The organism is Kosakonia sp. YIM B13588 (assembly GCF_042788165.1).
Taxonomy (GTDB): domain Bacteria; phylum Pseudomonadota; class Gammaproteobacteria; order Enterobacterales; family Enterobacteriaceae; genus Kosakonia; species Kosakonia sacchari.
In genome coordinates, this window is sequence record NZ_JBHZPO010000004.1 from 83,246 (window position 1) to 196,021 (window position 112,776).

Here is a 112,776-nt window from a genome sequence, read left to right on the forward strand (position 1 = left end):
CAACCTTCAACCTTCAACCTTCAACCTTCAACCTTCAACCTTCAACCTTCAACCTTCAACCTTCAACCTTCAACCTTCAACCTTCAACCCCCTTCTATGTATTCAACAGGTAATTGCTTTAAAGTTTATTAATTCTACGATTAATACAAGAAAAACGTCCTGCGCCAGATACTAACTTACTTGAGTTAGCAAGGCCCTACTTCAAAGGCGAGATAAAAGCGCATTATTTTCATATTAATCTTTAAAATCATTGACATATGTCATTATCAAAAATTTATTTACTGGTCTGAGGAGTAAAATTGATCAAGATTCGGTTTTTAATTATTTATTAATCCGCATCTCTTCGGTTGCTTTAATTTCAAGGCGTGATTATCTTTGCCTCGTTTTTAGCGTTATCTGGATACCGAATATGTATTGCGCCTCTTTATTAAAAAAGATTGCCCCATTTTCTCTGGCTCTTATTTTTGGGTTGAAAATGTCTGCAGCTTTTGCGCTTCCTGAAATTGGAATAGGAAGCATGTATGACATTATGTCACCTGAATCTCAGTCTATTAATAAACGTATTTATAATACCGGGACATCAACGGCATTTATCCGGGTAGATATGTTGGAAGTTAATATTCATAAAGGTGGGAAAGTCGTTGAGTCGCCAGTTAAAGAAGTTTCTGGTAATTCTTTGCAAAAAGAAAGACTCATTGTCACACCACTGCGTATGATTATTCCGCCATCTGGTTTTCAGTCGGCTAGATTTATATGGCCGGGTGACCGAAATGTCGAGAAGTATTACCGTGTACGATTTATCCCAGTTCTTCCGCAAAAGGATGATGGTTTCGGGTTAAGCGGTAAAGAAGCTGATGATTACCGGAAGAAGGCATTAACGGCCGGGCTGAATGTAATGGCGGGTTACGGCACGCTGGTTATTGTGCAGCCATCGAAACCTATTTTTAATACTCAGGTTGAATCGTCACTCCCTGAGGTTATTCGGGTAACAAACAAAGGCAACGCCACGATTGTTCTCGAGGATATCCGCAGTTGCACTTCAGTTGGTACAGAGTGCAGCAGCGCTACGCGTCTTTTTCTACTGCCGGGTAAAAGCAAAGCGGTAGAAAAAAGTAAAGGGCGTACTACCTATTTCACCCTTATCGAAGGGGAAAACCGAAAGAAACTACGTTTCTAGTATTACGCAGTAAGTTGTAAATAAGCAGCATGCTTTTTATATATCAAATTAAGGGACTTGCCATGTTATCTCATAAAATCGCGAAAGTTTGTTTAATCACTGGTGCTCTGTCTTTATCCGTATTCGGTAGCACAGTAGCAATGGCTGTTAATCAGCAAAGCTATACTATTGATGTCTACGCTCATATTCCAAGTGATGACTTTCAAATTGAACCTGTAGAAAGTGGATGGATCCATCAAGCTCAGGAAATTGAATATGATCTTACTACCTCTAAATTGAAAAGTTTTGAGAAGCAATTTCAGTATAAAAACATTTCAGGTGGTATTCGTGCGACTTTGACAAATACGGATTCCAACGGCGAGACCATTTTGTCGAACGGCTCAGACACTATTCCGCTTAAAGTGGAATTCAACGGCGTTGAATTAAGTGATACCGCGCAGACTGTAGTTGATGCGACTGCGGCAAACGCGGGTGGACGTACGATGCTGCGTATTAGCCAGAAAGATACTCAGCCTCTTGCTGTGCAGGGTGATTTTACCGGACAGGTTGCCATGATTTTTGAAGAAGAGATTGTTACTCCTTAATTCTTTTCGTTTAATCATTTAAAAGCTTGTCACTAAATATTATGAAAATATCATTAATCTTTCTTGCTGCTGTTCCATTCATTGTTTCGGCAAATGATTTGCAACTGGCTGCGAACATGAAAGGATTGCCAGAAGATTTTAAGCGGTATTTTTATAATTCTGAAGTTGTCGTTCAGGTATATCTGAACGACAACTACATTTTCGATGCCAGCGTTTCTCTTAAAGAGAATGGTGACATCAAGCTTCTCCGCATCATTGATGAACAACAGAACAGCGATCCCGAAACCAATACTCTTTGGTCGGATTTGCTCAGTAAAGGCGTTTCGGTGGGGAAATGTACCGTATCCTGCCCATCAGGGCTGATGCAGGTAGAATACTCGCTGGAGAATTCGGCGCTAAAACTTTATACCACCAACTACGAAACCAGCCAGGTTGCCGGTAATTATCTTGCCATGCCTGAAGATACGCCTGCTGGGCTAATCATGAATAACGATGTCTCGTTTTCTGAGGCGGCAGCAATGCGTAGTTGGGGCATCAACTCCTCACTCACTGCATCACTTGGCGGATGGAGCCAATTGGCTGCATTTCAGTCATCGGGTACCAGTGGTCGCTACCAATACAACAGCTCCAGTCTTTATCAACTCTTTACGCAGAAAGAGCTGCAGGGCAGTTTTATCCGCTTGGGGCTATTTACGCCGGACAGCGATACCGGGAACGTGCAGGCTTCCGGCTTTGGCTACGACACGGTTGTCGGCGGTATGTGGGGAACTTCTGATGCGTTGCTTGTGGCTTCCGATAGCGTTAGCGCATGGCCTGTTTACGTTACAGGGCGCAACCAGTCAATTGCGGAAGTCTGGCGAAATGGACAAATGATCCGTACTCAGCAACTTCAGCCGGGAGTGCAGGCGCTGGATACGCGTCCGCTGCCTATTGGTATCTACGATATCACTATCAAAATCATTGAGAACGGCCAGGTTGTCGACACGCAGGAAGCGCAAATTTTCAAATCGCAGGGGTGGAGCAATCCAAACCAACGCTGGCGCATGAATCTGTGGAGCGGGCAGCGCCGTACCCTGGCAACAGGTGATATGAATACACTAGACGGTAACCCCTTCGCGGCGGGTGGTGGTCTGGAGTTATTGGTTCACCCCCAGGCAACCGTAGCATTTACTGGCGCAGCCACAGCAAAGGATCGCCACGTGCGAACGCGAGCCAATATTACGCTTTCGCAAAATGACCGATTGCTTGCGCAATATACTGTCGGTAACTCGGAGCACCAGGCTAACCAGGATACAGACATTCGTTATTACCGTAATTTGTATGCTGGCGGAACAGTCAGCTTTTTCTGGCGCTCAACCCTCACCGATGTTTATGGTCACCGGGTTCGTTCGCGTCAGAAGGGAGACACATGGGGGGCGTCTTTATCATCAAGATTGCCGTGGTCCTCATCGTTGATCCTGAATACGCAATATATGGATACGGAATGGCGCAAAGGCGTAGCCGCAGATGCCGCGTTATCAACGCAGACTCGCTTTTATGACCGTAGTACGAGTTTTCGGTTGGGCGTCTATGATCGGCCGGGATTCAACGACAAACGCCGCGATCGCGGTGTGTCATTCAGCGTGTCGATTGCGTTGTCCCCTTCCAGTGATCACTCTGTTTCCTTGAGCACAGGTATGGAACAAGCGAAAAGCTATTCAAGCTTGCAGTATCAGTGGGAACCAACGGAGAAAGAGACCATCCGTAGTTTAGGTGGCGGGGTTTCCTGGAATGCGGCAGAAACCATGCTTAACGGCAACGGGGCGATAGATACGCCATGGATAAGTGGTAATTTCTATGCGCAACGTGGCCTGCAGAGCAAAATCAATACGGCCGGCGCTAACCTGAGCCAGGCGCTGGTTATCGGCGGCGGTAAGGTCGCTTCCGTCAACGGTAACAATAGCGGTATGGAGTCTGCTGTGATTGTTGATGTGGACGCCGATGATAATGAGACCCGTATTCTGGCATCCGGCAGCATGAGCGAGACCAGCCTTAAACCTGGCAGGAATATTTTGCCCGCTGAATTGTGGAAAAAAAGCGACATCCAGTTTAGTGCGCGTGGCAGTGACGGTGTGCAGGTATTCCCGGAACGCCAAAGTGTCCAGATGAGCCGTGGTAGCGTGCAGTACGTTAATGTCAAAACGGTGAAGACGTTTACGCTTGTTGGCATGTTGCAAGATGAGCAGGGTAAGGCGGTTAAAAACCGTTACGTCAGAAGTGATGTTGGCGGAAGCATCGTAAATGCGGAAGGTGTACTGACGCTGGACACTGGCGTGGCTAATCGTTTGCTGACTGTCCAGGCGGAAAACGGTTTACCCTCACTACAGTGTGTGCTCCCTTCCGGGCTGGATAAGAATAAAAAAGTGCAGTTTATCAGTGCTGTCCGCTGCCAGATTGCGAGCACAGTAGAGAAGTAATCTGTCTTAATGTCGGTTGAGCTCTGGGGCGTAAGTCACTTTCCGGTCGAGAGATATATAGCGTGTATACAGCGTGGTGAAGGAAATCGTGCCTGCATTGCAGGCACGAATGCGAACAACGACTATTTTTTCTCGCCGTTTTCCAGGTTCTCGACCTGCGGCAGACCGTTGCCGGCAGAGGTAGAAAGCAGGCCGGTTTGCACATAGTTGAACAGCTTCTCACGGGTATCAGTGATATCCAGATTACGCATTGTCAGCTGTCCGATACGGTCATCCGGCGAGAACACCGACTCGCCTTTTTCCATCGTCAAACGCTCTGCTTTGTAGGTCAGATTGTCGGAAACGGTGTTCAGAATCGAGTAATCATTGCCGCGACGCAGTTCCAGCGTCACTTCACCGCTGATAGCGCTCGCCACCCAGCGTTGCAGTGAATCACGTAGCATCAGCGCTTGCGGATCGAACCAGCGGCCCTGGTACAGCAGGCGACCAAGCTGGCGACCATGGGCGTGATATTGCTCAATAGTGTCTTCGTTGTGAATACCGGTCAGCAGACGTTCGTAAGCGATATGCAGCAGCGCCATCCCTGGGGCTTCGTAAATACCGCGGCTTTTCGCTTCGATAATACGGTTCTCAATCTGATCGCTCATTCCCAGACCGTGACGACCACCGATGCGATTGGCCTCCAGCATCAGTTCAACATCATCAGTGAAGGTTTTTCCGTTCAGCGCGACCGGATGACCGCGCTCAAAACGTACGGTAACTTCTTCCGCCTGGATTTTTACATTCTCGTCCCAGAATTTAACACCCATGATTGGGTTAACAATCTTCACGCTGGAATTGAGGAACTCTAAATCTTTTGCTTCGTGCGTTGCGCCCAGCATGTTGGAGTCAGTTGAGTAGGCTTTTTCTGCCGACATTTTGTAGTCGAAACCCGAGGCAACCATGAATTCAGACATTTCCTGACGGCCGCCCAACTCATCAATAAAGTCGGTATCCAGCCACGGCTTATAGATTTGCAACTCGGCGTTAGTCAGCAGGCCATAGCGATAGAAACGCTCAATATCGTTGCCTTTATAGGTGCTGCCGTCGCCCCAGATATTCACACCGTCTTCTTTCATTGCCGCAACCAGCATCGTACCGGTCACCGCGCGACCCAGCGGCGTGGTGTTAAAATATGTCAGACCACCCGTCGTATTATGAAAAGCGCCGCACTGGATAGCGGCAATGCCTTCGGCGACCAGCTGTTTACGGCAGTCGATTAGGCGAGCATTTTCCGCACCGTACTCCTTTGCGCGACGGGGAATTGCGTCATAGTCATCCTCGTCCGGTTGACCCAGGTTCGCTGTGTATGCATAAGGAACCGCGCCTTTTTGGCGCATCCACAGCAGCGCTGCACTGGTGTCCAGTCCGCCGGAGAAAGCGATGCCGATACGTTGACCTGCGGGAAGATGCTTGAGAATCGTCGTCATAAAAAAATCCCTGCTTGATAGACCGATGGTGAGAGACTTAACAGCCACGCCATACTCTTTGTGCCATCCAACCAGAATAATTAGTGAATGGTTATGCAAAATAAGTGAGTTTTCATTTAATCATCTTTTGACGATGACCGAAAGAGAAGAGTGCAATTTTCATTGCGATAGTGGTGAACTGTGCTGTTTACATGCTTAAAAATAATACGCAACAAAATTGCATACGTCAGGGGCACAGGATGCTAACGCGCCATGGTTGACAGAACGGCATGTTTATCAATATACTGCAGGCCGGTTTTACGTCCCGTCTTCGGTACCAAATCCCAGCATTATTTGCAAATTTGCACTCAAGCGAGTAGAATTTGCCACGTTTCAGGCGCGGGGTGGAGCAGCCTGGTAGCTCGTCGGGCTCATAACCCGAAGGTCGTCGGTTCAAATCCGGCCCCCGCAACCACTTTCCCTAAGTGTTCTTTTTCAAATATACTATGAAGACTTAACGCCTTCGCAGCTGGATTTGAAAAAAATACTTATAGAAGGTTCTCCAGGCCGCAGTTGCGGCTATAGGGTTCAGTTATTTAAAGCCCCGATTTATCGGGGTTTTTTGTTATCTGAGTACGAAATAACTGGGCTATATGCCCTTTTTTTATGTCTTGGGGGTGGACTTGTCCACATTAGAGCAAAAATTAACAGAGATGATTACGGCGCCGGTTGAAGCACTGGGCTATGAACTGGTCGGTATCGAGTTTGTGCGCGGGCGCACATCTACACTGCGCATCTATATTGATAGTGAAGATGGCATCAATGTTGATGATTGCGCTGATGTCAGCCACCAGATCAGTGCGGTGCTGGATGTTGAAGATCCGATTACCGTGGCTTACAACCTGGAGGTTTCCTCACCAGGTCTTGAGCGTCCTTTGTTTACGGCTGAGCACTATGCGCGCTTTAAGGGCGACGAAGTCTCGCTGGTTCTGCGTATGGCGGTTCAAAACCGTCGTAAATGGCAGGGCATCATTAAAGATGTCGATGGCGAGATGATCACCGTTACGGTCGAAGGTAAAGATGAAGTGTTCGCATTGAGTAATATTCAAAAAGCGAACCTGGTCCCCCACTTTTAACAGTCTGGATTTGAGGTGAAAGGCCCCCGATGAACAAAGAAATTTTGGCTGTTGTTGAAGCTGTTTCTAACGAAAAGTCGCTTCCGCGTGAAAAAATCTTTGAAGCGCTGGAAAGTGCTCTGGCTACAGCAACCAAGAAAAAATATGAACAAGAGATCGATGTTCGCGTAAGCATTGATCGTAAAAGCGGTGATTTCGACACGTTCCGTCGCTGGTTGATCGTGGAAGAAGTGACTCAGCCGACACGTGAAATCACCCTCGAAGCAGCGCGTTACGAAGATGAGAGCCTGAACCTCGACGACTACGTTGAAGATCAGATTGAATCCGTCACGTTTGACCGCATCACCACCCAGACCGCAAAACAGGTCATCGTACAGAAAGTACGTGAAGCTGAGCGCGCCATGGTGGTCGATCAGTTCCGCGAGCACGAAGGCGAAATCATCACCGGCGTGGTGAAGAAAGTGAACCGCGACAACATCACGCTGGATCTCGGCAACAATGCTGAAGCCGTTATCCTGCGCGAAGATATGCTGCCGCGTGAAAACTTCCGTCCGGGCGACCGCATCCGCGGTGTGCTGTACGCTGTGCGCCCTGAAGCGCGTGGTGCGCAGCTGTTCGTGACCCGTTCCAAACCGGAAATGCTGGTTGAACTGTTCCGCATTGAAGTGCCGGAAATCGGTGAAGAAGTTATCGAGATTAAAGCCGCAGCCCGCGATCCGGGTTCTCGCGCCAAAATCGCCGTGAAGACGAACGACAAGCGTATCGATCCGGTCGGCGCCTGCGTGGGTATGCGCGGTGCGCGTGTGCAAGCGGTTTCGACGGAACTCGGCGGTGAGCGTATTGATATCGTGCTGTGGGACGATAACCCAGCACAGTTCGTTATCAACGCAATGGCACCGGCTGACGTTGCTTCTATCGTGGTGGATGAAGATAAACACACCATGGATATCGCCGTTGAGGCGGGCAACCTGGCGCAGGCTATCGGCCGTAATGGTCAGAACGTGCGCCTCGCGTCTCAGCTGAGCGGCTGGGAACTCAACGTCATGACCGTTGAGGATCTGCAGTCCAAGCATCAGGCTGAGGCTCATGCAGCAATTGATACCTTCACCCGCTACCTGGACATTGACGAAGATTTCGCCACCGTTCTGGTCGAAGAAGGTTTCTCTACGCTGGAAGAACTGGCCTATGTGCCAATCAAAGAGCTGCTGGAAATCGATGGTCTGGATGAAGACACCGTCGAAGCCCTGCGTGATCGTGCGAAAAACGCGCTGACCACTCTGGCACTGGCGCAGGAAGAAAGCCTCGGTAATAAAGAACCGGCTGAAGACCTGCTTAACCTGGAAGGTCTGGATCGCGCACTGGCTTTCAAACTGGCTGCTCGTGGTGTTTGTACGCTGGAAGACCTCGCTGAACAAGGTGTGGATGACCTGAGCGATATCGAAGGGTTAACCGATGAGAAAGCAGGTGAGCTCATCATGGCCGCACGTAATATTTGCTGGTTTGGCGACGAAGCGTAATAAACTGTAGCAGGAAGGAACAGCATGACAGATGTAACCGTAAAAACGCTGGCCGCTGAGATTCAAACCTCTGTGGACCGCCTGGTACAGCAATTTGCTGACGCAGGGATCCGCAAGTCCGCTGAAGACTCAGTGACGGCACAAGAAAAGCAGACGCTGTTAGCGCATTTGAACCGTGAACATGGTTCTACGCCTGACAAGCTGACTCTGCAGCGCAAGACGCGCAGTACATTAAGTATTCAGGGCACCGGTGGGAAAAGTAAATCGGTGCAGATCGAAGTCCGTAAAAAACGCACCTTTGTAAAACGCGATCCACAAGAGGCTGAACGTCTCGCTGCGGAAGAAGAGGCGATGCGTGAAGCGGAAGAGAAGGCCCGTCGTGAAGCAGAGGAAGCCGCTGAGCGCGAAGCCGAGGACAAAGCCAAACGTGATGCCGAAGCTCGTGCGAAACGTGAAGCTGATGAAAAGGCTAAACGCGAAAATGCTGAAAATGCAAAACGCGAAGCTGCGGAAAATAGCAAAGTGAGCAACCAACAATCTGACGAAATGACCAGGACAGCCCAGGCGGAAAAAGCCCGCCGTGAATCCGAAGCGCAAGAACTCAAGCGCAAAGCGGAAGAAGAGGCTCGTCGTAAACTGGAAGAAAATGCGCGTCGCGTAGCGGAAGAAGCTCGTCGTATGGCTGAACAAAATGAAGCGAACTGGACGGCTCCGGCAAGCGAAGAAGAAGAGACTACTGGTGATTACCATGTAACCACTTCCCAGCATGCCCGCCAGGCGGAAGATGATAACGACCGTGAAGTTGAAGGTGGTCGTGGTCGCAGCCGTACAGCGAAAGCTGCTCGTCCGAAGAAAGGCAACAAACACGCTGAAAGCAAAGCTGACCGTGAAGAAGCGCGTGCTGCGGTTCGTGGTGGTAAAGGCGGCCGTCAGCGTAAAGGTTCTGCTCTGCAGCAGGGCTTCCAGAAGCCAGCACAAGCGGTTAACCGTGACGTCGTGATCGGCGAAACCCTGACCGTTGGCGAACTGGCTAACAAGATGGCGGTTAAAGGCTCTCAGGTCATCAAAGCGATGATGAAGCTGGGCGCAATGGCGACCATCAACCAGGTTATTGACCAGGAGACTGCGCAGCTGGTTGCTGAAGAGATGGGCCATAAAGTTATCCTGCGTCGTGAAAACGAGCTGGAAGAAGCGGTAATGAGCGACCGTGACACAGGTGCTGCGGCAGAACCGCGCGCACCGGTTGTGACCATTATGGGTCACGTTGACCACGGTAAAACCTCTCTGCTGGACTACATTCGTTCAACGAAAGTGGCCTCAGGCGAAGCGGGCGGCATTACTCAGCACATTGGTGCTTACCACGTTGAAACTGACAACGGCATGATCACCTTCCTGGATACCCCAGGCCACGCCGCGTTTACCGCAATGCGTGCCCGTGGTGCTCAGGCAACGGATATCGTGGTTCTGGTTGTTGCGGCGGATGACGGCGTGATGCCGCAAACTATCGAAGCTATCCAGCACGCGAAAGCGGCGCAGGTGCCGGTAGTGGTTGCCGTGAACAAGATCGATAAGCCAGAAGCCGATCCGGATCGCGTTAAAAACGAACTCTCTCAGTACGGCATCATTCCGGAAGAGTGGGGCGGCGAAAGCCAGTTCGTTCACGTTTCCGCGAAAGCCGGTACTGGTATTGACGAGCTGCTGGATGCGATCCTGCTGCAAGCCGAAGTTCTGGAACTGAATGCTGTACGTAAAGGTATGGCGAGCGGTGTGGTTATCGAATCCTTCCTCGATAAAGGTCGTGGTCCGGTTGCTTCCGTGCTGGTGCGTGAAGGTACGCTGCATAAAGGCGATATCGTGCTGTGTGGCTTCGAATATGGCCGTGTGCGTGCGATGCGTGATGAACTGGGTCGCGAAGTAACAGAAGCGGGTCCGTCCATTCCGGTGGAAATCCTCGGTCTGTCCGGTGTTCCGGCTGCGGGTGATGAAGCGACTGTTGTGCGTGACGAGAAGAAAGCGCGTGAAGTGGCACTGTACCGTCAGGGCAAATTCCGCGAAGTTAAACTGGCGCGTCAGCAGAAATCCAAACTGGAAAACATGTTTGCCAACATGACCGAAGGCGAAGTTCACGAAGTGAACATCGTTCTGAAGGCCGATGTTCAGGGTTCTGTCGAAGCCATCTCCGATTCTCTGCTGAAACTGTCTACCGACGAAGTGAAAGTGAAGATCGTGGGTTCCGGCGTAGGTGGTATCACCGAAACCGACGCAACGCTGGCTGCTGCATCCAACGCGATTCTGGTTGGCTTCAACGTTCGTGCTGACGCATCTGCGCGTCGTGTGATCGAAGCGGAAGGTCTGGATCTGCGTTACTACTCCGTCATCTATAACCTGATCGACGAAGTGAAAGCGGCAATGAGCGGTATGCTCTCTCCGGAACTGAAACAGCAGATCATCGGTCTGGCGGAAGTTCGCGATGTGTTCAAATCGCCGAAATTCGGCGCGATCGCGGGCTGTATGGTTACCGAAGGTGTAGTTAAACGTCACAACCCGATCCGCGTTCTGCGCGACAACGTGGTTATCTATGAAGGCGAGCTGGAATCCCTGCGTCGCTTCAAAGATGACGTCAACGAAGTCCGTAACGGCATGGAATGTGGTATCGGCGTTAAGAACTACAATGATGTACGTACCGGCGATATGATCGAAGTGTTCGAGATCATTGAGATCCAACGTACTATTGAGTAATTCGCTTCGCTTTTCGGCTGCTAGTCAGCCGAAATTAAAAGTGGATGAACATTGCTGGCCGGGTAAGCGAAGCGCCTCCCGGCAAGAAATAGTAAAAGGGGCTACGGCCCCTTTTTAGTCTGGAGAATTATTATGGCGAAAGAATTTGGTCGCCCGCAGCGCGTGTCTCAGGAACTGCAAAAAGAGATTGCGATTATCCTGCAGCGCGAAATCAAAGATCCGCGTCTGGGTATGATGACCACCGTTTCTGGTGTCGAAGTTTCCCGCGATCTGGCTTATGCCAAAGTGTTTGTCACCTTCCTCAACGATAAAGACGAAGCATCCGTGAAAGCGGGTATCAAAGCGTTGCAGGATGCCTCTGGCTTTATTCGTTCCCTGTTGGGTAAAGCGATGCGTTTGCGTATCGTGCCGGAACTAACGTTCTTCTACGACAACTCGTTGGTCGAAGGGATGCGCATGTCCAACCTGGTGACTAGCGTGGTGAAACACGATGACGAACGTCGTGTGAACCCGGACGACAGCAAGGAGGACTGATGAGTCGTCCTCGTCGTCGCGGTCGCGACGTGCATGGCGTTCTGCTGCTTGATAAACAGCAGGGCGCTTCCAGCAATGACGTGCTGCAAAAAGTAAAGCGTCTTTATAACGCCAATCGCGCCGGGCACACCGGAGCGCTTGATCCGCTGGCCACCGGCATGCTGCCGATTTGCCTGGGAGAAGCGACAAAGTTTTCCCAATATCTGCTGGATTCAGACAAACGTTATCGGGTGATTGCCCGCCTTGGGCAGCGTACCGATACGTCCGATGCGGATGGGCAAATCGTTGAAGAGCGTCCGTTGACTTTCAGTGCCGAACAACTGGCCGCTGCGCTGGACAGTTTTCGCGGTGATACGCAGCAAGTCCCGTCGATGTACTCTGCCCTGAAATATCAGGGAAAGAAGCTCTACGAGTATGCACGCCAGGGCATTGAGGTGCCGCGTGAAGCGCGCCCAATTACGGTTTACGAGCTGTTATTTATGCGCCATGAAGGCAATGAACTTGAGCTGGAAATTCACTGTTCGAAAGGGACTTACATTCGCACCATTATAGATGATTTGGGTGAGAAGCTGGGTTGCGGCGCACATGTTATCTATCTGCGTCGCCTGGCGGTGAGTAAGTACCCGGTAGAACGTATGGTGACGCTCGAACAGTTGCGTGAACGTGTTGAGCAGGCCGAGCAGCAGGGTATCCCGGCAGCACAACTGCTGGATCCGTTACTGATGCCCATGGACAGCCCGGCGTCAGATTTCCCGGCGGTTAACATTCCGTCAGTGGTCGCGGCATACTTCAAAAACGGTCAGCCGGTTCGGGCATCCGCAGCGCCAAACGCGGGGCTGGTGCGTGTCACAGAAGGCGATGACGCGAAATTTATTGGTATGGGCGAAATGGACGACGAGGGCCGTGTTGCGCCGCGTCGTCTGGTGGTTGAGTATCCTGCACAATGACCGGCTTACCTTGCGGGAAACCGTGACTACGAGTAGAATATTGCCGCTTAACGCCGGGCTATGTATTTAACATTACCCGGCGTTAACCCTGAGGCCGCTGAATTAGAGATCGGCGCCTTTTCATTTTTTTATCACTGGAGTTCAAAATGTCTCTAAGCGTTGAAGCTAAAGCAAAAATCGTTTCCGAGTTTGGTCGTGGTTCTAACGACAGCGGTTCTACCGAAGTTCAGGTTGCACTGCTGACTGCTCAGATCAACCACCTGCAGGGTCACTTTGCAGAGCACAAAAAAGATCACCACAGCCGTCGTGGTCTGCTGCGTATGGTTTCTCAGCGTCGTAAACTGCTCGACTATCTGAAACGTAAAGACGTTGCACGCTACACCGCGCTGATCGAGCGTCTGGGTCTGCGTCGCTAAGTCTGGCGAGTTTCAAGAAGGGGCCTACAAGGCCCCTTTTTTCAACCAGGCGGCAGCAATTGGCAGTAAACTGATGTATTGTTGCCAAGTATGATCTTCACTGCAGAGGTTCGCGCGGCTAATGAGAGGCTTTATCCGCAATGGGCGGGTTAGGGTTGTCATTAGTCGCGAGGATGCATGAAGATTCGGTTAAATTGTCGGCACGCCAAAGGTGTGCTGACTTTCATTAAGAAAGGACAGAACTTTGCTGAATCCGATCGTTCGTAAATTCCAGTATGGTCAACATACCGTCACGCTGGAAACCGGCATGATGGCGCGTCAGGCGACTGCTGCCGTTATGGTAAGCATGGATGACACCGCAGTATTCGTGACTGTAGTTGGCCAGAAAAAAGCAAAACCAGGTCAGGATTTCTTCCCGCTGACCGTAAACTATCAAGAACGTACTTACGCTGCAGGTAAAATCCCTGGCGGTTTCTTCCGTCGTGAAGGCCGTCCGAGCGAAGGCGAAACGCTGATCGCGCGTCTGATTGACCGCCCGGTTCGCCCGCTGTTCCCGGAAGGTTTCGTGAACGAAGTGCAGGTTATCGCTACCGTGGTTTCCGTTAACCCGCAGGTTAACCCGGATATCGTGGCCATGATCGGTGCTTCCGCTGCGCTTTCACTGTCTGGTATTCCGTTCAATGGCCCGATTGGCGCCGCGCGTGTTGGTTATATCAATGACCAGTACGTTCTGAACCCGACTCAGGAAGAGCTGAAAGCAAGTAAGCTGGATCTGGTCGTTGCCGGTACTGAAGCCGCCGTTCTGATGGTGGAATCCGAAGCTGAACTGCTGAGCGAAGATCAGATGCTGGGCGCTGTGGTATTCGGCCACGACCAGCAGCAGATTGTTATCCAGAACATCAACGATCTGGTAAAAGAAGCAGGCAAACCGCGTTGGGACTGGCAGCCGGAAGCGGTGAACGAAGCGCTGAACGCGCGCGTTGCTGCACTGGCAGAGTCACGTTTGAGCGATGCGTACCGCATCACTGACAAACAAGAGCGTTATGCTCAGGTTGACGTGATCAAATCCGAAACCATCGCCGCGCTGGTTGCAGAAGATGAAACCCTGGATGCTAACGAACTGGGCGAAATCCTGCACGCTATCGAGAAAAACGTTGTTCGTAGCCGCGTACTGGCAGGCGAACCGCGTATCGATGGCCGCGAAAAAGATATGATCCGTGGTCTGGACGTTCGTACCGGTGTTCTGCCGCGTACCCACGGTTCCGCACTGTTCACCCGTGGCGAAACTCAGGCGCTGGTTACTGCCACGCTGGGTACCGCACGTGACGCGCAGATCATCGACGAGCTGATGGGCGAGCGCACTGACTCTTTCCTGTTCCATTACAACTTCCCTCCGTACTCCGTAGGGGAAACCGGGATGGTTGGTTCGCCGAAACGTCGTGAAATTGGTCACGGTCGTCTGGCTAAACGCGGCGTGCTGGCAGTAATGCCGGATGCTGATAAATTCCCGTACACCGTGCGTGTGGTTTCTGAAATCACCGAATCGAACGGTTCTTCTTCTATGGCTTCCGTTTGTGGCGCATCTCTGGCGCTGATGGACGCAGGCGTTCCGGTGAAAGCCGCCGTTGCGGGTATCGCAATGGGTCTGGTGAAAGAAGGCGACAACTTTGTTGTTCTGTCTGACATCCTGGGCGACGAAGACCACCTGGGCGATATGGACTTCAAAGTTGCGGGCTCCCGCGACGGTATCTCTGCGCTGCAGATGGATATCAAAATTGAAGGTATCACCAAAGAGATCATGCAGGTTGCGCTGAACCAGGCGAAAGGTGCTCGTCTGCATATTCTGGGTGTAATGGAGCAGGCGATTAACGCGCCGCGTGGTGATATCTCTGAATTTGCGCCGCGTATTCATACCATCAAAATTAATCCAGATAAGATCAAAGACGTGATCGGTAAAGGCGGCTCCGTCATTCGTGCGCTGACCGAAGAAACCGGCACCACCATCGAAATCGAAGATGATGGTACCGTGAAAATCGCAGCAACTGATGGCGACAAAGCGAAACATGCTATTCGCCGCATTGAAGAGATCACGGCTGAGATCGAAGTGGGCCGTGTCTATAGCGGTAAAGTGACCCGCATCGTTGACTTTGGCGCGTTTGTTGCCATCGGCGGTGGTAAAGAAGGTCTGGTACATATTTCTCAGATCGCAGACAAACGCGTTGAGAAAGTGACCGATTATCTGCAGATGGGCCAGGAAGTGCCGGTTAAAGTTCTGGAAGTTGACCGTCAGGGCCGTATTCGTCTGAGCATTAAAGAAGCGACTGAGCAGACTCAGCCTGCTGAAGCGTCGGAAGCGCCGCAAGCAGAGCAGGGCGAGTAAGGTTGCCTTTGCCCTCCGCGAAAGCGGAGGGCTTATTAGCAGGCAGGACGCCATGTTTGCAGCCGGGGGACAGGACGTTCATCCAATTGTTGTCTTCGGGAGTGGGAAATGAAGCCTTTTTTGCGCTGGTGTTTCGTTGCGACAGCTTTAACGCTGGCAGGATGCAGCAACTCTGCCTGGCGTAAGAGCGAAGTCCTCGCGGTGCCATTGCAACCGACTTTGCAGCAAGAAGTGATTCTGGCGCGCATGGAACAAATTCTTGCCAGTCGGGCTTTAACCGATGACGAACGCGCACAGCTTTTATATGAGCGCGGAGTGTTGTATGATAGCCTCGGTTTGAGAGCCTTAGCGCGAAATGATTTCTCGCAAGCGCTGGCAATCCGACCCGATATGCCTGAAGTATTCAATTACTTAGGCATTTATTTAACGCAGGCAGGCAATTTTGATGCTGCCTATGAAGCGTTTGATTCTGTACTTGAGCTTGATCCAACTTACAACTACGCGCACTTGAATCGCGGGATCGCACTGCATTACGGCGGTCGCGACAAGTTAGCGCAAGATGATCTGCTGGCGTTTTATCAAGACGATCCTAATGATCCTTTCCGGAGTCTGTGGCTTTACATCGTTGAGCGGAAGCTTAATGAGAAGCAGGCTAAAGAAGCACTGAAACAGCGCTTCGAAAAATCGGACAAGGAACAGTGGGGATGGAACATTGTCGAGTTCTACCTCGGCGACATTAGCGAAGCAACGCTAATGGATCGCCTGAAGGCAGACGCAACGGATAACACCTCGCTCGCTGAGCATCTCAGTGAAACCAACTTCTATTTAGGTAAGTACTACCTAAGTCTGGGGGATAAGGACAGCGCTTCGGCACTGTTCAAACTAGCGGTTGCTAACAACGTCCATAATTTTGTTGAGCACCGTTACGCATTGTTGGAATTAGCGCTCTTGGGCCAGGAGCATGACGACCTGGCAGAATCGGACCAGCAATAGCTGACGAACATATCAGCCCGTAATCTTTTTTTGATTGCCATCACCTTCGCGGGTGAGGGCTTCATTGTTCGTTAATTAACCTACTTTGAGCCGGTTCACACTTTTCAATGAAAATTGCTAATTTTTTTCACGATGAGTTATGTAGACTGGCCGCCAATGACATAGAGGCACTTGTACTACATGGCTGAATTCGAAACCACTTTTGCAGATCTGGGCCTGAAGGCTCCCATCCTTGAAGCCCTTAACGATCTCGGTTACGAAAAACCATCTCCGATCCAGGCTGAGTGCATTCCGCACCTGCTGAACGGTCGTGACGTGCTGGGCATGGCCCAGACTGGTAGCGGTAAAACTGCAGCATTCTCTTTACCGCTGCTTCATAACATCGATGCGGATCTGCGTGCACCGCAGATCCTTGTGCTTGCTCCGACCCGCGAACTGGCGGTTCAGGTAGCTGAAGCAATGACCGATTTCTCTAAACATATGCACGGCGTGAACGTAGTCGCTCTTTACGGCGGTCAACGTTATGACGTGCAGTTGCGCGCTCTGCGCCAGGGGCCACAGATCGTCGTCGGTACGCCGGGTCGTCTGCTGGATCACCTGAAACGCGGCACGCTGGATCTCTCTAAACTGAGCGGTCTGGTGCTGGATGAAGCTGACGAAATGCTGCGCATGGGCTTTATCGAAGACGTAGAAACCATCATGGCGCAGATCCCGGAAGGTCATCAGACCGCTCTGTTCTCTGCAACCATGCCGGAAGCAATTCGTCGCATTACTCGCCGCTTTATGAAAGAGCCGCAGGAAGTGCGCATTCAATCCAGCGTGACGACTCGTCCGGACATCAGCCAGAGCTACTGGACTGCATACGGCATGCGTAAAAACGAAGCACTGGTTCGCTTCCTGGAAGCAGAAGATTTTGATGCGGCGATCATCTTCGTTCGTACCAAAAACGCAACGCTGGAAGTGGCTGAAGCGCTGGAACGCAGTGGCTATAACAGCGCCGCGCTGAACGGCGACATGAACCAGGCACTGCGTGAGCAGACACTGGAGCGTCTGAAAGACGGTCGTCTGGATATCCTGATCGCAACTGATGTTGCGGCACGTGGTCTGGACGTTGAGCGTATCAGCCTGGTGGTTAACTACGACATCCCGATGGATTCCGAATCCTACGTTCACCGTATCGGTCGTACCGGTCGTGCGGGTCGTGCGGGCCGTGCGCTGCTGTTCGTTGAGAACCGCGAGCGTCGTCTGCTGCGCAACATCGAACGTACGATGAAACTGACCATTCCGGAAGTGGAACTGCCGAACGCAGAGCTGCTGGGCAAACGCCGTCTGGAAAAATTCGCCGCGAAAGTTCAGCAGCAGCTGGAAAGCAGCGATCTGGATCAGTACCGCGCGCTGCTGGCAAAAATCCAGCCTTCTGCTGAAGAAGAGATGGATATTGAAACGCTGGCCGCTGCACTGCTGAAAATGGCGCAGGGTGAACGTCCGTTGATCCTGCCGCCGGATGCGCCGATGCGTCCTAAGCGTGAATTCCGCGAGCGCGATGACCGTTTCGAACGCCGGGGCGATCGTAACGATCGTGGTCCGCGTGGCGAACGTTCTGAACGTGGTGGTGAAGATCGTCCGCGCCGTGAACGTCGTGATGTTGGCGAAATGGAACTGTATCGTATCGAAGTGGGCCGCGATGATGGTGTTGAAGTACGCCATATCGTTGGCGCTATCGCGAACGAAGGTGATATCAGCAGCCGTTACATTGGTAACATCAAACTGTTTGGTACTCACTCTACCATTGAGCTGCCGAAAGGCATGCCGGGCGAAGTTCTGCAGCACTTCACTCGCACGCGTATTCTGAACAAACCGATGAATATGCAGCTGCTGGGCGATGCACAGCCGCGTGAGCGCAGCGAACGTCGCGGTGGCGGTGAGCGTCGTGGCGGTTTCGGTGGTGAACGCCGTGAAGGTGGTCGTGGTGAAGGCCGTCGTTTCAGCGGTGAGCGTCAGGAAGGTCGTAGTTTCGGTGGCGAACGTCGCGCACCGCGCCGCGATCGTGACGACAGCGCTCCGCGTCGCCGTAACGACGCATAATCTGCGTTACAGTCTGTAAAGAAATAGATACAGCCCCGATCGAAAAGATTGGGGCTTTTTTTATCCGCAATGTACTCCTGTACTGGTACAATGCAGCAGCCTGAACTACTGGCATTGCTCATCACAGGAGAATCATTCAGATGTCGACACTGACAACCACACAAGCTTCCCCTTCGCTGTTCGGCGGGGTGGTGATTATTGGCGGCACGATCATTGGCGCAGGCATGTTTTCACTGCCGGTGGTGATGTCTGGCGCGTGGTTTTTCTGGTCATTGCTGGCACTCGTTTTTACCTGGTTTTGCATGCTGCACTCCGGGCTGATGATCCTTGAAGCCAACCTGAATTACCGGAGCGGCGCGAGTTTCGATACCATCACCAAAGATCTGCTGGGGAAAGGCTGGAATCTGGTTAACGGTATTTCGATTGCTTTCGTGCTCTATATCCTGACTTACGCCTACATTTCGGCGAGCGGCTCTATTTTGCACCACACGTTTGCCGAAATGTCGCTCAATGTCCCGCCGCGTCTGGCCGGGCTTGCTTTTGCGCTGCTGGTGGCGTTTATCGTCTGGCTCTCGACGCATGCTGTCAGCCGAATGACGGCAATTGTGCTGGGTGCAAAGGTTATTACCTTCTTTCTCACCTTTGGCAGCCTGTTGGGGCATGTCGAGCCAGCAACCTTATTTAACGTTGCTCAGAGTGATGCTTCGTACACGCCTTATCTGTTGATGACGCTGCCATTCTGTCTGGCCTCGTTTGGCTACCACGGCAATGTGCCGAGCCTGATGAAATACTACGGCAAAGATCCGCGCACCATCATTCGTTGCCTGGTCTACGGCACGTTGCTGGCGCTGGGGCTGTATGTTATTTGGTTACTGGTCACGATGGGCAACATCGCGCGTCCCGTATTCATTGAGATCGCGGCAAAAGGCGGGAATATTGATGTGCTGGTGCAGGCGCTGAGCGGCGTGTTGAATAGCCGCAGCCTGGATCTGTTGCTGGTTGTCTTCTCAAACTTTGCCGTCGCCAGTTCCTTCCTCGGCGTGACACTGGGGCTGTTTGACTACCTGGCAGACTTGTTCAAGTTTGATGATTCCCCGCTGGGACGTTTTAAAACCGCACTGCTGACCTTTTTGCCGCCGATTGTCGGTGGCTTATTGTGGCCGAACGGCTTTTTGTATGCGATTGGTTATGCGGGTTTAGCGGCAACGGTATGGGCGGCGATTGTTCCCGCGCTGCTGGCAAATGCGTCGCGTAAGCGCTTTGGCAGCCCGGCATTTCGCGTGTGGGGTGGCAAGCCGATGATCGTGTTGATCCTGCTGTTTGGCATCGGCAATGCCGTGGTGCATCTGCTTTCCAGCTTTAATCTGCTACCTGTCTATCAGTAATCATTTTCTCCTCTCCCTTGTGGGAGAGGAGGATCTCCGCGTTAACCGAGTAGCTCTTCTTTGACCTGCATCGCCAGATCAAACGAATAAAGCCGTGCCTGGTGATCAAAAATCTGTCCGTTGACCATAATTTCGTCGGCATCCGTTTCCCGAAGAATTGACTCCAGCCCGTGGCGCACTTTCGCTTTATCACCCACCAGCGACATGCTCAGCGCCTGCTGCACGCCGTATTGTTCCGACGGAGACCAGAACTGATCCATATTGGGGATCGGTGGCGGCAACTGCGCGCTTTCACCACGGCGCAATTTCACAAACGCCTGCTGCATCGACGTAAACAGGAATTCCGCATCGCGGTTGCTGTCGGCAGCGACAATGTTAATGCACACCATGGCGTACGGTTTTTCCAGCCGCGCTGAAGGCTTAAAGTTGGCGCGATAAAGATGCAACGCCTGGAACAACATATCCGGTGCGAAGTGCGAAGCAAAGGCAAACGGCAAGCCCAGCTGTGCGGCCAGTTGCGCGCTATACAGGCTTGAGCCCAGCAGCCAGACGGGGATTTTTTCACCGTAGCCTGGCACCGGTCGCACATGCGGGTTGGGATCGCGGGCATCAAACCAGTCCACCAGTTCGGCGACATCACGCGGGAAATTGTCGATATCACCGCTCATATGGCGGCGCAGCGCCATCATGGTGCGCTGATCGCTACCTGGCGCGCGGCCAAGCCCAAGATCGATTCGCCCGGGATAGAGCGTATTCAATGTGCCGAACTGCTCGGCAATCACCAGCGGCGAGTGATTTGGCAGCATCACACCACCGGAACCCAAATGCAGAGTTTGCGTATTCGCCGCAAGATAGCCAATCAATACGGAAGTCGCCGCGCTGGCGATACCGGTCATATTGTGGTGTTCTGCCAGCCAGTAGCGATGATAACCGCGCTGTTCGGCCAGTTTCGCCAGACCCAGCGAATGAGTGAACGCCTCGCGGGCGGTGGAATTTTGCGGGATCGGCGCAAGATCAAGCACCGAAAAAGGGATCGTTTTATCAGACATACACACTCACTTTGCTACAGCATTGTCATCAGATTGAAGGTCTTCTTCCAGCCTGGCGCAATGTGCCGCGCCCGGCCAGAAAAGCTGCAACTTTCATACTGCATTAACTTGTGACAATTCTTGTTAACAAAGTGAGCTTTTTACTGTTGAAGAATCAGCCCCGGCAGCTTGCGCCAGTAGCCGTTGCAATCGCTATTAGACGCCAGCGGCAGCGGCGCATTACCCGTTTCATTCGCCTGAAACGCGTCGAGCATGGCAAACGTCTCGTTACCCATCGGCGACAGGCGCACCATATCCACAAGCCCCTTCATTGACGCCAGCTCATTACCCAGATTGTAAACATAGCCGCTCATTGTCTGGATGCCGTTCAGCACAAAGACTTGCTGATTCTCTTGCGAAAGAATGCTGCGCCCGTTCGGGTATTTAATGCAGCAGGTTTCGCACTCATCTTTGGGCCTGTCTTCGGAGCGGGCAGTAAAGCAGCGCGCGGAGTAAGCCAGCGGCAGATGACCGTAGCTCAGCACTTCCACTTCAAATTGTTGGCGAATACCGAGGGAATCACACTGATCGAGCAAGTTTTTCAGCCAGTCGCGTGAAAGCTCAACCGGCATGCACCAGCGCACCATGCCTTGCTTGAGCAGTAAACGCAGCGTCACCGCGTTGTAGCAGTTAAGCGCATGCCCGGCGACAAACGGCAGCTTGCGCTCGGCGCACATATTCACCACGCCCAGATCGCTGGCTTCGAGCAGAAACTCACCGTTATCAACGTAACGTTTTAGTTCGTTTAATTCGGAAGAGGCCTGCACCAGCGCCAGCGTGGAAAGCACAACCTGCTTGCCGCTGCCCGCCAGTTGTTTGGCCATATCCAGCCAGTCGCCCACTTTGGTGGCGCGGCGCTTGCTGCAAACGGCTTCGCCAAGGTAAATCACATCGGCGTGGCTGGTGGCGGCCTGGCGGTAAAAATCTTCCAGCGTCTCTTTTGGCCAGTAGTAAAGCACCGGCCCTAATGAATATTTCATGGTTTTCCTACTGCCATTTGCGGTGATACGCGCCGAGGGTGGTTTGGGTGCCTTCCGACATCGAACCCAGCGTTTCCATCCAGGCTGATTGCGGCACAAAGTCTTGCGGCGAGGCCATACAACGGTCGATTGCCTGACGCCATACTTTTGCCACCTGGCTGACATAGGCCGGGCTGCGCTGACGCCCCTCGATTTTTACCGAGGCAATATTGGCGGCCAGAAGCTCCGGCAGCAGCTCCAGCGTGTTAAGGCTGGTGGGTTCTTCCAGCGCGTGATAGCGCTCGCCATCCACCAGATAGCGGCCTTTGCATAAGGTCGGATATCCGGCGTTTTCGCCATCCTGATAGCGATCAATCAACACTTCGTTAAGCCGGGACTCCAGCCCCTGCGGCGTTTGCTGCCAGCGCACAAAACGTGCCGGAGAACAGGCGCCCACGGTATTGGGCGATTCACCAGTCAGGTAAGAGGAGAGGTAGCAGCGGCCTTCCGCCATAATGCACAGACTGCCAAAAGCGAACACTTCCAGCGGCACCGGCGTGACGCGCGCCAGCTGTTTGACCTGGTGAATCGATAACACGCGCGGCAGCACTACGCGCGCCACGTCAAAGTGACGATGGTAAAAACGAATCGCCTCTTCGTTGGTCGCAGAAGCCTGAACGGAGACGTGGCGCTCAATATGCGGATAGCGCTCAGCCGCATATTCCAGCATCGCTAAATCCGCCAGGATCAGCGCGTCAGCGCCAATCTGCGCCGCCATATCAACGGCGCGCTCCCAGCGTTGATAGCCATCAGGATGCGCAAACGTGTTAATGGCGATATGCAGCTTACGGCGGTGCTGGTGAACAAAGCTGACCGCTTCCTGCAGCTTCTTCTCGGTAAAATTGAGGCCGGCGAAATGGCGGGCGTTGGTGTCATCTTTCAGGCCGATATACACAGCATCGGCACCGTTTTCGATGGCCGCCTTCAGCGCCGGAAGGTTTCCGGCAGGGCAGAGCAACTCCATAGTGTATCCTGCAATCAGGGGCGCTATGGCCCGGATGTACCCCGTGGGGTCGCTAAGTTGTTAATGAACTGGGATTTTAGTTAACCTGTCAGCGACAATTTTTGATTTGAGGCAGTTAAATGCGTATTGATGGCGCCAATAATCCCCGGCTGTTTATTCGTAATTGTTGATTTGTGCCGCTATGCCATTTGTCGATTGTGGCAAAATAACAGTCATTATCATTTCAGGGAGTAAAGCTCGTGTTGGATAAATTGCGCTCACGTCTTGTTCACGTTGGCCCGTCGTTATTGAGCGTGCCGGTTAAACTGACGCCTTTCGCCATCAAACGTCAGGTGCTGGAGCAGGTGCTGCGTTGGCAATTCCAACAGGCGCTGGTGGACGGAGAACTTGAGTTTCTTGAAGGCCGCTGGTTAAGTATCCAGGTTCGGGATATTGGCCTGACGTGGTATACCTCTGTTGCAGATGGGCAGATGATTGTGCGTGAATCTGCCGATGCGGATGTCAGCTTCAGCGCGGACGCCAGCGATTTGCTGATGATTGCTGCGCGTAAGCAGGATCCCGATACGTTGTTTTTCCAGCGCCGTCTGGTGATTGAAGGCGATACGGAACTTGGGCTGTACGTGAAAAACCTGATGGACGCCATTGAGCTGGAGCAGATGCCAAAACCCTTGCGGGTGATGCTGCTGCAGCTGGCGGAATTTGTTGAGGCTGGCCTGCAAGCGCCGCCTGCAACGACACAACCTTCTGTAGGTGAGCCATGCTGATTAGAGTTGAAATTCCCATTGATGCTCCCGGTATCGACGCGCTGCTGCGCCGTAGTTTTGGCGGCGAAGCGGAAGCGACGCTGGTGCACGATCTGCGCGAAGACGGGCTGATCACGCTGGGATTTGTTGCGACCGATGACGAAGGCCAGGTCATTGGCTACGTGGCGTTTAGCCCGGTTTCGGTCGCCGGTGAAGAGCTGCAATGGGTCGGGCTTGCGCCGCTGGCCGTCGATGAGCAGTACCGCAGGCAGGGTATTGCGCGTCAGTTAGTGTATGAAGGGCTGGATTCGCTCAACGAGTTTGGCTATGCGGCGGTGGTCACTTTAGGTGATCCTGCGTTTTATAGCCGTCTCGGGTTTGAGAAGGCGGCGCAGTATGATTTGCGCTGCCGCTGGTCAGAAAGCCAGGACGCGTTTTTAGTTCATCGTCTGGCAGATGACGCGTTCAATGGCGTCAGTGGTCTGGTCGAATACAGCGATCATTTCAATCGTTTTTAACGGTCACAGATAACAGGCTTTCCCGCAGCGCCTCGAACGAGCCATCCCCGGCGACGAGGCGCTCTTTCTGGCGCTTGGTTAACTGCTTAATACGGTACTCCAGCCGCAGCGCCAGCGACCTTTCCCCCACCTCGGCCGAAAAAGCCAACGCCAGTGCGCCTTTTCCCCGCAACGCTTTTGCGCCCTTTCCGGATTGATGCTGGATAAAACGCCGTGCGACATCGGTGGTAATGCCGGTGTAGAGCATGTTGTCAGCGGTGCGAATAAGATAAAGAAACCAGGGCGTCATGACGATGTTCAGTATGTTAATGTGAAAGAAAAATAACATGGGGAAGGGAAAAAATGGAGACTCTTGCAGCCATTAATCGCTGGCTGGCGAAGCAGCATGTTGTTACCTGGTGTGTGGCGAATCGGGGAGAGTTATGGTGTGCTAACGCGTTCTATTTTTACGATCCGCAAGCGGTCGCGTTTTATATCCTTAGCGAGGATCAAACCCGCCATTCACAGATGACGGGTTTGAACGCGCAGGTGGCAGGCACTGTAAACGGCCAGCCAAAAACCGTGGCGCTGATTCGCGGCGTGCAGTTCACCGGTGAGATCCGCCGCCTTGACGGCGAGGAGAGTGCGACATTGCGTGCGAAGTACAATCGTCGCTTTCCGGTCGCCCGCATGTTATCTGCCCCGATGTGGGAGATTCGCCTTCATGAACTAAAGTTCACCGATAACACGCTGGGCTTTGGTAAAAAACTGCACTGGATCCGCGACTCAGGCACCCAATAAACGCAGTGCTTCGCGGTTAAACGCGGGCAAATCATCGGGAGTACGGCTGGTAACCAGCTGATCTTTATCGACCACCACTTCCTGGTCGTAGAACTCACCCCCGGCGTTTTTCACATCCACCACAATCGGTTTCACCGCCGTGAGCTTACGCCCGCGTATCGCATCGGCGCTGATCAGCAACTGCGGGCCGTGACAAATGGCGAAGACCGGTTTCCCGGCGCTGATAAAGTCCCGCGTGAAGGTGACAAAACGATCGTCGCCGCGCAGATAGTCAGGCGAGTGTCCCCCCGGCAGCAGCAGCGCATCAAAGTCTGCCGGGCGCACTTCATCAATGGCTTTATCAATCACCACTTCTGCTTCGCCCTTTTTGCCATGAATGGTCTTGCCGGCCTGTTTCTCAATGGTGATAACTTCATGACCGGCCTTGCGAAATTCATGCGCCGGAGAGGTGAATTCTGAATCTTCAAACTCGTCGGTGATCAAGACAGCAATTTTCTTGCTCATACTTCCTCCGTTGTTTTGGCTTCAGAAAGGGAGTTATGCATACTGATAACTCACCAGAACATTAAGCCTGGTTCAGCAGGCTGACATTGCAACACAGATTCATCTGCAAAGGGGGGAACGATGCAACGTGTATTAATCACCGGTGCCACCGGTCTGGTTGGCGGACATCTGTTGCGGTTGATGAACAGCGACCCGCGCATTGACGCGATCACGGCACCGACTCGCCGCCCGCTACAGGGCATCTCTGGTGTTGCGAACCCGCACGATCCCCAGCTCAGTGATGCGCTGGCACTGGTGACGGAACCGGTCGATACGGTTTTTTGTTGCCTCGGCACAACCCGGCGTGAGGCGGGCAGCAAAGAGGCATTTGTGCTTGCCGATTACACGCTGGTGGTGGACACGGCGATCGCTGGACTGCGCCTTGGCGCGACGCAAATGCTGGTGGTCAGTTCAATGGGGGCAAACGCGCGCTCGCCGTTTTTCTACAATCACGTGAAAGGTGAGATGGAAAACGCGTTGATGGCACAACAGTGGCCGTCGCTGACCATCGTCCGCCCGTCAATGCTACTGGGGGATCGGGAGAAAAAACGGGTCAATGAATCGTTGCTGGCACCGCTTTTTCGTCTGTTGCCGGGCAACTGGAAGTCGATTTCCGCCTACGATGTTGCCCGCGCAATGCTGGCGCTGGCATTTTTGCCTTCAAACCAGCCCACGCGTGTGGTGAAATCCGCGCAGCTACGGGCGATCGCAGCGGATAGCTCATTGGCAAAATAGTTATCACGGCGTACTATTCTCGGGCTTATAAATATATCCCCGGGGAATGTTATGACTGGTCAGTCTTCACCTCAAGCGGCGACACCTGTTCAATGGTGGAAACCCGCTCTGTTCTTTCTTGTTGTTATCGTTGGTCTTTGGTATGTGAAATGGCAGCCTTATTACGGCAAAGCATTCACCGCCGCCGAGACACACAGTATCGGTAAATCCATTCTTTCCCAGGCCGACTCCAGCCCGTTTCAGGCGGCGCTTGATTATGCCATGGTCTATTTTCTCGCAGTCTGGAAAGCTGCCGTACTCGGCGTGCTGCTCGGCTCGCTGATTCAGGTGCTTATCCCGCGCGACTGGTTGCTGCGCACGCTGGGGCAAAAGCACTTTAGCGGCACCTTGTTTGGTACGTTATTTTCTCTGCCCGGCATGATGTGCTCTTGCTGTGCTGCCCCGGTGGCGGCAGGCATGCGGCGTCAGCGCGTTTCCATGGGCGGTGCGCTGGCATTCTGGATGGGCAACCCGCTACTGAACCCGGCGACGCTGGTGTTTATGGGGTTTGTGCTTGGCTGGCATTTCGCGGTAATCCGCCTGGTTGCCGGTCTGGTCACCGTGCTCGGTGTGGCAACACTGGTACAGATGCTGGTGAAGGATAGCCCGCAACAGTCAGAGCCGGTGGAAATCACCTTACCGGAGCCGCAGGGCAGCTTTATGGCGCGCTGGGGCAAGGCGTTATGGCAACTGTTCTGGAGCACCATTCCGGTCTATATCCTCGCGGTGCTGGTTCTCGGTGCGGCGCGCGTCTGGCTGTTCCCGCATGCGGATGGCGCGGTGGATAACACATTGCTGTGGGTGATTGCGATGGCGATTGTCGGTTGCCTGTTTGTTATCCCCACGGCGGCAGAAATTCCCATTGTGCAAACCATGATGCTGGCGGGGATGGGCATGGCGCCTGCCCTGGCGCTGCTGATCACGCTGCCGGCGGTTAGCCTGCCATCGCTCGTTATGCTGCGTAAATCTTTCCCGGCGAAAGCCCTGTGGCTGACCGGCGGCCTGGTGGCGCTGTGCGGGATGATAACCGGAACTATTGCGCTGCTGTAAGCTAACTACTGCGCGAAAAAAAGCCCGGTTTTGACCGGGCTTTTTCATGACTGCGGGTTTATTTAAGCAGGGTAAAGGCGGTTGTCACGTGTTTCACCCCGCTTACGCGGCTGGCGATATCTGCGGCGGCACGGCCTTCACGCTCGGTGACCAGCCCCATCAGGAATACTTCACCGTTTTCCGTCGTCACTTTCACGTTTGACGATTTCACCTGGTCGCTGCTCAGCAACTGCGAGCGCACTTTGGTGGTGATCCAGGTATCGGAAGAGGCCGTGCCCAGACCAATTGGCTGACCCTGGCGGATCTCGTTAAAGACTTCGGTTGTCCCTTCCACACCAACGGCAATCTGTTTTGCCCGCGAAGAGAGATCGGTATTCGGCGCCTGGCCGGTCAGCAGCACTTTCCCCTGGTAGGCGGTGACGTTAACACGCGCTTCTTTCTTAATTTGTTCGTCTTTCGACAGCGCGCTATTCACGCGCAGCTCCAGCGTGCTGTCATCCACCTGGGTGCCAACGGTCCGTGGATCCGTCGCGGCTTTTGTGCCCACGGCTGCGGAACCTACCACCACTGCGCCAACACAACCCTGTAACAGCAGCGCGGAAATAAGGACTGCGAGGGGCGTAAATGCCTTCATGTGTACTCCTTAATCATCCTGGTGAGGAAAAAGCGTGTTATCAATCAGATCGCATAAGCAATTTACCGTCAGCATATGCATTTCCTGGATGCGCGCGCTGCGGTGGGAAGGAATACGAATTTCGACATCCTGCGGCCCCAGCAGACCCGCCAGCTCGCCACCGTCGTAGCCAGTTAACGCAATGATCGACATATCGCGCGTTACCGCCGCTTCGACGGCTTTAACGATATCGCGACTGTTACCACGCGTTGAGATGGCCAACAAAATATCGCCGGTATGGCCGAGCGCCCGAACCTGCTTGGCATAAATTTCATCATGCAGACGGTCATTTGCTATCGCGGTTAAGACCACATTATCGGTATTAAGTGCAATGGCAGGTAAACTAGGTCGTTCTGTTTCAAAACGGTTGATCATGCTGGCAGCAAAATGCTGTGCGTTGGCGGCAGATGTACCGTTGCCACAACAGAGGATTTTGTTGCCATTCAGCAGGGAGTGAACCATCGTCATGGCTGCTCGGGAAATGGCATCAGGTAGCGCTTCCGCCGCCGCAATTTGGGTTTGAATGCTTTCCGTAAAGCAGACTTTAATTCGTTCGAGCACGGTAATCCCTATCATTGAGCAATCATGAGTGGTCGTTAAAGGCGTTGGGTATCCACTCAACATCATTTTCGGTGAAGGCTACCACATCAAACCGGCAATCCACAGTGTCAAAACTCCCATTGTGCCGGGCCAGCCATAAACGCGCGGTATGCAGCAGTTTGGCTTGCTTGGCGCGGGTGACGCTGCTTGCTGCACCGCCAAAACGCGCCGACTTTCGATAGCGCACTTCAATAAACACGGTCGTCTTACCGTGTCGCATTATCAGATCGATTTCGCCGCCGCGCTCGCGCACATTGGCGGCGATAAAGTGCAGTCCTTTGCTTTCCAGCAGGCGACGCGCTTTCGCTTCCCACACGTCGCCGGTCTGCTTACGGCTTAATTCGCCGGGACGATTTGCCCCTGTTGGTATTTGAGCCATGACAACTTCCTGTTGATCACGCAGTCCTGTGTAGCGGTTAAATCGCCGGTATTGCCGTTCAGCTCAAAACCCGGCACCTGACGCATTTGCGAGAAGTTATTCGCCAGCGACCAGGCATCCGCGCCCATTGCGTACAGACGCGCCAGCGAGTAGTCGTTATTCACGCTTTTCAGCGCTTGCTGCATCAGCGCCGGGTTTGCCCCGGCAAGCATCGGAATTTCGTTGAATTGCAGGCCTTCCATTTCAAGGCGGAAATCCGGACCGGCGCCGCCCTGCGCACTGCGTGAGCTGGCGTACAGCATCACGCCGCTCTGGCTGCCGGTCCGCAGGGTGATCATCGGTTTAATCAGCGCGATTTCATCCTGTGTGGCGACGATATACACCGCGTCAACGCTGCCGCTACCGCTAATTTGTGCATCCGTCGGCGGAGCCGGAATATTCAGACCGCCAACCGTCACGCCTGGCTGCTGCGGCAGACTGGAGGCAACCGGGCTACCGGTCAGGGCGATGCCAGAGCGACCGTTCAGCCCCATACGCAATTCAGCGGTGGAGCCAAATTTCTGCGCCAGCACAACGCCGCCGCCCAGTTTTTTCCACTCATCGGCAAACGCAGTACTAACGCGTTCACCCAACGCGCTGCGTGGCACCAGCAACAGCGGCGCATGACGGCCCTGCTCAAAGATATGGCGCGCGGCATCGTGAGCTTCATCCTCTGGCGAGAGGGCGAAGTAGCAAATGTTGGCACGGTTTTCGACATGTTCCGGTTGGTTGAGCGCCAGCACGTTCAGCGACGTGTTGCTGCGCATCAGCTCTTCAACATTGTTTTTCAGCAGCGGACCGACCACGATGCTGGCGCCGTCCTGCTGAACCTGATTGAGGATCTGATCCATCGGCTGCGCGCTGGTATCGTAAACTTTCAGCTCAGCACCGGGGTTCGCTGGCGTGCCTGCCACCGCAGGTGCGGCGACTGGTTGCGTCGCATTGGCGTCGGTCGGCTGAGCGGGCGTTGTGGCTGCCGGATCCTGCTGAGCAGTGGCGGCGGAATTCGTTGTTGCTGCCTCACTTTGCGCTGCGCTATCCGGCGCTTGCGCTTGTTGTGCATCCGGTGCAGCCGCATTTTGCTGCGCCGGGGCGTTAGTCAGATCATTCACGTTAGCGTTTGATGGGCTGACAACGGCTGCGGTGGCGGCCTGCGCAACTTGCTGTGGAACCGCCGGGCCGGAAACCGGGGCGATGCCGTTTTTCGCCGCTTCAAAACCTTGCTGGATAGCGCGGCTAAATACCGATGCCTGACCATTTAGCGGTAACAGCAGCGCGATTTTGTTGGTTGCCGCCGGTTTAAAGTTTTGCATGTTCGACAACTGCGTAGGCAGCATTTTCGCCGCCGGGTTTTGCGGGTAGCGCGTTTGCCAGTCGGTAATGCCTGCTTTCAGCATATTGGGATCGTTGCGGTTGTCGAACCACATGCGTTGCAGGTCGAGCCAGCCTTGCAGCGTCACTTCATCGGCGTTTATCACCAGCGCTCTGGCTTGATCTTGCGTCATTGAGGCCAGCGCTTGCCAGGTGGCGTCGATGTTTTTTTGCTTCTCTTCTGGTTTACTCAACAGCGGTTGCTGGGCAATAAGCGCGCGCAGCAGCGTCAGAGAAGGTTTGCCTTGCGAGGCGGAAATGCCAATTTGCCAGTAACGCGCTTGCTGGTTTTGCTCAAGATCGGCGGGATCGAGTTCGTTGAGTTGCGCCTTCGCACCGGCAAAATCCTTCTGCGCCAGTTTCATTTCGGCAGCGAGCAACGTGCGTTCTTTGCGCTGGTTATCGCTCAGATCCTGCGGCAACTTGGCAAACAGTTCGCCGGCCTGCTGGGTTTTTCCCTCTTTCAGCAGTGCACGAATGGCGAGTAATTGCCAGTTGGTCTTGCTATCATCTGTGCTTTGCTGCATCTGCTGCAGGTAATAGCCAGAATCGGCCTGGGCTTCGCCCTGCATATGCGAGGCGCTCTGGTCTGTCGATTGCGTGCCGCAGCCTGCAAACAGCAGGGCGGCGAGCACCACAGGCAGGCAGCGCGTGGCTTTCGAACGTAGAAATCTTGACGGTAGCATACTGTATCCAGTGATAATTTTTACGCAATGCTCAATATTAAATCGGCAATACGGATGAAACAATGAAACAACACGAATCGGCGGAGAATTCTCAAGGTCAGCTCTTTATTGTACCTACTCCTATCGGGAATTTGGCTGATATTACGCAGCGCGCGCTTAACGTGTTACAAGCCGTTGATTTAATTGCCGCTGAAGACACCCGCCACACTGGTTTATTGCTCCAGCACTTCGCCATTAATGCCCGTTTGTTTGCGCTGCATGACCATAATGAACAGCAAAAAGCCGAAACGCTGGTGGCGAAGCTGAAAGAGGGGCAGAACATTGCGCTGGTTTCCGACGCCGGAACGCCGCTGATTAACGATCCGGGCTACCACCTGGTGCGTACCTGCCGCGAGGCGGGTATCCGCGTGGTGCCGCTGCCGGGTCCGTGCGCGGCCATTGCTGCGTTAAGCGCCGCCGGGCTGCCATCGGATCGTTTCTGTTATGAAGGTTTTCTGCCCGCCAAATCGAAAGGACGTCGCGATACGCTCAAAGCGCTGGAAACCGAAAGCCGTACGCTGATTTTTTATGAATCCACGCACCGCCTGCTGGAAAGCCTGGAAGATATGGTCGCCGTATGGGGTGAATCCCGTTACGTGGTACTGGCGCGCGAGCTGACCAAAACCTGGGAAACCATTCAGGGTGCGCCGGTGGGCGAGCTGCTGGCATGGGTAAAAGAGGATGAGAATCGCCGTAAAGGTGAGATGGTACTGATCGTCGAAGGGCACAAGGCGCAGGAAGATGAGTTGCCCGCCGATGCGTTGCGCACGCTGGCGTTACTGCAAACCGAGCTGCCGCTGAAAAAAGCGGCAGCGCTGGCGGCAGAAATCCACGGCGTGAAGAAAAACGCCCTGTATAAATACGCGCTGGAACAGCAAGAGTAAGCCGCATTATGAGCGGGGCGCAGTAGCTTTGCGCCCCGGCTCTGTCAGAGAATACCCAACGCTGAGGCAATAATGGACAGCACAAATGTCACCGCAATCAGCACCACCGGGTGAGTCTTTTTCGCACGCAGCAGATAATACATCAGCAGCGTATACCCCATTGGCAAAATGTTTGGGAACACCTTGTCAAAAAAGTCTTTCTGTAGCGCGACGCTGTGTGTTTCATCAATGGGAAAGGTGGTGATTACATTGATATGCACATACGAGGCAATCAGACCGCCGATAACGGTAATCCCAAGGATTGTTGCCGATCTTGCGATCATTTGTGAGTTTTCCCGAACTTTATCAATCGCTTTAACACCCACAGAATAACCAACGTGTGTCCAGCCGACGCGCAAAAAGAAAATCGCCAGGTAGACCGCAAAGAAAAGTATCGGGCCAAGCAGGTTGCCCTGGCTGGCAAAAGAGGAACAGATACCCGCCATAATCGGTAACAGCGTAAACCAGAAAATGGCATCACCAATCCCCGCAATCGGGCCAAACAGCGCCACTTTTAGCCCCTTAATGGTGCTGCGGTTTTCCCCTTTCTCTTCCATTGAGATAAGCAGCCCCATCAAAAAACCAACCAGGTTGGGGTGGGTATTAATAAATTCCAGATGGTCTTTCATTGCCGCGCTTAAGCCGTCTTTATCATCCTTATAAATCTTTTTCAAAAGCGGCAGCATCGCCCAGGTAAAACCGCCAGCCTGCATCCTTTCATAGTTAAAACTGGCTTGCAGCACGGACGAACGGAAACCTAACCGGGTAATATCTTTCTTACTGATTTCAGATGCCATTGCTGTAGTCCTCTTTATCGCTGGGGTTGCTTTCTGCCTGCGGTTGAGCCTGGTTTTTCGCCCGCGCATTGAAGAATTCATAAACTGCGAAACCGGCTCCTAAAACGGCAACCGGCAGCAGGTTGCTGACCTGGATATAACAGACGAACAGAAACCCGGCGATCAGGTAGGGAATGTATTGCGCTTTAAACATGACGCGTAAGAGCAAGCCGAAACCGACCGCTGGCAAAATGCCGCCCGCCACTTCAAAGCCGTGTGTCAGCCAGCCAGGCATTGCCTTCACCAGTGCCTGCATTGCGCCCTGTGCCATGTAGGTACACAGAAACGCGATAATGGCGTATGAACAGGCGACAATCAGCGTGGTGAGCCAGTTAAGGCGCGCAAAGGCCCGGGTATCGCCCGTGCTGGCGTAATTATCCGCTTTCGACATAAATAACGAAAAAGCGGAGTAGAAGAACAGAATGATGTACTGCATTAACAGGCTAAACGGCAGCCCAAGACCGATTGCTGTTTTGGCGTCGACACCCGTGGACCACGCGATGACCGTTGTCATTACGCCCGCCATAATCGGGTTTGGCGGTTGTACACCGCCCGCCGGGGTTAAGCCTGCGAAAGCGAGTTCGGTTAAGCCGCCGGTGATTAACCCGATATGAATGTCCCCGAGGATCGCGCCTGTCAGGGTACAAACAATGATTGGTCTGAACAGGAATAATGCTTCCAGCCAGAAATCAATGCCGAGAATAAAAACCAGAGCCGCCAGGGATAATCCCTGTATTAGCGTTATTTCATGCATTTTTCAGCCTCATCAGAGAGCGTTGCTTACCATCGTTGGCCGACAAAAAAGCTCAGTCGGGAATATCGGTTTTTGTATCGCCGGGAACATCCTGAATGAAAATATGGGCCCCGTGATGTTTGATAAAACGCAGATCGTCCAGGTCCTGTTCATTGACATAGACTTTGCTGCTTATCTGTTTTTTCCCCGCAGAAAAATGCATGTTGCCGACGTTGACGTCGTGAAGTTTCACGCCACCTTCAATCAGTTTTCGTACCGTTTCTGGCGTGCGGCAGATGAGGAAAATTTTTTGATGAGGCGCAGCCTTATCGAGAATATTTATTGTTTTTTCCAGCGAAAAGAAGCGGATACCAAAGCCATAGGTTTCTGCTGTTATGCCCATCAGTTTTTGCTGCAAGGTATCTTTTGCGACGTCATCGTCTACGACGACAAGCAAATTGGCACCGATAGCCGATGTCCAGGTAACGCCCACCTGCCCATGGACGAGACGGTTATCGATGCGTGTTAGTAAAATATTCGGTGAGCTCATACTATTGTCCTGTCATTAATTAATACGGATATGTTCCTTTTTAATATTTATTCCAGTGATGCTTACAACATGTAATGACGTAAAGGCTGCGTCCGTGCGCCCAAAATAGTTCCTTATTTCTCCAGCTTGTCGGTAGAACCGCAGACCGTGACCTTACTTCTCACAACGTCTTTCATCGCATCCATACCGATCCGCATGTAGTAACGCGGATCGTTACCGTCAGGGTTCTCGTCAAACCACTTTCTCACCGCCGCAGCGAACGCAATTTTCAGTTCCGTCGCGACGTTGACCTTGCAAATACCTAATTCAATCGCCCGACGGACAAATTCGTCGGGAACATCACTGGCACCGTGCAGCACCAGAGGAACATCCACCACATTACGGATAGCGGCAAGGCGCTGAAAGTCGAGCTTCGGCGGTTTCGTATACAGGCCGTGCGCCGTACCAATAGCGACGGCGAGGCTGTCAACGCCGGTTAATTCGACGAAGCGTCGCGCATCCTGCGGTGACGTCAGAAAAGCACTTTCCTCGTCCACACTCATGTCGTCTTCCATGCCACCAAGGCGCCCCAGTTCCGCTTCGACGCTACAATCCTGGCTATGACAGAAATCGACTACGGATTTAACCAGCCGGACATTGTCATCGAAAGGGAGATGGCTGCCGTCGATCATGGCGCTGCGCACGCCGATATTGACCTTGCGGCGGATATCATCCAGCGATTCGTGATGATCCAAATGGAGCGCTACAGGCATGTGATAACTGGCTGAGTAAGCGTCACACAGCGCATAGATCTCTTCGATGGCGATGTGTTTATAAGTGCCAGGGGTACCGGCAAGGATCACCGGTGAACGCATCTCCTGGCAAACTTCAAGGATGGCCTGAATGGTTTCTGCATTATGGATATTGAACGCCGGGATGGCGTAGCCTTTCGCCTGCGCGTCCTGCAAAAGATATTTGGTCGAGATAATGCTCATTACGCCTCCTGCCACGGATGAATGACGACGCCCTGTACCACACGGTTCACCGTTCCGCTCTGGGACGGGGTATCGGGGGTGATCCCGGCTTTTATCGACTGAGTGAGGGCAAATACCTGCGCGTACATCAGGAAACAAAATACCTGCTCGACATCCAGAAATTCGCGGGCAGGGGGCAGCGTAATCTGTGCGTCTGCTGGGAGCGCGCGCTCTGGTGATGCACTGACAGAGACAATGCGCAGTGCCTGGTTTTCTCGGTGAAGCTCTGCCAGCAGATCGCGATCGTAGAGGCGTGTGTAAGGGTGGCTCGACATAAACACGACAACCAGCGTTTCGTTATCAATCAGTGATTTAGGGCCGTGACGAAAGCCAGTAGGAGAATCGTAGAAGGCAACCAGTTTGCCGGCGGTTAATTCCAGCACTTTGAGCGCCGACTCTCTCGCTACGCCCTGCAACCCGCCGCTACCGAGATAGACAACGCGTTTAAAGGGTAAATCCCCGAATACGCCAGCGGAGAAATCCCCGAGCGAGTGAATGATTTGCTGGCAGCGTGCGGCAACATCACGAAAACGCGCTGTGCTAATGACATCGGGGGCGAAGAGGGCAAGGCAACTTGCCATCATGGTGGTGATGCTGCTGGTCATGGCGAAGCCACGATCGTGCGTTTCGGTAGGCATCAACAGCGCCTTGCCGTGGCGGCTGGCCTCAGCATTCTGGTACAGCGCGCCGGCTTCGTTGCAGGTGATCGCAAGGTGATAACACTGCCTGACGAGCTGGTCCGCCAGGTTAACGGCCGCGACACTTTCCGGGCTGTTGCCAGAGCGCCCGAAGGATACCAGCAGTGTCGGTTGCGTTTCCTGAAGATAGTCCGCAGGGTTGGTGACCAGGTCGGTGGTCGGTACTGCGGTAATATTTTTCCCGGTGTGGCGTGCAAGCCAGGGAGCAATAATGTCGCCAATAAAGGCGGAAGTCCCTGCGCCAGTAAGAATAATTTTAAGGTTTTGTATTGATAAAACGGGCTGTAAAAACGCATCAAACTCATCGCGCTGGCGATCGATATTTTCAAGCGAGGCAATCCAGCACGCCGGTTGTTGACGAATTTCTCGTTCGGTCCAGGTTGGCGTAGTTGTTCGCCCGGAAAGCATTTCACTCATAGCGTATTCCTTATTCATGCACGGTCACGAAAGTGAGCAGGAAAGAAACCTTTCATTTCGTTTCATTAAAATATTTTTCTCGTTAAATGAAAGCTAACGAAAGTTAATTGAAAGATCAATGCAAAAATGGCAATAAATCGAAAATTGTGATCATTAAAGCAAAGGAAGTGAAATTTAAATAAACAAAAGAAAGGGGGCTGAAAAGCGAAAGCGAAAGAAAAGGCATGGCGCGATAACCGCACCATGCCCAAATAACAGACAAGAAAAAGGACTACAAAGGGGGGCCGGGTTATTGCATTGACCGTGATCTCATCTGTCAGATCCCTTCTTCAATATGTTGTTCATCGCGGCAACGCCCCAGTTCATCGGCGAGGCTCGTCAGGCCACGATGGCCGCACTCAAGCGCTTGTGTACGAAACGCTTCACAGCTTAATTCATCCCGTTCAAGTGCCATTTCCAGCAGCAGTTGCAGATTGGTGCCGGTAATGACTTCACGGTTCGGTTGCTGCATGGCTAAAGTCGACGCGACACGAAATGGCGTGCCGCCCAGTAGATCGGTGAGAAACACCACTCCCTCGTTGCCACTTAGCGTGTTAACCGCCTCTTCGAGTTGTTCTGTCAGCAAGGCGGTCGTTGAGGTTTCCGGAAAATCGATAGCAATAAATTGCGACTGCTCACCCAGAATTTGCGTCATAGCCCTTGCCATTCCACTGGCGAAACCACCGTGTCCACAAAGAATAATTCCCAGCATCGTGACTCCTTAATTCAGAGAAAGTGTGCAAATTTACCGACAATAGCCAGCGCGACAGACTGTAACAAACTGATTTCCATAAAATTGCCTTAATGTTGTGTGAAGATGTTCAGTGCGACTTCTGTCGGTACACTTTGTACCAGGCACTCCATGCCGTTGGCTTTCAATACATTGAACGCTGTAATGTCGCAGGCGTCGACAGACTGTTTTGACGATCTGCTTTTACAGCGACCAGAAACGCACCATTTCCAGCAAATTTTGCTGTACGGGATCGTTGGCAACTTCATCGTTGGCCACCCGTACCAGGTTCGCCCCGGCAAACCCAACCCATTGTCCCCCACCTGGCCGTGGATTAAGCGTTCATCAATACGGCTTAACACGGTGTTTGGCATAGCGTTTTCCTGTTAATGGTTATCAGACCACGCCCTGACAGGCGGCGTGGTACTGACGCAGCACGTCCTGGATGTGATCAATAATCAGCGCGTTGGGCGTTGCGCTCAGCTTGTGCTCACGCACTCTGGCGTACTGGAGCGGCAGGTACTGGCTGATGAGCGGAAGTGGAATGGTCTGATCGGCCAGGTTACGTACCAGTCGTGCGTAGGAGTCATCAATCTGGCTATCCGGCCAGTAGTAACGCACGCGGTCTGAATAGCTATAATCTCGCGCCAGGCGGCGGGCGTGGCTGTCACCGTGATAATGGCTTTGCCAGTACTCAGGGCGGTCGAGCATGACATTTTCCAGCACGTGGCGAAGATCGGAACAGGCGCGCGCGGGAAGCAACTCCTCTTCGATAGCCGCCAGGGCGAACAGCGCTTCGCGCAGGGCGAAAGTGAGCGCCGGGCCGACTTTCAAAATAGCAAAGTGATCGTGAACCAACTGACGCAGTGACTGCGGCGTCTGGTAATCCGTGGAGTGGGCTTCAAACACCAGTGTCGGCTGATCCTCAACCATTTTGCTCAGGGCGCTGGCTTTTTGCGGCTGGTAATCCACGACATGGCTGTTATCGAATTCAACGCCAGGCTGGACCACCAGCGCGATGATGCGCGGCCAGATATTGCTTAGCCCCTGGCGTTCAAACGCGATGCGATGCGCCTGTAACGTGGCGCGTGCGGCATCGGGTGAGGTAACGGCAAGCTCGGTCAGCGTTTCATGGGCACCACCAGGGACGGGAACTTCAGTGCCGATGACGTAAACCAAATCGCTTTCGCCCGCTTGCGCGATACAGGCCGCTTCGGCCACCTGTGCCAGTCTTGCGGCGCGTGCCGCTACAATCTCATCGGTAAGCGGCGTGGGATCATCGGCGCACGACATGCTGCAGTCGAGATGGATTTTTTTGAAACCCGCCGTGACGTAATGCGTAATCAGCTCTTCAGCATGCGACATGGCGTCGGCGGCGGGTAACGTTTGCCAGCGATTCGGGCCAAGATGATCGCCACCCAAAATCAACTGCGCGCGTGGGAAGTTCAGCTTATCGGCAAGCTGGCAAACGAAAGCGTGAAACTGCGCCGGTGTCATGCCGGTGTAGCCGCCAAATTGATCGACCTGATTGGATGTCGCCTCAATGAGTAAGGGGTGGTGATGAGCGGCGGCAAATCGGATGGCGGCTTCAAGCACCAGCGGATGGGCAGAACAAACGGCGTAGATCCCTTTCTTGTCGCCCTCTTTGTGGTGATTTATCAGCGCGGTAAGGTGTTTCACTTTCCTCTCCTTTTTAGCGTCTTTAGGTTTAATTCTTTCGTTTCATTTCCTTTTATCCTGATGGATGTTCTCTTAAAAATAAAATGAAAGATAATGCTTTTCCGATCTGTTTCACAAAACAAACATAATGAAAGATTCTTGCCGGTGCTTTCCGGGAGTAGCTTTCCATTTCACGCTTGCATTCCTTATGAAGTCAGGTTTAATAAGCAAATCGAAATGAAACGAAAGTTCAGATAAAGGATTTCTTATGGCCAGCATTAATACCTCACCCGAAAAGCGCACCATCGGTACGAGCGAAAGGCGTGAGCAGATCATTCAGCGGCTACGGCAGCAGGGAAGCGTACAGGTTAATGATTTATCTACTCTTTTTGGCGTATCCACCGTCACAATCCGCAACGATCTCGCTTTCCTGGAAAAACAGGGAATTGCCGTGCGCGCGTATGGCGGGGCGCTGATCTGTGACGGTAACGCACCGGCAACCGAGCCTTCTGTTGAAGATAAAAGCGCCTTAAATACCGGGCTGAAGCGGGGGATTGCGCTTGCGGCGGCTGACATGATCAAGCCAGGGCATCGGGTTATTCTCGATTCGGGAACCACGACGTATGAAATTGCGCGCATGATGAAGCAACATCAGGACGTCATTGTGATGACCAATGGGATGAACGTCGCGAATGCATTGCTCGATGCTGAAGGGGTTGAATTGCTGATGACTGGAGGGCACTTGCGCCGTCAGTCGCAGTCTTTCTATGGCGATCAGGCGGAGCAATCACTACAGAATTACCATTTCGACATCCTTTTTCTCGGCGTTGATGCCATCGATCTTGAACGCGGCGTCAGCACGCATAACGAAGATGAGGCGCGGCTGAACCGACGGATGTGCGAAGTCGCGGAGCGCATTATTGTGGTAACCGATTCCAGCAAGTTTAACCGTTTGAGTTTGCACAAAATTATCGACACGCAACGCATTGATATGATCATTACGGATGAAGGTATTCCGGTGGAAAGCCTGCATGGGTTGCAGAAAAGCGGTATCGACGTGCTACTGGTGAAGCAATAAAAAAAAGCATGGCCGAAGCCATGCTTAAAGGTTGAGGTTTACTGCTTTCTTATAAAAATCAGGTCACCGGAGCCGGGTTAAACACCGCCAGTTGGTTGTGCAGGCCCCACTGATCCGAGAAGGTTTTCTTACGACCGCTGGCGACATCCAGGATGAAGTGGAACAGCTTCCAGCCCACATCCTCAATCGTCTCTTCGCCCGTGGCGATCGTCCCGGCGTTAATATCCATTAAGTCATACCAGCGGTTCGCCAGTTCGGTACGCGTCGCCATCTTAATCACCGGTACTGCAACCAGGCCGTAAGGCGTACCGCGACCGGTGGTGAAGACCTGCAACGTAATCCCGGAAGAGACCTGTTGAGTACCACAGACGAAGTCACTCGCCGGTGTTGCCGCGTAAATCAGGCCGCGTTTGGTCGGGCGCTGGCCGGGAGAGAGCACTTCAGAAATGGCGCTCTTACCGGATTTCGCGATGGAGCCCAGCGCTTTCTCAACCACGTTCGCCAGACCGCCTTTTTTGTTCCCCGGAGAGGGGTTGGCGCTGCGGTCGGTTTTGCCCATATCAAGATAGTTATCGTACCAGGCCATCTCTTCCAGCAGGCGTTTGCCCACTTCTTCGTTAATGGCGCGCGGCGTCAGTAAGTGGATCGCATCGCGCACTTCGGTCACTTCCGAGAACATCACCGTGCCGCCGCAGCGAATAATCAGGTCCGATGCAAAACCAACCGCCGGGTTAGCAGTAACGCCGGAGAACGCATCGCTGCCGCCGCACTGCATGCCGACAACCAGTTCGGAGGCCGGGCAGGTTTCACGTTTGCGCTGATTGAGCTTCACCAGGTGGCGTTCAGCCACTTGCAGAATGTCGTCCACCATTGAGCGAAAACCTACATGATGCTCATCCTGCAAACGCACTATGCTGGCGCTGTCGACCGGAATGGCCTGCACATCTTCGGTGCCTTGCAGCAGACGTTCCGGCTGTAATTTTTCACAACCGAGACCAATCACCATGACTTCACCGCCAAAGTTCGGGTTCAGCGCGAGGTTATGGATAGTACGAATCGGGATCACCGCAGCCGGTGCGTTAATCGCCACGCCGCAGCCATAGAGATGGTTCAGACCGACGACGCCGTCCACATTCGGGTATTTTGGCAGCAGATCGCGTTCGATAATCTTCACGACATAATCGACAACGCCCGCCACGCAATGCACGCTGGTGGTGATGCCCAGCAGGTTTTTGGTGCCGACGCTGCCGTCCGCATTGCGGTAGCCTTCAAAGGTGTAACCTTCCAGCGGCGGCAGCGGCTCAGGGACTTTGGTCGCCAGCGGCAGCGTATTCAGCGGCGGCGCTTTTGGCAGCTCAACGGTAGATTCATCAATCCAGCTACCGCGTGCAATGTCGCGTACAGCGTAACCAATCACTTCACCGTAACGTACGATTTCACCGTGATGGGGAATATCGACCAGCGCCACTTTATGGCCTTGCGGAATATGCTCAATAAGCTCAAGTCCATCCGGAAAACGGGTTCCCGCTTTTAAGCCATTGTCATTAACGATGATCGCGACATTATCCGTGTCGTGTACCTTAATATAAAACGCCCCTGGCGGTTGCTGTCTAATTTCAATGTCGGACATTGTTAAGTAATCTCCAGCTAACTGTACGATGCATTACTCAATAAAAAGAGGAACCATTCTTTATTCTGTAATTAATATCAGAAATAAAAATCTCATTTGCTGAAATAAGAATGTCAGGAGTTTAAATAATAAAATGTGATCTGCGTCACTTATTATTGTGATCTCCCGTCTGGCGGGGCTGTCTAATGCAAGATCTGTGCATTAGCGCCCAGGCGTATGTGCATATGCTCAAATTATTCTTTTTGCAAAAGCTTAAAATTGAGCAACCCTCCAGTGTGTGACATCATGGCGCTGATTATACTGAGAGCTAATAAAATCGAAGTGCCAATTATCTGATAATAGTTTCATAATAGTTTCATAATAGTTTCGAGTGCTTAAATAAAATCAGATAAGAAACATCACAATAATTATATTTTAAAGTTAGCGGTGCCCGAGGAAATTAAAATGACTGTTGAACATGCCGTTGAAACAAAACGGGGCTTACCCACCCGTTATTTAATTTTGCTGATTATATTTATTGTTACTGCTGTGAACTATGCAGACCGCGCTACGCTGTCCATTGCCGGGACAGAGGTTGCGAAAGAGCTGCAACTTGATTCTGTCTCGATGGGCTACATCTTTTCTGCATTCGGCTGGGCTTACCTGCTGATGCAAATCCCAGGCGGCTGGTTGCTTGACCGCTTCGGCTCGAAAAAGGTTTATACCTACAGTCTGTTTTTCTGGTCACTCTTCACCTTCTTGCAGGGTTTTGTTGATGTTTTCCCGATCGCCTGGGCCGGGATTTCGATGTTTTTCATGCGCTTTATGCTCGGCTTCTCTGAAGCGCCTTCGTTCCCTGCGAACGCCCGCATTGTTGCGGCCTGGTTCCCGGCGAAAGAGCGCGGTACGGCCTCTGCGATTTTTAACTCCGCGCAGTACTTCTCTCTGGCGCTGTTCTCGCCGCTGCTGGGCTGGCTGACTTTCGCCTGGGGCTGGGAACATGTGTTTACCGTAATGGGCGTAATCGGTTTTGTGCTGACCTTCGCCTGGGTGAAATTTGTCCACAACCCAACTGACCATCCTCGGATGTCTCGCGAAGAGCTGGAGTACATCGAGCAAAATGGCGCGGTCGTGGATATGGACCATAAAAAAACGGACGACAGTAAAAACGCCGGTCCTAAAATGGATTACATCAAGCAACTGCTGTGCAACCGCATGATGCTTGGCGTGTTTTTTGGTCAGTACTTCCTGAATACCATTACCTGGTTTTTCCTGACCTGGTTCCCGATTTATCTGGTACAGGAAAAAGGCATGTCGATCCTCAAGGTCGGGTTTGTTGCCTCCATTCCGGCGCTGTGCGGTTTTGCTGGTGGCGTGCTGGGCGGATTTTTCTCTGATTACCTGATTAAGCGCGGTTCCTCGCTGACCGTGGCGCGTAAATTCCCTATCGTGGTTGGGATGTTACTGGCATCAAGCATCATTCTGTGTAACTACACCGATAACACCGTACTGGTTATCGCCCTGATGGCGCTGGCGTTCTTCGGTAAAGGTTTTGGCGCGCTGGGCTGGCCGGTGATTTCCGATGTCGCGCCGAAAGAGATTGTCGGTCTGTGCGGTGGTGTATTCAACGTGTTCGGTAACGTGGCTTCTATCGTGACGCCGCTGGTTATCGGATACATGGTTAAAGAGTTGCATTCTTTCAACGGTGCGTTGGTGTTCGTAGGCTGTTCAGCGCTGATGATGATGGTCTGCTATCTGTTCGTGGTTGGCGACATCAAACGTATGGAACTGAAGAAATAAGCAACAACTCATTAAGGTACAAAAGATGAATAACGATATCTTCCCAAACAAATTCAAGGCCGCGCTGGCGGCTCAACAGATTCAAATCGGTTGTTGGTCTGCGCTGGGTAGTCATATCAGCACTGAAGTTCTGGGCCTGGCAGGCTTTGACTGGCTGCTGCTGGACGGCGAACACGCCCCAAACGACGTGCTCACTTTTGTACCGCAATTAATGGCATTAAAGGGCAGCGTTAGCGCGCCGGTGGTGCGGGTTCCGACCAACGATCCGGTGGTTATCAAACGCCTGCTGGACATCGGTTTCTATAACTTCCTGATCCCGTTCGTCGAAACCGAAGAAGAAGCGGTGAACGCCGTGGCGGCGACCCGTTATCCGCCGGAAGGCATTCGCGGCGTCTCTGTTTCGCACCGCGCCAACATGTTCGGTACCGTGCCGGATTACTTCCGCCAGTCCAACGCCAACATCACGATTCTGGTGCAGATCGAAAGCCAGGCGGGTGTGGATAACCTCGACGCAATCCTTGCGACCGACGGCGTAGACGGCGTGTTTGTTGGCCCGAGCGATCTGGCTGCCACGCTGGGTTACATCGGCAACGCCGCGCACCCGGAAGTGCAGCGCACCATTCAACACATTTTTGCGCGCGCCAAAGCGCACAACAAACCGAGCGGCATTCTGGCGCCGGTTGAAGCCGACGCACGCCGCTACCTTGAATGGGGCGCGACCGTGGTGGCCGTTGGTAGCGACCTTGGCGTGTTCCGCTCAGCCACGCAGAAGCTGGCCGACACCTTTAAGAAATAATCAAACCACCATTAAAGAGAGAGACGCAATTATGACGATGAAAGTTGGTTTCATTGGCCTGGGTATCATGGGTAAACCAATGAGTAAAAACCTCATTAAAGCCGGTTACTCACTGGTGGTCGTGGACCGTAACCAGGACGCCGTGGCTGAAGTGATTGCCGCAGGCGCCGAAGCCGTAGCCAGCGCGAAAGCCGTTGCAGAGCAGTGCGATGTGATTATCACCATGCTGCCGAACTCCCCGCACGTGAAAGAAGTGGCGCTGGGCGAAGGCGGCATTATCGAAGGCGCGAAGCCTGGTACTGTGCTTATCGACATGAGCTCTATCGCACCGCTGGCGAGCCGTGAAATCAGCGATGCGCTGAAAGCGAAAGGCGTTGACATGCTGGACGCGCCGGTCAGCGGCGGCGAACCGAAAGCCATCGACGGCACCCTTTCCGTGATGGTGGGCGGTGACAAAGCGATTTTCGACAAATATTACGATCTGCTGAAAGCGATGGCGGGGTCTGTGGTGCATACCGGTGATATCGGCGCGGGCAACGTGACCAAACTGGCAAACCAGGTGATCGTGGCGCTGAACATTGCCGCCATGTCCGAAGCGCTGACGCTGGCGACCAAAGCGGGCGTTAACCCGGATCTGGTCTACCAGGCAATTCGTGGTGGTCTGGCGGGCAGCACCGTGCTGGATGCGAAAGCGCCGATGGTGATGGATCGCAACTTCAAACCGGGTTTCCGTATTGATCTGCATATCAAAGATCTCTCCAATGCGCTGGATACCTCGCACGGCGTGGGCGCGCAGCTGCCGCTGACTGCTGCGGTGATGGAGATGATGCAGGCGCTGCGTGCTGACGGTCTGGGCAATGCCGACCATAGCGCGCTGGCATGCTACTACGAGAAACTGGCGAAGATCGAAGTTACTCGTTAATAAGAAGGGCGCGGCGCTGCGCCCTTGACTCCTTATTTATCCACCTCTTCAGGCCGCTGTTGGCCTGAAGGGTGAAGTGCGCGGCACTATCAGGCTCACAACTATGAAAATCGTAATCGCCCCAGACTCTTACAAAGAAAGCCTTTCAGCTACTGAAGTAGCGCAGGCGATAGAAAAAGGATTTCGGGAAATTTTCCCGGATGCTCAATACGTTTCTGTTCCGGTTGCGGATGGTGGCGAAGGTACGGTTGAAGCCATGATTGCCGCCACAAATGGCACGGTGCACACCGCACGCGTCACTGGACCGCTGGGTAAACATGTTGAAGCCTGCTGGGGGATGTCTGGCGACGGAAAAACCGCGTTTATTGAAATGGCGGCGGCGAGCGGGCTGGCGCTTGTTCCACCTGAATTACGTAACCCTTTGATTACCACTTCGCGCGGCACCGGGGAACTTATTTTGCACGCGCTGGAACAGGGGGCGACCACAATTATTATCGGCATTGGAGGTAGCGCAACTAACGACGGCGGCGCGGGTATGGTGCAGGCGCTGGGTGCGAAACTAACCGATGCTGACGGGACTGAAATCGGCCACGGCGGTGGTAGTCTGATAAGTCTGAACGCCATTGATATTTCCGGGCTCGATCCGCGTTTGCAGCACTGCACACTGCGTGTCGCCTGCGATGTTACTAACCCGCTGATCGGCGAACAGGGCGCATCACGCATTTTTGGTCCGCAAAAAGGGGCGACGGAGGCGTTGATTGTCGAGCTGGATCGCAACCTGAGCCATTTCGCCGATGTCATTAAAAAATCATTGCGCGTTGATGTGAAAAACGTGCCGGGCTCCGGCGCAGCGGGCGGGATGGGCGCGGCGCTGATGGCTTTTCTCGGCGCGGAATTGCGCAGCGGCATTGAGATCGTGACGCAGGCGCTCAATCTCGAAGAGCATATTCATGATTGCACACTGGTCGTGACGGGCGAAGGGCGCATCGACAGCCAGAGTATTCACGGCAAAGTGCCGGTGGGCGTGGCGCATGTCGCCAAAAAATACCACAAGCCGGTGATCGGTATCGCCGGGAGTTTGACCAGCGATGTGGGCGTGGTTCACCAGTACGGCATTGACGCGGTATTTAGCGTGCTGACCAGCATCGGCACGCTGGAAGAGGCGTTTCGCGGCGCGTTCGACAATATTTATCGTGCGTCGCGCAATATTGCCGCCACCTTGCAGGTGGGAATGTTGACGGAAGGGTGACAGGCGCAAGCAAACCCTCTATACTGCGCGCCGAAGCTGACCAGACAGTCGCCGCTTCGTCGTCGTCCTCTTCGGGGGAGACGGGCGGAGGGGAGGAAAGTCCGGGCTCCATAGGGCAGGGTGCCAGGTAACGCCTGGGAGGCGCAAGCCTACGACCAGTGCAACAGAGAGCAAACCGCCGATGGCCCACGCAAGTGGGATCAGGTAAGGGTGAAAGGGTGCGGTAAGAGCGCACCGCGCGTCTGGCAACAGTTCGCGGCACGGTAAACTCCACCCGGAGCAAGGCCAAATAGGGGTTCACAAGGTACGGCCCGTACTGAACCCGGGTAGGCTGCTTGAGCCAGTGAGCGATTGCTGGCCTAGATGAATGACTGTCCACGACAGAACCCGGCTTATCGGTCAGTTTCGACTCTTAAAGACCCCCGCAGGAGCAATCTTGCGGGGGTTTTGCTTTTGGTGCTGGACGATGAATGACTGTCCACTCCGCTTTCTATGAAAGAACGCGGCTTATCGGTCAGTTTCGACTCTTAAAGACCCCCGCAGGTGCAATCTTGCGGGGGTTTTGCTTTCTGATACAGGCAAGATGAATGACTGTCCACTCCGCTTTCTATGAAAGAATGCGGCTTATCGGTCAGTTTCGACTATTCAGGTAAAACCCCGCTTCGGCGGGTTTTTGCTTTCTGATACAGGCAAGATGAATGACTGTCCACTCCACTTTCTATGAAAGAACGCGGCTTATCGGTCAGTTTCGACTCTTAAAGACCCCCGCAGGAGCAATCTTGCGGAGGTTTTGCTTTTGGTGCTGGACGATGAATGACTGTCCACTCCGCTTTCTATGAAAGAACGCGGCTTATCGGTCAGTTTCGACTCTTAAAGCCCCCCGCAGGAGCAATCTTGCGGGGGTTTTGCTTTTGGTGCTGGACGATGAATGACTGTCCACTCCGCTTTCTATGAAAGAACGCGGCTTATCGGTTAGTTTCGACTCTTAAAGACCCCCGCAGGAGCAATCTTGCGGGGGTTTTGCTTTCTGATACAGGCAAGATGAATGACTGTCCACTCCACTTTCTATGAAAGAACGCGGCTTATCGATCAGTTTCGACTCTTAAAGACCCCCGCAGGAGCAATCTTGCGGGGGTTTTGCTTTCTGGTGCAGGCAAAATGAATGACTGTCCACTCCGCTTTCGATGAAAGAGCGCGGCTTATCGGTCAGTTTGGGCTTTAAAGTCCCCGCAGGAGTATCTTGCGGGGTTTTGTGTGCGGAAGCTGGCAACTTAACGGCCTTTTGCTGTTGCGCGCGCCGTACCGTTAAGCACCGGCACTTCTAACCTTATAAATAAATATCCCGTCGGAAGGCTGTCGAAAAGCGCTAACATGTTCTTAAACGGTTTTGAAACTAGCATCGCGGGAGTCGCTGGCGTCATGGAACAAAAATCATTGATCATTATTCAGATGGGGGATGCCCCGAAGCCTTTACGTGACGCCCACGGGGATGTTCCGCATTGGTTTTGCCGGGCTATCGGATGTGCTCCTGAAGAGGTGGACGTGGTTCGCGTCTTTGAAGGCGAAACGCTGCCAGCCCCGGATGCGCGCCGGGCAGCGATCATTACGGGCTCATGGGCGATGGTTTCCGACAGGCTGCCGTGGAGCGAGAAAACAGCAGAGTGGATCCGCGAAGCTATTGCGGTTGAGATGCCGCTGTTTGGCGTTTGCTACGGTCATCAATTGATGTCCTGGGCCTTAGGCGGGGATGTTGAATACCATCCGCAGGGGCGCGAGGCGGGGACGAAAACCGTTTATTTGCACGACTCGGCGCACAACGATCCGTTACTCAGCCACCTGTCCGAAAGTTTCCCTGCGCACCTGACGCACCGACAAACCGTGACGCGACTGCCTGAAGGCGCATCGGTGCTGGCCTCTTCCGCGCATGATAATCATCAGATCGTTCGCTACGGACCGCTGGCAATTTCGGTGCAGTTCCACCCGGAAATGACGCCGGAAATCGCGACCGATCTGCTGCGTTTGAACCGCGCGCACATCGAAAAAGAGGGTACCGATGCCGACAGCTTAGTCGCCAGCGTGCTGCCCGCGCCGGGCGCGGCGGAGATCCTGCGCCGTTTCGTGCAGGAAGTGACCGAGCGCAACAAGACGCTGTTATCGAATGCTGCCCAGTGAACGGTCTTGCGCCGTGCCCTGCACCAGCCGGGTTAACTCCTCGCAGCGGGTGATTAGCCCGTTCACCAGCGTGAAATGCGCAAACACGTCAATGTGTGCCTGAGAGCCATCTTTCTTACTCATCGCGACAAGATGGTGCGTCAATACGTCATTGTTTTGCCCGGCAATGGCGACCACCGTCACATCAATGGCGTACGTCAGATGCTTGAGCTTTGCCATATGCTCAACAAATCCCGTGAAATCAAGCAATTGCCCGTCGACAACTTGTTGATAATCCGGCGAGAAGAATTCGCGGATTTTGGCTTCGTTATGGTCAGGGTGGCAAACGACACTGCGCAAAGCCAGGGTGATACGTTGGGTGATATCCATCATTGTTGTCCTCATTTGTGTTTATAAAGAGGATATCGCCCCACCGCGTTGGTACATTAACCGCATCAGGACATCAAATACGGTTTATCAGCCATGTTGATCGTACAAAGCCAGCGGCTTACGCATCAAAACAAGCACACCACCGAGTGGCACCAGCATGTTACCGGACAGCTGTTTTGCATTCAGCGGGGGATGATGATTGTGAAAACGGAACAGGCGCAATGGGCGCTAACGCCCGCGACTGTCGGCTGGTTTCCTGCGCAGATGCGCCACTGCGCCTGGAGCGTGGGCGATGTGGAAGGACATAGCCTGCAACTCAACCATGATGATGCACCCGCTTTCGCGGGAGTGTGGCCTGCCGATCCGTTTATGATGCTGTTAATGGAACGCATAACGCAGTGCGGCCCGGCTCGCGAGGCATCGCTTCTGGCGTTGATGATGGAGGAGATTCGCGTGGCGCCAGACGCGCCGTTGCAGTTAACCCTGCCGCAGGATCGTCGGGCGAAGCGGGTGGCTGAACTGCTGCTGTCGGAGCCACAAAATCCTGCAAATCAGGCGCAGCTGGCGTGTTGCTATGGCTTAAGCGTCAGAACATTAAGCCGCTTGTTCAGCGAACAAACTGGGCTGAGTTTTAGTCAGTGGCGGCAGCAGGCAAAAGTACTGGCATCAATGGTGCATCTGCTGCGCGGGGCGTCGGTGAGTGAGACGGCAGAACGTTGCGGGTACGATAACGTCAGCGCCTTTATCGCCGCATTTAAACTGCGCTTTGGCAGCACGCCGGGGCAGTTTCAGGCGCGAAATCGGGCGTGATAAGTTCACGTGGATGACAGTATGTTCAACAGAGGCGTGCCCCGGTCTTATGCGCCGGGGCTTATGGGTCAGGCGGCGGCTTCTTCTTCCGCCAGGCGGACAACGGCTTCTGCGACAATCGCTTCCAGCTCTGTCAGCATCTCTTCAACACCGAATCCAGCCACGACGGGGAGTGGGTTTTGCTGTGTAGGGTCTGTCATAAAATTCATTGTGCTGCTCATTTCATTTACTCACTTACGTAACGCAACTATCACACCGGTAAATCTATCAGCAAAGCGCGCAACGGCGTATCCGCAACCAGGGTTATGTTAGCCTCGTCACGAATAAACGCGCCGTCACCGCAGGTCAGTGCTTCTTTTGCTTCGCAATGCGTTACGGCGTGTACCGTACCGTGAATCGATTGCAAATAGGCGCGCGGGCCATGCAGTTGAATCTGCAACGCTTCGCCTTTGGCAAGCTCGATATGGTGCAGCCACACTTGCTGGCGAAGCTGCAAACTTCCCTGGCTGCCGTCAGGGGAAGCCAGCAGTTGCTGCGCCACATCGGCAACGGTCATTTTTTGCACCGGCGGGTTTTCACGCTCGGGACAGGCATCCAGCCATAACTGCATGCGCGTTAATGATTTGTCTTTGCTCAGGTTATGCTCGCTATAACTGATGCCGGGCTGGGTGGCAATTAACAACGCTTCACCGGCTTTCGCCTGAACATGATTACCCTCGCTATCGCGGTATTCCGCTTCACCTTCCAGAATCAGGTTTAAAATATCCACTTTCGGGTAGGTGCGTGGCTGGAACGACGCGCCAGGGGCGAGCACTTCCTGGTTCAACACACGCAGGGAGGCATAGCCCAGTAATTTCGGGTCGAAGTAATGTCCAAATGAAAAGGTGTAGCGGGCCTGAAGCCAGCCGAAGTCAGCTTGTCCGCATTGTTTTGCAGTACGTGTAGTAATCATAATTGTTGACCTCTCTTTACTTAAAACAATGTTAAAGGTATGGACGCTGCATTGTTAGCCAGATATTCTGCCCGGTATGTTCAAATTTCCTGAATGAGAACACTTATGGCCAAAGAAAGGGCGCTGACGCTGGAAGCGTTACGTGTGATGGATGCGATTGACCGACGCGGAAGCTTTGCCGCGGCGGCGGATGAGTTGGGACGCGTGCCTTCTGCTCTCAGCTATACCATGCAAAAACTTGAAGAAGAGCTGGATGTCGTGCTGTTTGACCGTTCCGGGCACCGAACGAAATTCACCAATGTCGGGCGAATGCTGCTGGAGCGCGGTCGCATCCTGCTGGAAGCCGCCGATAAACTGACAACCGATGCAGAAGCGCTGGCGCGCGGGTGGGAAACACACTTAACGCTGGTCACTGAAGCGCTGGTGCCGACGGGGGATCTGTTTCCGCTGGTCGACCGGCTGGCCGCAAAAGCCAATACACAGTTATCGATCATTACTGAAGTGCTGGCCGGAGCGTGGGAGCGGCTGGAGCAGGGGCGTGCCGATATCGTTGTCGCCCCGGATATGCATTTTCGCTCTTCGTCCGAAATCAACTCGCGCAAGCTCTACTCGGTAATGAACGTCTATGTTGCTGCGCCGGATCATCCGATCCATCAGGAAGCGGAACCGCTCTCGGAAGTTACGCGCGTGAAATACCGCGGCGTGGCCGTTGCCGATACCGCCCGCGAGCGTCCGGTGCTGACGGTACAGCTTTTGGATAAGCAGCCAAGGCTGACGGTCAGTACTATCGAAGATAAGCGCCAGGCGCTGCTGTCCGGCCTGGGCGTGGCGACGATGCCTTATCCACTGGTGGAGCAGGATATCGCCGAAGGCCGCTTACGTGTGGTAAGCCCGGAATATACCAGCCAGGTGGATATTATTATGGCCTGGCGTCGTGACAGTATGGGCGAAGCGAAAGCCTGGTGTCTGCGGGAAATTCCCAAGCTGTTTGCCGGTAAATAAGGCATTGCTCCACGTTGGTGGGGCAATGCATTTCAGGGGAACGCTTTTGGTTCGGGGCCAAAGGGGTTTTCTACCGGTGTGCCGCGCTGGCTGTAAAACGCCAGCAGCATCAACCAGCCAATCACCGGAAACAGCAGTAGCAACAGCCAGCGCCAGCTCCGGTTGGTATCATGCAGGCGGCGTACCTGAACCGCCAGGTTTGGCACCAGCACCAGCAGGGCGTAAATCTGGCTTAACAGGTGCCAGCCGATGATCCTGTCGACCACATACAGCACGCCAAAGAGGATAAGGTTGACCAGTGTGAACATCCAGAATTCGCGGCGATGCGCGCGCCCGTGGAAGGTAGCGTAGTTGCTCAGTACCCTAAAATACCAGTCCATTCTCAGCCTCGGTCAACGGTCAATCCGTTGTTTTCTCAACGATCACTGTAAGAATAGACGGCAAAAATACAAAGCGAAAACCCGGTGAGAAATAATTTGGGCGCAGTGAAACGCGCCCGAAAGATCAGGAGAAACGCAGGTCGCGTCCGTGTGGCTCATCCAGATCCTGCCACGGCCCGATAGAGATAATGCCGGTCGGGTTAATGGTTTTGTGGCTGCGGTAATAGTGGTTACGGATATGGGCGAAATCGACCGTTTCCGCAATGCCCGGCATCTGATAAATGTCGCGCAGGAAGCCATGCAGGTTCAGATAGTCGCTGATGCGGTGTTTATCGCACTTGAAGTGAGTGACATAGACCGGATCAAAACGCACCAGTGTCGTCCACAGGCGAATATCCGCTTCCGTAAGCCGGTCGCCGGTCAGATAACGATGCTGTCCCAGGATTTGCTCAAGGCGTTCCAGCGAATTGAAAACATTGACCACCGCTTCGTCATACGCCTGCTGGCTGGTGGCGAAACCGGCTTTATAAACACCGTTATTCACGTTGTCGTAGATCCAGCCGTTCAGTTCATCGATCTGGTCGCGTAATTCGGGCGGGTAGTAATCGCCCGCTTTCGCGCCCAGGCCGTCAAACGCGGTATTGAACATGCGGATGATTTCCGCCGATTCATTGCTGACAATGGTGTGGTTCTTTTTATCCCACAGCACAGGCACCGTGACGCGTCCGGTGTATTGCGGGTCGGCATGCAGGTAGAGCTGATAGAGGAATTCATGTTGATACAGCGTATCGCCAGTTGCCGCCGGAAAGTCATCGTCAAAAGTCCAGCCGTTCTCCAGCATCAACGGGTTGACCACGGAAACAGAGATAAATGGCTCAAGGCCTTTTAGCGTACGCAGAATAAGCGTGCGGTGCGCCCATGGACAGGCGAGTGAAACATATAAGTGGTAGCGGTCTTTCTCGGCGGCAAAGCCACCTTCGCCAGAAGGACCTGGTGCGCCATCTGCGGTAAGCCAGTTGCGAAATGCGGATACCGAGCGCTGGAAACGTCCGCCGGTGGATTTGGTGTCATACCAGTTGTCGTGCCAGACGCCGTCAATCAGTTGTCCCATTTTGTCTCCTCCTTCTGAATAGCAAAAGCGAGGAGTGGTCTCCTCGCTTTGATCTCTTCACTCAGTATAGAGCGCTTACCATTTTTTATTCAGGACGCGGTCGATACTGATGGCGCCCGGACCAGTAATGCCCAGCAGCAGGTAACCGCCAGCGATGGTCAGGTTTTTCATGAACATCAGCGAGTTCACGCCTTCTGCAAAGTTGCTGTGGAAGATGAATGCGGTCAGCAGCGTGAAGCCTGCGGTGAACAGCGCTGTGGTACGGGTCAGGAAACCGAACAGGATCGCCAGACCGCCGCCAAACTCAAGAAGAATGGTCAGTGGCAGGAAGAACCCCGGCACACCCATCGCTTCCATATACTGCTGGGTACCAGCATAACCGGTGATTTTGCCCCAGCCTGCGGTAATAAACAGAATCGGCATCAGGATACGTGCGACCAGGAAACCAACATCTTCTAATTTTTTCATCTTTCTCTCCAGGGAACCACAATAGCGGCATTCAGTAAAAGGTCTGCAATTACGGGCGGATGCCGCGTGCTTGCTGTCGATGGAGAGGATAGTAATCGTGACGGGAAAAGATTGTTAGCAAGGAAAACTGTCGAAATTTTTCAAAAAAACTGAGCAAGCAGAAAAGCAAACGGGCGATGGATAACCATCGCCCGCGTAAGCCGTGCTGTGATTGTGTTTCAGTGCGTTGCGTTGAGCGTCGATTTGACCAGCCGCCATAAGCTCCATGCACCTAAACCGCGTTTGGCCCAGCGCACAAGCATATTGGGGTGGCGAACAGACCATATCGCCATCGCGCTGCTGCCCACCAGCGCCCAGGAGCGCAAGCTGAGCAACGTATTCCAGCCGCGATCGTAGGCTCCGGTTGCTTCCAGCCACTCACGGCGACTGGCGGTGAGATCCAGGCGTTGTTGTTGGATCTCACTGAGCAAACGTGCTTTGCGCTTCAGACGTTCCGCTTTGCCGCTCACTTATCCTCCTCCAGCAAGGCACGGTCGTTTGCCAGCTCCTGGCGAGTATGACGCAGAAGCGTGGAGGCCCGCGCTTTACGCAATGTCCAGATGCCGCCTATCAACGCCAGCACCAGCAACACGACAGTGGTTGCAATCATCGCATTCAGGCGATATTGCGGATCGATGGCCCAGATAATCAGCACCATCAGGCTCATCAGGCCAAACGCGGCGAAAAGCATGGTCAGCCCTACCATAAGCAGCAGCTGGAATAAGTTCGCTTTCTCTTCCTCCAGCTCGACAACCGCCAGCCGCAGGCGGGTCTCAACCATTTCAACAAGAATGGTCACAATGCGCTGACCAATCCCCAGTACGCTTTTGCCCGGCCCTTGCGCGTTTCGCAGATCCGTCATCTTAGCGACGCGACAGCAGTACGCCCAGCACCACACCAACGGCGGCGCCAATACCTACGCTGGCCCACGGATTGTCACGCACGTATTCGTCGGTACGCGCAGCCGCTTCACGGGTTTGGCGTGCGAGCGCATCGCCGGTTTCGCCCAAACGGTGACGGCTGTCGCGCAGCGCCTGTTCCGCTTTGGTGCGTAATTTACTCAGCTCTTCTTTCGACTTATCGCTGGAATTGCTCAGCACTTCTTCCAGTGTATCCGCCAGGGATTTCAACTCAGCGCGCAAATGGTCAGCATTATCTTTCGACATAATTCTCTCCAGGTGAGTGAGTGGTTATTTCCATTAAATCAGTAGTCACGCGCTTCCAGGGCTTTCAGTTCCGCCTGCGCCTCTTTCAGCTTGTGCTCGCGTTTGCTTATCTTCTCCGCATCGCCTTTTTGCTTTGCCTCATTCAGATCGTGGCGGCGCTCGGCAACCTCTTCTTTCATCTCAGCGATTTTTTTCTGATGGGCGGCGCGCAGCTTGCTGTCAGAGCAATTGGCGCGCACTTCTCGCAGCGCCTTGTTCAGACCGTCAATTCGGCTCTGATTGTTATGCTTTTCGGCATAGCTGATTTCGCGCTGGATCTCATGCTCCTTTTCCTGGCAGGGCGAAGCCGCCTGGGAAAATGCGCTCAACGAAAAAAGGGCCAGCGCCAGTGCGATGCGGTTTTTCATAATCGAGAACCTTCCATTGTTGGCCAGCGAAACGATGGTTACGCCAGCGTCCAGTGACATAAAGCGAACTCTGGTTCCGTGTACTCAAGCATAGTAAGTAAACGGACAAACACCAAAGTGAGTGAAAAGATTCAGAATCCTGGAAAGGTTAACCGAATCGATGTGTGCTGTTGCGCAGGCGGGTCAGCCACGCGGAAGTTTGGCTGTTATCATCGTCCTGGGCGGCGATGATGTAACCATGAGGTAAGGTGCGATCGAGCACGATTTTCGCCGCCGCGCTCTGCTCACTGGATTCAAACTTGATTAACAGCGTGTCGTCCTGCGGCGTAATACTTTTAAAGTGAATGCCATTGGCATCCAGATGGTGCCAGACAGAGAAACCATCCGGCACGCTGACGTTTTGTGTGATCGGGCGAATCGCCAGCGTTGATTCACGGTTTTGCAGCGTCGTCCAGGCGAAAAACATCACGCTGAAAACGGTCATCGCCGCGACACCCATCAGTAACCAGCGTAAAAAAGGACGTTGCAATTCCATGGTCTTAACCCCGGTTGCGATATTTTTTCTTCCACAGCACCACCAGTGAGCCAGCAAGGCCAATCACCAGTAATACCACCGGAAGCAACATCAGGCAGGACATCAGGGCATCTTCGTATTTACGAAACACCGGCGTCTTGCCCAGCAGATAACCCAGCGTGGTGAGTATCAGCACCCACAGCAGGCCGCTCATCCAATTAAAGAACTGGAAGCGGGCATTACTCAGACCAGAAAGTCCGGCAATAGTTGGTAACAGGGTGCGAACAAATGCAATAAAACGACCAATCAGCAGGGCGGAAAGACCATGTTTGTGGAAAAGATGGTGTGCGCGCTGATGATAATGCGCAGGCAGATGTGATAACCAGTTTTGCACGATGCGTGTATTACCCAGCCAGCGCCCTTGGATGTAACTGAGCCAGCACCCCAGGCTTGCCGCCACTGTCAGCAATAAAATGGTTTGCGGATATCCCAGCGCGCCTTTTGCAATCAGCACGCCAATCAGTACCAGCAGGCTATCGCCCGGAAGAAACGCTGCCGGAAGCAGGCCGTTTTCAAGAAATAAAATGACAAATAAAACAAAATAAAGCATGCCGATCATACCGGGCTGCGAGAGTGTCGCGAAATCCTGGCTCCAGAGGGCATGGAGTAATTGGCTTAAAAGTTCCATTCAGTGTTCCTGGTACATCGGTTTACGTCACGCCCAGCACAGCACGGCGATTATCTTTAATACATTATGGTCGCTCGTGGCACACTCGATACGGCATATTCTGGTAACGGACGTTGTGAGCAAGCACTAACTTATATGATGACAAATGCATCCAATTGTAACAAATGCCGACGTTATGAGTCAGTCAGAAAAATGAGTTTCGGTGATGATTTTGCTTGTCGCGGCAGGGGGAGGCGAGGCTATTTACAAAGGCTGACACTCTAGACGGTTTACTTACCATAAACCAGGGCAGGCGCAGCGTAAGTGTGCGCCTTGTAGGACATTTTTTATTTGCTGCCGGTTGCGGCGGTATCGAGATGCACCACTGGGTTTTCCGCAAACAAATAGCGATCGGCGTTGAACTCAAAATCATCGCTGGTTTCGTTAAACAGCATCTGTTTGGTGTTTTCCAGATGTTGCCACATCGCCAGTTTCGCCGCATGAGGATCTTTGCGAATCAGCGCACGCAGGATCTGGTCATGATCATCACACCAGTTATCCACGGTGCGTAAGTCGATATGATCGTGCAGTTTTTTCCAGTACGGGTTGTGAACACGCTGTGTCCACATTTTCTCGACGATGGCCGCAAGCGCCGTGTTCTGCGTAGCCAGCGCGACCTGTACGTGGAACTGCAAATCCCACTCAGAATCGCGGAAGCACTTTTCTTTGCGCGCATTATCCTGAATTTCCATCAGCTTCATGATGTCCTGTTTCGTCACCTGGGTGGCGGCGAATTCAGCAATATTACTTTCGATAAGCTGACGTGCCTGCAGCAATTCAAACGGGCCGTAATTGGCGAACTCAAGGTTTTCATCCGGCGCCTGGGTGTGGCGTGCTACGTTGGAAATAACATGGATACCGGAGCCTTTGCGAACTTCAACATACCCTTCCACTTCGAGCATAATAATGGCTTCACGAACCACGGTCCGGCTTACGCTTTTTTCATCGGCGATGAAGCGCTCGGCGGGCAGTTTGTCTCCCACCAGATAGACGCCTTGCTCAATACGGCTTTTAAGCTCCGCGGCAAGCTGCTGGTACAAACGTCGTGACTCGGAGATTTCCATATGTGAGCTCCAGGGAAAAGAAGGGCAATAATAGATTTGTTATACCACTTTTACGGCTTTCTCACCATCGCAGATAGTAAAAAAGCCGCATCAGGCGGCTTTTTTAACTATCAAAATCGAGACTTAGCTTTGTGCGGCGGGGCCACCAAGCGAATGCTCTTTCACGACCTCTTCGGCTGATTTGTTTTTCAGCACGGTCCAGATAACCACGGCACCCATCAGGTCGAACAGCGCCAGCACTGCAAACAGCGGGCTAAAGCCGATGGTATCTGCCAGCGCACCAACCACCAGGGCAAACATGGTACTTGCTGTCCACGCTGCCATACCGGTCAGGCCGTTCGCCGTTGCCACTTCGTTACGACCAAATACGTCAGAAGAGAGTGTAATCAGCGCACCGGACAGAGACTGGTGAGCAAAACCACCGATACACAGCAGGCCGATTGCCACATACGGGCTGGTGAACAGGCCAATCATGCCTGGGCCAATCATCAGTACCGCGCCCATGGTCACAACCATTTTGCGGGAAACAATCAGGTTTACACCGAAGACACGCTGGAACAGCGGCGGCAGGTAACCACCCACGATGCAACCCAAGTCAGCGAACAACATCGGCATCCAGGCGAACATGGCGATTTCTTTCAGGTTAAAACCGTAAACCTTGAACATGAACAGCGGGATCCAGGCGTTAAACGTACCCCAGGCTGGTTCTGCCAGGAAACGCGGCAGCGCGATGCCCCAGAATTGACGGGTACCCAGAATCTGCCAGACGGACATTTTCTTACCGTTGTTGGTCTGGTGCTGTGCTTCCTGACCGCCAATGATGTACTCGCGTTCTTCTTCGCTCAGTTTTTTCTGATCGCGCGGGTGTTTGTAGAAAATCAGCCAGGCCATCGCCCAGGCAAAGCTCAGCACACCAGAGATAATGAACGCCATTTCCCAGCTGTGCATAACAATTGCCCACACCACCAGCGGCGGCGCAATCATCGCACCAATAGAAGAACCGACGTTGAAGTAGCCCACCGCGATAGAACGTTCTTTCGCCGGGAACCATTCGGACGCCGCTTTCAGGCCCGCCGGGATCATCGCTGCTTCAGCAGCACCCACCGCGCCACGCGCCAGTGCCAGACCCCCCCAGCTGCCTGCCAGCGCAGTCGCGCCGCAGAATACTGCCCAGGTAATCGCAAAGAAGGCATAACCAATTTTGGTGCCCAGAACGTCCAGTACGTAGCCTGCAACAGGCTGCATAACAGTATAAGCCGCGGAATAAGCCGCAATGATGTAAGAGTATTGCTGAGTAGAAATGTGCAGCTCTTCCATCAAGGTTGGAGCGGCAGCCGCTACGGTGTTACGTGTCAGGTAGCCCAGCACGGTGCCGACCGTCACCAGTGCTATCATGTACCAACGTAATCCTTTGATTTTACGCATGTAAACCTCATCGTTATGTTATTACCGCCTGCGCGGCCATCCTTCGATCGCGTTCGGAGGATGAAACGGGGAGGACGTACCCGGGATAACTCCCGGTACGGCCCAAACCTTGCCATAAGTAAGCGTGTTTAAGTCGGTATCCGTACCCAAAAAATCCGATTAACTTTTTATCGGGAATGCATTCCGTCGGCTTATGTGTTCGACGGCAGGAAAGATAACTTGTCATACAACTTGAAAAGGTGAGTGACATCACAAAAGCGTTTTTCTTTGTGTGGTCTTTAACTTTGCTGGGATAAGCCAGAAACGGCGCGGGTTGGCGGGATATTCAGGCGCCTGGATTGTCAGTTTTTGTCTGCTTTTATTGATCCAACTCACGAAAATATCTTCGGTCTATGGAAATTGGTGTGATAACTTTGTCAGCATTAAAGGTAAGCATCAGACGCACTCATTTAGAGGAAGACGATAATGACCCCGTTTATGACCGAAGATTTTCTGTTAGATACCGAATTTGCTCGCCGTCTGTACCACGACTACGCAAAAGACCAGCCGATTTTTGACTACCATTGCCACTTGCCGCCGCAGCAGATCGCTGACAACTACCGCTTTAAAAACTTGTATGACATCTGGTTAAAAGGCGATCACTACAAATGGCGCGCCATGCGCACCAACGGCGTTCCTGAGCGCCTGTGTACCGGTGACGCTTCCGATCGTGAGAAGTTTGACGCCTGGGCCGCGACCGTGCCGCACACCATTGGTAACCCGTTATACCACTGGACGCATCTGGAACTGCGTCGTCCATTTGGTATTACAGGTAAGGTGCTGTCACCATCTACCGCCGACGAAATCTGGAATCGGGGCAATGAACTGCTGGCGCAGGATAAATTCTCCGCGCGCGGCATCATGCAGCAGATGAACGTGAAAATGGTCGGTACCACCGACGATCCGATTGACTCGCTGGAACACCACGCTTCGATCGCTAAAGATGGCACCTTCCACATCAAAGTGCTGCCGAGCTGGCGCCCGGACAAAGCGTTCAACATTGAACAAGCCACCTTCAACGATTACATGGCGAAGCTGGGCGAAGTTTCTGATACCGACATCCGTCGTTTTGCCGATCTGCAAACGGCGTTGAGCAAACGCCTGGATCACTTTGCGGCGCACGGCTGTAAAGTTTCTGACCACGCGCTGGACGTGGTGCTGTTCGCTGAAGCCAGCGAAGCCGAACTGGATAGCATCCTGGCGCGTCGCCTGGCGGGTGAAACGCTCGGTGAGAAAGACGTGGCGCAGTTTAAAACAGCGGTACTGGTATGGCTGGGTGCGGAATACGCCCGTCGCGGTTGGGTGCAGCAGTACCACATCGGCGCGCTGCGTAACAACAACCTGCGTCAGTTCAAACTGCTGGGGCCAGACGTCGGTTTCGACTCTATCAACGACCGTCCGCTGGCGGAAGAGCTCTCCAGACTGCTGAGCAAGCAGAATGAAGAGAACCTGCTGCCGAAAACCATTCTGTACTGCCTGAACCCGCGTGATAACGAAGTGCTGGGTACCATGGTCGGCAACTTCCAGGGCGAAGGTATGCCAGGCAAAATGCAGTTCGGTTCGGGCTGGTGGTTTAACGACCAGAAAGATGGCATGGAACGTCAGATGACGCAGCTGGCACAGTTGGGTCTGCTGAGCCGCTTTGTTGGCATGCTGACCGACAGCCGCAGCTTCCTGTCTTACACCCGCCATGAATATTTCCGTCGCATCCTGTGCCAGATGATTGGCCGCTGGGTCGAAGCGGGCGAAGCCCCGGCGGATATTCAACTGCTGGGTGAAATGGTGAAAAACATCTGCTTTAACAATGCGCGTGATTACTTCGCGATTGAACTGAACTAAGGCCGTTTGAGGTTGATATGCAATACATCAAGATCCATTCGCTGGATAACGTTGCGGTAGCACTGGCGGATCTCGCTGAAGGCGCGGAAGTCGTTATCGACAACCAGACCGTTCGGCTGCGCCAGGCGGTGGTTCGCGGGCACAAGTTTGCCCTGCAGCCCATCGCTAAAGGTGAAAATGTTGTCAAGTATGGTCTGCCAATTGGTCATGCGACAGCAGATATCGCGTCGGGCGAGTACATCCATTCCCATAATGCCCGTACCAATCTGAGCGATGTGGACGAGTATAGCTATCAACCTGATTTTCAGGAGGAAGGCGCACAGGCAGCGGATCGTGACATTCAGATCTACCGCCGCGCGAATGGCGAAGTCGGGATCCGCAACGAGTTGTGGATCCTGCCGACGGTCGGCTGTGTGAACGGCATTGCCCGTCAGATCCAGAGCCGTTTCCTGAAAGAGACGCAAGACGCCGAAGGTATCGACGGCGTTTACCTGTTCAGCCACACCTACGGTTGTTCCCAACTGGGTGACGACCATATTAATACCCGCACCATGCTGCAAAACATGGTGCGTCACCCGAACGCAGGCGCGGTGCTGGTGATTGGTCTGGGCTGTGAAAACAACCAGGTCGACGCTTTCCGTCAGACGCTCGGTGAATTCGATCCGGAACGCGTCCACTTTATGGTCTGCCAACACCAGGATGACGAAGTGGAAGCCGGTCTTGAGCATTTGCATGAGCTTTATCAGGCGATGCGCAACGACAAGCGTGAACCGGGCAAACTGAGCGAGCTGAAATTCGGCCTCGAGTGCGGCGGCTCTGATGGTCTTTCTGGCATCACCGCCAACCCGATGCTGGGCCGTTTCTCGGACTACGTAATCGGCAACGGTGGCACCACCGTGCTGACCGAAGTACCGGAGATGTTCGGTGCGGAACGTATCCTGATGAGCCACTGCCGCGACGAAAGTACCTTTGAGAAGACCGTCACCATGGTCAACGACTTCAAACAATACTTTATCGCGCATAATCAGCCGATTTACGAAAACCCATCGCCGGGTAACAAAGCGGGCGGTATTACGACGCTGGAAGAGAAATCACTGGGCTGCACGCAAAAAGCGGGTGCCAGCCAGGTGGTGGACGTGCTGCGTTACGGTGAGCGCCTGAAAACTCACGGTCTGAACCTGCTGAGCGCACCGGGTAACGATGCGGTTGCCACCAGCGCGCTGGCCGGGGCGGGCTGCCATATGGTGCTGTTCAGTACCGGTCGCGGTACGCCTTACGGTGGTTTTGTGCCGACGGTGAAAATCGCCACCAACAGCGAACTGGCGGCGAAGAAGAAACACTGGATCGACTATGATGCCGGTCAGCTGATTCACGGCAAAGCGATGCCGCAACTGCTGATCGAGTTCGTGGATGTGATCGTCGATATCGCCAACGGCAAAAAGACCTGCAACGAGAAAAACGATTTCCGCGAACTGGCTATCTTCAAAAGCGGCGTAACGCTTTAATTTACCTTTATCTTTCGCGCCATGTCTGTGTTGGTTACGCTCATTCACCCCGGTCGTTTACTTGTGTAAGCTCCCGGGGATTCGTGAGTTTGCCGCCTTGCCCTGGCGCGAAATCTTTTGGTAAATCGACACCCCTCCACTTCAGACCCAACAAGGATTTTCCATGACCACGTATTGGCTTGCCCAGGGCGTTGGTGTGATTGCCTTTCTGATTGGTATTACAACCTTTATCAACCGTGATGAACGGCGCTTCAAAAAACAACTCTCGGTCTACAGCGCCATTATCGGCGTGCATTTCTTTCTGATGGGCGCATTTCCTGCAGGCTCCAGCGCCATGCTTAACGCCATTCGCACCCTGATTACTCTGCGTACCCGTAGCCTGTGGGTAATGGCGTTGTTTATTGTGCTTACCGGCGGGTTGGGGCTGGCGAAATTTCACCATCCGATGGAGCTGTTGCCGGTTGCCGGGACGATCGTCAGCACCTGGGCGCTGTTTCGTTTTAAAGGCTTGCCGATGCGCTGCGTGATTTGGTGCTCGACCTGCTGCTGGATGATCCACAATATCTGGCTCGGATCGATTGGCGGTTCGTTGATCGAAGGCAGCTTTCTGGTGATGAATGGCCTGAACATTATTCGCTTCTGGCGCATGCAAAAACGCGGCATCGACCCGTTTAAAGTCGAAACCGCGCAGCAAGAGAAACCGGCTGCCCAGTGAAGGCAGCCAAAAAGATCAGTTACGCAGAGCGTTATTCACCAGGCGCTCATCTTCCGCCTGGCACACCGCCGCGGTAAACAGCACATCGGTGGAGGAGTTGAGCGCGGTTTCGCAGGAATCCTGCAATACGCCGATAATAAAGCCGACCGCCACCACCTGCATCGCCACGTCGTTGGAAATACCAAACATGTTACAGGCTAGCGGGATCAGCAGCAGAGAACCACCCGCCACGCCGGACGCGCCACAGGCACAGAGCGACGCCACGACGCTCAGCAGCAGCGCCGTTGGCACATCAACCGTAATGCCCAGCGTATGCACTGCCGCCAGCGCCAGCACGGTAATGGTGATTGCCGCGCCCGCCATGTTAATAGTGGCACCCAGCGGGATAGAAACCGAATAGGTATCGCGATCGAGATTCAGCTTCTCGCACAGCGCCATGTTCACGGGAATATTCGCCGCTGAACTGCGGGTGAAAAAGGCGGTGACGCCGCTTTCACGCAGGCAGGTAAAGACCAGCGGGAAAGGGTTGCGGCGGATCTTCCAGTACACCAGCAGCGGGTTAACCACCAGCGCGACAAACGCCATACAGCCTACCAGCACCACCAGCAGTTGCGCGTAGCCTAACAGTGCGCCAAAACCGGATGTCGCAAGGGTAGAAGAGACGAGGCCAAAAATGCCGATCGGCGCGAAGCGGATAACGATCCGCACCATAAAGGTGACGGCGCTTGCCATATCCTGCACCAGATTTTTAGTGCTCTCATTACTGTGGCGCAGCGCAAAGCCCAGCCCAACAGCCCACACCAGAATGCCGATATAGTTAGCGTTCATGATCGCCGTCACCGGGTTGGCGATCATGCTGGTCAGTAAACCGCGCAGCACTTCCACAATGCCGGATGGTGGCGTGACATCATTCGCTCCTGGCACAAGCTGCAGCATGGAAGGGAAGAGAAAGCTGGCCAGCACGGCGGTCAGCGCGGCAGTGAACGTACCTAACAGGTACAACACCAGCACCGGGCGCAAACGCGTCTTTTGTCCTTGTTGATGACCAGCGATAGAGGCCATCACCAGCATCAGCACCAGTACCGGTGCTACCGCTTTTAACGCGCTAACGAAAAGCGTGCCCAAAATGCCGGTCGCAATAGCGGCGGGCGTCGAAATCCACGCCAGTAAAATACCCAGAATTAAACCAATAAGAATCTGTTTCACCAGGCTGCCATCAATCAAGCGTTGCAGTAAGCCGGTGGAGCGGTGCGTTGTCATGCCATGTTCCTTTCGTGTTGTGGAGTTGCATCCCGCATGCCTTTTTGGGTGACATTTGTCAGGATGTAACATTTGTTTGCAGAAAGCAGTATATGGACTCTGCAGCAACAAGAAAGGGGAGAAGAAGAACTTTTCCAGCCAGGCGCGGCTTTTTGATTTTTTGTGTTAACGTTTTGTGATAAAGGCGACAAGGCTGATGAAATGACCGCTCCGCGCACTGGCAGAGCGGTCATTTACGGCTTACGCCCTATTTTTCTTGTCGTGCTGGTGGTTAACCCACGCGTTGAGCAGCATGGTCAGCACGAGGATCCCGCCCACCACGCCAAGCGAGATGGCGATCGGAATATGGAAGAAGTCGACAATCAGCATTTTAATGCCGATAAACACCAGAATGACCGACAAGCCATATTTCAACATCGAGAAGCGTTCCGCCACGCCCGCCAGCAGGAAATACATCGCACGCAGGCCCAGAATCGCAAACAGGTTTGAAGTCAGCACGATAAACGGATCGGTGGTCACGGCGAAAATTGCCGGGATGCTGTCGACTGCGAAAATCACATCGCTCAGCTCAACCAGAATCAGCACCAGCAGCAACGGTGTGGCAAACAGCAGGCCATTTTTGCGCACGAAAAAATGCTCATTTTCGATGGTATCGGTCATGCGTAAATGGCTGCGCAACCAGCGCACCAGCGGTTTGTCACCGATCCCCGTTTCGTCCTCTTTCGCCAGCGCCATTTTCACGCCGGTAAACAGCAGGAACGCGCCAAAAACATATAGCAGCCACGAGAATTGGGTAATAAGCCAGCTGCCAGCGAAAATCATAATCGTGCGCAGCACAATCGCGCCGAGCACGCCGTAAACCAGCACCCGGCGCTGCAACGCAGCAGGCACGGAGAAGTAGCTAAACAGCATCAGCCAGACGAAGACGTTATCAACCGCCAGCGCTTTTTCAATCAGATAACCGGTGAGGAACGCCAGCGCCTGAGTGTCGGCAACGGCGCGTCCTTCGGTTTGCGTGAGATACCACCAAAAGGCGGCGTTGAACAGCAGGGAGAGACTGACCCAAACCACAGACCAGGCGGCCGCCTGCTTCATGGTCATCGTATGGACGCCGCGACGCCCCTGAAGCAGAAGGTCGATGGCCAGCATAATCACGACCACAATCGCGAAGCCGCCCCATAACATCGGTGTGCCGACAGTATTCATTGCGTGAATCCTTACCTGAAAACAAAAAACGGCTAACGTCGGAAGAGGTTAGCCGTTTGCTTTAGGTGCAATGGATCCTCGCCTTCCGGCAAGGTCTCACTTACGTCTGTGAAGACGCCCGGCGACCGGATGCATATACGCATCGTAATGACGATCCACCGGCAATGAAGTTACTCCCCTTTGCAGGTAACAAAATATGTCAGCACATTGATTCCGTCAATGTGAAGCCAGGTATGCTTTACGAACTTTTACGCCGGAAGCTGTTCGCCGATGTCATCCGCCGGGAAAACGACGCCAATCTGGCGGCGAATTTCCGTTTGCAGTTTGGCCGTAACCCGGCTGACATCCAGCCCCGGGTGGTTGACTTCGTTCTCTTCCACCAGGCGGGCAAAAGTTTCCGCTTCATACAGCATGGTATTGATGTGCTGCGGCTGTGTCAGTTCCTGCGCTTTGCCGCCGCGCGGCACAAACGAGATTTTCTGGCATTCGGAGATTTTCTCGATCACCAGCGATCCGGCCTCGCCCTGAATTTCGCTCGGCAGTACGGAATCGCTCACTTTTGAGTGTTGCAGCGTAACGCTGAAATCACCGTAATCCATGATCACCACGCCGTGCGCATCCACGCCGCTTTCCAGCAGGCTGGCGGTGGCCTGAACGCTATGCGGCTCGCCCCACAGTGCCACGGCGGATGCCAGGCAGTAGAAACCAATGTCCATAATCGAACCGTTAGAAAACGCCGGATTAAAGGTATTCGGGTTTTCTCCGTCCAGGTAGCGCTGGTAGCGCGACGAGTACTGGCAGTAGTTGATAAAGGCTTTACGAAGTTTGCCCGCTTTGGCAAGCGTTTGTTTCAGCAAGATAAAATTCGGCAGGCTGGCGGTTTTGAACGCTTCAAACAGCACCACCTGATTTTCCCGGGCGCAGGCGATAGCCGCTTCCACTTCACGCAGGTTGGAGGCCAGCGGTTTTTCGCAGATCACATGCTTTTTGTGACGCAGGAAAAGCTGCGTCTGCGGGAAGTGCAGGGAGTTCGGGCTGGCAATATAAACCGCGTCTATCGCATCGCTTTGCGCCATATCTTCAAGCGAGGTAAACAGATGCTCGACCGGGTAGTCGTTGGCGAACGTTTGCGCCTGTTCAAGGCTGCGGGAAAAAACGGCGGTGAGTTTATATTTGCCCGTTTCATGGGCGGCATCGACAAACTGGCGGGTGATCCAGTTCGTACCTATGACAGCGAAACGTATCATACAGGCGCTAATTCTCCGTAAGGGGGTCTTTGATCACTCTAGCACGACGAGATGACAAAACCAGTGCACTGCCCCGCACAAGCACAAAAGGTGATGGCGAAAACTTCACCCGTTACGATCCAGCGTCAGATGCGTCAGCCACAACCGCGTATCAAACTCGAGCTGATGGTACTGCGGCTCCATATAGCAGCACAGCTGATAGAACGCTTTGTTGTGATCTTTCTCTTTCAGATGTGCAAGTTCGTGAACCACGATCATCCGCAAGAAGGCTTCTGGCGCATCGCGAAACACCGTGGCGACGCGGATTTCTGCTTTGGCTTTTAACTTGCCGCCCTGCACACGCGAGACCGCCGTATGCAAACCGAGTGCGTTGTTTAACACATGGATTTTGCTGTCATACATCACCTTATTCACTGGCGCGGCGTTACGCAGATACTGGTTTTTCAGCTCTTGCGTATAGTGATAAAGCGCTTTGTCGGTGGTGATGTCGTGGCTTTCCGGGTAGCGCTTTTTCAGCACCTCGCCCAGCCGGTTCTGTTCAATCAGGGTGGTAACCTGCGTGAGCAGGGATTCAGGGTAGCCCTGAAGATAGGTCAGCTTGTTCATGGCGAAATGTGTTTACATCTCCGGATAATTAAGCGATAAAACGCGCGAATTTTAGCATTGCGGAGGGGCGATGAGCCAGGTTGAGTTAAACGGACAATCATTCACTTTAGACAGATTCCCTGTCGGCGTGGAAGAGGCGTCGCTACAGGCGTGGGACGCGGCGGACGAGTATCTGCTGCAACAGGTGAATGAGGTCGATGGCCCGGTTCTTATTTTTAACGACAGCTTCGGCGCGCTGGCATGTGCGCTGGTGTCGCATCGCCCGGTTTCCGTCAACGACTCCTATATAGCAGAGCTGGCGACACAGCATAACTTGCGCATTAACGATCTGGACGAAACCGCCGTCACGCTGCAAGACAGCCTGAGCCCGCTGCCCGCAAACCCGGCGTTAGTGCTTATCAAAGTGCCAAAACAACTGGCGCTGCTGGAGCAGCAACTGCGCGCGCTGCGCAACGTGGTGACGCCGCAAACGCGGATTATCGCCGGGGCGAAAGCGCGCGATGTCCACAACTCGACGTTAGCGCTGTTTGAAAAAATCCTCGGGCCGACCACTACGTCGCTGGCATGGAAAAAAGCGCGGCTCATCAACTGCACGTTTAGCGCACCTGCGCTTGAGGAGAGTTCGATGCTCGCCAGCTGGAAGCTGGACGGCACGAACTGGACTATCCATAACCATGCCAATGTCTTTTCCCGCAGCGGGCTGGATATTGGCGCGCGATTTTTCCTGCAACATCTGCCGGAAAACGTCGAAGGAGAGATGGTTGATCTGGGCTGCGGCAATGGCGTAATTGGTTTAAAACTGCTGGCGCAAAACCCGAATAGCCGTGTGCTGTTCGCCGATGAGTCGGCGATGGCGGTGGCTTCCGCGCGGCTGAACGTGGAAGCGAACCTGCCACAAGCCGTTGAACGCAGCGAGTATATGATCAACAACTCGCTGTCCGGCGTGGAGCCGGACAGGTTTGACGCGATAATGTGTAACCCGCCGTTCCACCAGCAGAGCGCGATTACCGATCATATTGCCTGGCAGATGTTTAACGATGCGCGTTTTTGCCTGAAATATGGCGGTGAGCTGCGCATTGTTGGCAACCGCCACCTCGACTATTTCCGCAAGCTGAAACGCGTATTTGGCAACTGCGAAACCCTTGCCACTAACAACAAGTTCGTGGTGCTGAAAGCAGTGAAAGTGCGTAAAAAACGTTAACGGAAATGTGGCCCGCTCGGCGGGCCACTTTGTTATCCATAGAAAACCCCCTGCCAGGCTGGGGGTTCCAGAAAGCTTTCAGCTTCAAACCAGTTATTTTAAATCGTCAGCGCCAGTTTTGTCCCTTGCGCAATCGCCCGTCTGGCATCCAGTTCCAGCGCCACATCGCAGCCACCGATTAAATGTACCGTTTTACCCGCCTCACGCAGCGGTTCCGCCAGCTCGCGTTTCGGCTCCTGGCCTGCGCAGATCACCACATGATCGACAGCTAAGAGTTGAGGTTCGCCGCCGATCAACAGGTGCAAACCGGCATCGTCGATCTTTTGATAACTTACCGACGGGATCATTTTTACCCCGCGCGACAATAACGTGGCGCGGTGGATCCAGCCGGTGGTTTTCCCCAGGCCTTCACCAGGTTTGCTGGCTTTACGCTGCAACATCACAATGCGGCGCGGGCTTTTCGGTAACTGCGGTCCTTCCGGGCGCAGACCGCCCACTTCATTCAGGCTGGTATCAATTCCCCATTCCACACAAAACTCGGCGATATTCTGGCTGGTTGGCTCGCCCGGCTGGCTTAAATACATCGCGGTATCAAAGCCGATCCCGCCGCAGCCAATAATAGCCACACTTTCGCCCACCGGCGCTTTATCGCGCAGTACATCGAGATAGTTCAGCACTTTTGGATGGTCGATCCCGTCGATCGGCGGCATTCGCGGTTCAATGCCGCTGGCCAGGATCACCTCGTCAAACTCCAGCAGCCGGGCCGGATCGACACGTTGATTCAGGCATAACGTTACACCGGTCAGATCGATCATCCGCCGGTAATAACGCAGCGTTTCGTAGAACTCCTCTTTACCGGGGATCTGTTTGGCGACATTAAACTGCCCGCCGATCTCCGCCTGGGCATCAAACAGCGTTACGCTGTGGCCGCGTGCGGCGGCATTAATGGCAAATGCCAGCCCGGCGGGACCTGCGCCGACCACCGCCAGGTTTTTCTTTTGCACAGCCGGAAGCACCGGCATCAGCGTTTCATGGCAGGCGCGAGGGTTAACAAGGCAGGAGGTGACCTTACCGGCGAAGATCTGATCCAGGCAGGCCTGGTTACAACCGATGCAGGTATTGATCTCATCCGCGCGGCCACTTTGTGCTTTCGACACAAACTCGGCATCGGCCAGAAACGGGCGCGCCATCGATACCATATCGGCATCACCACGCGCGAGGATCTCGTCGGCGACCTGCGGATCGTTAATGCGGTTGGTAGTGATAAGCGGCACCTTCACTTTGCCTTTCAGCTTGCGCGTCACCCAACTGAATGCGCCGCGCGGCACCGGCGTGGCTATGGTCGGGATACGCGCTTCGTGCCAGCCAATACCGGTATTAATCAGCGTCGCGCCTGCGGCTTCTACCGCCTGCGCCAGCGCGATGGTTTCCTCCAGCGTGCCGCCGTCTTCGACCAGATCCAGCATCGACAGGCGATAGATAATAATAAAGTCGCTGCCGACGCGCTTGCGCACGGCACGCACCACTTCCAGTGCAAAGCGCATGCGCCGGGCATAATCGCCGCCCCATTCATCTTCACGGTGATTGGTGCGTGCGGCGAGAAATTCGTTAATCAGATAGCCCTCAGAACCCATCACTTCAACGCCGTCATAACCGGCCTGCCGCGCCAGCGCAGCGCAGCGGGCGAAATCATCAATCAGCGTGAGAATTTCATCATGGCTCAATGCATGCGGCGTAAAGCGGTTGATCGGCGCCTGTAACGCCGATGGCGCGACCAGCTGCGGTTGATAGCTGTAGCGCCCGGTGTGCAGAATTTGCAGGGCGATCTTGCCGCCTTCCTGGTGCACCGCTTCGGTGATTTGCTGGTGATGGGGAAGCTGGCTGGCATCGTGCAGCACCGCACCGCCTTCCATAGTGACGCCGGAAAGCGCAGGCGCAACGCCGCCGGTGACAATCAGCCCGACACCGTGACGGGCGCGTTCGGCATAAAATGCTGCCAGCCGCTCTGCGCCGTCCGGGCGCTCCTCCAGCCCGGTGTGCATTGAACCCATCAGCACACGGTTTTTTAGCGTGGTAAAGCCCAGATCGAGTGGGGCGAACAGCGACGGGTAGTGGCTCATGCTCTCTTCCAATGTAAAATTATTGTTATGTGGTCGGATGAGTTCTACTTTAGCCGTCGCGGCAGAAAAGGGAAAAGGCGGAGCGAATGATTGTGATGGAATTCAAATATCCCTCTCCCGCATGGGAGAGGGAAAAGTGCTTCAGGCTCCGGTTGTCAGGCCGGGTGCCTGCCACAGGGATGTGGTTAAACCGCTGTCGACGAGGCCGAGCTGCTCGGCGTAGATTTTCTGCCACTTCAGCATCATGGTGTCGTACAGCTCGCGATGTTCCGGGTTTGGCGTAAATTCCCGGCTCCAGCGCACCAGCCGTTCGCCGGTGGTCGCCATATCGTCATACAACCCGGCACCCACACCTGCGGCGATAGCGCAGCCCAGCGCGGTGGCCTCTTTCACTTCCGGCACGCGTACCGGCAGGCCTGTCACATCGCTTAAAATCTGGCTCCACAGAGCGCCTTTCGCGCCACCACCGGCGAAGACCAGGCTGTCGAACTGTACGCCGGAAAAGCGTGAAATCTGCGCCAGATTGCAGGCGGAAACGATGGCCGCATTCTCTTCCAGCGCGCGGAACAGCGTGGCTTTGTTGCATTTTTCCGGGTCGATGGAGAGGTTAATAAACGACGGTGCGGCGTGATACCACTGCTTGAAGTGCATGGCATCGGAGAAAATCGGCATCACGCCCCATGAACCGGCTGGAACCCGACCCGCCATCTCTTCCAGTAAGGTGTAGGCATCAATGCCCATCCGCTCGGCAATCAATTTTTCTTCGGCGCAAAACGCGTCGCGGAACCAGCGCATGGTCAGGCCGGTGAAAAAGCTAATCGACTCCGCTTGTACCATGCCTGGAATGACATGCGGATTGACGCGGATATTCATTTCCGGATCGGTGCGTACTTGCGGCAGATTCACCACTTGTTGCCAGAACGTGCCGCCGAGCACGGCGGTTTGCCCGGCGCGAACCACACCAAGCCCAAGGCTACCGAGCTGCACATCCCCGCCGCCCATCACCACCGGCGTGCCTTCCCGCAGCCCACACTCTTGCGCTGCCTGGTGAGTCACTTCGCCCAACAGGCTGCCGGTCTCTTTCACCGGTGATAACAGATCCGGGCGTAACCCGGCCATATCCAGCAGGTCGGGTCGCCAGTCGCGGGTAAAGAGATCGAGCATACCGGTGGTGCCGGCATTGGAAGGATCCACCGCTAACCAGCCGGAGAGGCGCGAGGCCAGCCAGTCGCTGATCATGGTGATGGTGGCGGTATCGCGGTAAATGTCGGGGCGATGGTGCGCCAGCCACAGCAGACGCGGCATGGCACTGAGCGCCAGCGTCTGCCCGGAAACGCTGTAGACTTCGGCTTCAAACTGCCAGTCATGGATCTCTTTTAATTCGGCAACTTCATGGCTGGCGCGGGAATCAACGTTGGCGCACGCCCAGATGGCGTCGCCATTGTTGTTATACAGCACAATACCTTCGCGCATGGAGCAGCAGGCGACTGACTGAATATCCGCGCCGCTCAGACCGGCGTTTTTCAGCGCCTGGCGGATGCACTGGCAGGCAAGTTGCCAGTTGGTGTTGAGGTCGAACTCCATAGAGCCGGGGACGTTTTCCACGCTCAGGTGTTTCCACTCGGCCTGGCCGACGGCAATTTGCCGCCCGCTTAAGTCGAAGATCACTGCCCGAATGCTGCCAGTTCCTGCATCTAACGCTAAAAGGTAACTCATGGGTTTTGCCCCCTCGCAAGCATCATAGATAAAACTGTGATCCTCGTACGGTCGTAAATATAGTTCAGCGCCTACGCTTTTGAACATTATTCAGTCACAAAATCACTTGTTCTATCACAGCTTTTTGCGGGAGGCAGGATGGCGGATGTAGATGACATCAAAGATGGCAAAGACTTTGGGCTGGGCATCGCGCAGCAAAATGTGCCTTTCACCCTGAAGGGCTGCGGCGCGCTGGACTGGGGTATGCAATCGCGGCTGGCAAGGATCTTTAACCCACAGAGTAACCGCACGGTGATGCTGGCCTTCGATCACGGCTATTTCCAGGGGCCGACGACCGGGCTTGAGCGTATTGATTTATCTATTGCGCCGCTGTTCGCGCAAACCGATGTGCTGATGTGTACGCGCGGCATTTTGCGCAGTGTGGTGCCGCCCGCCACCAATAAACCGGTGGTGCTGCGCGCCTCTGGCGGCAATTCAATCCTTGCCGAACTCTCTAACGAATGCGTGGCAGTGGCGATGGAAGATGCGCTGCGGCTCAACGTCTGCGCGGTGGCGGCGCAAATCTACATCGGCAGTGAATATGAGCACCAGTCGATTAACAACATCATTAAGCTAGTGGATGCGGGTAACCGCTACGGTGTGCCGACGATGGCAGTGACCGGCGTGGGTAAAGAGATGACGCGCGACGCGCGTTACTTTTCGCTGGCCAGCCGTATCGCCGCCGAAATGGGTGCGCAATTTGTGAAAACCTACTTTGTTGAAGAGGGGTTCGAAAAGGTCACCGCAAGTTGCCCGGTGCCGATCGTGATTGCTGGCGGGAAAAAGTTACCCGAGCAGGAGGCGCTGGAGATGTGTTTCCGCGCCATTGATCAGGGCGCGTCAGGTGTGGATATGGGGCGCAACATTTTCCAGTCCAGCGCGCCGCTCGCCATGCTCAAGGCGGTAAAAAAAGTGGTACACGAGCACATGCACGCCCGTGAGGCGTACCAGTTCTGGCTGGAGGAAAAACAAGGAGAGCAACCATGAATGTGACACTGGTGGAAATCAATATCAAACCGGACAGGGTAGATGAGTTTTTACAGGTCTTTCGCACCAATCACGAAGGCGCTATCCGCGAGCCGGGGAATCTGCGTTTTGATGTATTACAGGATCCGAAAGTGAAAACCCGCTTTTTTATTTATGAAGCGTATCAGGATGACGCCGCCGTCCAGGCGCACAAAGAGACACCGCATTACCTGGCGTGCGTGGAGAAGCTGGAAGAACTGATGTCGGAGCCGCGCAAAAAACGCAGCTTCATTGGTTTACTGCCGCAGTAAACATCCGCTTTCATGGTGCATTGATTGCGCCTGAAAACGCGTACCGCAGCTGTAAAAGCCGTTTCTGCGTGAGATTGAAATCTCAAGGTAATAGGGCAGAAAACCTGAACGGCTGATGACCACTAATTTTCCATGAGCAATAAAAAACCCTCTCCCACCAGGAGAGGGTTTTATGCAGATATTTACGCCAGCTCTTCGGTAACCCGCAGTGCTGCCAGCGCGTTGGCTGCCGCTTTCAGTACTTCCTCACACTGCTCAATTGTCAGCGTCAGCGGCGGTTCGATACGAATGGTTTTCGCATTATTGAGCGTTCCGGCAACCAGCACACGCTGGCGGAACATCTCACTGGCAAAGTTGTAGCCCGTTTCGTTATCGACAAACTCAATCGCCATCAGCATCCCACGGCCGCGCGCATCCTGCACCAGATCCGGATATTGACGCACCAGCGCGCGGAAACCGTCCAGCAACATGTCGCCTTTCTGCTCCGCCTGAGCGGGCAGGTTCTCTTCCAGCAGCACATTGATGGTCGCCAGCGCTGCCGCACAGGCCAGCGGGTTACCGCCAAAGGTGGTGGTATGCAGAAATGGGTTATCAAACAGCACCGAGAACACCTCTTCGGTGGCGACAGTCGCGCCAATCGGCATCACGCCGCCGCCCAGCGCTTTCGCCAGGCACAAGATATCTGGCTGCACGTTTTCGTGTTCGCAGGCGAACATTTTGCCCGTACGACCCATGCCGGTTTGCACTTCGTCAAAAATTAGCAGTGCGCCAAACTCATCGCACAGCTTGCGTACCGCTGGCAGATAACCAGCCGGCGGTAAGATCACGCCACCTTCACCCTGGATCGGCTCCAGGATCACGGCGGCGACATCATCGCCGGTTTTCTGGCATTCGCTAAGCAGCGTACGCATTGCGTCGATGTCGCCAAATGGCACATGACGGAAGCCCGGCAGCAGGGGCATAAAGGGTTTGCGGAAGGTCGATTTTGCCGTTGCCGACAATGCGCCCAGCGATTTACCGTGGAACGCACCGCTGGTGGCGACAAAGGTGAATTTACCGCGCGGTGACTGGTAGGCTTTCGCCAGTTTTAGCGCTGCCTCGACGGATTCTGTTCCGCTGTTGCTAAAGAAGCTGTATTTCAGTTTGCCGGGCGTCAATGCCGCCAGCGTTTTGGCCAGCATTGCGCGTAATGGATCGAGCAGTTCCTGGCTATGCAGAGGTTGTTTCGCGAGTTGATTCTGTACGGCGGAAACCACAACTGGATTACGGTGCCCCACATTGAAAATTCCAAATCCACCCAGGCAATCTAAAAACTCCTGCCCCTGGGTGTCGACAAGCGTGTTCAAACTGCCAGCTTGCCACTCTACGGCTCCGTAATCCCCGCCGGCGGTAACAGATTTTCGATACTCTAGAAACCCCGGATTGACATGCTCTTTAAAGTAATCCACCACCTCTCGGTTTAATGCTTTCATCTCCTCATGGTCGAGCGTTCGCTTTTCAATGAGATTCAGTGCGTGAGCGCTGCACGCTAATGCCGATGCGCTGGAAGGTAACCTGTTCAAAATGGGCTCCGGGGGCTCGCGTATCACATGATACCGTTTTAAGTATTGCAGGGATTACGCCACTTCGGTGCGAGGAGCATAAATCGGGATAAATGCCAGGGAAAAATGAAAGTGTGCAAAATTTAATCATGCCGTTACGTTAATAATTTGTATCTTTTGTGATTAAAAATTGTTCGCTTCAGGAGAGGTGCTGAGCGCATTGCGCCCATTTGGTGCAATGAATGCGCGGTTATAGGGCGTTTGTGTTACGAAAGCTCAGTGATAACATAGCGAAATTATTAAAATCATAGAGTTAACGAACCCACGAAAAACAGGGTTTTATTGCAAATTGCGATCTAAATCAAATTTAACAACTAAAGATAAACCCATTATCGCCGAAATAACATTCGCAGTAATTTTTAACAGCAATATAACCTGCATAGGACGCAACCATGTCTTCTCCTCCTTATGTCAGCCAACAGCGCTTTATGCTGGAAGATGACACCACGCTGATGTCGACCACTGACCAGCAAAGTTACATCACCCACGCCAACGACGCGTTTATCCATGCCAGTGGTTATACCCAGAATGAGCTGCTTGGCCAGCCCCACAATCTCGTTCGCCACCCGGATATGCCCAAAGCGGCCTTTGCCGATATGTGGTTCACCCTGAAACAGGGCGAGCCGTGGAGCGGCATCGTCAAAAACCGGCGTAAAAATGGCGACCATTACTGGGTGCGAGCCAATGCTGTTCCTATGGTGCGCAATGGCAAAGTTACCGGCTACATGTCGATTCGCACCGAGGCGAAAGATGAAGAGATCGCCGCCGTTGAACCGCTGTACAAAGCGTTAAACGAAGGGCGCTGCAACAAACGCGTCTATAAAGGCCTGGTCATTAGCAGGCACTGGTGGGGAAAACTGGCAGGCATGCCGCTCCGCTGGCGTGCGCGTAGCGTCATGACGTTGTTGTGGGCTGTGCAATTTCTCGGGTTGTGGTTTACCGGCGCAGGCGGCCTGGCGCTGACAGTGAGCACTCTGGCGATACTGCTGGGCTGCCTGGCATTTGAGTGGCAAATTGTTCGCCCGGCGGAAAACGTGGCGCGTCAGGCGCTGAGTGTGGCCACCGGGGAGCGCAATAGCGTGCAACCATTGAACCGCAGCGATGAGCTGGGGCTGACATTGCGGGCGATCGGGCAACTGGGGCTGATGTGCCGTTGGTTGATCAATGACGTTTCAACCCAGGTTCACAGTGTGCGTAGCGGCAGTGAAACGCTGGCGAAAGGTAATGAAGATCTTAATGAACGCACGCGCCAGACGGTAGTGAATGTGCAGCAGACGGTTGCCACGATGAGCCAGATGGCGGCATCGGTACAAAACAACTCGCAAACGGCATCGGCGGCAGACGAGCTCTCCAGCTCCGCCAGTAGCGCTGCCACACACGGCGGTAAGGCGATGGAGACGGTGGTGAAAACCATGGATGAGATTGCCGACAGCACCGGGCGCATTGGCTCTATCACCAAGCTGATTAATGACATCGCTTTTCAGACCAATATCCTGGCGCTGAACGCCGCGGTAGAAGCGGCCAGAGCCGGTGAGCAGGGCAAAGGATTTGCGGTGGTGGCGGGTGAAGTTCGCCACCTGGCGAGCCGTAGCGCCAGCGCGGCGAACGATATTCGTAAGCTGACCGACGCCAGTGCCAGTAAAGTACAGTCTGGTTACGACCAGGTGCATGCCGCAGGCCGCACGATGGAAGACATTGTCAATCAGGTGCAAAACGTGACTGCGCTGATCGGACAGATTAGCCAGTCGACATCTGAGCAGGCGACGGGGCTTTCCGAACTGACGCGTGCGGTGGCGGAACTGGATGCCATCACGCAGAAAAACGCCGGTCTGGTCGAGGAGAGCGCTGCGGTTTCGGCAATGGTTAAACATCGCGCAGACCGCCTGCAGGATGCGGTTGCTGTATTGCACTAGTAGCTTACCTTTCTCTTAAAAACCACTGGCCCCGCGCTGGTGGTTTTTTTATTTGTAACCTCTTGATTTATGCCATTTCATGTAAGTGCAATATGTATATTTTGTTAATTTTATATTAAGCACAGTTCGCATTGTGAAGTATAAATATTTTACCCTGATGCTTATTTAATGCCGCGTTAAATTCAGTGTAGCGATATTAATATTGTTTGCGCAAATCTATTTTTTCGCACATATAACGATCGATAAATAACGATTAATCGTTGATGGCTATCAGAAAGTTCATTAAGTAATTAAAAAAACGATCAAACTCATAAAGTTAGCGCTAACGTTACCGATAACGGCTAGTGGCTGCATTCTTTTAATTTGCGCCAGGGACTTAAGCGCGCCATTAGGGTGAGGGCGCGGAACTTTCGTCAATAAAATAATCAAACCCATGGAGAATATATGTTTTTACACGATGTAAAAATCGGCACGAAATTATTTCTGGCGTTCGGCTTTTTTATTGCGTTAATGGTAGTGAGTTCCTGTCTGTCACTTTTCAGCCTGAACCGCGCGAATAACGGAATGCAAGAGATCGTGCATGAAGATTACCCAACCACGGTAAAAGCGAATCAGCTTATTGATAATTTCCAGACCTTTGTCAGCACACAGCAACTGATGCTGTTGGATAGCGACGGCAAATGGACCGGTGAGTCACAAAAGCAGCTTGCTGAGATAAGCTCCCACATTACGGCTCTGCTGGAAGATTTATCTAAAAACCTGCGTGATGATAAATCACAGAAAATCCTCGCAGACATCCGCACCGTGCGCCAGCAGTATCTCGACTCTCGTTTCCGCATCCTCGATGCCGTTAAAAATAACGACCGCGCGGGTGCGATTCAGGAGATGATGACCAAAACCATTAACATCCAGAATGCTTACAAAGAGCGCGTATTGGCGCTGATCGCCATTCAGGATGGGCAAATGCGCGCGGCGGGCGATCAGGTGCAGAACGATTTCAGTTCTAACCGCCTGATGCTGATTCTGCTGGCGATTGTTAGCATCGGCATGGGCAGCCTGATTGGCTGGTATATCGTGCGGATGATCACTCGCCCGCTGAGTGAAGCGGTTGCCTTTGCCGAAGCGATTGCCGACGGCGATTTAACGCGTACCATCGATTCCCGTCACCGCGATGAAACCGGCGTGCTGCTGCGTGCGCTGATGGAGATGAAAAACCGTCTTGTCGAGATTGTCCATCAGGTGCAAAACGGCTCTGAGAGTATTTCCAGCGCGGCGGCGCAGATTGTGGCCGGTAACCAGGATCTGGCGGCGCGTACCGAAGAGCAGGCCAGCTCCGTCGAGCAGACGGCGGCGTCTATGGAGCAGATCACCGCAACGGTGAAAAACACCGCCGATCACACCTCCGAAGCCACACACCTTTCTGCCGATGCAGCGACAGTCGTGAAGAACAACGGCGAGATGATGAAGCAGGTTACCGAGAAGATGCGCGTGATTAACGACACATCTAACCGCATGTCGGACATCATCAACCTGATTGACGCCATTGCCTTCCAGACTAACATTCTGGCGCTGAACGCGGCGGTCGAAGCGGCGCGCGCCGGTGAACACGGCCGTGGTTTTGCCGTCGTGGCCGGTGAAGTGCGACAACTGGCGCAAAAGAGCGCTTCCTCTGCCAACGATATTCGCCATCTGATTGAAAGCTCTACCAGCCAGACCCGTGAAGGTATGGCGCTGGTGGAAAAAGCCAGTGCGCTGATTAACGGCATGGTCACTAACGTTGAAGAGATGGATGTTATCCTGCGTGAAATTGGCCAGGCGAGCCGCGAGCAGACCGATGGTATTTCACAGATTAACAGCGCGATTGGCCTGATTGACTCCACCACCCAGCAGAACTCCAGCCTGGTGGAAGAATCTGTGGCGGCAGCAGCGGCGCTGAACGACCAGGCGCTGCATCTGCGCGAGCTGGTGCAGGTGTTCCGCCTGCGCGATGTACCCCAGGCAATTTAATCGAGTTGTGAAATCTCCAGCGCTGCGCGGTCGATAATGCCGATTATCTGTTTGAGCTGCGTGGCGCTGGCTTCCCCCTGATTCACCCGTAAATCCAGCACGGCTTTAAAGTTCTCCAGCGCCCGCTTCATCTGCGGGTTTTTACGCAGTTGATAGCCAACATTGCGTGCTTTAATCCGATCTTCAATCTGTGCCAGCGATGGCGCATTTGCCTCCAGCCACTGCGTGCCCTGCTGCGTGATGGCGATCATTCTGCGCCCGTTTTCTTCATCGCCAACCGTAATTAACTGCTGCGCTTGCAGGAAATCCAGCGTCGGGTAAATCACACCAGGGCTGGGTGTGTAGTTGCCCTGCGTCAATGCTTCAATGGCTTTGATCAGTTCATAACCGTGGCTGGCGTTTTGGCTGAGCAGATGCAGGATCACCAGACGTAATTCGCCGTGACCGAAAAAACGTTGACGTCGACCGCCGCCGTGCCCGTGTTGGTGCTCGCTGTCGGCATTGCCGTGATGATGATGCCGCATATCTGCTTTCTCATGTAATTTGATATATCTAATTTATATCTAAAATAATTAATTTTAACAATGGTGATACTGTTTTTTGTTTTAATAAGCTGATTTTAAATGGCTTTTATTGCACATTTAGCAACCGGTGCGTTTTCACACTGCTATATCTTAAAAAGATCTTGCCTTCTGCCTAATCAACAATCATTATCATTTGCACAACATTTAGATATATCGTATTCACGTTCTCGAAGGCCGATTATGACAACCAACCCTCAACGCTATCCCCAGCGCGTGCGCAATGAGCTGCGCTTTCGCGAGTTAACTGTTTTGCGCGTCGAACGCGCAGGTTCGGGCTTCCAGCGCATTGTGCTCGGCGGCGAGCAACTGGATGGCTTCATCTCCCGTGGCTTTGACGATCACAGCAAAGTGTTCTTCCCGCAGCCGGGCACGCACTTTGTGCCGCCGATGGTGACTGATGAAGGTATCGTCTGGGGTGATGGCCCGCGCCCGGCTTCCCGCGACTATACGCCGCTGTACGATGCCAGCCGCCACGAGCTGGCGCTGGATTTCTACATTCACGACGGCGGCGTGGCGAGCAACTGGGCGATGCAGGCGCAGGTGGGCGATAAATTGACTATCGGCGGGCCGCGCGGTTCGCTGGTGGTGCCGGAAGATTACGCCTGGCAGCTGTACGTTTGTGACGAATCCGGTATGCCAGCGCTGCGCCGCCGCCTGGAAGCGCTCAGCCTGCTGACGGTACGCCCGCAGGTCACAGCGGTGGTAAACATTGCAGATGCTGCTTATCAAGATTATTTCGCGGATGTAAACGGCTTTGATATTCAGTGGGTGCAGGGGCATAACTCGCAGGCCGTTGCCAACAAACTGGCGGCGATAAGCGTGCCGGAAAACGACTATTTTATCTGGCTGACCGGGGAAGGAGAGGTAGTGAAATCGTTGATGAACCGCTTTGAAACGGCTGACATCGATCAACAACTGGTACGCGCGCAAGCCTACTGGCACAAGAAATAAACGCAAAGCCCGGTGCGATTACCGGGCTCGTTGCGCTCAGGCCACTTCGTCGTACTCGGCTTCGCTGACCTGCTGCTCCAGCGTCTGGCGGATCTCCGCCAGCGCTTTCTCCTGCTGGCGGAAGTAGGTTTCCCTGTCGCCAAGCGTGGAGACCAACTGCCAGGACTCCTCTTTTTCCAGCGTCGCCAGCTCTTCAATCAGGCTCGCAATATGCTGTTTGACCTCAAGAATGCGCTGGCGCAGGCGCTGCAGATCGTTGAGGCGATCGCTTGCCATTAATGGCTCCAGCCCTTTTTGCAGGCGGGTTAAAATTGAGCGAATGGCGCTAAGATCACCGCGCTGGCGCGCCTGGTTAAGCTGCACCATCATGCTGTGAGCGTCGTTTTTCAGTTCGTTATCCACCAGGTCCGGATGACAGAGCTTGCTGGCCTGGCGCCACAGACGTTTCAGCTCATGACGCTCGTCTTCGCTCATCTTCTGCTCGAAACTAAAGCGTTTTTCCGCGTCGTGTTGCTGCTCCTGGTAGCTTTCATACTCCTGACGCGCTTCGTCACGCGCCTGGCGTGTAGGCTCTTCTTCCCGCGTAAGGCCGCGCTCCAGCTCCTGCGCTTCGGCGAGCAGCGAGGCAATCAGCTCGCTTTGTTGTTGCAGATGCTTGCGTGCTTCCGCCGCCTGCAATGAGTGCGGTGGCATGCTTTGCCAGCGTTGCGTCAAGGTCACTAAGACTTCCACCGCTTGCGACAGATATTTCTGACAGCGCAGATAATCCGCCTCACGACGGCGCGCTTCCGCCTCCTGGCGGCGCACTGCGGCTTCGGCCAGCGTTTTACGCAGTCGCAAGATCTGCGACATCAGCGGCCCAAGGCGGGTTAAGTAGAGATCGTTGAATTCATCCAGCAACTGGATACGCGCATTGCGTTTATCAATGAGTTCGCGCATTTGCTCTTCCAGCGCTTTCAGCTCCAGCTTGCTGGCGGCCACTTGCGGATCCTGCCAGTTGACCACTGAGCGCTGGTTTTGCAGCCAGACGGTGATGGCGCGCATCGCTTCGCTGTAATTTTTCTCTTCAAGCGCGTGAACGATAAACGCTAACTCTGGGTCCGTAACTTCATTTTTAAGTAAAGGAAGCTGGCTGAGGATGATACCGTCATCCTCCAGTTCAATGGCGTATTTGATGATTTCAAGCCGTTTTATAGGTTTGTTCATGGCGTTTCGTCAAAGCGCTTTGAGTGTGTTAAAGGGAGTTGTTAATTCATCAAATCTGGACCATGGTTGCAAATCTCGCAATAGCCCGGAGCCATATTACATGGGACATATTTCAATGCGTTAGTCTTTCTGTGAAAATTGCGTTTATGGCGTCTTTTTGCCGCGAAACGAGCGAAAAGTTGCTTTATGGCGGGGTGTTTGCCCCGCCTGCAACGGTTTATCTATTTGCAGCATAGCGACGCGATTACCCACCCGATCACGTAACGATTATGCCGATGCAGTGCTGTCTGGCAGCCCGCGAACCCGGATGGGCTCCTCAATGGCGTTGGCAGCGAGCAAACGTTGTAACGCCGAGATCGCGGTATCGGTCAACTCGTGTCCTTTGGTCAGCACCATCAAGCCATTGGTGGTGCGGATATCTTCGTCAACCACCCAACCCGGCATCAGTTCGCGAATACGTGCAGAACGCACACCGGTGACATTTGAGCGGAAATCCGAGAGGGATTTAATGATGTATTCGGGCAACGGTGGGTGCGCTGCCCGTAAAATTTCCCATGGCCGCTCCAGGCTCCATCCCCGCGCCGCATGTCGCTCCAGTTCAAGGGCGGCGCGCAGCAGATGCGCACCGCGTAAAACCTCAAGCGGCACATTCGGCGCCGGTTCTTTTGCCTGGTGGCGAATGATCCCGGCGACCAGTTCAAGACGGGGAATATTTTCCACCAGCTTTCCCGCGACGTCGGGATGCCCCAGCAGCAGCTTTTTCTCTTCCTCTGAGAGTTTGCGCTGAGCAGCATCGGCCTGAACGATATCGGCGGGGATACCAACACATCCAATTTGGCTTAATGACGCGGCAATGGTGTAGATCCACTCATCTGGCCACTCCAGCTTGGGCAGTGCGTGGCGAACGCAAGATTGGGCGAACGCCGCCCGCTGAAAGGCCCACGGTGCGACCATGGCAAGCACTTCCGTCAGCGTTTTGACCGAGGCGGTAAGGGTGGTTGCCAACAGCTCTTTTTCTGCACAGACGAGACGATACTGGCGCACGGCGTCGTTAAGCGCCGCGACCAGTTCTTCTTTCGGACACGGTTTGCAGAGATAGCGGAAAATGGCGCCTTTATTGATGGCGGCGATAGAGGACTCCACATCAGCCTGGCCGGTAAGCAGGATTCGCACACTCTCGGGTGAGAGCTCCCGCGCTTTCGCCAGAAAGGTGGCGCCATCCATGCCGGGCATGCGCATATCGGACATGATCACCGCAAAGCGTTCTCCCCAACGAACCGCGTCCAGAGCGGCTTCTCCACCCGGAGCTACCACCACATCAAATTCACCAAACAGGTTTCGTTCCATCGCGGCGAGTACGTTAGGTTCATCATCTACGCACAGCACCCTGGGTAAGGCGGTATCAGTCATGAAGAGTGTCCTGTAGGTTAGCGAGCATTTGTTGCCATAAGGGGAGCTGGTCAAGCACGCCTGCTTTTTCAAGGTAATCGCGATCGGGGGTGCTGTTGTTGGCCAGCGCCACAGCGACATGCACCACACCAAGCGCACCGAATGCATCATGTGCGAAACGTGAGGGCTGGGCCTGCCCCGCCACTATTTCGACGATATCGAGCGGTAATCCCCATACCGCCAGCAGGTAAGCGCCTACCGCTGCATGCATGGGAATAGCATTACATGTGGTTATTTCGCTACCGATCTCGCTCATTTCGGGGATCAGCTTCGCAATATTCGCGAGCAGTGCGGCGGTGGGCTCCAGTCCCTGGTGGCCTGTAATCCGGGCGGCGAGTGAGGAGGCAAGAAGAGAGACCCGGCGTAACTCGCTGACCAAAGGATCCCTTTTCGCATCGGTAAAACAGTGTGACGCCAGCACCAGCAATTTCACCTGATCTATGCCGAGAAGCGTAATAGCGCTACCGATATCGTGGATCGACGAACCTCTGTTGAACCAGGCTGAATTCGCAAGCTGCATGATTTTGGCGCTCAGCGCCGGGTCGCTGCCCAGCAATTCGGCAATCTGCCGGGTATCGCTATCGGGGTTATTGAGAAGGTGCTGAACTGCAGTGAACACCTTCGGTGCGGCGGGTAATTGGTTGATCCGACCGACCACGTCGAGCACCGCCGGATCGTTGAACATCGTGCGCAGAGAAAGCGCGCTTTCAATTATCGCTATTAACGTCGCGCTGTCGCAGGGTTTAGAGACAAATCGATGCGCGACTTCCAGCATACGCTGGGTGGCGCCTGGCTCCGAGTAGCCGGATAAAATGATACGTATCGTACCTGGCCAGCGGTTGCGCACCTGCGCCAGTAACTCTGCGCCATCCATAAAGGGCATGCGCATATCGGAGACCACGACATCTGCCGGCGTCTCTTCCAGCATGGTCAGCGCTTCAGGGCCGCTTGTAGCGAAGCGGCACTCCCATTCGGTGTCTTGCATCATGATGGCGCGCTCAATGCCTGAAAGCACCCGGCTTTCGTCATCAACGAACATCACTTGCATGCAGGCTCATCCTCGTTGCGGCAGTTGAGCGGGAATTGCAGGATAAACGTGGAGCCCACGCCTTCTGCTGACTCGCAGCGAATCTTTCCATTATGTTTGTCGACCACGGTGGAATAGACAATCGCTAAGCCTTGTCCTGTCCCTTTACCCACCGCTTTGGTGGTGAAGAAAGGATCGAAAATGCGCTCGCGAATGGCGGCAGGTATGCCACTGCCATCATCCTCGACGCGGATTTCTAAATAGTCGCCGTTCTGTAATGCGGAGATAACGATGCGGCCTTTCTCTTTCACTCCTTCCTGCAGAGTATCCGCAATGGCGTGGGCAGCATTGACCACCAGGTTGAGAATGGCCTGGCCGACCATATCTCGCAGGCAAGGAAGCTGCGGTAAGTTGTCGGCGATGTTAGTTTCGAGTTCCGCCACATATTTCCATTCGTTGCGGGCCACCGTGACCGTGGTATTAATTACATCGCGCACATCTATCCGCTCTTTCACATTCTTCGAAGGGTGGGAAAATTCCTTCATGGCGGCGACAATCCGCGCAATATGCTCAAGCCCTTCCAGAGACTCGTCCAGCGCGCCTGGAATTTGCCGACGCAGAAAATCAATTTTTGTGCGTTTGAGCGTCGTATCGAACTCTGTCATTACCGGATCATCGGCCATTTTTTCTCGTGCAACGTCAGCGAGCGCGAGGGCGGCATTCAGCAGTTTTAGCAGCGAGTCCGTGGCGCCTTTTATAAAGCCGACATTATCGGCAACATATTGTGTCGGGGTGTTGATTTCGTGGGCGATACCGGCGGCGAGCTGACCGATAGATTCCATTTTTTGCGCCTGAAGTAGCTGAGTCTGCGCCAGACGCAGCTCGGCCAGCGCTTTTTCCAGTTCATGCCGTTCGTTTTCTAATTCCATGGTCTTACGCGCGACCACTTTCTCCAGCCCGACATTTTGTTCGAGAATGGCAAACGGTGTGGCGTGACTATGCCTGGCTTCCTGGGCGATGCGGCGTTTCAGCACATCAATGGTTTTATCCCGGGCAGCGAGTTTGCGCTCGTAGTCTGCAGGGGAAAGGGGCGGGGTAGAGGCTTCGGAATAGAGCGACATGATATTTACCCTCCAATGGCGACACCGGTAAATGTCTGGTTGACATGCAACCCGTTGTACTGCTCACCGTAGGTTGAAAAACCCACTACCCGGTTCTGCACCATGATTTCGCCGATCTGCTGCTCCAGCCCCTCTTTTTCGAACTGGAGACGGCGCAGGATACAATCGCAGCCGATGATGACCGCAGGGTTTGGGATCGTCTCGTGCACTTTTTCAAACGCCTGGCTAAACGTCTGGATCGGATCTTCCGCTTTGCCGATCGAAACGATCAGCCCCTCTTCGATAGCGCAATAACAAGTAAGAGAGAGATCGTCGTTTATTTTCTGGATTGAGCGAACGTAGGGTTCATCTCCGAAAGAGAGCACCAGCGGGTTACGGGAAAAGACAGTTGGCGTCAATTCGTCGACGGTAAGGCCAAGGGATTCGGCATAGACCTGAGCGGCAGGTTCACCGTTGATCTCCATAATGAGCCGTTTTTCCGCGTCCGCCTCGGTAATAACCAGTTCAACATCACTGGGGACGAAATGTTGGATCTTAAACGTGGCGACAGGTGAACTGGTTTCGATCACCGCGAAAACGGCAGCGTCAGAGATAAAATGACCATCGCCATCATAAATAAAGCTTTTTTCGAAACGCAGATCGTCACCGGCAGAGCCGCCAATGAGGGGCACATTACCAATCTGTTGATAAAGATTGGCCACCAGTCGCTCTTCGGCCATCGACAGACCATCCACCAGCAGCAGACCAAAACGATGCAGGTTTGGTCTCTCTTCGCTATCGCGGCGAATGGATTCCGCGATATCCGTAATGACCGAGGTGTATTCAAGAAGAGGATGAATGATAAACGCGCGGGCGTGAAAACCACTGCTGAGCCCAAGACCCAGCAGCCCCGAATGCTGAAAACCTTCAGTGCCAATATGACCGGAAGAGGTACAGCCGATGCAGGGGCAGGAGAAGGTGTTTTTTAATTCGCGGCCTAATACCTCCAGATCGTAATCCGGAGAGCAAAAGAAAAGGATGGTTTCAACATCGTCATGACCGATTTGGGCGGCAAACTGAGCAACTGCTTCGGCCGGGTCAGGAGATTCACTACTGGCATATCTGGGCTGGAAACTCACGGCAAATACTCCCAACGTTGTGCAGCGGTTTTCGCCCCTGCGGTAGCATGGCCCAATGCATCGCTCATTGGTCTGATGAAGGAAGATTAGGAGTTGGGGGAGTAAATATCAAATCGGCAGGTTGATAATTTGACAGGCTTTTTACTTCTTATTTCTTTTTGCATCGGCACGGCTAATTCTGCGCATTTCCACCGGTACAGAAACGGCTGAAGGATTAACTTTCTTGAAACCCAGAAGCAGCATGCCGAAGAGACAAAGAACTTGTTGATTAGGTTATTCGGGGCAATGAGTCACACCGATATGCTGTGGTGCGCGGGGACAATCATTTAAAGAAATAATCACTCTGGAGAGTCTCGTGACGGCTTCCGTAATCTCCCGGATGCGCAGGGTAAGCATCGGGTCATTGGCTCTGACAATAGTAAACATTCTCTCAGCCTGTGCATTGGCGATGCTGACATTGATTGCGATATAACTCAGCACCATTTTCATCGTCCGGGGTCGCCAGCAACGTGAGCCAACCTTTAATAAGCAATAATCCATTAGCTCATTCTGATCGTCACTATTTCACTTCCCCGTTACTGTGGCGGGATTACTGGCAACGGGTGATCAGATTATTGTGCTGGTTATACGAAACTGAACATTTCCGCGCTGTTGCTGGAACCATCAATTCGACAGTTTGCAGCGTATTTTTATACCGGCATACAAGGTAGAGCGATGTTTTATGCTCCCTGGCCTCGTCCTGATAATCTGCCAGTGTCCAGACAGTGTCTTTATCCGTATCTGGCATCAGTTCAACCCGCTCTTTTGGCGGACCGACAAACATGCTGGCATCCGTAAGGGCATGCTGCCTCATCGTCGGGGACGGGAATTGCGGACACTGTATATTGTCTGCCTGTGCAATTGTGGTGAACGACAACATAGCGAAAGTGAAAAGAGCGCGTTTACTCCACAACATAATAATCATCCCCGTTGTTTTCCGCGTGTGGCGCTGATGAAAACGAATCATACGTTGCTGACAGGATGAGGTGCAGTCACTTTTTTACCAAAGGATAAAATTCGGAGAGAAAACCCTGTAACGCACTCCGCAGAATAAACAGCCGCATGAAAGAACCCATCGGTATGATTACCCTATGCTTTTTGGGCAGAAGTTTTAGGCATCTATTTAAAATCAACCGCCATTTTTGCGACTCACAAGTAGGCAGAAACAAAAAAGCCACTTCAAGGAAGCGGCTTAATTATATGATTTTAAATATAAAATTTGGTGGCCCCTGTTGGGTTTGAACCAACGACCAAGCGATTATGAGTCGCCTGCTCTAACCACTGAGCTAAGGGGCCGTGGCGGGGAATTATAAAGTAACTTACCCCTGCAATCCAGCATGAATCACCTGGCTGATGTTTTTATAAACAACGCATTTTCAATCTCTTATACTGGAGATTATCGCTTTTGTTCGGGAGTTAAGCATGATCCACGATATTCTGGCGCCGGGGCTACGGGTGGTGTTTTGTGGCATCAACCCGGGTAAATCTTCTGCCCATACTGGTTTCCACTTTGCTCATCCGGGTAATCGTTTCTGGAAAGTTATCCATCAGGCTGGTTTTACCGATCAGCAACTGCGCCCGGAAGATGAGCGGCATCTGCTGGATACTCGCTGTGGCATCACCATGCTGGTTGAGCGTCCAACGGTGCAGGCTACGGAAGTCGGGTTGCATGAGTTGCGTAGCGGGGGCAGGGAACTGGTCAAGAAAATCGAGGATTATCAGCCTGCCGCGCTGGCGGTGTTAGGAAAGCAAGCCTTTGAGCAGGCGTTTAGCGTACGCGGTGTGAACTGGGGTAAGCAAAATATGACGATCGGCGTGACGCAGGTCTGGGTGCTGCCAAACCCCAGCGGGCTTAACCGCGCAACGCTGGATAAGCTGGTGGAAGCGTATCGTGAACTGGACGAAGCATTGGTGACGCGCGGCCTGTAACGACAAATAGCGGGCAAAAAAAAGCTCCCGTATGGGAGCTTTTTTATCGCCTGACGAATTAATCGTCGAGGAAGCTACGCAGCACTTCAGAACGGCTCGGATGGCGCAGTTTACGCAGCGCTTTCGCTTCGATCTGACGGATACGCTCGCGGGTCACGTCAAACTGTTTACCCACTTCTTCCAGCGTATGGTCGGTGTTCATATCGATACCGAAACGCATACGCAGAACTTTCGCTTCACGGGCGGTCAGACCAGCCAGAACGTCGTGCGTTGCGGCGCGCAGACTTTCAGTGGTTGCAGAGTCCAGCGGCAGCTCGAGGGTGGTATCCTCAATGAAATCACCCAGATGCGAATCTTCATCATCACCGATCGGTGTTTCCATGGAGATAGGCTCTTTCGCGATTTTCAGCACCTTACGGATCTTATCTTCCGGCATCAGCATACGCTCAGCCAGTTCTTCCGGCGTAGGTTCACGGCCCATTTCCTGCAGCATCTGGCGGGAGATACGGTTGAGCTTGTTGATCGTCTCAATCATATGCACCGGAATACGGATGGTGCGCGCCTGATCCGCGATGGAACGGGTGATCGCCTGACGGATCCACCAGGTTGCGTAGGTGGAGAATTTGTAACCACGGCGGTATTCGAACTTATCAACCGCTTTCATCAGACCGATGTTGCCTTCCTGAATCAGATCGAGGAACTGCAGACCACGGTTGGTGTATTTCTTGGCGATAGAAATAACCAGACGCAAGTTCGCTTCCACCATCTCTTTCTTCGCACGACGCGCTTTCGCTTCGCCGATAGACATACGACGGTTGATGTCTTTTACCTGCTCAATGGTCAGGCCGGTTTCTTCTTCAATCTGTTGCAGCTTCATTAGGCCGCGTTGAACTTCTTCTGCCACTTCATGCAGTTTTTCCGACCACGGTTTGTTCATGGCCAGCGCAGCGTTGAACCAGGTTTCGTTGGTTTCGTTGCCGGTGAACAGCGTGATGAAGTTTTTCTTCGGCATTTTGCACTGTTCAACGCACAGTTTCATGATGATGCGTTCCTGGGTACGTACGCGATCCATCATGACTCGCATGCTGTTAACCAGGTAATCGAACTGTTTTGGCACCAGACGGAACTGTTTGAACACTTCAGACAGCTTCAGGATCTCTTCCTGCGCGGCAACGTGGCTGCGTCCTTTGGCTTTGATGGTGTCGCGAGTCAGTTCGTACTGGGTACGTAGCTCAGCGAATTTTTCACGCGCCAGTTCAGGATCGATGCTGTTGTCATCATCGCTGTCGTCGTCTTCTTCATCTTCTTCGTCTTCATCATCATCCATCTCTTCGCTGGAGAGTTCAGAACCGACGTGGGTCGCGGTTGGCGCCATGTCTTCTTCAGCGTTTGGATCGACAAAGCCGGTGATCAAATCAGAGAGGCGAGCCTGCTCAGCTTCAACGCGATCATACTGCTCCAGCAGATAGGTGATCGCTTCCGGGTATTCGGCAACGGAGCACTGAACCTGGTTGATGCCGTCTTCGATGCGTTTAGCGATGTCGATTTCGCCTTCGCGGGTCAGCAGCTCAACGGTGCCCATTTCGCGCATGTACATGCGCACCGGGTCAGTGGTTCGCCCGATTTCAGATTCAACGCTGGAAAGCACTTGTGCGGCGGCTTCTTCCGCATCTTCGTCAGTGTTGTTGGAGTTTTCGGCCAGCAACAGATCATCGGCGTCCGGTGCTTCTTCCATCACCTGGATGCCCATGTCGTTGATCATTTGGATGATGTCTTCGATCTGATCGGAGTCGACGATATCTTCCGGCAGATGGTCATTGACCTCGGCATAGGTCAGATAGCCTTGCTCCTTACCACGGGTGACAAGAAGCTTCAGCTGTGACTGCGGGTTTTGCTCCATAAGACGGTATCCACACTTAATTCATGAGGGTTGGTGTCGGTCGGCGAAATAAACCGCCAACATTTAACGCGAGGGTGTATTTATATTTTTGCCGCTGGCCCTCATCGCGGCTGTCGGGATCTTCCCGATCGGTTATCGGCACTTAAGCCGTTGAATTCACTTTTTTGCCAGTTCCTGGTTCAATTGCCAGAGTTCCCGGCGTTCTTCGCTGCTTAAACCATGTGTGCGGTCACGAGCTATTAACTCTTCTTGCCGCCGTTCAAGCATCGAATCAAACATATGATTGAGCGCGTCGGTGAACGTTTTTTCAGCGATATCTTTATCTGCTATATCGTCCCACATCGACAGTTTTTCAAGGGTTGCAGCTTCTTTTGTGCCGCGATAGTGCTCAAGCAACTGGCCAGTAGTCAGGCCTGGCTGTGACAAACAAGTGTTGACCAGTTCTGTAAATAAGCCAAGCCCGGCAAGCTTTGATTGATCCAAACCCTCTAACGGTGGAACCTTTGGAGCCAGTTCCGGGTTCTGGAGCAATAACCCTATCAGTATACGCATGGTTGTGCGTTTTAGCTGGGGAGCGGGGCGCGTCGTTGCGCTTTCCACCTGTTTTGGCATTAATCGATCAAGTTGCGCATCGTCGAATATGCCAATTTTATTCCCCAACAGCTGGCGCAGCTGGATGCGTAGCGTTTCACCCGGCACCTGGTTGATTAACGGCAGCGCTAATGCGGCAAGCTGCGTTGTACCATCCGGCGTGGTTAAATCCGCCTGTGGCAACAGGCTGTTAAACAGAAACGTGGAGAGCGGCAGTGCCTGCTCCATCCGCGCTTCAAACGCCTCTTTGCCCTCTTTACGCACCAGCGTGTCCGGATCTTCGCCATCCGGTAAAAACATAAAACGCAGCTGACGGCCATCGCTCATATAAGGCAGCGCGGTTTCCAGCGCTCGCCATGCGGCATCACGGCCAGCACGGTCGCCGTCGTAACAACAGATAACATTTTTAGTTACGCGAAAAAGTAACTGAATATGATCCGCCGTTGTTGACGTTCCGAGCGAAGCCACCGCGTAGTTGATGCCGTATTGCGCCAGCGCCACCACGTCCATATAACCTTCAACGACCAACAGTCGCTGGGGCTCGTCATTGTCCTGCTGCGCTTCATAAAGGCCATACAGCTGGCGGCCCTTATGGAAAATATCCGTTTCCGGGGAGTTCAGGTATTTAGGCGTATCGTTACCCAGAACGCGCCCACCAAAACCAATCACCCGCCCACGTTTGTCACGAATGGGAAACATGACCCGTTCGCGGAAACGATCGTAACTGCGTCCCTGATCGTTTGTGACCAGCATACCCGCATCAATCAGTGATTTACGGTTTTCGCTGTTGCCGCCAAAACGCTTTAATACGTTGTCCCAGCCGGGGGGCGCGTAACCAATGGCGAACCGCTCAATGATTTCGCTGCTCAAACCGCGTCTGGACAGATACTGGCGTGCAGGCTCTGCGGCAGGTTGTGTCAACGATTGCTGATAAAACGCGTTTAGCCCATCCATTAATTGATAGAGCGTTTGCCGTTGATGGCGCTCTATCAGGCTGGGTCCACTGCCTGCTTCAAACGGCACTTCAAGGTTGTGCATTGCCGCCAGTTCTTCGACGCTTTCGACAAACTCGAGCTTGTCGTAGTTCATCAGGAAGTCGAGCGCGTTGCCATGCGCGCCACAGCCAAAGCAGTGGTAAAACTGTTTTTCACCGTTCACGGTGAAAGAGGGCGTTTTTTCGTTATGGAAAGGACAACACGCGTGATAATTCTTGCCCTGCTTTTTCAGCTTTACACGCGCGTCGATGAGATCGACGATGTCGGTGCGCGCCAGCAGGTCATTAATGAAGACACGTGGGATTCGTCCAGCCATAAGCCCCGTTTTGATCTTTTATAGCCGTTGTTTTCCGGGCCAACATAATGCGACCGGAATCCGCAGGTTATATCAGGTAATAAACGAAAATAAGCCGCGCATTCCTTTCGGAAGCACGGCCTTACAACTACAACTCGGTCTAAACGAAAGGGCGCTTGCCCTGACAGATTAGTACAGACGAGTACGGCGTGCGTTTTCGCGAGCCAGTTTCTTCGCGTGACGTTTCACTGCGGATGCTTTAGCGCGTTTACGTTCGGTAGTCGGTTTTTCATAGAACTCACGACGACGAACTTCCGCCAGAACACCTGCTTTCTCACAGGAACGTTTGAAGCGACGCAGAGCTACGTCGAACGGCTCGTTTTCACGTACTTTAATTACCGGCATGTGCCTCTCACCTTTGATTAATTCGGTTTGCCGCTGGCGTTCACGCCAGCTTATTTCAAAATGGTGCGGAATTTTACTGCAAGTGCTGCTGCTTTGTAAAGCACCGCCGCCCTTTTTGAAAGGGGACTTTTGTAAGGGTGAGGAGTATACACGAACTCCGCTGCAGGAGTGAGCAAAGTTTTACTTCGACCCGCATTCGCCCTACACTGCGCGCTATTACAAAGAGGTAAACAGAGTCATGCGCATACTGGGCATTGAAACATCCTGCGATGAAACCGGCATCGCAATTTATGACGATCAACAAGGGCTGTTAGCCAACCAACTGTATAGTCAGGTAAAACTTCACGCCGATTACGGCGGCGTCGTGCCAGAGCTGGCTTCGCGCGATCACGTGCGTAAAACCGTGCCGCTGATTCAGGCCGCGTTGGAAGAGTCCGGATTAACTGCGAAAGATATCGATGCAGTGGCTTACACCGCAGGGCCTGGCCTTGTCGGCGCGCTGCTGGTTGGCGCGACGGTTGGTCGTTCGCTCGCTTTCGCCTGGGACGTTCCCGCTATTCCGGTTCACCATATGGAAGGGCACTTGCTGGCGCCAATGCTGGAAGAAAATCCACCGGCGTTTCCATTCGTTGCGCTGCTGGTTTCCGGCGGCCACACGCAGCTTATCAGCGTAACCGGCATCGGACATTACGAGCTGCTCGGTGAGTCGATTGACGATGCCGCCGGGGAAGCTTTTGATAAAACGGCTAAGCTGCTGGGGCTTGATTACCCGGGCGGGCCGATGCTGTCAAAACTGGCGGCTCAGGGCACCGAAGGCCGTTTTGTCTTCCCGCGTCCGATGACCGATCGTCCGGGGCTGGATTTTAGCTTCTCCGGTCTGAAAACTTTCGCGGCGAATACCATTCGTAACAACGGTTCTGACGAGCAAACCCGCGCCGATATTGCGCGTGCGTTTGAAGACGCAGTGGTTGATACGCTGATGATCAAATGCAAGCGTGCGCTGGATCAAACCGGTTTTACGCGTCTGGTGATGGCGGGCGGTGTGAGCGCCAACCGTACGCTGCGTGCGAAGCTGGCGGAAATGATGCATAAACGTCGCGGCGAAGTGTTCTATGCGCGCCCGGAGTTTTGCACCGATAATGGCGCGATGATCGCCTATGCGGGAATGGTGCGTCTGAAAGCGGGTAATGATGCCGGGCTGGGTGTGACAGTGCGTCCGCGCTGGCCGCTGGCGGAGCTGCCTGCGGCGTAAACCGTGATGGCCCGGTAGCACACTGTGCGCCGGGCAATACTATGACGCTTTTTCTTTCTCTTCTTTTTTCTTCTTCAGCTTCGACCAGATTTTGCCTTCCTGGTGTCGCCACAGGCGCTGAATATTGTCGTGATGGCGTAGCAGGATCAGGCAGGACAGCATCGCGACCGGGAAAGTGAACTGCGGTTTGAACCACCAGACATAAAAGGGCGCTATTAACGCGCTGACAATCGCCCCCAGCGATGAATAGCCGCTCAGCAGTACCGTTAACAGCCAGGTTCCCGCCATCACGCCTGTTAAATCCCAGCCGATAGGTGCAATAGCGCCAAATGCCGTCGCCACCCCTTTACCGCCTTGAAACTTAAAGAAAACCGGCCAGATATGGCCAAGACAGGCGGCAATCGCAATAAGGCCGAGCCAGAACGGCGTTACGCCAAGCGCGTACGCGCCCCACACCGGCAGCATGCCTTTTAAGACGTCAAAAATCAGGACCGTTAGCGCTGCACCTTTGCCGCCAATGCGTAATACGTTGGTCGCTCCGGGATTGCCGGAGCCACTCGCGCGCGGATCGGGCAGACCGGCGATGCGGCAGACCAGAATGGCGCTGGAAATAGAGCCACAAAGGTATGCAAGGAGAATCATCCCAGGCGCGATTGCACTCATAACGCTGTTCCGTTGTGAAAATGTCGTTTTATTCTCTGCATCCATGGATAATACGCATAAATGATGGAAAGTGGTATCCAGGTTTTGCGCAAAATCTGCCAGGCAGCCAATCAAGATGCGGCCTGGCAGTGGCAATGGCGGGGCAAATAGCAGGCGAGGTGAAATGGACATTGTATTTATAGAGCAGCTTTCGGTTATCACCACTATTGGTGTTTACGACTGGGAACAGACCATTGAGCAGAAGCTGGTGTTCGATATCGAAATGGCCTGGGATAACCGCGTTGCGGCGAAAAGCGACAATGTGAACGATTGTCTGAGCTATGCGGATATCGCGGATGTGATTATCGGCCATGTCGAAGGCGGGCGTTTTGCGCTGGTTGAACGCGTTGCGGAGGAGGTGGCTGAGCTGTTGCTGGCGCGCTTTAATTCGCCCTGGGTGCGTATCAAATTGAGCAAACCAGGTGCGGTTGCGCGGGCGCTGAATGTGGGCGTAATCATTGAGCGTGGCTTAAATCCGAAAGAAAGTATTTAAATTCATAATAGTTAAACCAAGCGCTAGTATTCAGGTCATAGATCTCGGTCTTTCACGGCTTCTCCGCGGGATAAGCCGTTTTTTATATCTTTTTAGGGGTTTATTTGATGGGCGATATGCATTCATTGCTGGTAGCAGCCATTCTGGGTGTCGTTGAAGGTCTCACAGAATTTCTGCCCGTATCCAGTACCGGTCACATGATAATCGTTGGGCATTTATTAGGCTTTGAAGGTGATACGGCAAAAACGTTCGAGGTGGTGATCCAGTTAGGTTCGATCCTCGCGGTGGTGGTGATGTTCTGGCGGCGTTTGTTTGGCCTGATTGGCATTCATTTCGGCAAGCAGCCGCATGAAGGGACCGGCACCGGCCGCCTGACGCTGATTCATATCCTGTTAGGCATGATCCCGGCGGTAGTGCTGGGGTTGGTATTCCACGATACCATCAAATCGCTGTTTAACCCGTTAAACGTGACCTATGCGCTGGTAGTCGGTGGTGTCTTGCTGATTGCCGCCGAAGTGCTGAAGCCGAAAGTCCCGCGCGCACAGGGCGTAGATGATATGACTTATCGCCAGGCGTTTATGATTGGTTGCTTCCAGTGTCTGGCGCTGTGGCCGGGTTTTTCCCGTTCCGGGGCGACGATCTCCGGCGGGATGCTGATGGGCGTTAGCCGCTATGCGGCGTCCGAGTTCTCTTTCCTGCTGGCGGTGCCGATGATGATGGGCGCGACGGTACTGGATCTCTATAAGAGCATGGGCTTTCTCACCGTGGGTGATATCCCAATGTTCGCCGTCGGTTTTATCACCGCATTTATCGTTGCGCTGATTGCCATCAAAACCTTCCTGGAGCTGATTAAACACATCTCCTTTATTCCGTTCGCGATTTACCGTTTTGTGGTCGCGGCAGCGGTTTATCTGGTCTTCTTCTAAGACTTGCGCCCTCAGTCTTTTGGCTGAGGGCAACGGTGTTCCTTCCAGACCGCCAGAGCTGCAATCCGTCGACGCGTCAGCTCTTCACGCACTTCCGCTCCCTTAAACCCAGCCTCTATGACGGCTTTCGTCGGCACGGCGCGCGCCACTTCCCAGGCTTCACGCAGTAAACGCCCCTGCGAATAGTCGCAGACTTCAAAACCGGTACGCCCACGCACGTCCGCTTCGCTGGTTAGCGCGATTTGCTCAACACGCTGCGGTTTACGCCAGGCGTCGATGGAATCGAACAATTTGACGATGGTTTTCGGCTGCAAAATAGGGAAGGTGTGGATCAGGTCGTGGAACTCCGCCACCAGTTTGGCTAAATCGCGGAGCTCGTTTGGTACGCGTAGCCGCTGGCACAAGCCCTCGACCAGTTTGACGCCCGCCGGGCCGTGCCCGTGGTGGCGCGGCCAGAGCGCTTTTGGCGTTAGCGCTTTGCCTAAATCGTGGCACAACGTGGCGAAACGCACATCCACCTGCGGGCTGAGCATCGCCGCCATCGAGAGCGTCATTAGTGTATGTATGCCGGTGTCGATTTCCGGGTGCCATTTCGCCGGTGCCGGTACGCCAAACAGCGCGTCGATTTCCGGGAACAGTACTTTCAGCGCGCCGCAATCGCGTAGCACCTGGAAATAAACCTGGGGATTACGGGTTTGCAGCGCGCTCTCGGTCTCTTTCCACACCCGTTCGGGTGTCAGGTGCTCAAGTTCGCCCGCATCGGTCATCGCGCGCATCAGAGCCAGCGTTTCATCGGCGATACGGAAGCTAAGGTGTGCGTAACGGGCGGCAAAGCGCGCAACGCGTAACACGCGCAGCGGATCTTCGCCAAAAGCCGGGGAGACGTGGCGCAGAATGCGGTTACGCAAATCCTGCTGGCCACCATAGGGATCGATAATATCGCCCTGGCTATCTTGCGCCAGCGCATTCACGGTTAAATCACGGCGTAGCAGATCCTGCTCCAGCGTCACGTCTGGCGCGGCATAACAGGTGAAACCGGTATAGCCGGAGCCAGATTTGCGCTCGGTACGCGCCAGCGCATACTCTTCGTGGCTTTGCGGGTGGAGGAACACAGGAAAGTCGCGGCCTACCTGCTGATAACCCGCGTCGAGCATCTCTTGCGGCGTCGCGCCGACAACAACCCAATCTTTGTCTTTGACCGGCAGGCCCAACAACGTATCACGTACTGCACCACCGACCAGATAACTCTTCACGCCGCCACTCTCCTCTACACATTTGCCGACAGATAATACGTAAGTGTAGAGAAGATGGCGAATCTGCTTAGTTCATCCAGCGATCTTTGCGTTTACGGGTAGGGATCATATGCGGTAACAGCAGGCCGAGGATCAGGCCCGCGCCCAGCACGCCGCCGCCATACATAAACCACTGCATAATGATGGTGCGCTGTTTGTCATCCAGTTGCAGGTTCGCGGCGCTCACCTTCTTCTGCGCCACGATTAACTCATTTTTAAGCTTTTGATTTTCATCTTTCAGACCGCTAATCACGCTATCGCTCTGGGCGACTTTCTGCTGCATTTCGGCGGTTTTCTGGTTCCAGGTATTGTCGATATTGTTCAGTTTATCGGTCAGCGTTTTCACCTGGTTTTCCAGTTCTGGCACGCGGGTGCGCAGGCTTGGCTGGCTGTTCAGCTCTTTCAGGGGGATCCACGCGGTACGCCCGGTGCTGTCGCGCACCTGGCCGTAATCACTGTTTTCCTGCAACAGCGTGACTTCCTCACCGGCATTCACCGTGCCGACAAGGCGATAATTATCGCCCGGGCCGCTACGAACCCAGGTATTCAGTTCATCGGAAACGTAACGTTTTTCTTCGGCGTGGGTACCAACGGACACGCTAAGTGCAAAAAGGGTCAATCCAATCAGGCGTAATTTTGGCATCAGGCAGTCATTTTTTTCATTAAATGTGAGTGATAAACAGTGGCAACAGTCTGACGATACCTGGCTGCTGGCATCAATCGGAATCTTCCAGGTCAAACTGCGCACTTACGCGAACTTTTGCACCCGTCAGATTGCGCATTGCATGGCAATTTGACGCAAAATACTATCTACTGACAAACATCGGGCGCGTTAGTTCGCCGAAATTTTCACTGATGTGACATAACCATAAGTGCAAGGCCATGGCTCAGGAAATCGAATTAAAGTTTATCGTGAAGAGCGACAGCGTGGAAACGCTTCGTCAACATCTGCATACGCTGACCGAAGAACATATCGCGTCCAGCCAGTTACTCAACATCTATTACGAGACGCCGGATAACTGGCTGCGCGGCCACGATATGGGGCTGCGCATCCGTGGTTTTGACGGCCAGTACGAAATGACGATGAAAATCGCCGGGCGGGTAATTGGCGGTTTGCATCAGCGGCCTGAATACAATATTCCACTTACCCAGCCGGAACTTGATCTGGCGCGCTTCCCGGCGGAAGTGTGGCCTGATGGCGTGCTACCTGCAGATTTACAAGCGCGAGTGCAGCCGCTGTTTAGCACGGATTTCTACCGTGAAAAATGGCTGGTTAACGTTGGCGAGAGCCGCATTGAAATTGGCCTTGATTTAGGCGAAGTCAAAGCGGGTGAATTTGTTGAGCCGATTTGTGAACTGGAGCTGGAACTGCTGAGCGGTTCTCCGGCGGATATTCTCAAGCTGGCGCGCCAACTGGTAAACGTCTCCGGGTTGCGGCAGGGCAGCCTGAGCAAAGCGGCGCGCGGTTATCACCTGGCGCAGGGCAATGCCGTGCGCGAACGCCGCCCAATGGCGATTCTGCAAACCCCCGTCAAGGCCAGCATTGAACAGGCTTTTGCCGCCGCGCTGGAACTGGCGTTGTCGCAATGGCAATACCATGAGGAGCTGTGGGTACGGGGAAATGAGAAAGCGAAAGCCGATGTTCTGAGCGCCATTGCGTTGCTGCGCCACACACTGGCGCTGTTTGGCGGTATTGTCCCGCGCAAAGCGAGCGCTCACTTACGTGATCTGTTGACACAGTCTGAAGCGACCATTACGTCTGCCGTTTCAGCAAATACGGCGGTGTGGAGCGCGCAATCGGCCCTGGCAAAACTGGTGCTCACCGAGTGGTTAGTGACGCAGGGCTGGCGAACCTTCCTTGATGAAAAAGCGCAGGCCAAATTCGCCGACTCCTTTAAACGCTTTGCTGACGTCCATCTGTCACGCTGCGCCGCCGAGCTGAAAAAAGCCTTTGCCCAGCCGCTGGGCGACAGCTATCGCGACCAGTTGCCGCGCCTGGCGCGTGATATCGACAGCGTGTTACTGCTGGCCGGGCATTACGATCGCGCACGCGCCGTAGAGTGGCTGGAAAACTGGCAGGGGCTTCAGCACGCCATTGAAACGCGCCAGAGAGTCGAAATCGAACATTTCCGTAATACCGCGATTACCCAGGAGCCGTTCTGGTTGCACAGCGGAAAACGTTAACGAAAGGATATTTCGCATGCCGCACCACGCAGGATTGTCGCAACACTGGCAAACGGTATTTTCTCGTCTGCCGGAATCGCTCACCGCGCAGCCATTGAGCGCGCAGGCGCAGTCAGTGCTCACTTTTAGTGATTTTGTTCAGGGCAGCATCATCGCGCATCCTGAGTGGCTGGCAGAGCTTGAAAGCGCGCCACCGCCGGCGAACGAATGGCAACACTATGCGCAATGGCTGCAAGCGGCGCTGGATGGCGTCACTGATGAAGTCTCGCTGATGCGCGCGCTGCGGCTGTTTCGCCGTCGCATCATGGTGCGCATCGCCTGGAGCCAGGCGTTACAGTTGGTGGCGGAAGAGGATATCCTGCAACAGCTTAGCGTGCTGGCGGAAACCCTGATCGTCGCCGCGCGCGACTGGCTTTATGACGCCTGCTGCCGTGAGTGGGGAACGCCGAGCAATCCACAAGGCGTGGCGCAGCCGATGCTGGTACTCGGCATGGGCAAACTGGGGGGCGGCGAACTCAATTTCTCATCCGATATCGATTTGATTTTCGCCTGGCCGGAAAATGGCGCAACGCGCGGCGGACGCCGTGAACTGGATAACGCGCAATTTTTCACTCGCCTTGGTCAACGGCTGATTAAAGTCCTCGACCAGCCAACGCAGGATGGCTTTGTCTACCGCGTCGATATGCGCTTGCGCCCGTTTGGCGACAGCGGCCCGCTGGTGCTGAGTTTTGCCGCGCTGGAAGATTACTACCAGGAGCAGGGGCGCGACTGGGAACGCTACGCGATGGTGAAAGCGCGCATTATGGGCGATAACGACGGCGACCATGCGCGGGAGTTGCGCGCAATGCTGCGCCCGTTTGTTTTCCGCCGTTATATCGACTTCAGCGTGATCCAGTCCCTGCGTAACATGAAAGGCATGATTGCTCGCGAAGTGCGTCGCCGTGGCCTGAAGGACAACATTAAGCTCGGCGCGGGCGGGATCCGCGAAATTGAATTTATCGTCCAGGTTTTCCAGCTGATTCGCGGCGGTCGCGAACCTGCGCTGCAATCGCGTTCGCTGTTGCCGACGCTTACTGCGATTGATCAACTGCATCTGCTGCCGGAGGGCGACGCGACACGGCTGCGCGAGGCGTATTTGTGGCTGCGACGGCTGGAGAACCTGCTGCAAAGCATCAATGACGAACAGACACAGACGCTGCCGGGCGATGAACTGAATCGCGCGCGTCTCGCCTGGGGAATGGGCAAAGAGAGCTGGCAAGCGCTCTGCGAAACGCTGGATGCGCATATGTCGGCGGTGCGTCAGATATTTAACGATCTGATTGGCGATGATGAAACGGATTCGCCGGAAGATGCCCTTTCTGAGAGCTGGCGCGAATTGTGGCAGGATGCGTTGCAGGAGGAGGATTCCACGCCCGTGCTGGGGCATCTCTCAGAGGACGATCGTCGCCGCGTGGTGGCGCTGATTGCCGATTTTCGCAAAGAGCTGGATAAACGCACCATTGGCCCGCGCGGGCGGCAAGTGCTCGATCACTTAATGCCGCATCTGCTCAGCGATGTATGCTCGCGCGACGATGCGCCAGTACCGCTGTCGCGCCTGACGCCACTGCTCACCGGAATTATTACCCGCACCACTTACCTTGAGCTGCTAAGTGAATTTCCCGGCGCACTGAAACACCTCATTTCCCTGTGTGCCGCGTCGCCGATGGTTGCCAGTCAGCTGGCGCGCTACCCGATCCTGCTTGATGAATTGCTCGACCCGAATACGCTCTATCAACCGACGGCGATGAATGCCTATCGCGATGAGCTGCGCCAATACCTGCTGCGCGTGCCGGAAGATGATGAAGAGCAACAGCTTGAGGCGCTGCGGCAGTTTAAGCAGGCGCAGTTGCTGCGCGTGGCGGCGGCGGATATTGCCGGTACGTTGCCCGTAATGAAAGTGAGCGATCACTTAACCTGGCTGGCGGAAGCGATTATTGATGCGGTGGTGCAGCAAGCCTGGGGGCAAATGGTGGCGCGTTATGGCCAGCCAACGCATCTGCACGATCGCGAAGGGCGCGGTTTTGCGGTGGTCGGTTATGGCAAGCTGGGCGGCTGGGAGCTGGGTTACAGCTCCGATCTGGATCTGGTATTCCTGCACGACTGCCCGATGGATGTGATGACCGATGGCGAGCGTGAAATCGATGGTCGCCAGTTCTATTTGCGTCTCGCGCAGCGCGTGATGCACCTGTTTAGCACGCGCACGTCGTCCGGCATCCTTTATGAAGTTGATGCGCGTCTGCGTCCATCTGGCGCTGCGGGGATGCTGGTCACTACTACGGAATCGTTCGCCGATTACCAGCAAAACGAAGCCTGGACGTGGGAACATCAGGCGCTGGCCCGTGCGCGCGTGGTGTACGGCGATCCGCAACTGACCGCCGAATTTGACGCCATTCGCCGCGATATTCTGATGACGCCTCGCGACGGCGCAACGCTGCAAACCGACGTGCGAGAAATGCGCGAGAAAATGCGTGCCCATCTTGGCAACAAGCATAAAGACCGCTTCGATCTGAAAGCCGATGAAGGCGGTATCACCGACATCGAGTTTATCGCCCAATATCTGGTGCTGCGCTTTGCCCATGACAAGCCGAAACTGACGCGCTGGTCGGATAATGTGCGCATTCTCGAAGGGCTGGCGCAAAACGGCATCATGGAGGAGCAGGAAGCGCAGGCATTGACGCTGGCGTACACCACATTGCGTGATGAGCTGCACCACCTGGCGCTGCAAGAGTTGCCGGGACATGTGCCGCTCTCCTGTTTTGTCGCCGAGCGTGCGCTTATCAAAACCAGCTGGGACAAGTGGCTGGTGGAACCGTGCGCCCCGGCGTAAGTGTGGTATCATCGCGCGCAAATTTTGTATCTCTCAGGAGACAGGAATGAAAGTGACGCTGCCAGAGTTTAAGCAAGCCGGTGTAATGGTGGTGGGTGATGTGATGCTGGATCGTTACTGGTATGGCCCAACCAGCCGTATCTCTCCGGAAGCGCCAGTCCCGGTTGTTAAAGTCGATACCATTGAAGAGCGACCGGGCGGCGCGGCAAACGTGGCAATGAACATTGCCTCGCTGGGCGCCACGGCGCGTCTGGTTGGCCTGACTGGCATTGACGATGCGGCGCGCGCGCTGAGCAAAGCGCTGGCGGATGTTAACGTTAAATGTGACTTCGTTTCTGTTCCGACGCATCCAACCATCACTAAGCTGCGCGTGCTGTCGCGTAACCAGCAGTTGATTCGCCTGGACTTTGAAGAGGGTTTTGAAGGAGTCGATCCGCAACCGATGCATGAACGCATCAGCCAGGCGCTTGGCAATATTGGCGCGCTGGTGCTGTCGGATTACGCCAAAGGGGCGCTGGCAAGTGTTCAGCAGATGATCGCACTGGCACGCAAAGCCGGTGTGCCGGTGCTTATCGATCCGAAAGGCACGGATTTTGAACGCTATCGCGGTGCCACACTGTTGACCCCGAATCTGTCTGAGTTTGAAGCGGTGGCCGGGAAGTGCAAAAGCGAAGACGAGATCGTGGAACGCGGTATGAAAGTGATTGCCGATTACGAACTCTCTGCGCTGCTGGTTACCCGTTCCGAGCAAGGAATGACGCTGCTGCAGCCGGGCAAAGCGCCGCTGCATATGCCGACCCAGGCGCAGGAAGTGTATGACGTGACCGGTGCGGGCGATACGGTGATTGGTGTGCTGGCGGCGACGCTGGCGGCCGGGAATTCGCTGGAAGAGGCGTGCTATTTCGCCAACGCGGCCGCAGGCGTGGTGGTCGGTAAACTTGGTACCTCAACCGTGTCGCCAATCGAGCTTGAAAATGCCGTGCGTGGCCGTGCGGAAACCGGCTTCGGTGTGATGACGGAAGATGAACTGAAAGTCGCTGTCGCTGCGGCGCGTAAGCGCGGCGAGAAAGTGGTGATGACCAACGGCGTATTCGACATTCTGCATGCCGGGCATGTCTCTTATCTGGCGAATGCGCGCAAACTGGGCGATCGCCTGATTGTTGCGGTTAACAGTGACGCGTCCACCAAACGCTTGAAAGGGGAAACCCGTCCGGTGAACCCGCTTGAGCAGCGCATGATTGTGCTGAGCGCGCTGGAAGCGGTGGACTGGGTAGTGTCGTTTGAAGAGGATACGCCGCAGCGCCTGATTGCCGGGATCCTGCCGGATCTACTGGTGAAAGGCGGGGATTACAAACCCGAACAGATCGCGGGCAGCGAAGAGGTGTGGGCCAACGGCGGCGAAGTGCTGGTGCTCAACTTTGAAGACGGTTGCTCCACCACCAACATCATCAAAAAGATCCAGAAAGACAGCCAATAACGGCGCTGCTGGTGAAGGATGAAAAAGAAAAAGCCCTCTTTATGAGGGCTTTTTACTATTGTTCATCAACCGGTGGAATGGCGGGAGCCGGTTTCACTTCGGTGACGTTGCCGCTGCTGCGGCTTTCCAGTTCGCTGAGGCGCTGTTCCAGCAACGCCAGCTTTTCGCGGGTGCGCAGCAGAACTTGCGTCTGCACGTCAAACTCTTCGCGGCTGACCAGATCGAGGCGGGTTAACTGCGATTGCAGCGTCTGGCGGATTTTCTTTTCAACGTCTTCCCCAAACTCACGGATCCCTTTCGGCATGGATTCGTGAACCTGTCGCGCAATCTGTTCAATTTTCTTCGGATCAATCATTTTGGGGTCCCTGTTCGGATAGGTTCATTGGGTTATTGTAGTGTGATAACCCCAGGTGATAAACCAGAATTGTTTGAAGCTTATGCATTGCCGAAGATTATCAATGGCGTTATAGTTATCCCGCTTATTCTCAGGGCGGGGCGAAATTCCCCACCGGCGGTAAATCAGCGCATGCTGAAAGCCCGCGAGCGCTTCAGGTTAACGTCTGAAGGTCAGCAGATCCGGTGTAATTCCGGGGCCGACGGTTAAAGTCCGGATGGGAGAGAGTAACGAATCTGTCGGGCAATGACGCCCGCTCGCGTTATTTTTTTGCCGCATTGCGACACTCCTAAGACTGCCCTGATTCTGGTAACCATAACTTTATTGAGGTCTTTTACCATGAATCAGACGCTGCTTTCTTCTTTTGGCACGCCTTTCCAACGTATTGAACACGCTCTTGCCGCGCTGCGCGAAGGCCGTGGTGTGATGGTGCTCGATGACGAGAACCGCGAAAACGAAGGCGACATGATTTTCGCCGCCGAAACCATGACCGTTGAGCAGATGGCGCTGACCATTCGCCACGGTAGCGGTATTGTTTGCCTGTGCCTGACCGACGAACGCCGTAAACAACTCGATCTGCCAATGATGGTTGAGAACAACACCAGCGCATTTGGCACCGGTTTTACTGTGACCATTGAAGCGGCGCACGGCGTAACCACCGGCGTTTCGGCGGCTGACCGTATTACTACTGTTCGTGCGGCGATTGCCGATGGTGCAAAACCGTCCGATCTGAACCGTCCTGGCCACGTGTTCCCACTGCGCGCGCAGCCGGGGGGCGTGCTGACCCGTGGTGGTCACACAGAAGCGACTATCGATTTAGTGACGCTGGCGGGCTTCAAACCAGCGGGTGTGCTGTGTGAATTAACCAATGACGATGGCTCGATGGCGCGCGCCCCGGAATGCATCGCGTTTGCGAAACAGCACAATATGGCGGTAGTGACGATTGAAGACCTGGTGGCTTATCGCCAGGAGCATGAGCGTAAAGCCAGCTAATATTCAAACTTATCCATAAAAATCCGCAGCTTTTAGCTGCGGATTTTTTTTGCCTGTTCTGCATCAAAGTTTGGCGCGCTTCTGGTCATCACGCATTGAAAATCCAGAGTTCTACTTATAAAGTGGTAAGCGCTGCGGCGAGTATTAAAAGGGATTTGAGATTTTTCTAACTCGTTCAATTTAAGTGGCTTTGTGATTAATTTGTGAAGCAATTTTTGCCGAATATATGACGGAGGCAATGTGTTCATTTCCTGGTATTGGATTGTGGCTGTTGTTTTGATTGTCCTGGGTTATATCCACGTGCTTAAACGTAATTGCAAAGCCTGCCGCCATGATCGGGAAGCGATATATAAAGGCTATTTACGCGTGGTAGAGGAGTTAAAAAAACGTCGGCGCGTTGGGCAGGGCGATTAATACACCGCTGCCCGCAATCACCTGGCTTAACCGCCAAACCCCATCGCCTGTAGCGCTACCAGGCTTAATCCCATCACCGACATGCCGCACAGCACGCCGTAGCTGGGATTGTTATTGGGATCGATCTCTTTTGCCAGCGGCATCAGCTCATCGACCGACAGCGCCACCATGATCCCGGCGACCGCCGCCATAATCGCCGCCATCACTACCGGCGAGACCAGGCTTCCCAGAATCAGCCACGCCAGCACGCCGCCAAGGATTTCCGCCATTCCGGAGATGCCCGCCCAGAATACCGCACTGCGTTTTGACCCGGTCGCCGCATACACCGGCCCGGCAACCGCCAGCCCTTCAGGAATATTGTGTAACGCGACCGCAAAGGCGATGCCAAAGCCGAGTTCCAGGTCGTTACTGGCGGTAACGTAAGTGGCGATCCCTTCAGGGAAGTTATGCAGGCTGATACCGAGCGTCAGCAAAATAGCGGTACGGCGAATGCCGCGCGGAAAAGTTTGCTGTGTGCCCTGCATTAAATCTTGCGGATGCGCGTGCGGTAGCATGCGATCCAGCGCGAAATAGCCCAGCAAGCCGACCACAAACATGCCGTAGCCGAGCATGGGCGACATATTTTCCGTTGCCAGCGCGGCGGGCAACATCTCCATTAGCGAGATAAGCAGCATGATCCCGGCGGCAAAACCGAGCGAAAACGCCAGTACGCGGTTTGAGGGCTTCTGGCCGATAACACCAAGAAGCGCGCCAATAAATGTCGCCGCGCCTGCCAGGATGGTCAGAATCAAAGGTACTGACATAGCTTACTCCTTTATGATAATCATTCTCATTAATCTAAGTTTTTGTTGCAGGAAAAGCGAGACGGGTTGGCGATCTTTACGCATTCCTTACATTCAAAATTACTGATGATCTTCATCATGGTTATCTGAGTTCTTCACCCGCTGAAAAAGCGTAATCTACGTTTATCAAATAGACACACTCAGTAAGGATATCACCATGTCAGCACCTCGCATGCCTGCACTGTTTTTGGGCCACGGCAGCCCAATGAATGTGCTGGAAGATAACGTTTATACTCGCGCCTGGCGCGCTCTGGGCGAGACGCTGCCACGCCCGAAAGCGATTGTGGTGGTATCCGCGCACTGGTTTACTCGCGGAACTGGTGTCACCGCCATGGAAGCGCCGAAAACTATCCATGATTTCGGTGGTTTCCCGCAGGCGTTATACGATACGCATTACCCCGCTCCTGGCTCGCCGGAGCTGGCGCAACGCTTAGTTGAATTGCTCTCACCTGTGCCGGTAACGCTGGATAAAGAAGCCTGGGGGTTTGATCACGGTTCATGGGGCGTGTTGATCAAAATGTACCCGAACGCGGATATTCCGATGGTGCAGCTCAGTATCGACAGCACCAAACCGGCGGCATGGCACTTCGAAATGGGCCGTAAGCTGGCGTCGCTTCGCGATGAAGGCATCATGCTGGTGGCCAGCGGTAACGTGGTGCATAACCTGCGTACTGCGCGCTGGCATGGCGAAAATACCCCGTATCCGTGGGCCATTGCGTTCAATGATTATGTGAAAGAGAACCTGACCTGGCAGGGGCCGAGCGAACAGCATCCGTTGGTCAATTATCTTGACCATGAGGGTGGTTCGCTCTCTAACCCGACGCCGGATCACTTCCTGCCTCTGCTGTATGTGCTTGGCGCATGGGATGGCAAGGAACCTGTGTCGATACCGGTTGATGGTCTCGAGATGGGATCGCTCAGTATGCTCTCGGTCCTGGTTGGCTAAATGAATGGCGCGTTATGCGCCATTTTTTTGCCTGAAAATGGAAAACTTCGAGCAGAGTCGCAAAAAAACGCATCTGAAATACGGTTTTTTTGAAAATAAAAAGAGCTTCGCTACAAAAATGAAACGCTGTGCTGAATTTTTGCTCTTTTTGTGAACACCATCGTCGCAATAACCCACCTGAGTGTCTACGCTTCAGAGTGTCTGATTTTTAGACATACCCATAAAAACAATCCGGTGTAATGCCACGAACATTCTGTTCGCGGCCGGCCTTTTGTGCCTAAAAATTAAACCCTCTGGAGACACGGAAATATGAACTCAGCGAAAACCTTACTGAAAGTCTGTATTAGTTCCGCTCTGCTGTTTATCTCCCACGCCTCTGTCGCCCAAACCTTTCGCGCTGCCGATGTGCACCCTGCCGACTACCCGAACGTGGTGGCAGTAAAACATATGGGGGAAAAGCTCAGTAAGGCGACTGACGGTCGACTGGATATTAAGACCTTTCCAGGCGGCGTATTAGGTGACGAGAAACAAGTTATTGAGCAGGCGCAAATTGGCGCTATTGATATTATTCGTGTCTCTATGACACCAGTGGCGGCGATATTACCGGAGATAAACGTTTTTACACTGCCTTATATTTTCCGCGATGAAGACCATATGCATAAAGTGCTTGATGGCATGATTGGCCAGGAAATTGGTAACCGCCTGTCAGAAAGCAGCAAATCGCGCCTGATCTTCCTGGGCTGGATGGATGCCGGTACGCGTAATCTGATCACCAAAGCGCCTGTCACTAAGCCGGAAGATCTTAAGGGCATGAAGATCCGCGTGCAGGGCAGCCCAATTGCACTCGATACCCTGAAAGCGATGGGCGCTAACTCGGTGGCGATGGGGGTCAGCGAAGTATTCAGCGGAATGCAAACCGGGGTGATTGATGGCACGGAAAATAACCCGCCAACTTTTGTCGCGCACAACTATTTACCGGTCGTCAAAAATTATACCTGGAGTAAGCACTTTATTATTCCCGAGCTGTTTTTGTTCTCAAAAGCCAAATGGGACAAGCTGAAAAAAGAGGATCAGGAATTAATTCTGAAACTGGCTAAAGAGGCACAAGCCGAACAGCGAGAATTGTGGAAAACCTATAACGAAAAATCGCTGGAAGCCATGAAAACGGGCGGTGTGCAATTCCACGACATCGATACCAAAGCGTTTTATGAAGCCACACAACCGGTTCGCGATAAATACGGTAAAGAGCATCAGGAGCTGATTACCCGTATCCAACAAGTGCAATAACTTTTGCCGGGCGGGCGCGCTTTGTGTCCTGCCCATTTGCAACTTTCACCGGGAAAACTGCTATGGCTGAACGCTATTCGTTGTTGATGGATGTTCTTTACCGGATATCGATGTGGATTGCAGGTCTGGCGCTGTTAATTATGGTGGCGATTATTCCGGTGGGCATTTTCGCCCGCTATGTCATGAACAGCGCGTTATCGTGGCCGGAGCCGGTCGCCATTATTTGCATGGTGACCTTTACCTTTATTGGCGCCGCCGTGAGTTACCGCGCGGGGTCGCATATTGCGGTTAACATGGTTACCGATCGTTTAAGTGAACCGCTGCGCAAAGTCTGCTTTGTGTTCGCGGATTTAATGCTGCTGGCGATCAGCGTTTTTATTCTCTGGTACAGCACTGCGTTATGCGCGGAGTTGTGGGAACAGCCGGTCGCCGAATTCCCGCTCTTTACCGCAGGCGAAAGCTATCTACCGCTGCCTGTCGGTTCGGCCATTACCATTTTGTTCATTATCGAAAAAATGCTTTTTGGCGCGCAATATCACCGCCCGGTGGTGATGCTGGGTTCGTCGAGCTAATCCCCGATCACATCCCGTAAGGAACGTTTATGGATGCATTTATTCTGCTCTTTACGCTGGCCATTATGCTGGCGGTGGGTGTACCGGTGGCTTACGCCGTGGGCATTAGCGCGGTGCTGGGTGCGTGGTATATCGATATTCCGCTGGAAGCGGTGATGATCCAGCTGACGAACGGCGTGAACAAGTTCTCGCTGCTGGCGATCCCGTTTTTTATTCTCGCAGGCGCGATCATGGCGGAAGGGGGAATTGCCCGTCGGTTGGTGAATTTCGCCTATATTTTTGTCGGCTTTATCCGCGGCGGACTGTCGTTAGTAAATATTGTCGCTTCCACGTTTTTCGGCGCGATTTCTGGATCGTCCGTGGCAGATACCGCCTCGATCGGTTCAGTGATGATCCCGGAAATGGATAAAAAAGGGTACCCGCGTGATTTTGCTGCCGCGGTCACTGCCAGCGGATCGGTGCAGGCGATCTTAACGCCGCCAAGTCACAACTCGGTGATCTACTCGCTGGCGACGGGCGGTACAGTTTCTATTGCCGCACTCTTTATTGCCGGGATCCTGCCGGGTTTGTTGCTCAGTTTTACACTGATGGTAATGTGCGTGGCATTCGCCCATAAACGCGGTTATCCAAAAGGGGAGCGCGTGCCGTTTCGCCAGGCGTTGAAGATCTTTGTGGATACGCTGTGGGGGTTGATGACCGTGGTGATCATCATGGGCGGCATCTTGTCCGGGATCTTCACTGCGACGGAATCGGCGGCAATCGCCTGCCTGTGGGCCTTTTTCGTCACCATGTTTATTTACCGCGATTACAAATGGTCGGAACTGCCGAAGCTGATGTACCGCACGGTGAAAACGGTGACGATCGTGATGATCCTGATTGGCTTTGCCGCCGCGTTCGGGGCGGTAATGACCTATATGCAATTGCCCGCCCGCATTACGGAAGCCTTCACCCAAATCTCGGATAACAAATACGTTATTTTGATGTGCATTAACATCATGCTGCTGTTGCTCGGCACGCTGATGGATATGGCGCCGCTAATTTTGATCCTGACGCCGGTGCTGCTGCCGGTGACTAATGCGCTGGGGATCGATCCGGTACATTTCGGCATGATCATGCTGGTGAACCTGGGAATTGGATTGATCACCCCGCCTGTCGGTTCGGTGCTGTTTGTCGCCAGTGCGGTCAGTAAGCAGAAGATCGAACAGGTGGTAAAAGCGATGCTGCCTTTTTATGCCGTATTGTTTTTAGTGTTGATATTGGTGACCTATATTCCGGCGATCTCGCTGTTCCTGCCGAAACTGTTTGGCGTGTTGTAAACAATAAAAAAACCCGGCTCAACGGGCCGGGTTTTCTCTTATTCCACAAAGACGTGCGGATAGAAACGGGAGAGATCCTGGGTTATCAATGCGCGATCTTCGCGAATGCCGATCCCGGCGGGTTGATCGTTTATAAGCCAGCTGCCAATCAGCGTATAGCTGTCGCCGAATTTGGGTAGCGGGCAGAACTGCTGCACGATCATGCCTTCTTCGCCGTACGGCCCTTCAACGGCTTCGACCGTTTTGCCGTTTTCAATGATCGACACATTGGCGCCTTCGCGGGAGAAAATGGGTTTAACAACGTATTTTTCCATCTCCGGGTGCGCGTCTTCGGCAAAATAAGCCGGCAACAGGTTCGGATGATCCGGGAACATTTCCCACAACATCGGCAACAGTGCTTTGTTGGAAATAATGCTTTTCCAGGCGGGTTCCAGCCAGCGTACGCCTGCGTCTTCCAGCTTGGTAGAGAACATTTCGCGCAGCATATATTCCCACGGATAGAGCTTAAACAGGTTACCAATCACCTGGTCTTGCAAATCCGTGAACTGGCCTTTTTCCCCGAGACCGATATCTTCGATATAAAGGAATTCAGACGCCAGCTCTGCTTCTGCCGCACAATCCTGCAAATACTGCACTGTACCGCGATCTTCGACCGTATCGCGACAGCAGGTAAAATGCAGCAGCTGAAAACCGTGCTGCTCACGCAACTCGGCAAAGCGCTCAATCAGCTTCTCTTGCAGGCTATTAAACTGATCGCTGCCTTGCGGCAGGTTGCCGGCATTGAGCTGATCTTCCAGCCAAATCCACTGGAAGAACGCTGCTTCATACAGCGAAGTCGGCGTATCAGCATTATTTTCCAGCAGCTTGGGTTCGCCCACGCCATCCCAGGCGAGATCGAGGCGCGAATACAAAGAGGGCTGATGCGTGGCCCATGACTGGCGCACAAAACTCCAGGTGTGCTTAGGAATGCGAAACTTCGCCATCAGCTCATCGCTGGCAACGACTTGCTCAACCACCTTCAGGCACATCTGATGCAATTCTGCGGTCACGTCTTCCAGCTTCTCGACCTGCGCAAGCGTCAGCTTGTAATAGGCATCCTCACACCAGTAGGGCTCGCCGTACATGGTGTGAAAATTGAAACCGTACTCGGTGGCTTTTTCGCGCCAGTCCGGGCGCTCGGTAATACTGATTCTTTCCATGGCGCTTAGCCGCCCATTGAACGGGTGGTTGTACCGCTGGCGCTACGCTGCATGGTGCTCTGCTTCGCCACAGACTCACCAAAGCCGCCGCGCGTTACCGTGGTGGTGGTCGCCGGTTTCGGCGCCATCGCCGTTTTCGGTACGTTCATGGTACGGCCAGGCTGCGCTGCACCGTAACCTTTACCGGAAGCATCGGTGTACTGACCATAAGCAGGGCTTGCCGGGTTACGCGAGCTGAATAACGGCTGCTGTGCAAAGCCCGCGCCGCCGCCCATCATCCGACCCATCATGTAACCAGCCATTAGCGGCATCCAGAAGCTGCCGCTGGACTGCGCCTGTGCCTGGTTTTCCGGCGCTACGCCTGCCTGCACCGGTGCTGCCTGGCACTGACCTTCACCGAACTCGGCGACGCAATCTTCACGCGTGGCATATTTCGGTGCGGTACGCTCGGCTTCTTTCAGCGCGTTGTTATACGCGGTGGTACATTCCGCGCTTTTCCCCGGGTTTGCCGATGAGCAATCATCCGCGTTTTGATACAGGGAAACTGTCTCGTCATTTTTTTCACAACCCGCCAGCATAAAAACGGCGGTAACCGCCAGCGCGACAGGCGTCAGATGGCGCGCGCTCCAGTTTTTGCGGAACGTCGCGTGTTGGATGTTTTTTGTCCGTTTCATTGTAATATTCCTGGACCCCAAAGGTATAAGTAAACGGTCAGGATAGAGGATGCGGGGGGGAAGTTAAAGCAAGGAGGGGAGGCCTTTACGTTGCCTTACGTAAAAATGGGGGCTTGATGCCCCCGTTGTCGAAAAGTACTGCTTAACGTTTCACGCTGGTGCGTGCTGCGGCAGGTTGTGCGTTGCCGTTGAAGTTATCAACGCTGGCTGCCTGCTGTGCATTTTCAGGCGCGACGCTTTCCGGTGCGGTATCGACCGGTTTACCCAGCGTACTGTTCAGCGCCAGCAGATCCTGCTCGTTCAACGAACCCAGCGCGGATTTAAT

The 112,776-nt window shown here is 53.8% G+C and carries 106 protein-coding genes, 2 tRNA genes, 1 other RNA gene, 2 pseudogenes and 1 riboswitch (1 of these 112 running past the window's edge); of the genes and pseudogenes, 51 read left to right on the plus strand and 60 right to left on the minus strand.

Features of this window, described 5'->3' with window-relative positions:
* The first annotated feature begins 250 nt into the window (after positions 1–250).
* The 3 genes from ACFX4U_RS09475 (at position 251) to ACFX4U_RS09485 (ending at position 4,217) form a co-directional block, all read left to right on the plus strand.
* On the plus strand, positions 251–1,177 hold the full coding sequence (locus ACFX4U_RS09475) for a hypothetical protein (protein WP_313509011.1): 927 nt from the start codon (positions 251–253) through the stop codon (positions 1,175–1,177).
* Positions 1,178–1,239: 62 nt separating this feature from the next.
* On the plus strand, positions 1,240–1,761 hold the full coding sequence (locus tag ACFX4U_RS09480; RefSeq protein WP_313509008.1) for a CS1 type fimbrial major subunit: 522 nt from the start codon (positions 1,240–1,242) through the stop codon (positions 1,759–1,761).
* 116 nt (positions 1,762–1,877) lie between these two features.
* Positions 1,878–4,217 (plus strand): TcfC E-set like domain-containing protein, encoded by a 2,340-nt coding sequence (locus ACFX4U_RS09485; RefSeq protein WP_313509007.1) that lies wholly within the window; start codon positions 1,878–1,880, stop codon positions 4,215–4,217.
* Between the two features lie 122 nt (positions 4,218–4,339).
* On the opposite strand, the gene argG is transcribed toward ACFX4U_RS09485, so the two are convergent.
* On the minus strand, positions 4,340–5,686 hold the full coding sequence (gene argG, locus ACFX4U_RS09490; protein ID WP_313509004.1) for an argininosuccinate synthase: 1,347 nt from the start codon (positions 5,684–5,686) through the stop codon (positions 4,340–4,342).
* Positions 5,687–6,063: 377 nt separating this feature from the next.
* On the opposite strand from argG, the gene ACFX4U_RS09495 reads away from it, so the two are divergent.
* The 12 genes from ACFX4U_RS09495 to mtr all read left to right on the plus strand — a co-directional run bounded on the left by ACFX4U_RS09495 (position 6,064) and on the right by mtr (position 19,797).
* Positions 6,064–6,140, plus strand: a tRNA-Met gene (locus ACFX4U_RS09495).
* Between the two features lie 208 nt (positions 6,141–6,348).
* On the plus strand, positions 6,349–6,801 hold the full coding sequence (gene rimP / locus ACFX4U_RS09500) for a ribosome maturation factor RimP (protein ID WP_313509003.1): 453 nt from the start codon (positions 6,349–6,351) through the stop codon (positions 6,799–6,801).
* A gap of 29 nt (positions 6,802–6,830) precedes the next feature.
* A complete protein-coding gene (gene nusA / locus ACFX4U_RS09505; RefSeq protein WP_017457353.1) occupies positions 6,831–8,318 on the plus strand; it encodes a transcription termination factor NusA in 1,488 nt (495 codons plus the stop codon).
* A 24-nt stretch (positions 8,319–8,342) separates the two neighbouring features.
* Positions 8,343–11,057, plus strand: coding sequence for a translation initiation factor IF-2 (gene infB / locus ACFX4U_RS09510; RefSeq protein WP_200552347.1), 2,715 nt, complete (start codon positions 8,343–8,345; stop codon positions 11,055–11,057).
* A 132-nt stretch (positions 11,058–11,189) separates the two neighbouring features.
* Complete coding sequence (gene rbfA, locus ACFX4U_RS09515) at positions 11,190–11,591, plus strand: 30S ribosome-binding factor RbfA (RefSeq protein ID WP_039056815.1); 402 nt, start codon at positions 11,190–11,192, stop codon at positions 11,589–11,591.
* A complete protein-coding gene (gene truB / locus ACFX4U_RS09520; RefSeq protein WP_313509001.1) occupies positions 11,591–12,538 on the plus strand; it encodes a tRNA pseudouridine(55) synthase TruB in 948 nt (315 codons plus the stop codon). Before rbfA ends, truB begins: the two co-directional genes overlap by 1 nt.
* 146 nt (positions 12,539–12,684) lie before the next feature.
* Positions 12,685–12,954 carry a 30S ribosomal protein S15 gene (gene rpsO / locus ACFX4U_RS09525; protein ID WP_017457357.1) on the plus strand — a complete coding sequence of 90 codons (270 nt, stop codon included), beginning with the start codon at positions 12,685–12,687 and terminating at the stop codon, positions 12,952–12,954.
* Between the two features lie 244 nt (positions 12,955–13,198).
* Positions 13,199–15,334: a polyribonucleotide nucleotidyltransferase gene (gene pnp, locus ACFX4U_RS09530; protein ID WP_065369453.1), complete on the plus strand. Its 2,136-nt coding sequence runs from the start codon at positions 13,199–13,201 to the stop codon at positions 15,332–15,334.
* 108 nt (positions 15,335–15,442) lie between these two features.
* Positions 15,443–16,327, plus strand: a complete 885-nt coding sequence (gene nlpI, locus ACFX4U_RS09535) for a lipoprotein NlpI (protein WP_200552344.1) — start codon at positions 15,443–15,445, stop codon at positions 16,325–16,327.
* A 107-nt stretch (positions 16,328–16,434) separates the two neighbouring features.
* On the plus strand, positions 16,435–16,515 hold the full coding sequence (yrbN, locus tag ACFX4U_RS09540; protein WP_097400725.1) for a protein YrbN: 81 nt from the start codon (positions 16,435–16,437) through the stop codon (positions 16,513–16,515).
* Entirely contained in the window at positions 16,508–18,412 is a 1,905-nt protein-coding gene (locus tag ACFX4U_RS09545; protein ID WP_305734895.1) for a DEAD/DEAH family ATP-dependent RNA helicase, read from the plus strand. The genes yrbN and ACFX4U_RS09545 overlap by 8 nt, the downstream gene beginning before the upstream one ends.
* 140 nt (positions 18,413–18,552) lie before the next feature.
* Positions 18,553–19,797 carry a tryptophan permease gene (gene mtr, locus ACFX4U_RS09550; protein WP_313508994.1) on the plus strand — a complete coding sequence of 415 codons (1,245 nt, stop codon included), beginning with the start codon at positions 18,553–18,555 and terminating at the stop codon, positions 19,795–19,797.
* A 41-nt stretch (positions 19,798–19,838) separates the two neighbouring features.
* Here the strand turns inward: mtr and ACFX4U_RS09555 are convergent, their stop codons facing one another.
* The 3 genes from ACFX4U_RS09555 to ACFX4U_RS09565 form a co-directional block, all read right to left on the minus strand.
* On the minus strand, positions 19,839–20,846 hold the full coding sequence (locus ACFX4U_RS09555) for a luciferase-like monooxygenase (RefSeq protein WP_313508991.1): 1,008 nt from the start codon (positions 20,844–20,846) through the stop codon (positions 19,839–19,841).
* 140 nt (positions 20,847–20,986) lie between these two features.
* Positions 20,987–21,865: a U32 family peptidase gene (locus ACFX4U_RS09560; protein ID WP_313508988.1), complete on the minus strand. Its 879-nt coding sequence runs from the start codon at positions 21,863–21,865 to the stop codon at positions 20,987–20,989.
* 7 nt (positions 21,866–21,872) lie between these two features.
* Positions 21,873–22,868: a peptidase U32 family protein gene (locus tag ACFX4U_RS09565; RefSeq protein WP_020455407.1), complete on the minus strand. Its 996-nt coding sequence runs from the start codon at positions 22,866–22,868 to the stop codon at positions 21,873–21,875.
* Between the two features lie 239 nt (positions 22,869–23,107).
* Between ACFX4U_RS09565 and ACFX4U_RS09570 the strand changes: the two genes are divergently transcribed.
* Entirely contained in the window at positions 23,108–23,632 is a 525-nt protein-coding gene (locus tag ACFX4U_RS09570) for an SCP2 domain-containing protein (RefSeq protein WP_200552339.1), read from the plus strand.
* Positions 23,626–24,129 carry an N-acetyltransferase gene (locus ACFX4U_RS09575; protein ID WP_313508985.1) on the plus strand — a complete coding sequence of 168 codons (504 nt, stop codon included), beginning with the start codon at positions 23,626–23,628 and terminating at the stop codon, positions 24,127–24,129. The genes ACFX4U_RS09570 and ACFX4U_RS09575 overlap by 7 nt, the downstream gene beginning before the upstream one ends.
* Here the strand turns inward: ACFX4U_RS09575 and ACFX4U_RS09580 are convergent.
* A complete protein-coding gene (locus tag ACFX4U_RS09580) occupies positions 24,116–24,457 on the minus strand; it encodes a GIY-YIG nuclease family protein (protein WP_380218707.1) in 342 nt (113 codons plus the stop codon). The genes ACFX4U_RS09575 and ACFX4U_RS09580 overlap by 14 nt on opposite strands.
* A gap of 14 nt (positions 24,458–24,471) precedes the next feature.
* On the opposite strand from ACFX4U_RS09580, the gene ACFX4U_RS09585 reads away from it, so the two are divergent.
* On the plus strand, positions 24,472–24,909 hold the full coding sequence (locus ACFX4U_RS09585; RefSeq protein ID WP_313508982.1) for a YhbP family protein: 438 nt from the start codon (positions 24,472–24,474) through the stop codon (positions 24,907–24,909).
* On the opposite strand, the gene ACFX4U_RS09590 is transcribed toward ACFX4U_RS09585, so the two are convergent.
* Positions 24,895–25,413: a type 1 glutamine amidotransferase gene (locus ACFX4U_RS09590; protein ID WP_200552335.1), complete on the minus strand. Its 519-nt coding sequence runs from the start codon at positions 25,411–25,413 to the stop codon at positions 24,895–24,897. The two genes, ACFX4U_RS09585 and ACFX4U_RS09590, sit on opposite strands and share 15 nt — an antisense overlap.
* A gap of 120 nt (positions 25,414–25,533) precedes the next feature.
* Here ACFX4U_RS09590 and ACFX4U_RS09595 point away from each other — a divergent pair, with 120 nt between their 5' ends.
* Positions 25,534–26,187 carry an NAD(P)H-binding protein gene (locus tag ACFX4U_RS09595; protein WP_313508979.1) on the plus strand — a complete coding sequence of 218 codons (654 nt, stop codon included), beginning with the start codon at positions 25,534–25,536 and terminating at the stop codon, positions 26,185–26,187.
* A 51-nt stretch (positions 26,188–26,238) separates the two neighbouring features.
* Positions 26,239–27,276 carry a permease gene (locus ACFX4U_RS09600; RefSeq protein WP_313508976.1) on the plus strand — a complete coding sequence of 346 codons (1,038 nt, stop codon included), beginning with the start codon at positions 26,239–26,241 and terminating at the stop codon, positions 27,274–27,276.
* 58 nt (positions 27,277–27,334) lie between these two features.
* Here the strand turns inward: ACFX4U_RS09600 and dolP are convergent, their stop codons facing one another.
* Genes dolP through ACFX4U_RS09620 form a run of 4 tightly spaced genes read right to left on the minus strand, consistent with a single transcriptional unit; the run spans position 27,335 to position 31,024 of the window.
* On the minus strand, positions 27,335–27,910 hold the full coding sequence (dolP, locus tag ACFX4U_RS09605) for a division/outer membrane stress-associated lipid-binding lipoprotein (protein ID WP_017457372.1): 576 nt from the start codon (positions 27,908–27,910) through the stop codon (positions 27,335–27,337).
* 9 nt (positions 27,911–27,919) lie between these two features.
* Positions 27,920–28,510 carry a DnaA initiator-associating protein DiaA gene (gene diaA, locus ACFX4U_RS09610; protein WP_040016590.1) on the minus strand — a complete coding sequence of 197 codons (591 nt, stop codon included), beginning with the start codon at positions 28,508–28,510 and terminating at the stop codon, positions 27,920–27,922.
* 22 nt (positions 28,511–28,532) lie between these two features.
* Positions 28,533–28,928 (minus strand): YraN family protein, encoded by a 396-nt coding sequence (locus tag ACFX4U_RS09615; protein WP_017457374.1) that lies wholly within the window; start codon positions 28,926–28,928, stop codon positions 28,533–28,535.
* Positions 28,886–31,024, minus strand: coding sequence for a penicillin-binding protein activator (locus ACFX4U_RS09620; protein ID WP_313508972.1), 2,139 nt, complete (start codon positions 31,022–31,024; stop codon positions 28,886–28,888). Before ACFX4U_RS09620 ends, ACFX4U_RS09615 begins: the two co-directional genes overlap by 43 nt.
* A gap of 62 nt (positions 31,025–31,086) precedes the next feature.
* Here ACFX4U_RS09620 and rsmI point away from each other — a divergent pair, with 62 nt between their 5' ends.
* Positions 31,087–31,947: a 16S rRNA (cytidine(1402)-2'-O)-methyltransferase gene (rsmI, locus tag ACFX4U_RS09625; RefSeq protein ID WP_313508970.1), complete on the plus strand. Its 861-nt coding sequence runs from the start codon at positions 31,087–31,089 to the stop codon at positions 31,945–31,947.
* A gap of 44 nt (positions 31,948–31,991) precedes the next feature.
* Here rsmI and agaD read toward each other — a convergent pair whose 3' ends face one another.
* The 8 genes and pseudogenes from agaD to kbaZ form a co-directional block, all read right to left on the minus strand.
* Positions 31,992–32,783, minus strand: coding sequence for a PTS galactosamine transporter subunit IID (agaD, locus tag ACFX4U_RS09630; protein ID WP_017457377.1), 792 nt, complete (start codon positions 32,781–32,783; stop codon positions 31,992–31,994).
* Entirely contained in the window at positions 32,773–33,576 is an 804-nt protein-coding gene (gene agaC, locus ACFX4U_RS09635) for a PTS galactosamine transporter subunit IIC (protein WP_305734907.1), read from the minus strand. The genes agaD and agaC overlap by 11 nt, the downstream gene beginning before the upstream one ends.
* Before the next feature lie 52 nt (positions 33,577–33,628).
* Positions 33,629–34,105: a PTS galactosamine transporter subunit IIB gene (gene agaB / locus ACFX4U_RS09640; protein ID WP_017457379.1), complete on the minus strand. Its 477-nt coding sequence runs from the start codon at positions 34,103–34,105 to the stop codon at positions 33,629–33,631.
* A 113-nt stretch (positions 34,106–34,218) separates the two neighbouring features.
* The gene (kbaY, locus tag ACFX4U_RS09645; protein WP_313508966.1) at positions 34,219–35,079 is read right to left on the minus strand and encodes a tagatose-bisphosphate aldolase subunit KbaY; all 861 of its coding nucleotides are present in this window, start codon (positions 35,077–35,079) and stop codon (positions 34,219–34,221) included.
* Entirely contained in the window at positions 35,079–36,233 is a 1,155-nt protein-coding gene (locus ACFX4U_RS09650; protein ID WP_349350402.1) for an SIS domain-containing protein, read from the minus strand. Before ACFX4U_RS09650 ends, kbaY begins: the two co-directional genes overlap by 1 nt.
* 316 nt (positions 36,234–36,549) lie before the next feature.
* Positions 36,550–36,984 carry a PTS galactosamine/N-acetylgalactosamine transporter subunit IIA gene (agaF, locus tag ACFX4U_RS09655; RefSeq protein WP_313508961.1) on the minus strand — a complete coding sequence of 145 codons (435 nt, stop codon included), beginning with the start codon at positions 36,982–36,984 and terminating at the stop codon, positions 36,550–36,552.
* Positions 36,985–37,073: 89 nt separating this feature from the next.
* Positions 37,074–37,376: pseudogene (locus tag ACFX4U_RS09660) on the minus strand (PTS sugar transporter subunit IIB).
* A gap of 22 nt (positions 37,377–37,398) precedes the next feature.
* Positions 37,399–38,682, minus strand: a complete 1,284-nt coding sequence (kbaZ, locus tag ACFX4U_RS09665; RefSeq protein WP_313508958.1) for a tagatose-bisphosphate aldolase subunit KbaZ — start codon at positions 38,680–38,682, stop codon at positions 37,399–37,401.
* Between the two features lie 247 nt (positions 38,683–38,929).
* On the opposite strand from kbaZ, the gene ACFX4U_RS09670 reads away from it, so the two are divergent.
* Complete coding sequence (locus tag ACFX4U_RS09670; protein WP_305734912.1) at positions 38,930–39,739, plus strand: DeoR family transcriptional regulator; 810 nt, start codon at positions 38,930–38,932, stop codon at positions 39,737–39,739.
* A 58-nt stretch (positions 39,740–39,797) separates the two neighbouring features.
* On the opposite strand, the gene garD is transcribed toward ACFX4U_RS09670, so the two are convergent.
* Positions 39,798–41,369: a galactarate dehydratase gene (gene garD / locus ACFX4U_RS09675; RefSeq protein ID WP_200552330.1), complete on the minus strand. Its 1,572-nt coding sequence runs from the start codon at positions 41,367–41,369 to the stop codon at positions 39,798–39,800.
* Positions 41,370–41,813: 444 nt separating this feature from the next.
* Between garD and ACFX4U_RS09680 the strand changes: the two genes are divergently transcribed.
* The 6 genes from ACFX4U_RS09680 (at position 41,814) to ACFX4U_RS09705 (ending at position 48,287) form a co-directional block, all read left to right on the plus strand.
* A complete protein-coding gene (locus tag ACFX4U_RS09680) occupies positions 41,814–43,148 on the plus strand; it encodes an MFS transporter (protein WP_200552329.1) in 1,335 nt (444 codons plus the stop codon).
* 25 nt (positions 43,149–43,173) lie between these two features.
* Positions 43,174–43,944, plus strand: coding sequence for a 2-dehydro-3-deoxyglucarate aldolase (gene garL / locus ACFX4U_RS09685; RefSeq protein ID WP_227122256.1), 771 nt, complete (start codon positions 43,174–43,176; stop codon positions 43,942–43,944).
* Positions 43,945–43,975: 31 nt separating this feature from the next.
* A complete protein-coding gene (gene garR / locus ACFX4U_RS09690; RefSeq protein ID WP_305734915.1) occupies positions 43,976–44,866 on the plus strand; it encodes a 2-hydroxy-3-oxopropionate reductase in 891 nt (296 codons plus the stop codon).
* Between the two features lie 103 nt (positions 44,867–44,969).
* Entirely contained in the window at positions 44,970–46,115 is a 1,146-nt protein-coding gene (garK, locus tag ACFX4U_RS09695) for a glycerate 2-kinase (RefSeq protein ID WP_313508950.1), read from the plus strand.
* Positions 46,116–46,147: 32 nt separating this feature from the next.
* An RNA gene (gene rnpB, locus ACFX4U_RS09700) (RNase P RNA component class A) lies at positions 46,148–46,526 on the plus strand.
* Positions 46,527–47,534: 1,008 nt separating this feature from the next.
* Positions 47,535–48,287, plus strand: coding sequence for a glutamine amidotransferase (locus ACFX4U_RS09705; protein ID WP_313510526.1), 753 nt, complete (start codon positions 47,535–47,537; stop codon positions 48,285–48,287).
* Here the strand turns inward: ACFX4U_RS09705 and ACFX4U_RS09710 are convergent.
* Positions 48,267–48,659, minus strand: a complete 393-nt coding sequence (locus ACFX4U_RS09710; RefSeq protein WP_313510528.1) for a nuclear transport factor 2 family protein — start codon at positions 48,657–48,659, stop codon at positions 48,267–48,269. The genes ACFX4U_RS09705 and ACFX4U_RS09710 overlap by 21 nt on opposite strands.
* Positions 48,660–48,749: 90 nt before the next feature.
* On the opposite strand from ACFX4U_RS09710, the gene ACFX4U_RS09715 reads away from it, so the two are divergent.
* Positions 48,750–49,466, plus strand: coding sequence for an AraC family transcriptional regulator (locus tag ACFX4U_RS09715; protein WP_313510531.1), 717 nt, complete (start codon positions 48,750–48,752; stop codon positions 49,464–49,466).
* A gap of 68 nt (positions 49,467–49,534) precedes the next feature.
* Here ACFX4U_RS09715 and ACFX4U_RS09720 read toward each other — a convergent pair.
* A pseudogene (locus ACFX4U_RS09720) lies at positions 49,535–49,621 on the minus strand (hypothetical protein); the annotation flags it as partial.
* 95 nt (positions 49,622–49,716) lie between these two features.
* On the minus strand, positions 49,717–50,418 hold the full coding sequence (locus tag ACFX4U_RS09725) for a pirin family protein (RefSeq protein ID WP_065369439.1): 702 nt from the start codon (positions 50,416–50,418) through the stop codon (positions 49,717–49,719).
* 105 nt (positions 50,419–50,523) lie between these two features.
* Here ACFX4U_RS09725 and ACFX4U_RS09730 point away from each other — a divergent pair, with 105 nt between their 5' ends.
* Positions 50,524–51,420, plus strand: coding sequence for a LysR family transcriptional regulator (locus tag ACFX4U_RS09730; RefSeq protein ID WP_200552321.1), 897 nt, complete (start codon positions 50,524–50,526; stop codon positions 51,418–51,420).
* 32 nt (positions 51,421–51,452) lie between these two features.
* Here the strand turns inward: ACFX4U_RS09730 and ACFX4U_RS09735 are convergent, their stop codons facing one another.
* The 11 genes from ACFX4U_RS09735 to ACFX4U_RS09785 all read right to left on the minus strand — a co-directional run bounded on the left by ACFX4U_RS09735 (position 51,453) and on the right by ACFX4U_RS09785 (position 58,721).
* Entirely contained in the window at positions 51,453–51,800 is a 348-nt protein-coding gene (locus ACFX4U_RS09735) for a DUF805 domain-containing protein (protein WP_017457396.1), read from the minus strand.
* Between the two features lie 124 nt (positions 51,801–51,924).
* Complete coding sequence (locus tag ACFX4U_RS09740; protein ID WP_305734921.1) at positions 51,925–52,911, minus strand: glutathione S-transferase family protein; 987 nt, start codon at positions 52,909–52,911, stop codon at positions 51,925–51,927.
* Between the two features lie 75 nt (positions 52,912–52,986).
* Positions 52,987–53,379, minus strand: coding sequence for a DoxX family protein (locus tag ACFX4U_RS09745; protein WP_020455382.1), 393 nt, complete (start codon positions 53,377–53,379; stop codon positions 52,987–52,989).
* A 218-nt stretch (positions 53,380–53,597) separates the two neighbouring features.
* Positions 53,598–53,888, minus strand: coding sequence for a YqjK-like family protein (locus tag ACFX4U_RS09750; protein ID WP_017457399.1), 291 nt, complete (start codon positions 53,886–53,888; stop codon positions 53,598–53,600).
* Positions 53,885–54,280: a phage holin family protein gene (locus ACFX4U_RS09755; protein WP_017457400.1), complete on the minus strand. Its 396-nt coding sequence runs from the start codon at positions 54,278–54,280 to the stop codon at positions 53,885–53,887. Before ACFX4U_RS09755 ends, ACFX4U_RS09750 begins: the two co-directional genes overlap by 4 nt.
* Position 54,281: 1 nt before the next feature.
* On the minus strand, positions 54,282–54,584 hold the full coding sequence (locus tag ACFX4U_RS09760; protein ID WP_017457401.1) for a YqjD family protein: 303 nt from the start codon (positions 54,582–54,584) through the stop codon (positions 54,282–54,284).
* 38 nt (positions 54,585–54,622) lie between these two features.
* Positions 54,623–54,991: a DUF1090 domain-containing protein gene (locus ACFX4U_RS09765; RefSeq protein ID WP_313510551.1), complete on the minus strand. Its 369-nt coding sequence runs from the start codon at positions 54,989–54,991 to the stop codon at positions 54,623–54,625.
* A 148-nt stretch (positions 54,992–55,139) separates the two neighbouring features.
* Entirely contained in the window at positions 55,140–55,526 is a 387-nt protein-coding gene (gene mzrA, locus ACFX4U_RS09770; RefSeq protein ID WP_200552317.1) for an EnvZ/OmpR regulon moderator MzrA, read from the minus strand.
* 4 nt (positions 55,527–55,530) lie between these two features.
* Complete coding sequence (gene yqjA / locus ACFX4U_RS09775) at positions 55,531–56,193, minus strand: DedA family general envelope maintenance protein YqjA (RefSeq protein ID WP_017457404.1); 663 nt, start codon at positions 56,191–56,193, stop codon at positions 55,531–55,533.
* A gap of 326 nt (positions 56,194–56,519) precedes the next feature.
* Positions 56,520–57,296 (minus strand): transcriptional regulator ExuR, encoded by a 777-nt coding sequence (exuR, locus tag ACFX4U_RS09780; protein ID WP_020455378.1) that lies wholly within the window; start codon positions 57,294–57,296, stop codon positions 56,520–56,522.
* A gap of 123 nt (positions 57,297–57,419) precedes the next feature.
* Positions 57,420–58,721: an MFS transporter gene (locus tag ACFX4U_RS09785; RefSeq protein ID WP_313510539.1), complete on the minus strand. Its 1,302-nt coding sequence runs from the start codon at positions 58,719–58,721 to the stop codon at positions 57,420–57,422.
* A gap of 465 nt (positions 58,722–59,186) precedes the next feature.
* On the opposite strand from ACFX4U_RS09785, the gene uxaC reads away from it, so the two are divergent.
* The 3 genes from uxaC to ACFX4U_RS09800 all read left to right on the plus strand — a co-directional run bounded on the left by uxaC (position 59,187) and on the right by ACFX4U_RS09800 (position 62,819).
* On the plus strand, positions 59,187–60,599 hold the full coding sequence (gene uxaC / locus ACFX4U_RS09790) for a glucuronate isomerase (RefSeq protein ID WP_313510541.1): 1,413 nt from the start codon (positions 59,187–59,189) through the stop codon (positions 60,597–60,599).
* A 17-nt stretch (positions 60,600–60,616) separates the two neighbouring features.
* On the plus strand, positions 60,617–62,104 hold the full coding sequence (locus ACFX4U_RS09795) for an altronate dehydratase family protein (protein WP_313510543.1): 1,488 nt from the start codon (positions 60,617–60,619) through the stop codon (positions 62,102–62,104).
* Between the two features lie 163 nt (positions 62,105–62,267).
* The gene (locus ACFX4U_RS09800; protein ID WP_313510544.1) at positions 62,268–62,819 is read left to right on the plus strand and encodes a YgjV family protein; all 552 of its coding nucleotides are present in this window, start codon (positions 62,268–62,270) and stop codon (positions 62,817–62,819) included.
* A 15-nt stretch (positions 62,820–62,834) separates the two neighbouring features.
* Here ACFX4U_RS09800 and sstT read toward each other — a convergent pair whose 3' ends face one another.
* The 4 genes from sstT to ACFX4U_RS09820 form a co-directional block, all read right to left on the minus strand.
* A complete protein-coding gene (gene sstT / locus ACFX4U_RS09805; protein ID WP_305734926.1) occupies positions 62,835–64,079 on the minus strand; it encodes a serine/threonine transporter SstT in 1,245 nt (414 codons plus the stop codon).
* 240 nt (positions 64,080–64,319) lie between these two features.
* Positions 64,320–65,285, minus strand: coding sequence for a TerC family protein (locus ACFX4U_RS09810; protein ID WP_305734927.1), 966 nt, complete (start codon positions 65,283–65,285; stop codon positions 64,320–64,322).
* A 248-nt stretch (positions 65,286–65,533) separates the two neighbouring features.
* Positions 65,534–66,532 (minus strand): Gfo/Idh/MocA family oxidoreductase, encoded by a 999-nt coding sequence (locus ACFX4U_RS09815; protein ID WP_313510547.1) that lies wholly within the window; start codon positions 66,530–66,532, stop codon positions 65,534–65,536.
* Between the two features lie 105 nt (positions 66,533–66,637).
* On the minus strand, positions 66,638–67,138 hold the full coding sequence (locus ACFX4U_RS09820) for a M48 family metallopeptidase (RefSeq protein WP_313510549.1): 501 nt from the start codon (positions 67,136–67,138) through the stop codon (positions 66,638–66,640).
* 70 nt (positions 67,139–67,208) lie between these two features.
* On the opposite strand from ACFX4U_RS09820, the gene rlmG reads away from it, so the two are divergent.
* Positions 67,209–68,339, plus strand: coding sequence for a 23S rRNA (guanine(1835)-N(2))-methyltransferase RlmG (rlmG, locus tag ACFX4U_RS09825; protein ID WP_349350404.1), 1,131 nt, complete (start codon positions 67,209–67,211; stop codon positions 68,337–68,339).
* 98 nt (positions 68,340–68,437) lie between these two features.
* Here rlmG and ACFX4U_RS09830 read toward each other — a convergent pair whose 3' ends face one another.
* Both ACFX4U_RS09830 and lsrK read right to left on the minus strand, forming a co-directional pair.
* A complete protein-coding gene (locus tag ACFX4U_RS09830) occupies positions 68,438–70,459 on the minus strand; it encodes an NADPH-dependent 2,4-dienoyl-CoA reductase (protein WP_313510384.1) in 2,022 nt (673 codons plus the stop codon).
* A gap of 141 nt (positions 70,460–70,600) precedes the next feature.
* Positions 70,601–72,175, minus strand: a complete 1,575-nt coding sequence (gene lsrK / locus ACFX4U_RS09835) for an autoinducer-2 kinase (protein WP_200552307.1) — start codon at positions 72,173–72,175, stop codon at positions 70,601–70,603.
* Positions 72,176–72,313: 138 nt separating this feature from the next.
* On the opposite strand from lsrK, the gene lsrF reads away from it, so the two are divergent.
* Both lsrF and lsrG read left to right on the plus strand, forming a co-directional pair.
* Positions 72,314–73,201 (plus strand): 3-hydroxy-5-phosphonooxypentane-2,4-dione thiolase, encoded by an 888-nt coding sequence (gene lsrF / locus ACFX4U_RS09840; protein WP_313510387.1) that lies wholly within the window; start codon positions 72,314–72,316, stop codon positions 73,199–73,201.
* Positions 73,198–73,491 carry a (4S)-4-hydroxy-5-phosphonooxypentane-2,3-dione isomerase gene (lsrG, locus tag ACFX4U_RS09845; RefSeq protein WP_305734933.1) on the plus strand — a complete coding sequence of 98 codons (294 nt, stop codon included), beginning with the start codon at positions 73,198–73,200 and terminating at the stop codon, positions 73,489–73,491. The genes lsrF and lsrG overlap by 4 nt, the downstream gene beginning before the upstream one ends.
* Before the next feature lie 182 nt (positions 73,492–73,673).
* Here lsrG and ygjG read toward each other — a convergent pair whose 3' ends face one another.
* Entirely contained in the window at positions 73,674–75,053 is a 1,380-nt protein-coding gene (gene ygjG, locus ACFX4U_RS09850; RefSeq protein ID WP_200552306.1) for a putrescine aminotransferase, read from the minus strand.
* 431 nt (positions 75,054–75,484) lie between these two features.
* On the opposite strand from ygjG, the gene ACFX4U_RS09855 reads away from it, so the two are divergent.
* Both ACFX4U_RS09855 and ACFX4U_RS09860 read left to right on the plus strand, forming a co-directional pair.
* Positions 75,485–77,005, plus strand: coding sequence for a methyl-accepting chemotaxis protein (locus tag ACFX4U_RS09855; protein ID WP_313510390.1), 1,521 nt, complete (start codon positions 75,485–75,487; stop codon positions 77,003–77,005).
* 444 nt (positions 77,006–77,449) lie between these two features.
* Complete coding sequence (locus ACFX4U_RS09860; protein WP_313510392.1) at positions 77,450–79,012, plus strand: methyl-accepting chemotaxis protein; 1,563 nt, start codon at positions 77,450–77,452, stop codon at positions 79,010–79,012.
* On the opposite strand, the gene ACFX4U_RS09865 is transcribed toward ACFX4U_RS09860, so the two are convergent.
* Positions 79,009–79,536, minus strand: coding sequence for a PadR family transcriptional regulator (locus ACFX4U_RS09865; RefSeq protein ID WP_313510393.1), 528 nt, complete (start codon positions 79,534–79,536; stop codon positions 79,009–79,011). The two genes, ACFX4U_RS09860 and ACFX4U_RS09865, sit on opposite strands and share 4 nt — an antisense overlap.
* Before the next feature lie 240 nt (positions 79,537–79,776).
* Here ACFX4U_RS09865 and ACFX4U_RS09870 point away from each other — a divergent pair, with 240 nt between their 5' ends.
* Positions 79,777–80,547 carry a siderophore-interacting protein gene (locus tag ACFX4U_RS09870; protein ID WP_313510395.1) on the plus strand — a complete coding sequence of 257 codons (771 nt, stop codon included), beginning with the start codon at positions 79,777–79,779 and terminating at the stop codon, positions 80,545–80,547.
* 36 nt (positions 80,548–80,583) lie between these two features.
* Here ACFX4U_RS09870 and ACFX4U_RS09875 read toward each other — a convergent pair whose 3' ends face one another.
* From ACFX4U_RS09875 to ACFX4U_RS09910, 8 genes are all read right to left on the minus strand, one after another.
* On the minus strand, positions 80,584–81,753 hold the full coding sequence (locus ACFX4U_RS09875; protein ID WP_305734939.1) for a DNA repair protein: 1,170 nt from the start codon (positions 81,751–81,753) through the stop codon (positions 80,584–80,586).
* 267 nt (positions 81,754–82,020) lie between these two features.
* The gene (locus ACFX4U_RS09880; RefSeq protein WP_313510397.1) at positions 82,021–83,163 is read right to left on the minus strand and encodes a response regulator; all 1,143 of its coding nucleotides are present in this window, start codon (positions 83,161–83,163) and stop codon (positions 82,021–82,023) included.
* Positions 83,156–84,250, minus strand: coding sequence for an HDOD domain-containing protein (locus tag ACFX4U_RS09885; protein WP_313510399.1), 1,095 nt, complete (start codon positions 84,248–84,250; stop codon positions 83,156–83,158). Before ACFX4U_RS09885 ends, ACFX4U_RS09880 begins: the two co-directional genes overlap by 8 nt.
* Positions 84,241–85,350 carry a sensor histidine kinase gene (locus ACFX4U_RS09890; protein ID WP_305734941.1) on the minus strand — a complete coding sequence of 370 codons (1,110 nt, stop codon included), beginning with the start codon at positions 85,348–85,350 and terminating at the stop codon, positions 84,241–84,243. The genes ACFX4U_RS09885 and ACFX4U_RS09890 overlap by 10 nt, the downstream gene beginning before the upstream one ends.
* A 5-nt stretch (positions 85,351–85,355) precedes the next feature.
* A complete protein-coding gene (locus tag ACFX4U_RS09895) occupies positions 85,356–86,468 on the minus strand; it encodes an FIST N-terminal domain-containing protein (RefSeq protein WP_313510402.1) in 1,113 nt (370 codons plus the stop codon).
* Between the two features lie 273 nt (positions 86,469–86,741).
* Positions 86,742–86,957, minus strand: a complete 216-nt coding sequence (locus ACFX4U_RS09900; RefSeq protein ID WP_313510403.1) for a hypothetical protein — start codon at positions 86,955–86,957, stop codon at positions 86,742–86,744.
* A gap of 100 nt (positions 86,958–87,057) precedes the next feature.
* A complete protein-coding gene (locus ACFX4U_RS09905; protein WP_313510404.1) occupies positions 87,058–87,474 on the minus strand; it encodes an STY0301 family protein in 417 nt (138 codons plus the stop codon).
* 253 nt (positions 87,475–87,727) lie between these two features.
* Positions 87,728–87,803: transfer RNA gene (locus tag ACFX4U_RS09910), tRNA-Ile, on the minus strand.
* Between the two features lie 126 nt (positions 87,804–87,929).
* Here ACFX4U_RS09910 and mug point away from each other — a divergent pair.
* Positions 87,930–88,436, plus strand: a complete 507-nt coding sequence (gene mug / locus ACFX4U_RS09915) for a G/U mismatch-specific DNA glycosylase (protein WP_200552295.1) — start codon at positions 87,930–87,932, stop codon at positions 88,434–88,436.
* Between the two features lie 58 nt (positions 88,437–88,494).
* On the opposite strand, the gene rpoD is transcribed toward mug, so the two are convergent.
* The 3 genes from rpoD to rpsU all read right to left on the minus strand — a co-directional run bounded on the left by rpoD (position 88,495) and on the right by rpsU (position 92,622).
* On the minus strand, positions 88,495–90,336 hold the full coding sequence (gene rpoD / locus ACFX4U_RS09920) for an RNA polymerase sigma factor RpoD (protein WP_017457431.1): 1,842 nt from the start codon (positions 90,334–90,336) through the stop codon (positions 88,495–88,497).
* A 156-nt stretch (positions 90,337–90,492) separates the two neighbouring features.
* Positions 90,493–92,238 carry a DNA primase gene (dnaG, locus tag ACFX4U_RS09925; protein ID WP_349350406.1) on the minus strand — a complete coding sequence of 582 codons (1,746 nt, stop codon included), beginning with the start codon at positions 92,236–92,238 and terminating at the stop codon, positions 90,493–90,495.
* 168 nt (positions 92,239–92,406) lie between these two features.
* Positions 92,407–92,622, minus strand: a complete 216-nt coding sequence (gene rpsU, locus ACFX4U_RS09930) for a 30S ribosomal protein S21 (protein ID WP_001144069.1) — start codon at positions 92,620–92,622, stop codon at positions 92,407–92,409.
* 238 nt (positions 92,623–92,860) lie between these two features.
* Here rpsU and tsaD point away from each other — a divergent pair, with 238 nt between their 5' ends.
* Complete coding sequence (gene tsaD, locus ACFX4U_RS09935) at positions 92,861–93,874, plus strand: tRNA (adenosine(37)-N6)-threonylcarbamoyltransferase complex transferase subunit TsaD (protein ID WP_313511244.1); 1,014 nt, start codon at positions 92,861–92,863, stop codon at positions 93,872–93,874.
* Between the two features lie 39 nt (positions 93,875–93,913).
* Here the strand turns inward: tsaD and plsY are convergent, their stop codons facing one another.
* Positions 93,914–94,537, minus strand: coding sequence for a glycerol-3-phosphate 1-O-acyltransferase PlsY (gene plsY / locus ACFX4U_RS09940; RefSeq protein WP_313511243.1), 624 nt, complete (start codon positions 94,535–94,537; stop codon positions 93,914–93,916).
* A 163-nt stretch (positions 94,538–94,700) separates the two neighbouring features.
* On the opposite strand from plsY, the gene folB reads away from it, so the two are divergent.
* Both folB and bacA read left to right on the plus strand, forming a co-directional pair.
* Positions 94,701–95,069: a bifunctional dihydroneopterin aldolase/7,8-dihydroneopterin epimerase gene (gene folB / locus ACFX4U_RS09945; RefSeq protein ID WP_065370028.1), complete on the plus strand. Its 369-nt coding sequence runs from the start codon at positions 94,701–94,703 to the stop codon at positions 95,067–95,069.
* A 107-nt stretch (positions 95,070–95,176) separates the two neighbouring features.
* Positions 95,177–95,995, plus strand: a complete 819-nt coding sequence (gene bacA, locus ACFX4U_RS09950) for an undecaprenyl-diphosphate phosphatase (protein ID WP_313511242.1) — start codon at positions 95,177–95,179, stop codon at positions 95,993–95,995.
* An 11-nt stretch (positions 95,996–96,006) separates the two neighbouring features.
* On the opposite strand, the gene ACFX4U_RS09955 is transcribed toward bacA, so the two are convergent.
* Positions 96,007–97,248, minus strand: a complete 1,242-nt coding sequence (locus tag ACFX4U_RS09955; RefSeq protein ID WP_313511241.1) for a multifunctional CCA addition/repair protein — start codon at positions 97,246–97,248, stop codon at positions 96,007–96,009.
* Positions 97,249–97,315: 67 nt separating this feature from the next.
* Positions 97,316–97,930, minus strand: a complete 615-nt coding sequence (locus tag ACFX4U_RS09960) for a TIGR04211 family SH3 domain-containing protein (protein ID WP_065370030.1) — start codon at positions 97,928–97,930, stop codon at positions 97,316–97,318.
* Between the two features lie 239 nt (positions 97,931–98,169).
* On the opposite strand from ACFX4U_RS09960, the gene ACFX4U_RS09965 reads away from it, so the two are divergent.
* The 3 genes from ACFX4U_RS09965 to hldE are packed head-to-tail and all read left to right on the plus strand — an operon-like array spanning position 98,170 to position 103,814.
* Positions 98,170–99,471, plus strand: a complete 1,302-nt coding sequence (locus ACFX4U_RS09965; protein WP_313511219.1) for an inorganic triphosphatase — start codon at positions 98,170–98,172, stop codon at positions 99,469–99,471.
* Positions 99,472–99,487: 16 nt separating this feature from the next.
* Positions 99,488–102,337 carry a bifunctional [glutamate--ammonia ligase]-adenylyl-L-tyrosine phosphorylase/[glutamate--ammonia-ligase] adenylyltransferase gene (gene glnE, locus ACFX4U_RS09970; RefSeq protein WP_313511218.1) on the plus strand — a complete coding sequence of 950 codons (2,850 nt, stop codon included), beginning with the start codon at positions 99,488–99,490 and terminating at the stop codon, positions 102,335–102,337.
* Between the two features lie 46 nt (positions 102,338–102,383).
* Positions 102,384–103,814 (plus strand): bifunctional D-glycero-beta-D-manno-heptose-7-phosphate kinase/D-glycero-beta-D-manno-heptose 1-phosphate adenylyltransferase HldE, encoded by a 1,431-nt coding sequence (gene hldE, locus ACFX4U_RS09975; RefSeq protein WP_305734951.1) that lies wholly within the window; start codon positions 102,384–102,386, stop codon positions 103,812–103,814.
* 55 nt (positions 103,815–103,869) lie between these two features.
* On the opposite strand, the gene ubiK is transcribed toward hldE, so the two are convergent.
* Positions 103,870–104,169, minus strand: coding sequence for a ubiquinone biosynthesis accessory factor UbiK (gene ubiK, locus ACFX4U_RS09980; RefSeq protein WP_020455298.1), 300 nt, complete (start codon positions 104,167–104,169; stop codon positions 103,870–103,872).
* A gap of 122 nt (positions 104,170–104,291) precedes the next feature.
* Positions 104,292–104,441: riboswitch (FMN riboswitch) on the plus strand.
* A gap of 106 nt (positions 104,442–104,547) precedes the next feature.
* Here ubiK and ribB point away from each other — a divergent pair.
* Complete coding sequence (gene ribB, locus ACFX4U_RS09985) at positions 104,548–105,201, plus strand: 3,4-dihydroxy-2-butanone-4-phosphate synthase (RefSeq protein WP_020455297.1); 654 nt, start codon at positions 104,548–104,550, stop codon at positions 105,199–105,201.
* A 440-nt stretch (positions 105,202–105,641) separates the two neighbouring features.
* On the opposite strand, the gene zupT is transcribed toward ribB, so the two are convergent.
* Complete coding sequence (zupT, locus tag ACFX4U_RS09990; RefSeq protein ID WP_017457446.1) at positions 105,642–106,418, minus strand: zinc transporter ZupT; 777 nt, start codon at positions 106,416–106,418, stop codon at positions 105,642–105,644.
* A 196-nt stretch (positions 106,419–106,614) separates the two neighbouring features.
* On the opposite strand from zupT, the gene ygiD reads away from it, so the two are divergent.
* The 4 genes from ygiD to ACFX4U_RS10010 all read left to right on the plus strand — a co-directional run bounded on the left by ygiD (position 106,615) and on the right by ACFX4U_RS10010 (position 110,578).
* Positions 106,615–107,403, plus strand: a complete 789-nt coding sequence (gene ygiD / locus ACFX4U_RS09995) for a 4,5-DOPA dioxygenase extradiol (protein WP_313509798.1) — start codon at positions 106,615–106,617, stop codon at positions 107,401–107,403.
* Between the two features lie 309 nt (positions 107,404–107,712).
* Entirely contained in the window at positions 107,713–108,690 is a 978-nt protein-coding gene (locus ACFX4U_RS10000; RefSeq protein WP_017457449.1) for a TRAP transporter substrate-binding protein, read from the plus strand.
* 62 nt (positions 108,691–108,752) lie between these two features.
* Positions 108,753–109,262: a TRAP transporter small permease gene (locus ACFX4U_RS10005; RefSeq protein ID WP_313509800.1), complete on the plus strand. Its 510-nt coding sequence runs from the start codon at positions 108,753–108,755 to the stop codon at positions 109,260–109,262.
* Between the two features lie 29 nt (positions 109,263–109,291).
* Positions 109,292–110,578: a TRAP transporter large permease gene (locus tag ACFX4U_RS10010; RefSeq protein ID WP_305734956.1), complete on the plus strand. Its 1,287-nt coding sequence runs from the start codon at positions 109,292–109,294 to the stop codon at positions 110,576–110,578.
* Between the two features lie 38 nt (positions 110,579–110,616).
* Here the strand turns inward: ACFX4U_RS10010 and ACFX4U_RS10015 are convergent, their stop codons facing one another.
* The 3 genes from ACFX4U_RS10015 to tolC form a co-directional block, all read right to left on the minus strand.
* Positions 110,617–111,777 (minus strand): glutathionylspermidine synthase family protein, encoded by a 1,161-nt coding sequence (locus ACFX4U_RS10015; RefSeq protein WP_313509803.1) that lies wholly within the window; start codon positions 111,775–111,777, stop codon positions 110,617–110,619.
* A gap of 5 nt (positions 111,778–111,782) precedes the next feature.
* Positions 111,783–112,451, minus strand: a complete 669-nt coding sequence (locus ACFX4U_RS10020; RefSeq protein ID WP_313509806.1) for a DUF1190 family protein — start codon at positions 112,449–112,451, stop codon at positions 111,783–111,785.
* A gap of 142 nt (positions 112,452–112,593) precedes the next feature.
* Positions 112,594–112,776, minus strand: partial view of an outer membrane channel protein TolC gene (gene tolC, locus ACFX4U_RS10025; protein WP_017457454.1) — the final stretch only. Its footprint extends 1,248 nt past the window's final position; 183 of the gene's 1,431 nt are visible here — the last part of the coding sequence; its start codon lies off the right edge, out of view — the gene reads right to left on this strand; the stop codon is at positions 112,594–112,596.

What these genes read in the sequence shown, in the direction of transcription:
- ACFX4U_RS09480 (WP_313509008.1), top strand. Translation starts at nt 1,240, where the DNA reads ATGTTATCTCATAAAATCGCGAAAGTTTGTTTAATCACTGGTGCTCTG.
- ACFX4U_RS09735 (WP_017457396.1), bottom strand. Translation starts at nt 51,800, where the DNA reads ATGGACTGGTATTTTAGGGTACTGAGCAACTACGCTACCTTCCACGGG.
- ACFX4U_RS09590 (WP_200552335.1), bottom strand. Translation starts at nt 25,413, where the DNA reads ATGAGCAAGAAAATTGCTGTCTTGATCACCGACGAGTTTGAAGATTCA.
- ACFX4U_RS09575 (WP_313508985.1), top strand. Translation starts at nt 23,626, where the DNA reads ATGCTGATTAGAGTTGAAATTCCCATTGATGCTCCCGGTATCGACGCG.
- ACFX4U_RS09795 (WP_313510543.1), top strand. Translation starts at nt 60,617, where the DNA reads ATGCAATACATCAAGATCCATTCGCTGGATAACGTTGCGGTAGCACTG.
- ACFX4U_RS10020 (WP_313509806.1), bottom strand. Translation starts at nt 112,451, where the DNA reads ATGAAACGGACAAAAAACATCCAACACGCGACGTTCCGCAAAAACTGG.
- ubiK (WP_020455298.1), bottom strand. Translation starts at nt 104,169, where the DNA reads ATGATTGATCCGAAGAAAATTGAACAGATTGCGCGACAGGTTCACGAA.
- agaF (WP_313508961.1), bottom strand. Translation starts at nt 36,984, where the DNA reads ATGCTGGGAATTATTCTTTGTGGACACGGTGGTTTCGCCAGTGGAATG.
- garK (WP_313508950.1), top strand. Translation starts at nt 44,970, where the DNA reads ATGAAAATCGTAATCGCCCCAGACTCTTACAAAGAAAGCCTTTCAGCT.
- ACFX4U_RS09560 (WP_313508988.1), bottom strand. Translation starts at nt 21,865, where the DNA reads ATGAAATATTCATTAGGGCCGGTGCTTTACTACTGGCCAAAAGAGACG.
- ACFX4U_RS09565 (WP_020455407.1), bottom strand. Translation starts at nt 22,868, where the DNA reads ATGGAGTTGCTCTGCCCTGCCGGAAACCTTCCGGCGCTGAAGGCGGCC.
- ygiD (WP_313509798.1), top strand. Translation starts at nt 106,615, where the DNA reads ATGTCAGCACCTCGCATGCCTGCACTGTTTTTGGGCCACGGCAGCCCA.
- ACFX4U_RS09725 (WP_065369439.1), bottom strand. Translation starts at nt 50,418, where the DNA reads ATGATTACTACACGTACTGCAAAACAATGCGGACAAGCTGACTTCGGC.
- argG (WP_313509004.1), bottom strand. Translation starts at nt 5,686, where the DNA reads ATGACGACGATTCTCAAGCATCTTCCCGCAGGTCAACGTATCGGCATC.
- ACFX4U_RS09905 (WP_313510404.1), bottom strand. Translation starts at nt 87,474, where the DNA reads ATGATTCGTTTTCATCAGCGCCACACGCGGAAAACAACGGGGATGATT.
- ACFX4U_RS10010 (WP_305734956.1), top strand. Translation starts at nt 109,292, where the DNA reads ATGGATGCATTTATTCTGCTCTTTACGCTGGCCATTATGCTGGCGGTG.
- truB (WP_313509001.1), top strand. Translation starts at nt 11,591, where the DNA reads ATGAGTCGTCCTCGTCGTCGCGGTCGCGACGTGCATGGCGTTCTGCTG.
- nlpI (WP_200552344.1), top strand. Translation starts at nt 15,443, where the DNA reads ATGAAGCCTTTTTTGCGCTGGTGTTTCGTTGCGACAGCTTTAACGCTG.
- hldE (WP_305734951.1), top strand. Translation starts at nt 102,384, where the DNA reads ATGAAAGTGACGCTGCCAGAGTTTAAGCAAGCCGGTGTAATGGTGGTG.
- agaC (WP_305734907.1), bottom strand. Translation starts at nt 33,576, where the DNA reads ATGCATGAAATAACGCTAATACAGGGATTATCCCTGGCGGCTCTGGTT.
- plsY (WP_313511243.1), bottom strand. Translation starts at nt 94,537, where the DNA reads ATGAGTGCAATCGCGCCTGGGATGATTCTCCTTGCATACCTTTGTGGC.
- ACFX4U_RS09880 (WP_313510397.1), bottom strand. Translation starts at nt 83,163, where the DNA reads ATGACTGATACCGCCTTACCCAGGGTGCTGTGCGTAGATGATGAACCT.
- ACFX4U_RS09830 (WP_313510384.1), bottom strand. Translation starts at nt 70,459, where the DNA reads ATGAGCCACTACCCGTCGCTGTTCGCCCCACTCGATCTGGGCTTTACC.
- lsrK (WP_200552307.1), bottom strand. Translation starts at nt 72,175, where the DNA reads ATGAGTTACCTTTTAGCGTTAGATGCAGGAACTGGCAGCATTCGGGCA.
- ACFX4U_RS09555 (WP_313508991.1), bottom strand. Translation starts at nt 20,846, where the DNA reads ATGTCTGATAAAACGATCCCTTTTTCGGTGCTTGATCTTGCGCCGATC.
- ACFX4U_RS09705 (WP_313510526.1), top strand. Translation starts at nt 47,535, where the DNA reads ATGGAACAAAAATCATTGATCATTATTCAGATGGGGGATGCCCCGAAG.
- ACFX4U_RS09595 (WP_313508979.1), top strand. Translation starts at nt 25,534, where the DNA reads ATGCAACGTGTATTAATCACCGGTGCCACCGGTCTGGTTGGCGGACAT.
- rbfA (WP_039056815.1), top strand. Translation starts at nt 11,190, where the DNA reads ATGGCGAAAGAATTTGGTCGCCCGCAGCGCGTGTCTCAGGAACTGCAA.
- folB (WP_065370028.1), top strand. Translation starts at nt 94,701, where the DNA reads ATGGACATTGTATTTATAGAGCAGCTTTCGGTTATCACCACTATTGGT.
- ACFX4U_RS09710 (WP_313510528.1), bottom strand. Translation starts at nt 48,659, where the DNA reads ATGATGGATATCACCCAACGTATCACCCTGGCTTTGCGCAGTGTCGTT.
- ACFX4U_RS10005 (WP_313509800.1), top strand. Translation starts at nt 108,753, where the DNA reads ATGGCTGAACGCTATTCGTTGTTGATGGATGTTCTTTACCGGATATCG.
- agaB (WP_017457379.1), bottom strand. Translation starts at nt 34,105, where the DNA reads ATGAGCTCACCGAATATTTTACTAACACGCATCGATAACCGTCTCGTC.
- ACFX4U_RS09670 (WP_305734912.1), top strand. Translation starts at nt 38,930, where the DNA reads ATGGCCAGCATTAATACCTCACCCGAAAAGCGCACCATCGGTACGAGC.
- ACFX4U_RS09800 (WP_313510544.1), top strand. Translation starts at nt 62,268, where the DNA reads ATGACCACGTATTGGCTTGCCCAGGGCGTTGGTGTGATTGCCTTTCTG.
- ACFX4U_RS09820 (WP_313510549.1), bottom strand. Translation starts at nt 67,138, where the DNA reads ATGAACAAGCTGACCTATCTTCAGGGCTACCCTGAATCCCTGCTCACG.
- ACFX4U_RS09900 (WP_313510403.1), bottom strand. Translation starts at nt 86,957, where the DNA reads ATGAAAATGGTGCTGAGTTATATCGCAATCAATGTCAGCATCGCCAAT.
- ACFX4U_RS09890 (WP_305734941.1), bottom strand. Translation starts at nt 85,350, where the DNA reads ATGTCGCTCTATTCCGAAGCCTCTACCCCGCCCCTTTCCCCTGCAGAC.
- ACFX4U_RS09785 (WP_313510539.1), bottom strand. Translation starts at nt 58,721, where the DNA reads ATGCGTAAAATCAAAGGATTACGTTGGTACATGATAGCACTGGTGACG.
- ACFX4U_RS09730 (WP_200552321.1), top strand. Translation starts at nt 50,524, where the DNA reads ATGGCCAAAGAAAGGGCGCTGACGCTGGAAGCGTTACGTGTGATGGAT.
- garD (WP_200552330.1), bottom strand. Translation starts at nt 41,369, where the DNA reads ATGTCCGACATTGAAATTAGACAGCAACCGCCAGGGGCGTTTTATATT.
- mzrA (WP_200552317.1), bottom strand. Translation starts at nt 55,526, where the DNA reads ATGGAATTGCAACGTCCTTTTTTACGCTGGTTACTGATGGGTGTCGCG.
- rlmG (WP_349350404.1), top strand. Translation starts at nt 67,209, where the DNA reads ATGAGCCAGGTTGAGTTAAACGGACAATCATTCACTTTAGACAGATTC.
- ACFX4U_RS09740 (WP_305734921.1), bottom strand. Translation starts at nt 52,911, where the DNA reads ATGGGACAACTGATTGACGGCGTCTGGCACGACAACTGGTATGACACC.
- dnaG (WP_349350406.1), bottom strand. Translation starts at nt 92,238, where the DNA reads ATGGCTGGACGAATCCCACGTGTCTTCATTAATGACCTGCTGGCGCGC.
- rpoD (WP_017457431.1), bottom strand. Translation starts at nt 90,336, where the DNA reads ATGGAGCAAAACCCGCAGTCACAGCTGAAGCTTCTTGTCACCCGTGGT.
- ACFX4U_RS09815 (WP_313510547.1), bottom strand. Translation starts at nt 66,532, where the DNA reads ATGATACGTTTCGCTGTCATAGGTACGAACTGGATCACCCGCCAGTTT.
- ACFX4U_RS09585 (WP_313508982.1), top strand. Translation starts at nt 24,472, where the DNA reads ATGGAGACTCTTGCAGCCATTAATCGCTGGCTGGCGAAGCAGCATGTT.
- ACFX4U_RS09620 (WP_313508972.1), bottom strand. Translation starts at nt 31,024, where the DNA reads ATGCTACCGTCAAGATTTCTACGTTCGAAAGCCACGCGCTGCCTGCCT.
- ribB (WP_020455297.1), top strand. Translation starts at nt 104,548, where the DNA reads ATGAATCAGACGCTGCTTTCTTCTTTTGGCACGCCTTTCCAACGTATT.
- ACFX4U_RS09760 (WP_017457401.1), bottom strand. Translation starts at nt 54,584, where the DNA reads ATGTCGAAAGATAATGCTGACCATTTGCGCGCTGAGTTGAAATCCCTG.
- infB (WP_200552347.1), top strand. Translation starts at nt 8,343, where the DNA reads ATGACAGATGTAACCGTAAAAACGCTGGCCGCTGAGATTCAAACCTCT.
- lsrF (WP_313510387.1), top strand. Translation starts at nt 72,314, where the DNA reads ATGGCGGATGTAGATGACATCAAAGATGGCAAAGACTTTGGGCTGGGC.
- kbaY (WP_313508966.1), bottom strand. Translation starts at nt 35,079, where the DNA reads ATGAGCATTATCTCGACCAAATATCTTTTGCAGGACGCGCAGGCGAAA.
- ACFX4U_RS09885 (WP_313510399.1), bottom strand. Translation starts at nt 84,250, where the DNA reads ATGCAAGTGATGTTCGTTGATGACGAAAGCCGGGTGCTTTCAGGCATT.
- yrbN (WP_097400725.1), top strand. Translation starts at nt 16,435, where the DNA reads ATGAAAATTGCTAATTTTTTTCACGATGAGTTATGTAGACTGGCCGCC.
- rpsU (WP_001144069.1), bottom strand. Translation starts at nt 92,622, where the DNA reads ATGCCGGTAATTAAAGTACGTGAAAACGAGCCGTTCGACGTAGCTCTG.
- dolP (WP_017457372.1), bottom strand. Translation starts at nt 27,910, where the DNA reads ATGAAGGCATTTACGCCCCTCGCAGTCCTTATTTCCGCGCTGCTGTTA.
- bacA (WP_313511242.1), top strand. Translation starts at nt 95,177, where the DNA reads ATGGGCGATATGCATTCATTGCTGGTAGCAGCCATTCTGGGTGTCGTT.
- ACFX4U_RS09600 (WP_313508976.1), top strand. Translation starts at nt 26,239, where the DNA reads ATGACTGGTCAGTCTTCACCTCAAGCGGCGACACCTGTTCAATGGTGG.
- ACFX4U_RS09485 (WP_313509007.1), top strand. Translation starts at nt 1,878, where the DNA reads ATGAAAGGATTGCCAGAAGATTTTAAGCGGTATTTTTATAATTCTGAA.
- ACFX4U_RS09960 (WP_065370030.1), bottom strand. Translation starts at nt 97,930, where the DNA reads ATGCCAAAATTACGCCTGATTGGATTGACCCTTTTTGCACTTAGCGTG.
- garL (WP_227122256.1), top strand. Translation starts at nt 43,174, where the DNA reads ATGAATAACGATATCTTCCCAAACAAATTCAAGGCCGCGCTGGCGGCT.
- garR (WP_305734915.1), top strand. Translation starts at nt 43,976, where the DNA reads ATGACGATGAAAGTTGGTTTCATTGGCCTGGGTATCATGGGTAAACCA.
- exuR (WP_020455378.1), bottom strand. Translation starts at nt 57,296, where the DNA reads ATGGAAATCTCCGAGTCACGACGTTTGTACCAGCAGCTTGCCGCGGAG.
- tsaD (WP_313511244.1), top strand. Translation starts at nt 92,861, where the DNA reads ATGCGCATACTGGGCATTGAAACATCCTGCGATGAAACCGGCATCGCA.
- ACFX4U_RS10015 (WP_313509803.1), bottom strand. Translation starts at nt 111,777, where the DNA reads ATGGAAAGAATCAGTATTACCGAGCGCCCGGACTGGCGCGAAAAAGCC.
- rpsO (WP_017457357.1), top strand. Translation starts at nt 12,685, where the DNA reads ATGTCTCTAAGCGTTGAAGCTAAAGCAAAAATCGTTTCCGAGTTTGGT.
- uxaC (WP_313510541.1), top strand. Translation starts at nt 59,187, where the DNA reads ATGACCCCGTTTATGACCGAAGATTTTCTGTTAGATACCGAATTTGCT.
- ACFX4U_RS09755 (WP_017457400.1), bottom strand. Translation starts at nt 54,280, where the DNA reads ATGACGGATCTGCGAAACGCGCAAGGGCCGGGCAAAAGCGTACTGGGG.
- yqjA (WP_017457404.1), bottom strand. Translation starts at nt 56,193, where the DNA reads ATGGAACTTTTAAGCCAATTACTCCATGCCCTCTGGAGCCAGGATTTC.
- ACFX4U_RS09875 (WP_305734939.1), bottom strand. Translation starts at nt 81,753, where the DNA reads ATGAACAAACCTATAAAACGGCTTGAAATCATCAAATACGCCATTGAA.
- nusA (WP_017457353.1), top strand. Translation starts at nt 6,831, where the DNA reads ATGAACAAAGAAATTTTGGCTGTTGTTGAAGCTGTTTCTAACGAAAAG.
- ACFX4U_RS09860 (WP_313510392.1), top strand. Translation starts at nt 77,450, where the DNA reads ATGTTTTTACACGATGTAAAAATCGGCACGAAATTATTTCTGGCGTTC.
- ACFX4U_RS09650 (WP_349350402.1), bottom strand. Translation starts at nt 36,233, where the DNA reads ATGAGTGAAATGCTTTCCGGGCGAACAACTACGCCAACCTGGACCGAA.
- ACFX4U_RS09870 (WP_313510395.1), top strand. Translation starts at nt 79,777, where the DNA reads ATGACAACCAACCCTCAACGCTATCCCCAGCGCGTGCGCAATGAGCTG.
- agaD (WP_017457377.1), bottom strand. Translation starts at nt 32,783, where the DNA reads ATGGCATCTGAAATCAGTAAGAAAGATATTACCCGGTTAGGTTTCCGT.
- ACFX4U_RS09765 (WP_313510551.1), bottom strand. Translation starts at nt 54,991, where the DNA reads ATGAAAAACCGCATCGCACTGGCGCTGGCCCTTTTTTCGTTGAGCGCA.
- sstT (WP_305734926.1), bottom strand. Translation starts at nt 64,079, where the DNA reads ATGACAACGCACCGCTCCACCGGCTTACTGCAACGCTTGATTGATGGC.
- ACFX4U_RS09545 (WP_305734895.1), top strand. Translation starts at nt 16,508, where the DNA reads ATGGCTGAATTCGAAACCACTTTTGCAGATCTGGGCCTGAAGGCTCCC.
- ACFX4U_RS10000 (WP_017457449.1), top strand. Translation starts at nt 107,713, where the DNA reads ATGAACTCAGCGAAAACCTTACTGAAAGTCTGTATTAGTTCCGCTCTG.
- ACFX4U_RS09580 (WP_380218707.1), bottom strand. Translation starts at nt 24,457, where the DNA reads ATGTTATTTTTCTTTCACATTAACATACTGAACATCGTCATGACGCCC.
- ACFX4U_RS09745 (WP_020455382.1), bottom strand. Translation starts at nt 53,379, where the DNA reads ATGAAAAAATTAGAAGATGTTGGTTTCCTGGTCGCACGTATCCTGATG.
- rsmI (WP_313508970.1), top strand. Translation starts at nt 31,087, where the DNA reads ATGAAACAACACGAATCGGCGGAGAATTCTCAAGGTCAGCTCTTTATT.
- mtr (WP_313508994.1), top strand. Translation starts at nt 18,553, where the DNA reads ATGTCGACACTGACAACCACACAAGCTTCCCCTTCGCTGTTCGGCGGG.
- lsrG (WP_305734933.1), top strand. Translation starts at nt 73,198, where the DNA reads ATGAATGTGACACTGGTGGAAATCAATATCAAACCGGACAGGGTAGAT.
- glnE (WP_313511218.1), top strand. Translation starts at nt 99,488, where the DNA reads ATGCCGCACCACGCAGGATTGTCGCAACACTGGCAAACGGTATTTTCT.
- ACFX4U_RS09855 (WP_313510390.1), top strand. Translation starts at nt 75,485, where the DNA reads ATGTCTTCTCCTCCTTATGTCAGCCAACAGCGCTTTATGCTGGAAGAT.
- mug (WP_200552295.1), top strand. Translation starts at nt 87,930, where the DNA reads ATGATCCACGATATTCTGGCGCCGGGGCTACGGGTGGTGTTTTGTGGC.
- ACFX4U_RS09680 (WP_200552329.1), top strand. Translation starts at nt 41,814, where the DNA reads ATGACTGTTGAACATGCCGTTGAAACAAAACGGGGCTTACCCACCCGT.
- ACFX4U_RS09615 (WP_017457374.1), bottom strand. Translation starts at nt 28,928, where the DNA reads ATGGCTCAAATACCAACAGGGGCAAATCGTCCCGGCGAATTAAGCCGT.
- zupT (WP_017457446.1), bottom strand. Translation starts at nt 106,418, where the DNA reads ATGTCAGTACCTTTGATTCTGACCATCCTGGCAGGCGCGGCGACATTT.
- ACFX4U_RS09810 (WP_305734927.1), bottom strand. Translation starts at nt 65,285, where the DNA reads ATGAATACTGTCGGCACACCGATGTTATGGGGCGGCTTCGCGATTGTG.
- ACFX4U_RS09865 (WP_313510393.1), bottom strand. Translation starts at nt 79,536, where the DNA reads ATGCGGCATCATCATCACGGCAATGCCGACAGCGAGCACCAACACGGG.
- ACFX4U_RS09715 (WP_313510531.1), top strand. Translation starts at nt 48,750, where the DNA reads ATGTTGATCGTACAAAGCCAGCGGCTTACGCATCAAAACAAGCACACC.
- ACFX4U_RS09965 (WP_313511219.1), top strand. Translation starts at nt 98,170, where the DNA reads ATGGCTCAGGAAATCGAATTAAAGTTTATCGTGAAGAGCGACAGCGTG.